The sequence below is a fragment of the Bifidobacterium avesanii genome (assembly GCF_009299475.1).
Lineage (GTDB): Bacteria > Actinomycetota > Actinomycetes > Actinomycetales > Bifidobacteriaceae > Bifidobacterium > Bifidobacterium avesanii.
Genome location: NZ_WBSN01000001.1, coordinates 229,982 through 338,714, shown reverse-complemented (window position 1 = coordinate 338,714; position 108,733 = coordinate 229,982). Strand labels below are relative to the sequence as shown.

General features: G+C 67.1%; 98 protein-coding genes, 1 rRNA gene, 1 pseudogene and 3 riboswitches. Of the genes and pseudogenes, 56 read left to right on the top strand and 44 right to left on the bottom strand.

All coding sequences use genetic code 11. The features are described 5' to 3' along the window. Window positions 1–67: 67 nt before the first annotated feature. A 5S ribosomal RNA gene (gene rrf / locus DSM100685_RS01550) occupies window positions 68–185 on the top strand. Between the two features lie 107 nt (window positions 186–292). Here rrf and DSM100685_RS01545 read toward each other — a convergent pair. Further along, on the bottom strand, window positions 293–1,108 hold the full coding sequence (locus DSM100685_RS01545) for a Cof-type HAD-IIB family hydrolase (protein ID WP_152349603.1): 816 nt from the start codon (window positions 1,106–1,108) through the stop codon (window positions 293–295). A 205-nt stretch (window positions 1,109–1,313) separates the two neighbouring features. On the opposite strand from DSM100685_RS01545, the gene DSM100685_RS01540 reads away from it, so the two are divergent. The 8 genes from DSM100685_RS01540 to DSM100685_RS01505 all read left to right on the top strand — a co-directional run bounded on the left by DSM100685_RS01540 (window position 1,314) and on the right by DSM100685_RS01505 (window position 8,864). Beyond that, a complete protein-coding gene (locus DSM100685_RS01540) occupies window positions 1,314–2,012 on the top strand; it encodes a GntR family transcriptional regulator (protein ID WP_152349602.1) in 699 nt (232 codons plus the stop codon). Between the two features lie 232 nt (window positions 2,013–2,244). Beyond that, window positions 2,245–3,606, top strand: a complete 1,362-nt coding sequence (locus DSM100685_RS01535) for a PTS sugar transporter subunit IIC (RefSeq protein WP_152349601.1) — start codon at window positions 2,245–2,247, stop codon at window positions 3,604–3,606. Window positions 3,607–3,773: 167 nt separating this feature from the next. Then, complete coding sequence (locus DSM100685_RS01530) at window positions 3,774–4,076, top strand: PTS sugar transporter subunit IIB (RefSeq protein ID WP_034526368.1); 303 nt, start codon at window positions 3,774–3,776, stop codon at window positions 4,074–4,076. A gap of 57 nt (window positions 4,077–4,133) precedes the next feature. Continuing rightward, complete coding sequence (locus DSM100685_RS01525) at window positions 4,134–4,460, top strand: PTS sugar transporter subunit IIA (RefSeq protein ID WP_033889656.1); 327 nt, start codon at window positions 4,134–4,136, stop codon at window positions 4,458–4,460. Between the two features lie 32 nt (window positions 4,461–4,492). Continuing rightward, complete coding sequence (locus DSM100685_RS01520) at window positions 4,493–5,929, top strand: 6-phospho-beta-glucosidase (RefSeq protein ID WP_152349600.1); 1,437 nt, start codon at window positions 4,493–4,495, stop codon at window positions 5,927–5,929. Between the two features lie 60 nt (window positions 5,930–5,989). Beyond that, the gene (locus DSM100685_RS01515) at window positions 5,990–6,250 is read left to right on the top strand and encodes an HPr family phosphocarrier protein (RefSeq protein WP_152349599.1); all 261 of its coding nucleotides are present in this window, start codon (window positions 5,990–5,992) and stop codon (window positions 6,248–6,250) included. Next, on the top strand, window positions 6,250–7,872 hold the full coding sequence (ptsP, locus tag DSM100685_RS01510; RefSeq protein WP_152349598.1) for a phosphoenolpyruvate--protein phosphotransferase: 1,623 nt from the start codon (window positions 6,250–6,252) through the stop codon (window positions 7,870–7,872). Before DSM100685_RS01515 ends, ptsP begins: the two co-directional genes overlap by 1 nt. A 38-nt stretch (window positions 7,873–7,910) precedes the next feature. Beyond that, on the top strand, window positions 7,911–8,864 hold the full coding sequence (locus DSM100685_RS01505) for an ROK family glucokinase (protein ID WP_152349597.1): 954 nt from the start codon (window positions 7,911–7,913) through the stop codon (window positions 8,862–8,864). Between the two features lie 118 nt (window positions 8,865–8,982). Here DSM100685_RS01505 and DSM100685_RS01500 read toward each other — a convergent pair whose 3' ends face one another. From DSM100685_RS01500 to DSM100685_RS01485, 4 genes are all read right to left on the bottom strand, one after another. Continuing rightward, window positions 8,983–9,504 carry an NAD(P)H-dependent oxidoreductase gene (locus tag DSM100685_RS01500; RefSeq protein WP_152349596.1) on the bottom strand — a complete coding sequence of 174 codons (522 nt, stop codon included), beginning with the start codon at window positions 9,502–9,504 and terminating at the stop codon, window positions 8,983–8,985. Window positions 9,505–9,953: 449 nt separating this feature from the next. After that, window positions 9,954–10,625: a YczE/YyaS/YitT family protein gene (locus tag DSM100685_RS01495; protein ID WP_239512584.1), complete on the bottom strand. Its 672-nt coding sequence runs from the start codon at window positions 10,623–10,625 to the stop codon at window positions 9,954–9,956. Window positions 10,626–10,627: 2 nt separating this feature from the next. Further along, on the bottom strand, window positions 10,628–11,050 hold the full coding sequence (locus DSM100685_RS01490) for a MarR family winged helix-turn-helix transcriptional regulator (protein ID WP_152349595.1): 423 nt from the start codon (window positions 11,048–11,050) through the stop codon (window positions 10,628–10,630). Between the two features lie 71 nt (window positions 11,051–11,121). After that, entirely contained in the window at window positions 11,122–11,727 is a 606-nt protein-coding gene (locus DSM100685_RS01485; protein ID WP_152349594.1) for a TetR/AcrR family transcriptional regulator, read from the bottom strand. A gap of 199 nt (window positions 11,728–11,926) precedes the next feature. Between DSM100685_RS01485 and DSM100685_RS01480 the strand changes: the two genes are divergently transcribed. Both DSM100685_RS01480 and DSM100685_RS01475 read left to right on the top strand, forming a co-directional pair. Next, the gene (locus tag DSM100685_RS01480; protein ID WP_152349593.1) at window positions 11,927–12,628 is read left to right on the top strand and encodes an ABC transporter ATP-binding protein; all 702 of its coding nucleotides are present in this window, start codon (window positions 11,927–11,929) and stop codon (window positions 12,626–12,628) included. Window positions 12,629–12,637: 9 nt separating this feature from the next. Continuing rightward, complete coding sequence (locus DSM100685_RS01475; protein WP_152349592.1) at window positions 12,638–15,298, top strand: ABC transporter permease; 2,661 nt, start codon at window positions 12,638–12,640, stop codon at window positions 15,296–15,298. Between the two features lie 150 nt (window positions 15,299–15,448). Here the strand turns inward: DSM100685_RS01475 and DSM100685_RS01470 are convergent, their stop codons facing one another. Beyond that, window positions 15,449–15,979, bottom strand: coding sequence for an NAD(P)H-dependent oxidoreductase (locus tag DSM100685_RS01470; protein WP_152349591.1), 531 nt, complete (start codon window positions 15,977–15,979; stop codon window positions 15,449–15,451). A gap of 143 nt (window positions 15,980–16,122) precedes the next feature. On the opposite strand from DSM100685_RS01470, the gene DSM100685_RS01465 reads away from it, so the two are divergent. After that, entirely contained in the window at window positions 16,123–16,602 is a 480-nt protein-coding gene (locus DSM100685_RS01465) for a MarR family winged helix-turn-helix transcriptional regulator (protein ID WP_239512583.1), read from the top strand. A gap of 190 nt (window positions 16,603–16,792) precedes the next feature. Beyond that, window positions 16,793–18,142, top strand: a complete 1,350-nt coding sequence (locus tag DSM100685_RS01460) for an MFS transporter (protein WP_163200776.1) — start codon at window positions 16,793–16,795, stop codon at window positions 18,140–18,142. Here the strand turns inward: DSM100685_RS01460 and DSM100685_RS01455 are convergent. Continuing rightward, window positions 18,129–18,269: a LysR family transcriptional regulator gene (locus tag DSM100685_RS01455; protein ID WP_239512582.1), complete on the bottom strand. Its 141-nt coding sequence runs from the start codon at window positions 18,267–18,269 to the stop codon at window positions 18,129–18,131. The two genes, DSM100685_RS01460 and DSM100685_RS01455, sit on opposite strands and share 14 nt — an antisense overlap. A 282-nt stretch (window positions 18,270–18,551) precedes the next feature. On the opposite strand from DSM100685_RS01455, the gene DSM100685_RS01450 reads away from it, so the two are divergent. Then, entirely contained in the window at window positions 18,552–19,922 is a 1,371-nt protein-coding gene (locus DSM100685_RS01450; RefSeq protein WP_152349589.1) for a DHA2 family efflux MFS transporter permease subunit, read from the top strand. Between the two features lie 238 nt (window positions 19,923–20,160). Beyond that, a complete protein-coding gene (locus DSM100685_RS01445; protein ID WP_152349588.1) occupies window positions 20,161–20,559 on the top strand; it encodes a cupin domain-containing protein in 399 nt (132 codons plus the stop codon). 30 nt (window positions 20,560–20,589) lie between these two features. On the opposite strand, the gene DSM100685_RS01440 is transcribed toward DSM100685_RS01445, so the two are convergent. The 3 genes from DSM100685_RS01440 to DSM100685_RS11060 form a co-directional block, all read right to left on the bottom strand. After that, window positions 20,590–21,198, bottom strand: coding sequence for a sugar O-acetyltransferase (locus tag DSM100685_RS01440; protein WP_152349587.1), 609 nt, complete (start codon window positions 21,196–21,198; stop codon window positions 20,590–20,592). 129 nt (window positions 21,199–21,327) lie between these two features. After that, the gene (locus DSM100685_RS01435) at window positions 21,328–22,830 is read right to left on the bottom strand and encodes an MDR family MFS transporter (RefSeq protein ID WP_152349586.1); all 1,503 of its coding nucleotides are present in this window, start codon (window positions 22,828–22,830) and stop codon (window positions 21,328–21,330) included. 182 nt (window positions 22,831–23,012) lie between these two features. Then, a complete protein-coding gene (locus DSM100685_RS11060; RefSeq protein ID WP_204314185.1) occupies window positions 23,013–23,654 on the bottom strand; it encodes a sugar O-acetyltransferase in 642 nt (213 codons plus the stop codon). Window positions 23,655–23,715: 61 nt separating this feature from the next. Here DSM100685_RS11060 and DSM100685_RS01425 point away from each other — a divergent pair, with 61 nt between their 5' ends. Beyond that, window positions 23,716–24,297, top strand: coding sequence for a TetR/AcrR family transcriptional regulator (locus DSM100685_RS01425; RefSeq protein WP_152349585.1), 582 nt, complete (start codon window positions 23,716–23,718; stop codon window positions 24,295–24,297). Between the two features lie 411 nt (window positions 24,298–24,708). Here DSM100685_RS01425 and DSM100685_RS01420 read toward each other — a convergent pair whose 3' ends face one another. The 5 genes from DSM100685_RS01420 to DSM100685_RS01400 all read right to left on the bottom strand — a co-directional run bounded on the left by DSM100685_RS01420 (window position 24,709) and on the right by DSM100685_RS01400 (window position 29,927). Next, window positions 24,709–25,947, bottom strand: coding sequence for a MalY/PatB family protein (locus tag DSM100685_RS01420; protein WP_152349584.1), 1,239 nt, complete (start codon window positions 25,945–25,947; stop codon window positions 24,709–24,711). After that, window positions 25,944–26,801, bottom strand: a complete 858-nt coding sequence (locus DSM100685_RS01415; protein ID WP_240811869.1) for a DUF3737 family protein — start codon at window positions 26,799–26,801, stop codon at window positions 25,944–25,946. The genes DSM100685_RS01420 and DSM100685_RS01415 overlap by 4 nt, the downstream gene beginning before the upstream one ends. A gap of 184 nt (window positions 26,802–26,985) precedes the next feature. Continuing rightward, window positions 26,986–27,753: a hypothetical protein gene (locus DSM100685_RS01410; RefSeq protein WP_152349582.1), complete on the bottom strand. Its 768-nt coding sequence runs from the start codon at window positions 27,751–27,753 to the stop codon at window positions 26,986–26,988. A 65-nt stretch (window positions 27,754–27,818) separates the two neighbouring features. Beyond that, window positions 27,819–29,408: a beta strand repeat-containing protein gene (locus DSM100685_RS01405; protein ID WP_152349581.1), complete on the bottom strand. Its 1,590-nt coding sequence runs from the start codon at window positions 29,406–29,408 to the stop codon at window positions 27,819–27,821. A gap of 261 nt (window positions 29,409–29,669) precedes the next feature. Further along, the gene (locus tag DSM100685_RS01400; RefSeq protein ID WP_152349580.1) at window positions 29,670–29,927 is read right to left on the bottom strand and encodes a hypothetical protein; all 258 of its coding nucleotides are present in this window, start codon (window positions 29,925–29,927) and stop codon (window positions 29,670–29,672) included. 230 nt (window positions 29,928–30,157) lie between these two features. Here DSM100685_RS01400 and DSM100685_RS01395 point away from each other — a divergent pair, with 230 nt between their 5' ends. From DSM100685_RS01395 to gmk, 8 genes and pseudogenes are all read left to right on the top strand, one after another. After that, entirely contained in the window at window positions 30,158–31,528 is a 1,371-nt protein-coding gene (locus DSM100685_RS01395) for a cytosine permease (RefSeq protein ID WP_152349579.1), read from the top strand. A 30-nt stretch (window positions 31,529–31,558) separates the two neighbouring features. After that, window positions 31,559–32,812 (top strand): cytosine deaminase, encoded by a 1,254-nt coding sequence (codA, locus tag DSM100685_RS01390; RefSeq protein WP_152349578.1) that lies wholly within the window; start codon window positions 31,559–31,561, stop codon window positions 32,810–32,812. A 160-nt stretch (window positions 32,813–32,972) separates the two neighbouring features. Continuing rightward, window positions 32,973–33,536, top strand: a complete 564-nt coding sequence (gene efp, locus DSM100685_RS01385; protein WP_152349577.1) for an elongation factor P — start codon at window positions 32,973–32,975, stop codon at window positions 33,534–33,536. A gap of 34 nt (window positions 33,537–33,570) precedes the next feature. After that, window positions 33,571–34,137: a transcription antitermination factor NusB gene (gene nusB / locus DSM100685_RS01380; protein WP_152349576.1), complete on the top strand. Its 567-nt coding sequence runs from the start codon at window positions 33,571–33,573 to the stop codon at window positions 34,135–34,137. Between the two features lie 56 nt (window positions 34,138–34,193). Next, window positions 34,194–35,384, top strand: coding sequence for a glutamine-hydrolyzing carbamoyl-phosphate synthase small subunit (gene carA, locus DSM100685_RS01375; RefSeq protein ID WP_240811868.1), 1,191 nt, complete (start codon window positions 34,194–34,196; stop codon window positions 35,382–35,384). Between the two features lies 1 nt (window position 35,385). Further along, a complete protein-coding gene (gene carB / locus DSM100685_RS01370; protein WP_152349574.1) occupies window positions 35,386–38,769 on the top strand; it encodes a carbamoyl-phosphate synthase large subunit in 3,384 nt (1,127 codons plus the stop codon). After that, a pseudogene (gene pyrF, locus DSM100685_RS01365) lies at window positions 38,769–39,683 on the top strand (orotidine-5'-phosphate decarboxylase); the annotation flags it as partial. The gene carB and the pseudogene pyrF, both read left to right, overlap by 1 nt. Before the next feature lie 228 nt (window positions 39,684–39,911). Then, window positions 39,912–40,532: a guanylate kinase gene (gmk, locus tag DSM100685_RS01360; protein ID WP_152349572.1), complete on the top strand. Its 621-nt coding sequence runs from the start codon at window positions 39,912–39,914 to the stop codon at window positions 40,530–40,532. Window positions 40,533–40,665: 133 nt separating this feature from the next. Here the strand turns inward: gmk and ribH are convergent, their stop codons facing one another. The 4 genes from ribH to ribD all read right to left on the bottom strand — a co-directional run bounded on the left by ribH (window position 40,666) and on the right by ribD (window position 44,312). Beyond that, the gene (ribH, locus tag DSM100685_RS01355) at window positions 40,666–41,154 is read right to left on the bottom strand and encodes a 6,7-dimethyl-8-ribityllumazine synthase (RefSeq protein WP_152349571.1); all 489 of its coding nucleotides are present in this window, start codon (window positions 41,152–41,154) and stop codon (window positions 40,666–40,668) included. A 2-nt stretch (window positions 41,155–41,156) separates the two neighbouring features. Then, on the bottom strand, window positions 41,157–42,464 hold the full coding sequence (gene ribB, locus DSM100685_RS01350; RefSeq protein ID WP_152349570.1) for a 3,4-dihydroxy-2-butanone-4-phosphate synthase: 1,308 nt from the start codon (window positions 42,462–42,464) through the stop codon (window positions 41,157–41,159). Between the two features lie 74 nt (window positions 42,465–42,538). Further along, window positions 42,539–43,216 (bottom strand): riboflavin synthase, encoded by a 678-nt coding sequence (locus DSM100685_RS01345; protein ID WP_152349569.1) that lies wholly within the window; start codon window positions 43,214–43,216, stop codon window positions 42,539–42,541. Next, window positions 43,197–44,312 carry a bifunctional diaminohydroxyphosphoribosylaminopyrimidine deaminase/5-amino-6-(5-phosphoribosylamino)uracil reductase RibD gene (gene ribD, locus DSM100685_RS01340; protein ID WP_152349568.1) on the bottom strand — a complete coding sequence of 372 codons (1,116 nt, stop codon included), beginning with the start codon at window positions 44,310–44,312 and terminating at the stop codon, window positions 43,197–43,199. Before ribD ends, DSM100685_RS01345 begins: the two co-directional genes overlap by 20 nt. A 98-nt stretch (window positions 44,313–44,410) precedes the next feature. Further along, window positions 44,411–44,552, bottom strand: a riboswitch (FMN riboswitch). 310 nt (window positions 44,553–44,862) lie between these two features. Between ribD and DSM100685_RS01335 the strand changes: the two genes are divergently transcribed. After that, a complete protein-coding gene (locus tag DSM100685_RS01335) occupies window positions 44,863–45,276 on the top strand; it encodes an amidohydrolase family protein (RefSeq protein WP_152349567.1) in 414 nt (137 codons plus the stop codon). Between the two features lie 103 nt (window positions 45,277–45,379). On the opposite strand, the gene ilvD is transcribed toward DSM100685_RS01335, so the two are convergent. Further along, window positions 45,380–47,245, bottom strand: coding sequence for a dihydroxy-acid dehydratase (ilvD, locus tag DSM100685_RS01330; protein WP_152349566.1), 1,866 nt, complete (start codon window positions 47,243–47,245; stop codon window positions 45,380–45,382). Window positions 47,246–47,430: 185 nt separating this feature from the next. Between ilvD and rpoZ the strand changes: the two genes are divergently transcribed. The 6 genes from rpoZ (at window position 47,431) to DSM100685_RS01300 (ending at window position 54,221) form a co-directional block, all read left to right on the top strand. Further along, window positions 47,431–47,715, top strand: coding sequence for a DNA-directed RNA polymerase subunit omega (gene rpoZ / locus DSM100685_RS01325; RefSeq protein ID WP_152349565.1), 285 nt, complete (start codon window positions 47,431–47,433; stop codon window positions 47,713–47,715). Window positions 47,716–47,898: 183 nt separating this feature from the next. Further along, a riboswitch (SAM riboswitch) is annotated at window positions 47,899–47,968 on the top strand. Continuing rightward, window positions 47,964–49,187, top strand: a complete 1,224-nt coding sequence (gene metK, locus DSM100685_RS01320) for a methionine adenosyltransferase (protein WP_152349564.1) — start codon at window positions 47,964–47,966, stop codon at window positions 49,185–49,187. It overlaps the preceding riboswitch by 5 nt. A 99-nt stretch (window positions 49,188–49,286) precedes the next feature. Beyond that, the gene (locus DSM100685_RS01315) at window positions 49,287–51,536 is read left to right on the top strand and encodes a primosomal protein N' (protein ID WP_152349563.1); all 2,250 of its coding nucleotides are present in this window, start codon (window positions 49,287–49,289) and stop codon (window positions 51,534–51,536) included. A 123-nt stretch (window positions 51,537–51,659) separates the two neighbouring features. Then, the gene (locus DSM100685_RS01310) at window positions 51,660–52,367 is read left to right on the top strand and encodes an HAD family hydrolase (protein ID WP_152349562.1); all 708 of its coding nucleotides are present in this window, start codon (window positions 51,660–51,662) and stop codon (window positions 52,365–52,367) included. Window positions 52,368–52,699: 332 nt separating this feature from the next. Then, window positions 52,700–53,677: a methionyl-tRNA formyltransferase gene (fmt, locus tag DSM100685_RS01305; RefSeq protein ID WP_152349561.1), complete on the top strand. Its 978-nt coding sequence runs from the start codon at window positions 52,700–52,702 to the stop codon at window positions 53,675–53,677. A gap of 16 nt (window positions 53,678–53,693) precedes the next feature. Next, window positions 53,694–54,221, top strand: coding sequence for a DUF5680 domain-containing protein (locus DSM100685_RS01300; RefSeq protein WP_152349560.1), 528 nt, complete (start codon window positions 53,694–53,696; stop codon window positions 54,219–54,221). Between the two features lie 68 nt (window positions 54,222–54,289). Here the strand turns inward: DSM100685_RS01300 and serB are convergent, their stop codons facing one another. Further along, the gene (serB, locus tag DSM100685_RS01295; protein WP_163200774.1) at window positions 54,290–54,967 is read right to left on the bottom strand and encodes a phosphoserine phosphatase SerB; all 678 of its coding nucleotides are present in this window, start codon (window positions 54,965–54,967) and stop codon (window positions 54,290–54,292) included. 37 nt (window positions 54,968–55,004) lie between these two features. Between serB and DSM100685_RS01290 the strand changes: the two genes are divergently transcribed. The 6 genes from DSM100685_RS01290 to pafA all read left to right on the top strand — a co-directional run bounded on the left by DSM100685_RS01290 (window position 55,005) and on the right by pafA (window position 61,544). Next, entirely contained in the window at window positions 55,005–55,694 is a 690-nt protein-coding gene (locus DSM100685_RS01290) for a DedA family protein (protein ID WP_239512581.1), read from the top strand. Next, window positions 55,691–57,256, top strand: coding sequence for a proteasome ATPase (gene arc / locus DSM100685_RS01285; protein WP_152349557.1), 1,566 nt, complete (start codon window positions 55,691–55,693; stop codon window positions 57,254–57,256). The genes DSM100685_RS01290 and arc overlap by 4 nt, the downstream gene beginning before the upstream one ends. After that, a complete protein-coding gene (gene dop, locus DSM100685_RS01280; protein WP_152349556.1) occupies window positions 57,253–58,860 on the top strand; it encodes a depupylase/deamidase Dop in 1,608 nt (535 codons plus the stop codon). Before arc ends, dop begins: the two co-directional genes overlap by 4 nt. Window positions 58,861–59,022: 162 nt before the next feature. Then, on the top strand, window positions 59,023–59,856 hold the full coding sequence (locus DSM100685_RS01275) for an inositol monophosphatase family protein (protein WP_152349555.1): 834 nt from the start codon (window positions 59,023–59,025) through the stop codon (window positions 59,854–59,856). A 39-nt stretch (window positions 59,857–59,895) separates the two neighbouring features. Beyond that, window positions 59,896–60,087: a ubiquitin-like protein Pup gene (locus DSM100685_RS01270; RefSeq protein ID WP_152349554.1), complete on the top strand. Its 192-nt coding sequence runs from the start codon at window positions 59,896–59,898 to the stop codon at window positions 60,085–60,087. Beyond that, complete coding sequence (gene pafA, locus DSM100685_RS01265) at window positions 60,087–61,544, top strand: Pup--protein ligase (protein ID WP_152349553.1); 1,458 nt, start codon at window positions 60,087–60,089, stop codon at window positions 61,542–61,544. Before DSM100685_RS01270 ends, pafA begins: the two co-directional genes overlap by 1 nt. 88 nt (window positions 61,545–61,632) lie before the next feature. Here the strand turns inward: pafA and DSM100685_RS01260 are convergent, their stop codons facing one another. Together DSM100685_RS01260 and DSM100685_RS01255 are read right to left on the bottom strand one after the other, a co-directional pair. Next, window positions 61,633–62,946, bottom strand: coding sequence for an ABC transporter substrate-binding protein (locus DSM100685_RS01260; RefSeq protein WP_152349552.1), 1,314 nt, complete (start codon window positions 62,944–62,946; stop codon window positions 61,633–61,635). A gap of 121 nt (window positions 62,947–63,067) precedes the next feature. Continuing rightward, entirely contained in the window at window positions 63,068–65,422 is a 2,355-nt protein-coding gene (locus DSM100685_RS01255) for a glycoside hydrolase family 2 TIM barrel-domain containing protein (protein WP_163200772.1), read from the bottom strand. A gap of 172 nt (window positions 65,423–65,594) precedes the next feature. On the opposite strand from DSM100685_RS01255, the gene DSM100685_RS01250 reads away from it, so the two are divergent. Next, entirely contained in the window at window positions 65,595–66,641 is a 1,047-nt protein-coding gene (locus DSM100685_RS01250; protein ID WP_152349550.1) for a LacI family DNA-binding transcriptional regulator, read from the top strand. A 136-nt stretch (window positions 66,642–66,777) separates the two neighbouring features. On the opposite strand, the gene DSM100685_RS01245 is transcribed toward DSM100685_RS01250, so the two are convergent. From DSM100685_RS01245 to DSM100685_RS01190, 12 genes are all read right to left on the bottom strand, one after another. Beyond that, on the bottom strand, window positions 66,778–67,059 hold the full coding sequence (locus DSM100685_RS01245; protein WP_150353261.1) for an HU family DNA-binding protein: 282 nt from the start codon (window positions 67,057–67,059) through the stop codon (window positions 66,778–66,780). Between the two features lie 239 nt (window positions 67,060–67,298). Then, window positions 67,299–69,731, bottom strand: a complete 2,433-nt coding sequence (locus DSM100685_RS01240) for a lysylphosphatidylglycerol synthase transmembrane domain-containing protein (protein WP_152349549.1) — start codon at window positions 69,729–69,731, stop codon at window positions 67,299–67,301. A gap of 36 nt (window positions 69,732–69,767) precedes the next feature. After that, the gene (purB, locus tag DSM100685_RS01235; protein ID WP_152349548.1) at window positions 69,768–71,213 is read right to left on the bottom strand and encodes an adenylosuccinate lyase; all 1,446 of its coding nucleotides are present in this window, start codon (window positions 71,211–71,213) and stop codon (window positions 69,768–69,770) included. 10 nt (window positions 71,214–71,223) lie between these two features. Next, the gene (locus DSM100685_RS01230; RefSeq protein ID WP_152349547.1) at window positions 71,224–72,924 is read right to left on the bottom strand and encodes an alpha/beta fold hydrolase; all 1,701 of its coding nucleotides are present in this window, start codon (window positions 72,922–72,924) and stop codon (window positions 71,224–71,226) included. A gap of 6 nt (window positions 72,925–72,930) precedes the next feature. Continuing rightward, the gene (locus tag DSM100685_RS01225) at window positions 72,931–73,185 is read right to left on the bottom strand and encodes a hypothetical protein (protein ID WP_152349546.1); all 255 of its coding nucleotides are present in this window, start codon (window positions 73,183–73,185) and stop codon (window positions 72,931–72,933) included. An 88-nt stretch (window positions 73,186–73,273) separates the two neighbouring features. After that, window positions 73,274–73,876: a DUF6466 family protein gene (locus tag DSM100685_RS01220; RefSeq protein ID WP_152349545.1), complete on the bottom strand. Its 603-nt coding sequence runs from the start codon at window positions 73,874–73,876 to the stop codon at window positions 73,274–73,276. Further along, window positions 73,873–74,895 carry a vWA domain-containing protein gene (locus tag DSM100685_RS01215; protein WP_152349544.1) on the bottom strand — a complete coding sequence of 341 codons (1,023 nt, stop codon included), beginning with the start codon at window positions 74,893–74,895 and terminating at the stop codon, window positions 73,873–73,875. The genes DSM100685_RS01220 and DSM100685_RS01215 overlap by 4 nt, the downstream gene beginning before the upstream one ends. After that, window positions 74,892–75,983, bottom strand: a complete 1,092-nt coding sequence (locus DSM100685_RS01210) for a vWA domain-containing protein (protein ID WP_152349543.1) — start codon at window positions 75,981–75,983, stop codon at window positions 74,892–74,894. Before DSM100685_RS01210 ends, DSM100685_RS01215 begins: the two co-directional genes overlap by 4 nt. After that, window positions 75,983–76,501 carry a hypothetical protein gene (locus DSM100685_RS01205; protein WP_152349542.1) on the bottom strand — a complete coding sequence of 173 codons (519 nt, stop codon included), beginning with the start codon at window positions 76,499–76,501 and terminating at the stop codon, window positions 75,983–75,985. Before DSM100685_RS01205 ends, DSM100685_RS01210 begins: the two co-directional genes overlap by 1 nt. Then, window positions 76,498–77,463: a DUF58 domain-containing protein gene (locus DSM100685_RS01200; protein WP_152349541.1), complete on the bottom strand. Its 966-nt coding sequence runs from the start codon at window positions 77,461–77,463 to the stop codon at window positions 76,498–76,500. The genes DSM100685_RS01205 and DSM100685_RS01200 overlap by 4 nt, the downstream gene beginning before the upstream one ends. Continuing rightward, complete coding sequence (locus tag DSM100685_RS01195; RefSeq protein WP_163200784.1) at window positions 77,460–78,536, bottom strand: AAA family ATPase; 1,077 nt, start codon at window positions 78,534–78,536, stop codon at window positions 77,460–77,462. Before DSM100685_RS01195 ends, DSM100685_RS01200 begins: the two co-directional genes overlap by 4 nt. A gap of 73 nt (window positions 78,537–78,609) precedes the next feature. Next, a complete protein-coding gene (locus tag DSM100685_RS01190; protein WP_152349540.1) occupies window positions 78,610–79,305 on the bottom strand; it encodes a uracil-DNA glycosylase in 696 nt (231 codons plus the stop codon). A gap of 107 nt (window positions 79,306–79,412) precedes the next feature. Here DSM100685_RS01190 and DSM100685_RS01185 point away from each other — a divergent pair, with 107 nt between their 5' ends. The 3 genes from DSM100685_RS01185 to groL all read left to right on the top strand — a co-directional run bounded on the left by DSM100685_RS01185 (window position 79,413) and on the right by groL (window position 82,318). Beyond that, a complete protein-coding gene (locus tag DSM100685_RS01185; protein WP_239512580.1) occupies window positions 79,413–80,081 on the top strand; it encodes a LytR C-terminal domain-containing protein in 669 nt (222 codons plus the stop codon). A 150-nt stretch (window positions 80,082–80,231) separates the two neighbouring features. Beyond that, complete coding sequence (locus tag DSM100685_RS01180) at window positions 80,232–80,438, top strand: cold-shock protein (RefSeq protein WP_152349538.1); 207 nt, start codon at window positions 80,232–80,234, stop codon at window positions 80,436–80,438. A 263-nt stretch (window positions 80,439–80,701) separates the two neighbouring features. Further along, a complete protein-coding gene (gene groL, locus DSM100685_RS01175) occupies window positions 80,702–82,318 on the top strand; it encodes a chaperonin GroEL (RefSeq protein WP_152349537.1) in 1,617 nt (538 codons plus the stop codon). Window positions 82,319–82,449: 131 nt separating this feature from the next. On the opposite strand, the gene DSM100685_RS01170 is transcribed toward groL, so the two are convergent. The 3 genes from DSM100685_RS01170 to DSM100685_RS01160 form a co-directional block, all read right to left on the bottom strand. Beyond that, window positions 82,450–82,812, bottom strand: coding sequence for a type II toxin-antitoxin system HicB family antitoxin (locus DSM100685_RS01170; RefSeq protein ID WP_152349536.1), 363 nt, complete (start codon window positions 82,810–82,812; stop codon window positions 82,450–82,452). Then, complete coding sequence (locus DSM100685_RS01165; protein ID WP_152349535.1) at window positions 82,809–83,003, bottom strand: hypothetical protein; 195 nt, start codon at window positions 83,001–83,003, stop codon at window positions 82,809–82,811. The genes DSM100685_RS01170 and DSM100685_RS01165 overlap by 4 nt, the downstream gene beginning before the upstream one ends. A 140-nt stretch (window positions 83,004–83,143) precedes the next feature. Beyond that, window positions 83,144–83,434 (bottom strand): WXG100 family type VII secretion target, encoded by a 291-nt coding sequence (locus DSM100685_RS01160; protein ID WP_152349534.1) that lies wholly within the window; start codon window positions 83,432–83,434, stop codon window positions 83,144–83,146. 185 nt (window positions 83,435–83,619) lie between these two features. Between DSM100685_RS01160 and DSM100685_RS01155 the strand changes: the two genes are divergently transcribed. The 5 genes from DSM100685_RS01155 (at window position 83,620) to DSM100685_RS01135 (ending at window position 89,322) form a co-directional block, all read left to right on the top strand. Then, window positions 83,620–84,402: a TPM domain-containing protein gene (locus DSM100685_RS01155; protein WP_152349533.1), complete on the top strand. Its 783-nt coding sequence runs from the start codon at window positions 83,620–83,622 to the stop codon at window positions 84,400–84,402. A gap of 57 nt (window positions 84,403–84,459) precedes the next feature. Continuing rightward, the gene (locus DSM100685_RS01150) at window positions 84,460–85,194 is read left to right on the top strand and encodes a response regulator transcription factor (RefSeq protein WP_152349532.1); all 735 of its coding nucleotides are present in this window, start codon (window positions 84,460–84,462) and stop codon (window positions 85,192–85,194) included. A gap of 13 nt (window positions 85,195–85,207) precedes the next feature. Further along, entirely contained in the window at window positions 85,208–87,169 is a 1,962-nt protein-coding gene (locus DSM100685_RS01145) for a HAMP domain-containing sensor histidine kinase (RefSeq protein WP_152349531.1), read from the top strand. 98 nt (window positions 87,170–87,267) lie between these two features. Then, window positions 87,268–87,657: a cold-shock protein gene (locus tag DSM100685_RS01140; RefSeq protein ID WP_152349530.1), complete on the top strand. Its 390-nt coding sequence runs from the start codon at window positions 87,268–87,270 to the stop codon at window positions 87,655–87,657. A 102-nt stretch (window positions 87,658–87,759) separates the two neighbouring features. Beyond that, window positions 87,760–89,322 carry a DUF3027 domain-containing protein gene (locus tag DSM100685_RS01135; protein WP_420837364.1) on the top strand — a complete coding sequence of 521 codons (1,563 nt, stop codon included), beginning with the start codon at window positions 87,760–87,762 and terminating at the stop codon, window positions 89,320–89,322. Window positions 89,323–89,445: 123 nt separating this feature from the next. Here DSM100685_RS01135 and DSM100685_RS01130 read toward each other — a convergent pair whose 3' ends face one another. Then, window positions 89,446–90,453, bottom strand: coding sequence for a universal stress protein (locus DSM100685_RS01130; protein ID WP_420837361.1), 1,008 nt, complete (start codon window positions 90,451–90,453; stop codon window positions 89,446–89,448). A gap of 111 nt (window positions 90,454–90,564) precedes the next feature. Between DSM100685_RS01130 and DSM100685_RS01125 the strand changes: the two genes are divergently transcribed. The 7 genes from DSM100685_RS01125 (at window position 90,565) to DSM100685_RS01095 (ending at window position 99,299) form a co-directional block, all read left to right on the top strand. Next, complete coding sequence (locus DSM100685_RS01125; RefSeq protein ID WP_152349527.1) at window positions 90,565–93,177, top strand: ATP-dependent Clp protease ATP-binding subunit; 2,613 nt, start codon at window positions 90,565–90,567, stop codon at window positions 93,175–93,177. A gap of 171 nt (window positions 93,178–93,348) precedes the next feature. After that, window positions 93,349–93,939, top strand: coding sequence for an RNA polymerase sigma factor (locus tag DSM100685_RS01120; protein WP_152349526.1), 591 nt, complete (start codon window positions 93,349–93,351; stop codon window positions 93,937–93,939). Next, window positions 93,926–94,720, top strand: coding sequence for a hypothetical protein (locus DSM100685_RS01115; RefSeq protein WP_152349525.1), 795 nt, complete (start codon window positions 93,926–93,928; stop codon window positions 94,718–94,720). Before DSM100685_RS01120 ends, DSM100685_RS01115 begins: the two co-directional genes overlap by 14 nt. Before the next feature lie 48 nt (window positions 94,721–94,768). Further along, the gene (locus tag DSM100685_RS01110; protein WP_152349524.1) at window positions 94,769–95,620 is read left to right on the top strand and encodes an ABC transporter ATP-binding protein; all 852 of its coding nucleotides are present in this window, start codon (window positions 94,769–94,771) and stop codon (window positions 95,618–95,620) included. A gap of 5 nt (window positions 95,621–95,625) precedes the next feature. After that, window positions 95,626–96,840 carry a hypothetical protein gene (locus tag DSM100685_RS01105; RefSeq protein WP_152349523.1) on the top strand — a complete coding sequence of 405 codons (1,215 nt, stop codon included), beginning with the start codon at window positions 95,626–95,628 and terminating at the stop codon, window positions 96,838–96,840. Further along, window positions 96,837–98,039, top strand: a complete 1,203-nt coding sequence (locus tag DSM100685_RS01100; RefSeq protein WP_152349522.1) for a hypothetical protein — start codon at window positions 96,837–96,839, stop codon at window positions 98,037–98,039. Before DSM100685_RS01105 ends, DSM100685_RS01100 begins: the two co-directional genes overlap by 4 nt. 87 nt (window positions 98,040–98,126) lie before the next feature. After that, window positions 98,127–99,299 carry a hypothetical protein gene (locus DSM100685_RS01095; protein WP_163200770.1) on the top strand — a complete coding sequence of 391 codons (1,173 nt, stop codon included), beginning with the start codon at window positions 98,127–98,129 and terminating at the stop codon, window positions 99,297–99,299. 42 nt (window positions 99,300–99,341) lie between these two features. Here DSM100685_RS01095 and DSM100685_RS01090 read toward each other — a convergent pair whose 3' ends face one another. The 3 genes from DSM100685_RS01090 to DSM100685_RS01080 form a co-directional block, all read right to left on the bottom strand. Continuing rightward, window positions 99,342–101,699 (bottom strand): energy-coupling factor transporter ATPase, encoded by a 2,358-nt coding sequence (locus tag DSM100685_RS01090; RefSeq protein ID WP_152349520.1) that lies wholly within the window; start codon window positions 101,697–101,699, stop codon window positions 99,342–99,344. Window positions 101,700–101,795: 96 nt separating this feature from the next. Beyond that, window positions 101,796–102,371 carry an ECF transporter S component gene (locus DSM100685_RS01085; protein WP_152349519.1) on the bottom strand — a complete coding sequence of 192 codons (576 nt, stop codon included), beginning with the start codon at window positions 102,369–102,371 and terminating at the stop codon, window positions 101,796–101,798. A gap of 6 nt (window positions 102,372–102,377) precedes the next feature. Continuing rightward, window positions 102,378–102,530: riboswitch (FMN riboswitch) on the bottom strand. A gap of 258 nt (window positions 102,531–102,788) precedes the next feature. Beyond that, the gene (locus tag DSM100685_RS01080; RefSeq protein ID WP_152349518.1) at window positions 102,789–103,751 is read right to left on the bottom strand and encodes a glycosyltransferase; all 963 of its coding nucleotides are present in this window, start codon (window positions 103,749–103,751) and stop codon (window positions 102,789–102,791) included. Between the two features lie 68 nt (window positions 103,752–103,819). Here DSM100685_RS01080 and DSM100685_RS01075 point away from each other — a divergent pair, with 68 nt between their 5' ends. Further along, window positions 103,820–104,683 carry a glycosyltransferase gene (locus DSM100685_RS01075; RefSeq protein ID WP_152349517.1) on the top strand — a complete coding sequence of 288 codons (864 nt, stop codon included), beginning with the start codon at window positions 103,820–103,822 and terminating at the stop codon, window positions 104,681–104,683. 104 nt (window positions 104,684–104,787) lie between these two features. On the opposite strand, the gene DSM100685_RS01070 is transcribed toward DSM100685_RS01075, so the two are convergent. Next, window positions 104,788–105,567 (bottom strand): nitroreductase family protein, encoded by a 780-nt coding sequence (locus DSM100685_RS01070; protein ID WP_420837360.1) that lies wholly within the window; start codon window positions 105,565–105,567, stop codon window positions 104,788–104,790. 227 nt (window positions 105,568–105,794) lie between these two features. Here DSM100685_RS01070 and ppgK point away from each other — a divergent pair, with 227 nt between their 5' ends. Continuing rightward, complete coding sequence (ppgK, locus tag DSM100685_RS01065; RefSeq protein WP_152349515.1) at window positions 105,795–106,559, top strand: polyphosphate--glucose phosphotransferase; 765 nt, start codon at window positions 105,795–105,797, stop codon at window positions 106,557–106,559. Window positions 106,560–106,698: 139 nt separating this feature from the next. Beyond that, entirely contained in the window at window positions 106,699–107,904 is a 1,206-nt protein-coding gene (locus tag DSM100685_RS01060; protein ID WP_152349514.1) for a pyridoxal phosphate-dependent aminotransferase, read from the top strand. Window positions 107,905–107,931: 27 nt separating this feature from the next. Here the strand turns inward: DSM100685_RS01060 and DSM100685_RS01055 are convergent, their stop codons facing one another. Beyond that, complete coding sequence (locus DSM100685_RS01055; protein ID WP_152349513.1) at window positions 107,932–108,732, bottom strand: ATP-binding cassette domain-containing protein; 801 nt, start codon at window positions 108,730–108,732, stop codon at window positions 107,932–107,934. Window position 108,733 lies beyond the last annotated feature (1 nt).

The window sequence follows — 108,733 nt, the reverse complement described above, 5'->3', positions numbered from 1 at the left end:
CGCGTCCGCTTTCCGGTTCCCGGACCGCCGCCCCCATTGATCCTTCGGGGTTGGTGGTGTTTGGTTTTGCGGTGGTCATGGCCCAGGGGTGACGCCCGGTTTACTTTCCGAACCCGGTAGCTAAGGCCTGGCGCGGTGATGGTACTGCACTCGATAGGGTGCGGGAGAGTAGCACGCCGCCGCAAATTATTCGTGTTTGGCCCGGAGGGATTCCCCCTCCGGGCTATTTTGTTTTCCCTTCCGGGTCATTCCAATATCCGGGAACGGGCCTAGGGACGCTACCGCGGCGTGTTCAGCGGAGCAATTGACGCAGCGCAGCCGCCAGACCGTCGTTGTTGACGTTTGGTGCAACCATGTCGGCCACGGCTTTGACACTTGCTGTGCCGTTGCCCATTGCCACGCCGATGCCGGCGTCCTGGATCATCTCGAGGTCATTATCGCTGTCGCCAATGGCAATCGTGTCCGACAACGGCACTCCGAGTCGTTGCGCTACCTGCACGAGCGCGGTGCCTTTGTTCACGCCGGGGATGAGAATCTCGCCGTTGTCGTTGCTGGCGGCGTTGAGCGATCCGTGGATGATGGTGGCATATCCGGCGAGCTCACGACGTACGTCCTTCACGGTGAGACTGCCGTCTTCCGGAATATAGAACGTGCCTTTGCGAACCGCCTGCAAGGGGACGGAGGGATCGGCGATGGCGTGCAGGCCATCGTGCATGCGGGGATATCTCAGCAGTTTCTTCCCGATGCCCGACCGATACAGGTATTGTACGGTGGCGTGCATGCCGTCGGGGCAGTGCCAGGCGTAGGGCATGCCGTGCGTGTTGAAGAACGAGGTCGCCATGCGGACGGATTCGTCGGGCATGCGCTCGTCGATGACGGTCTCGCCGTCCAGCTCGGCGCATGCGCCACCGTCGGATACGATGCCGTCGAACCCAAGTTCGAGGACCGGCGGATCGATGTCCAGCGCCGCACGGCCCGAACAAATGAACAGTCGATGGCCGGCCCGTTGCGCTCGGCAGCATTCCTCTCGTGCGGAATCGGGAATGCGGTGGCTGCTGTCCAGCAGCGTACCGTCAATGTCTATGAACACTAGCGTGGGCTTTCTCATGCGCGTACTCTCCTATGGAATGTCGACATCAGCGTCTGAACTGTGGATGGTGTTCCCTAAGAATAATTCATTCGAATGAATCATGCAATTGTGGGTGATGGATGTGTCTGTAATTCGAATGAATATGAGTCATGCGATAATATGGATTATGTGTGCTGCGGCGATGTGGCGCGGCTGGATGATGCGATTTCGGAGGGCATGTCATATGAAGTATCGTGAACTGGCGAAGATTCTCAAGGTGGAGATCGACAAGGGCAAATACCGCGACACGGGAAAGCTGCCCACCGAGCCCGAGCTCATGGAACAGTTCGGCGCGACCCGATACTGTGTGCGCAATGCCATCTCCCTGCTGGCCGAGCTCGGCGACGTGTACCCGGTACAGGGCAGCGGCATGTTCGTGCGGGAGAACAGGCGGGAGGGGTGCCTCAACATCAACGGCACGAGGGGCATGACTTCGGAGTTCCCCGGCCATTCCGTGTCCTCCAAGCTGATCAAGCTGGAGCAGCGCGAGGCGGGAGAAGACTCTGCGCGTCTCAAGTGCGCCGCCGATGCCAAGGTCTACAGCGTCTCGCGCCTGCGTCTGCTGGACGACGAACCGTTCGCCATCGAGTACGCCCTGTATCTCAAGGAGTTCGTGCCGTACCTCAGCGAGGAGATCGCCAGCGGCTCCATCTATGCGTACATTCGCGAGGATTTGGGGCTGAGCACGGGGTTCGCGGACAAGCTGATATACGCGCGCGAGCTGGATCACGGCCGGGCCGACCTCCTTGGTCTGTCGGTTGGGGACCCCGCCCTGGTGGTCGAGGACGACGCTTATCTGGCCAGCGGCCGCATGTTCAACGCCGGCACGGTCTACTACCACTACAAGAAGGCTACGTTTTTTAATTTCGCCGACCTGAAGTAAGACCCTCGTGCGCGCGGGGCTGCGCAGTGCCCCGCGACGCCCTTTAGGAAGGCGACACACTGTATCTAAAAATCATTCGAATGAATTTGACACAACCGAACGACTATCGTATATTCTAGATAAGTCATTCGGATGTTGCCTATTCATCCGAATGACTAGCTACAAAAAGGGAATCGGGCTGGCGACAAGGGCGCCGGCCCGGGGACATCAATCGGTCCAAAGGAGGACGAGAATGAAGGAGTTCGGCAACAAACTGCTCAACGGCTTCATGAAATTCGCGACGACCAAGGCGGTCACCGCTCTGAAGGACGGCTTCGTGCTCACGATGCCGGCCACCCTGGTGGGTTCGCTGTTCCTGCTGCTTGCGAACCTGCCGTTCGAAGGCTATACGGACTTCATGGACAATCTGCTGACCGACAAGTGGAACATCGGTCTGAATCAGGTGTCCGCCGGAACGTTCAACATCCTGGCCATCATCATCGCGGTCGGCATCGGCTACGCCTACGCGCGCAACGAGAAGGAAGACGGCATCTCCTCCGGCCTGCTGGCCCTGGTCGCCTTCTTCATTCTCTCGCCGTCGTCGCTGAGCATCGACCATGACACAGTCGACGCCCTCGCAGACGGCACCACCGCCTCCGTGTCCAACGCAATCTCCACCTCGTGGACCGGTGGCAACGGCGTGATCACCGCCATCATCGTCGGTCTGCTGTCCGGCCTGGTGTTCGTCAAGTGCATGAAGCACAACCTCAAGATCAAGCTGCCCGATTCCGTGCCCGAAGGTGTGTCCAACGCGTTCTCCGCTATGATCCCCGGCTTCTTCGTGGTGCTCGGCTCCGCGGCCATCTACCACCTGTGCCAGGTGTTCGGCGATGTGAGCTTCACCGAACTCATCTTCAAGATCCTGCAGACCCCGATGCAGAACCTCACCGACAACTGGGCCGGCGCGATCATCATCACCCTGCTCATCTCCATCCTCTTCTGGTGCGGCATTCACGGTCCGAACGTCGTCATGGGCATCATGGCCCCGCTGCTGACCGCCAACTCCGTGGCCAACCAGGCCCTCATGGACGCCGGCAAGGCCGTGACCACCGCTGACGGCGGCCACATTCTCACCCCGCAGATCGTCGACTGCTTCGTCAAGTTCGGTGGCACCGGCATCACCCTCGGCCTACTCATCGCCGGCCTGATCGTGGCCAAGTCCAGCCAGATGAAGGAAATGTCGAAGCTGTCAGTCGTGCCCGGCCTGTTTAACATCAACGAGCCGGTCATCTTCGGCCTGCCGATCGTGTTCAACCCGTTCTTCCTGATTCCGTTCATCGTCGTCCCGCTGATCGCCATGATCATCACCTATGGTGCGATGTACATCGGCTTCATGCCTCCGTTCGGCGCCGTTCAGGTGCCGTGGACCACCCCGGTGATCATTTCCGGTTTCCTGCTGGGCGGCTGGAAGGCAGCGCTCATCCAGCTCATCATCCTCGTGATCTCCGTGGTCGTCTACCTGCCGTTCGTCAAGAAGCAGGACCAGGCGTGGGTCGCCGAACAGGCCGCCAACGACGCCGACATCGAGACGGCCGCCGCCGCGGCCAAGGCCTGAGACGCCGCATCGAACGGCCCAACTCTTCCGATCGGCAATGGTCGGATGACATGGGAGCCCGGTACGAGCAACCACCCTTGCCGGGCCCCTCCTTAATCAACACTCAATACACCCATAACAACCAACCGCCCCACGATCGGTGTGGGGCCCACTGAAAGGAAAACACCATGAAGATCGTACTGTGCTGCAACGCCGGAATGTCCACCAGCATGCTGGTCAAGAAGATGCGCGCCGCCGCCGAGGCCAAGGGCATCGAGGCCGAAATCGACGCCTACCCGATCTCCGAGGTCGAGGAGAAGGCCGCGAACGCCGACGCCGTGCTGCTCGGCCCGCAGGTGCGCTACGAGCTCGACCACGTCAAGAAGCTGCTGCCCGGCAAGCCGGTCGAAGCCATCAACCCGCAGGACTACGGCATGGTGCGCGGCGACAAGGTGCTCGAACACGCCATCGCCATCGCCGACGCCAAGTAACCCGGCACCAACAGACAGACAACCGACAACCAAACGAACGAACCAAGGGTGGTAACAATGGCAGAAGACAACAAGGACTTCGACTGGGAGACCCTCTGCTTCCAGATGATCACAGCCGCGGGAAGCGCCAAATCCGACTACATCGAAGCGCTGCAGGCGGCCAAGGCCGGCAAATACGACAAGGCCGACGAGCTCATCAAGAGCGGCGACCAGAGCTTCGCGACCGGCCACGACCTGCACACCAACCTCGTACAGCGCGAGGCGTCCGGCGAGAAGATCGAGGTCAGCCTGCTCATGACGCACGTCGAGGACCAGATGATGGCCGCGGAGACCGTCAAACTGCTGGTCAACGAGCTCATCGCGCTGTACAAGAAGATCAACTGACCCACAGGACTTATCAGGAAAAGGAACACAACATGGGTTTCCCAAGCAACTTTCTGTGGGGCGGCGCAGTGGCCGCCCACCAGCTCGAAGGTGCGTGGAACGAAGACGGCAAAGGCGTATCCATCGCCGACGTGATGACCGCGGGCGCGCACGGCGTGCCCCGGCAGATCACCGATAACGTCGAGACCGGCAAGATCTACCCGAACCACTGGGGTAACGACTACTACCACCGCTTCCGCGGCGACGACTCGCTGTTCCAGGAAATGGGCTTCAAATGCTTCCGCACCTCCATCGCCTGGTCTCGCATCTTCCCTAACGGCGAGGAGGACGAGCCCAATGAGGCCGGACTGAAGTTCTACGACGACCTGTTCGACGACCTCAAGGCCAAGGGCATGGAACCGGTCGTGACGCTCTCGCACTTCGAGATGCCGCTCAACCTGAGCCTCAAATACGGAGGATTCACCGACCGCAGGCTCATCGACCTGTTCGTCAAGTTCGCGCTCACCGTCATGGAACGCTACAGGACCAAGGTGAAGTACTGGCTGACCTTCAACGAGGTCAACAACCAGATGAACCTCGACAACCCGATCTTCGCCTACACCGACTCCGGTATCCGGTTCTCCGAGACGGACACGATCCACGAGCGCAAACGCAAGGTCTGGCAGGCCGTGCACAACGAGTTCGTCGCCAGCGCCCTGGTCGTCAAACGAGGCCATGAAATCAACCCCGACTTCCGGATCGGATGCATGCTGGCCATCGTGCCGATCTACCCGGCCACCTGCAACCCCGACGACGTGATGCGCGCCGAAGTCGCCATGCGCGACCGGCTCGTATTCGGCGACGTGTACGTCAACGGAGAATACCCGAACTACGCGAGGAACATGTGGGCCCGCGAGGGCATCACCCCTCACATGGAGCCTGGAGACGAGACGGCCATCGCCGAGGGCACGGTCGACTTCATCTCCATCAGCTACTACATGTCGATGGCCCTGTCCGCCGACGACTCCACTCCCGGCGACTTCGACTCCGGCATCGCCGGCGTGGTGCGCAACACGTATATCCCCGCCACCAAATGGGGCTGGCAGATCGACCCCGTCGGCCTGCGCTACGCGCTGAGCGTCCTGTACGAACGCTACCGCAAGCCAATCTTCATCGTGGAGAACGGCTACGGCGCATACGACACCGTCAACCCGGACGGCACCATCGACGACGACGACCGCATCGACTACCTGCGCGCCCACATCGAACAGGTCGGCAAAGCCATCGACCTCGACGGCGTGGAGGTCATGGGCTACACCGTGTGGGGCTGCATCGACCTGGTCAGCTTCGGCACCGGCGAATTCAAGAAACGCTACGGGCTGATCTACGTCGACGCCGACGACGAAGGCCACGGCACCTTCGAACGCCGCCGCAAGAAATCCTTCGGCTGGTATCAGAAGGTCATCGCCACCAACGGCGAACAGCTGTAAACCACAGCACGTATACAAGGCGCTTCAAGCGCAACGCATCAAACGCATAAAGGAATCATCATGTCTCAGGAATTCACATTCACCGTATCCGACCCCGCGGGCATGCACGCCCGTCCCGCCGGCCAGCTGGTCGCCAAGGCCCAGGAATACGAGTCGAGCATCATCATCACCCGCGACGGCAAGTCCGTGGACGCCAAGCGCATCTTCGGCGTCATGGGGCTCGGCGTCAAGCAGGGCGACGAGGTCACCGTCAAGGTGCAGGGCAACGACGAGGCCAAGGCCGCGCCCGAACTCGAGCAGTTCCTCAAGGAGAATCTGTGATGAAGACGATACAGGGCGTTGGGGTCTCCGCGGGCATTGCCATCGGTGCGATCAGCGTGCTTGACACCGCCGACCACGCCGTGGAGCGTCGTGTGGTCGACGATCCGAAGGCCGAGGTGGAGCGCTTCCGCGCGGCCCGCGACACGGCCGTCGAGCAGCTGAAGCAGTTGCGCGACAAGACCGCCGCGGAGTTCGGCGAGGGCAAGGCCGAGCTGTTCGACACCCACCAGCTCATGCTGCAGGATCCGGACTACGTGGAGAGCATCGAGGACCTGATCACGCAGAGCAAGGTGAACGCCGAATTCGCGGTCAACAGCACCGCCGAGCAGTTCTCCGCCATGTTCGCCGCGATGGACAACTCCTACATGCAGGCGCGCGCCGCCGACGTCAAGGATGTTTCCCGCCGCGTGATCAACGTGCTCGAGGGCAAGGGCGAAGGCGCCGCGCAGGGCGGCGGCGACAGCCACATCATCCTCGCCGAGGATCTGGCCCCCAGCGAGACCGTGCAGCTGGACCGTTCCAAGGTACTCGGCTTCGTGACGGCCAAGGGTTCCGCGAACTCGCACACCGCGATCCTCGCCCGCACGATGGGCCTGCCCGCCATCATCGGCATCGGCGACGCCTTCGACCCGGACGACGACGGCCATGCCGCCGTGATCGACGGCACCAGCGGCAAGGTGTTCGTCGACCCGGACGAGGCCACGCTGACCGAGTACCGGGGCAAGAAGGCCAAGTACGAGGAACACCTGCGCCTGCTGCAGGAGCTCAAGGGCAAGCCCACCGAAACCAAATCCGGGCAGAAGGTCCGCCTGTACGCCAACATCGGACGGCCCTCCGACGTGACCGCCGTGCTGGCCAACGACGCCGAGGGCATCGGCCTGTTCCGCAGCGAGTTCCTGTACCTGGAGAGCGAGGACTACCCGACCGAGGAGTTCCAGTTCGAGGCGTACAAGGAGGTCGCGCAGAAGATGGGCGACCGCCTCGTCGTCATCCGCACGCTCGACATCGGCGCGGACAAGCAGGTCGGCTACTTCAATCTGGAGCATGAGAGCAACCCCGCCCTCGGCTACCGCGCGATCCGCATCTGCCTGACCCGCCCGGAGATCTTCAAGGTCCAGCTGCGCGCCCTGCTGCGCGCCTCGGTGTACGGCAACATCGCCATCATGCTGCCCATGATCACCTCGGTGCAGGAGGTGCGCGACGCCAAGAAGATCCTCGAGGATGTCAAGGAGGAGCTGCGCGGCGAGAAGATCGACTTCAACGAGCACATTCAGGTCGGCATCATGATCGAGACGCCCGCCTCGGTCATCATGGCCGACGAGCTGGCCGCCGAAGTCGACTTCTTCTCCATCGGCACCAACGACCTGACCCAGTACACGCTGGCCTGCGACCGGCAGAACCCGAACCTCGGGCGCTTCGCCGACCCGCATTCGCCCGCCGTGCTGCGCATGATCCGCATGGCCACCGAGGCCGCGCACCGTCACAACATCTGGTGCGGCATCTGCGGAGAGCTCGGCGCCGACCTGAGCCTGACCGACACGTTCCTCGAGTTCGGCCTCGACGAGCTGTCCGTCTCGCCCACCAGCGTCCTGCCCCTGCGCAACGCCATCCGCAACCACTGAGCGGCGTCGCGTCGTACATCAAAGGAGAACAATCAGTCATGGAAACACTCGGCATTGATATCGGCGGCACGAAGATCGCCGGAGGCATCTGCGACGAGAAAGGCAATATCCGCTGCCTGCAGCGCGTGCCCACGCCGGAGAACGCCGCCGACATCAACGCCGCCGTGGCGGACATCTACCGGCGGTGCAAGGGCGAGGGGGACATCAAGGCCATCGGCATTTCGGCGGCCGGCAACATCGCGTCCGACCGGCGCACGGTCAGCTTTGCGGCGAACCTGCCCGCATGGAACCAGTACCCGCTCGCGGACGCCATCGAGGACCTGATCGGCGACGGCGTCAAGGTGGTCGTCGAGAACGACGCCAACGCGGCCGGATGGGGCGAATACCGCTTCGGTGCCGGGCGCGACTCCCGCGACATGATCATGATCACCGTGGGCACCGGCGTCGGCGGGGCCATCATCGTGGGCGGTCATCTGGTCAGGGGCGCGTTTGGCATGGCCGGCGAGATCGGACACATCATCATGGTCCCCGACGGCGAGGCCTGCGGCTGCGGTTTGTTCGGCTGCGCGGAGCAGTATGCGTCCGGATCGGCGCTGGAGCGGTTCGCATGGTCGGCGGCCAGGCGCCAGCCCAACCAGTCGACCCACCTGCTCGAGGCGTGCGACTACGACAGGAGCAAGCTCATCGGCCCCATGGTGCGCGACGCCGCCCGTGAGGGCGATCCCACCGCCATCGAGGCGTTCAGCCGTCTGGGTGACTGGCTTGGCCGGCTCATGGCCGACCTGTCCGCCGTGCTGGATCCCGACACCTTCGTCATCGGCGGTGGCGTGGCCGAAGTCGGCGACATGCTGCTCGGCCCCGCCGCCACTGCGTTCAACCGGCATCTGCAGGCCAGTATGTACCGCCAGCACGCCAGCATCGTGGAGGCCAGGGCCGGCGGCAATGCGGGCATCATCGGCGCCGCCGATCTGGCGAGGGACGATCGGGAATAAAACCGAACCGCTAACGGCGAATGGAAAAAGTCCGGACTTCCGTGATCGAGCGGAAGTCCGGACTTTTGGTTTTTCGTGACGGGCCGCAAATTCGCGACCGCGCCGCATGTCTGCCCGACTACTTGGCGAGGAACGCCTTGTAGGCCTCGACCTGCTTGGCCAGCGCCTCGTCGGAGATGCCGAAGGAGCCGAAGGTCACGAACGGCTTGACCCACGTGGCGTTGATGTGGTTGGCCGTGCCCTGGAACGGGACGAGGACCTCGTCGATGGTGAACTTGTTGTCGCCCTCCGGCTGGTACTTCGACTCGGGGGAACCGGTGGACACGGCGACGGCGAACTCCTTGCCCTCGAACGCGTGGCCCTCGGAGCCGTACGCCCAGCCGTGCTCGAGCACGTCGTCCTCCCACTGCTTGAGCAGTGCGGGGGAGGAGAACCAGTAGAGCGGGAACTGGAACACCACGCGGTCGGCGGCGTCCACGGCGGCCTGCTCGGCCTTGACGTCAATCTTGCCGTCCGGGTACAGGGCGTACTCGTCGCGCACGGTCACGTTGTCCAGCGCGCCGGCCGCCTTGGCCAGCGCGGCGTTGACGTTCGACTGGCCGTTCAGGGACGGGTGGAACACGAGCACCAGAGTCTTCATGATTGTTCTCCTCTTTACGTTTCTTTTCGTTTGGCTTATCTGAAATATCTCGATGTGAGATATGTTTTCCTGTATCACTTTCGCAAACGAGAGGGCGCAAGGGAACAGATTTCGCGCTTGGCGAAAGTGTCGTTTACCACGGCAACGGCTTGCCACATGGTGGTGCGGCCTTGCGGGCATGTGGGCGTGCGGTCATCCGAATAAGCGGACATTGCGGGCCGGAAAGGACGAAATCGCTCTTCCAAGCGCCAAACCCCCGCAATGGCGTCCTTTTGACGCTCGGAAGAGCGGATTTCGTCCTTTTCGGCCCGCGAGTTTGGGAAGCTTCGTGTGTTTGACCGGTTTGGTGCAGGGGGGTCGTGGGTTTGCTCAGCCCGATGGCGGCGGCTGCGCGGTGCGCGGAGCCCGCAGTTTGGGAGCTTGGCGTTTGCAACCGTCCGCCGAGCTGGTCAGCGGGCCTTTTGCGCAGGGTCGGTCGGGGCGACGAAGCGCATGTGCCGGTTGAGGAAGTTCACGATCTGACCGGTGATGACGGCCGCGACGACCGTGCCGATGCCGAGGCCGTTGAGCCGGCCGAAGAAGACGAACGACAGCGCCGTGGCGATGACGATCAGCGACACGTCGAAGCACACCTTGAGCGTGCCGAACCGCGCCTTGGTCACGATCTGCAGGGCCCTCACCGCGCCTTCGCCGGGCACCATGATGAGCCCCGGCGCCACCTCCATGCAGATGCCGAGCGCCAATATGAAGCAGCCGAGCAGCAGACCGATCGTCCGGAGCCGCCAGGCGTCCGGCGAGAACCAAGCCAGCAGCATCATGCTCGCGTCCAAGGTTGCGCTGAACCAGAACGTGACCGCCAGCTGCAGGAACTGGATGGGATGGAAGTCGCGGCGCAGCAGCAGGATCTCCAACACCACGAACGCCACGTTCATGGCGAACGTGGTCACGCCGAAGCTGATCTGCGGGAATCGCAGCGCGAACACCCATGCGATGCTGGAAATCGGCGACGTGCCGAGGTTGCTCTTGGTGATGAGCGCGATGCCGAAGGATTCAACGGCGAGGCCGACGAGCAGCGACAGCACGCGCTTGGCGATGTGCGGCATGCGAATCGTGCGCTGCATGGTCATTCCGCCTCCAGATTGGCGATGACCCGCCTGAGCCCCTCGCGCAGCGCGTTGCGCTCCTCGTCGGTCATGCCCTTGGTGGCCGCCCGGTCGGTGCCGTCCATGATGCTCCGGATTTCGGGCATGCGGGCGCGCCCGGCGTCGGTCAGGAACACGCGGTAGGAGCGGCGGTCGGTTTCGTGCGCCTCGCGGCGGACCAGTCCGCGGGCCTCCATGCGGGCGAGCAGGCCGGTCATGGTGGACTTGTCGAGAATGCACTCGTCGCAGATCTCCTTGGCGGTGCGCCCGTCCCGCTCGTTGAGGCATTCCAGTATCTTCGGCTGGCCGGGCAGCAGCCCGATGCGCCGGATGGCCTCGTCGATGCGCCGGTTGGAATGGTTGAAGGCCCTGAGCAGCAGGAAGTGCAGTTCGTCGTCCAGCATGATGTCTCCCCGTGCGCGGTTCCATTCCGCGCGATCGAGGCCATGCTACCACTTTTTAGTTTGCATACAAACTATTTCTCGCCGGCTTCGGGCGCCGCCGGCGTGCGCAGGGAATTGACCATTTGCGAAATGAGCTCCGGTGTGCGCGAACGGCGCAGCGCGGTCGCGGTCTCCGGGGTGAGTGCCATTCCCGCGCCGATCGCCCCCAGAATGCCGCTCGCCGCGAACTCGAGCGTGATCCGCTGGCCTTGGTCAAGTGCGTCGCGATCCACACCGAGCAGTTTGAGCCAGGTGTCCTCGATGAAGTCCTTGAACTGGCGGACCAGCCCGGTGGATCCGTGGGGGCCGGCGATCAGGGAGACGCGACTGAGCATGTCCCGGTATTGGTTGCTGGCGATGAAGTATTCGGCCCGGTCGAACAGTTTGTCGTCGGGCTTGCGGATCATGCTCACGATGAACGCGATGATGGTCGGGTCGTCGTAGATCGCGGCGATCGCGTCGTCGGCCAGCTCGGCGATGCTCGCGTAGTGGTAGTAGAAGGCGCTGCGGTTGAGCCCGCTTTCGCGCGTGACGTCGCTGACCGTGATGCGCGCGTACGGCTTGTCCGCGAGCAGTTTCCAGAACGTGTCCCGCATTCGCTGCGGCGCCGACGCGTCGTTCGCCTTGGGGCGTCCCATGTTCCTCCCGTCTCTCCGTGCGGTGATCCCGATGGTCCCACTCTAAACCCGTCAAACCGTCCATTTTTTTCATGAAGGGCGAAACCCGACAGGATATCGAATATTGAGGATTTTTATTCGACAGCCTGATGAATATGATCGGGCATCGCCTGAGGCAGACAATCCACAACGGATGACCAACGGACACGAAGGGACCATCATGGCATTTCTTGAATTTCATGACGTCGTAAGGCAATACGGCAGCGGCGAATCCGCCGTCAGGGCGCTCGACCACGCCAGCTTCGACATCGAGAAGGGCGAGCTCGCCGTCATCCTCGGCGCGTCCGGCGCCGGCAAGTCGACCACGCTGAACATCCTCGGCGGCATGGACCGCGCCACGTCCGGCACCGTGCGCGTGGGAGGCCGGGACGTCACCGCCGCCAGCGAGACCGAACTCACCGACTACCGCCGCTTCGACGTGGGATTCGTGTTCCAGTTCTACAACCTCGTGCCCAACCTCACCGCGCTGGAGAACGTGGAGCTCGCCAGCCAGATCTGCCCGGACGCGCTCGACGCACGCGAGACGCTGAACAAGGTCGGTCTCGGCGACCGCCTGAACAACTTCCCGGCGCAGCTTTCCGGCGGCGAGCAGCAGCGCGTCTCCATCGCCCGAGCCCTCGCCAAGAACCCCAAGCTGCTGCTGTGCGACGAGCCGACCGGCGCGCTCGACTACAACACCGGCAAGCAGATCCTGCAGCTGCTGCAGGACTCCTGCCGCGAACACGGCATCACCGTGGCGCTCGTCACCCACAACTCGGCCCTGGCTCCCATGGGCGACCGCCTGATCCGCTTCCGCTCGGGCAAGGTCACCGAAATCACCGCCAACGAGCACCCGACGCCCATCGCGGACATCGAGTGGTAGGAGGCTGACATGACCCAGACGAATCACATGACCCGGCGCGCGGGGAAAACCGTACTGTGGAAGGACGCCTGGCGCGCGGTCACCGGCAACGGCAGGCGCTTCGCCGCCATCGTGGTGATCTGCGCCGTCGGCGTGATGATGATGTGCGGTCTCAACTCCGTCGGCAGGGACATCCGCGGCGGGCTCGACGACTTCTTCGACAAGACGAACATGCACGACGTGTCGATCATCTCCACGCTCGGCTTCGACGACGCCGACATCGACGCCCTGCGAGGCGTGGACGGGGTGGCGGACGCGGCCGGCGTGCATACCGCGAGCGCCACCACCAAGGTGGGCGGCAAACAGGCCTCCGCCACCGTGACCGCCCTGAACGACCGCGGCACCGACCGCCCGTACCTCACCGAAGGGCGTCTGCCCGAATCCGCGCACGAAATCGCCGTCACCCGGCAGTACCTCGACGAATCGGGCAAGCGGGTCGGCGACCGGCTGACGTTCTCGGAGGACGCAGCGGGGAACGCCGCGGAGGGAACCTCCGCCACGTTCGGGGACGGCGAGTACACGATCGTCGGCGTCGTCATCGACCCGAACGACATCGTGAACCCGTCCGGCCCGCTCGCCCTCGTCTCCGGCGCCAAAACCGTCTATCCGATGTTCGTCGCCGCGCCCGCCGTGGCCGCCGAAGACGCGCCCTACACGTCCGCCGTCGTCACCGTCTCCGGAGCGGCAGCGCTCAACACGTACGACGACGACTACCTCGCGCTGGTCGGCTCGGCCGACCGGGCCATCGGGATGATCCGGTCCGATCGCGAGGCCGCGCGCACCACGGCCGTGCGCGACGCCGCCTACGACAAGGCCATGGAGGCGGTGAACGAGCAGAAGACCAAGGCGGACGCGCTGCCGGATGGCCTGCCCGCCAAGGCCGCCGCCGAGGCGAAGATCGCCGACGCGGAGAAGACCATCCGCGACAAGGCGGACGCCATGCCGGAGGCGAAATGGATCATCCGCGACCGCACCGCCGTCACCAGCTACGCCGACGTCAAGACCCAAAGCGAGATGATCGCCCGCCTCGGCACGCTGTTCCCTGCGCTGTTCTTGGTCATCGCGCTGCTGGTGAGCCTCACCGCCGTCGCGCGCATGGTGGAGGAGGACCGTGGGCTCATCGGCACGTACAAGGCGCTCGGCTACACGCGCCGCGAAACCATGCTCAAGTACTTCCTCTACGCGGGCGTCGCCAGCCTGACCGGCGGGCTGCTCGGCGACCTGCTCGGACTGGCCGGTCTGCCGTTCGTGTTCACGCGCCGGCTCATCAGCCGCATCTACGTGCTGCCGCATTACCCGCTGCTCGTGGACTGGCGGCTCGCCGTCGGCGGCGTGGCGCTGTTCGTCGTGGCCGTCACCGGCTGCGCGATGGCCGCCTGCACCGGTTCGCTGCGCCTTCCGCCCGCCGAGCTCATGCGTCCCAAGGCGCCGAAGGCCGGCAGGACGATCGCGCTGCAGCGCGTCGGATTCGTGTGGAACCGCCTGAGCTTTCTCGGCAAGGTGACCGCGCGCAACCTGTTCCGCTACAAGAGCCGCGCGCTCATGGTGATCGTCGGCGTGCTCGGCTGCACCGCGCTCATGACCGCCGGATTCGGCATGGGCACGTCCGCGCTGACCCTCATGCCGCGACAGCACACCGAAATCGCCGCATACGACGTGATGGCCGTCACCAAGGTGGCCGACCATGACGCGGCGCAGGATGAACTGGACGCGGACGGCGACGTGACCGGCGCGCTGCCGCTGCAGCTCGGTTCCGCCACGCTGTCCGCATCGGACGATGGTGATGGTGATGGCGGCGGAAAGGTCACCGCGCAGCTCATGGTCGTCCCCGACGGGCGGTCGCTCGACGGCTACATTCACCTGCATACGGCGGCCGGCGCTCCGATCGCGCTGAACGACGACGGCGTGGTGGTGACCGCCAACGCCGCCAAGGTGCTGGGCCTCGCGGACGGCGGCTCTCTGGACGTGACGGACGCGCTCGCCAACACCGCGACCGTCACGGTCTCCGGCGTGGCGCAGTACTACACCGGCAACGTGGTATTCATGACGCAGTCGACTTACGAGAAGGCGTTCGACGCCGACTATGCGCCCAATGCCGACCTCGTCCTCGTTTCCGGGGACGAGGACGAGCGGATCGCCTTCGCCGACCGGCTCGCCGGCGAGGACATGTACCTGACGGTGACGAGCTCCGCCAAGCAGGAGCGCGACTTCTCGAAGAGCTTCATGATCTTCTTCGTTATGATCGGCTTCATCGTGGTTATGGCCGCCGTCCTCGCGGTGGTGGTGCTCTACACGCTCGCCAGCACGAACATCTCCGAACGCGAACGCGAGCTCGCCACCATCAAGGTGCTGGGCTTCCGCCGCCGCGAGGTGCACGGGTACGTGAACAAGGAGATCCTGCTGCTCTCCGCGATCGGCGTCGCGCTGGGCCTGCCGTGCGGGCGCGTGCTGCTGGGCTTCCTCGTGGGCAAGCTCGACCTGCCGGGCATGAACATCGTGCCGAACGTGGAATGGTACTGCTACGTGGCCGCCGCCGCGCTGGCGTTCCTGTTCACGTGGCTGGTGAGCCGCGCCACCAACCGCTCGCTCGACCGCATCGACATGGTCGGCGCGCTGAAGAGCCCGGAGTGACGGGCGGCGGAACGGCGATGGCAGCTTCGGTGACCCGTTGAGCACGGTGGGCGGTTGTCCGTACGGCGTATGTACGTGGTACGGACAACCGTCCACCGTTTCCGTTTTCCGGATGCGTTTTGCCGTTCCGCGAACCGTCTGCGGAACGCCTCACTCGGCGAGCAGCGCCTCCCGGTAGCGGCGCCCGGCCTCGGCCAGCGCCTCGTCCGAGAGCTCCATCGACTCGAAGACGACGAACGGCCTGAGCCACACGGCGTGTGTGTATCGGGCCATCATGCGGTACGGGGAGAGCACCTCGTCCATGGTGGCCCCGTTGTCCGCCGTTTGGTACTCGGTTTCGGGCCCGCCCGCGGTGGTGGCGACCATGATCTCCTTGCCTTCGAGCGCGGTGCCGTTCGGACCGTACGCCCAGCCGAAGGCCAGCACCTTGTCCTCCCATTCCTTGAGCAGCGCGGGGGATGAGTACCAGTACAGCGGGAACTGCAGCACGATGCGGTCGTGCTCCTCGACGAGCCGCTGCTCGGCCTCCACGTCGATGGCGCCGTCCGGGTAGAGTGCGTACTCGTCGCGCACGGTGATGTCGCCGGCCTCGGCGTGCGGTTCCCCGGCCGCCTTGACCAGCGCCGCGTTGGCGTTGGAGCGGGTGAGATCGGGGTGGAACACGAGAACCAAAGTCTTCATGGGAATGCTCCTCTGCATGGTGGGATGCGGCGGGACCGCCGTTGCATCAATGGTAGCGTGACAGGCGATGCCGCACCCCTCGATGCTTTGACGGCGCGCGTGGATTTCCGGGTCCCGAGCTTCCCTCATATGATTGTCCCTATATGAGACAGTCAACGAAAGGGGACGACATGGCGGACGAGGCGCTGATTTCGGAGCGGCTGGACCGGTTCTTCGACGAGTTGCACCGCATCGACGTGGCGTATGCCGACTATGGGCGTCGCGTCGGTCTGCCGGCCAGTGCCCTGTGCGTGCTCGACTATCTGTACGACCATGACGGCGCCTCCCAGAAGGCGATCTGCGAATATACGATGCTGCCGCGGCAGACCGTCAACAACGTGGTTTCGTCGTTCGTGGAGCAGGGGTATGTGCGGCTTGCCGAGTCGGAGGGGGACCGGCGCGTGAAGGCCGTGCGACTCACCGAGGAGGGGCGGCGGTACTGCAACGCGATGATCGCGCCGGAGCGCGCCGCGGAATACCGTGCCATGAGCGGGCTCGACCCGGCCCTGCGCGACGCGATGGTGCGCGGCATGGAGGTGTTCGGCCGCGAATTCCGCCGGCGTCTGGGCGAAGCCAGAGTGTGAGGGGCCTTTCTCTGGCCATTCTGGGCGGAGGTGGTAAGTCGGAGTTGAAAGATTCTTAATGTTTCTCTTGCAAATTCAGGGATCCTTCAACTCCGCTGCGCTTCGCTCAGGACGGCGGGTTCCTTCCCGAATTGACAATTGTCCTAATATGGGACAATATGGATGGCTGTTGAACAGAGAGGAGCGCGCAATGGAATCGCAGACCGTGCCGCAGCCCGTGCCGCAGACGGTCGACCCCGGATGGAAGGGCCGCGTGGCGCTGCTGCTCACCGGTCAGGCGTTTTCCCTGCTGGGTTCGAGCATCGTGCAGTACGCCATCTGGTGGTGGATCGTGCTGCAGGAGCAGTCCGGCTCGGCCCTGCTCATGGCCACGCTGTTCGGCGTGCTGCCGCAGGGCGTCGTGTCGATCTTCGGCGGTTCGTGGGCCGACCGCCACAACCGCAAGCTGCTCATCATGCTGCCCGACCTCCTCATCGCCGGCGTGACGGTGCTGCTGTCCATCGCCTTCGCCAAGGGGTGGGCCAGCCTCGGATTCATCTTCGTGGTGCTGTTCATCCGATCCGCCGGCTCGGGCGTGCAGTCGCCGGCCGTCCAGTCGTTCATCCCTGATGTGACGCCCACCGGCAGGCTGCTGCGCGTCAACTCGATCTTCAGCGTCATCAACTCGGCCAACATGATCGCCGCGCCCGCCGTCGCCGCCGTGCTCATCAACGTGGTGCCGCTGTGGTCCATCCTGCTGGTGGACGTGACCACAGCCGTGATCGGCGTGGGGTTCGTGGCCCTTATCAAGCCGCCTCGCAAGGCGGTCACGACGGCCGCCGGAAACGCCGAAACCGCGCCGACCGGTCAGACGGATGACAAATCGATCGCCGCCAGCGTCCGCCGCGCGTTCGCCGACCTCAGGGCCGGATTCGCCTATGTGATGGGCCGCGCGCGCCTCAAGGCCGTGATCCTCTCCGACGCGATGGTCTGCCTCATCTCCGTGGCGCCCATGAACCTCACGCTCCTGCTCATGGCACGCGAATACGAGGGCGTCGATCTGGACCTCTGGTTCGTGAACCTCACCACCGCGTCGGACAAGCTCGCCGCCAACGAGCTCGGCTGGAGCATCGGCATGCTCCTCGGCGGCGCGTTCATGTCCAGCGTGGGCGCGCGGATCATCCGCAACCCCATGCGCGTGGCCGCATGGGGCGTCGTGGCCTACGCCGTCACCGTGGTGGGGCTCGGCGTCGCGCCGGGGCTGCTGGCCTATCTGATCGCAGACGTGCTCAACGGCATCGCCTCCGCCGTGTGCGTGGGACCGATGCGCACCATCCTGCAGTCCGAATCCGACGAGTCGATGACCGGCCGCGTCTTCGGGCTCGACACCACGCTCGCCACGTTCGCGATGCCGCTGGGCATGGCGGTGTTCGCGCCGCTGGCGGACGTGGTGTCCATCGCCCTGATCTTCGTCGTGGCCGGCGTGCTCACCCTGCCGGTGGGCGCGTGGCTGCTCGTGCAGGACCGCCGCACGCGCCGCCCGGCCGTCAGCGGTTCGTGAGCGCCTCCTCAAGCCTGCGCAACTGGCGCGACAGCGTGGGCCGGGAGATGCGCGGCAGTTGTGCGGCCCACGTGATGTTGCCTTCCTCGGCCACCGCCAGAAAATAGCGCAACACCCGCAGCTCCATGGCCGGCCTCCTCGTTCAAGTCCCGGTTGCGGCCCAGTCTATCGCGGCCATGGCTGGGCCATGATCCCGGACATCCGCCGGTATAGTGGGGCCGACATGGAATCGCCCCTGCGGAACGGGCGGAAGGTGCACAATGACGAGAATCCTGGTCGTGGAGGACGAGAGGGCGCTCAACGACGTCACCGGTGTCCGCCGGCATGAAAAGGCCATGGGCGAAGCTACGCTACGGCGACGGGCTTGGGCCTGAAACAGGGGAAGGAGGCAATCATCGAAGGGACGCGCATGAACAATGAACCAGCCATCACCGACCGTCGCCGCACGGCCATCTTCGCGGTGCTGCTCGCGGCGTGCATCGCGGGCGCGTTCGCGCAGACCTCGCTCACGACCGCATTGCCGGCCATCATGGGCGACCTCGGCATCTCGGCGGTGCTCGGCAACTGGCTCACCAGCGGATTCTCGCTCGCCATGGGCGTGACGATCCCGGCCACCGCGTTCATGATGAAGCGCTTCCCGACCCGCCCGCTGTTCCTCACGGGCCTCGCGCTGTTCGCCGCCGGGCTCCTCTTCGCGGCCGCCTCGCGCACCTTCCCGCTGCTCATGGCCGCGCGCGTGGTGCAGGCGCTCGGCAGCGGCATCTCGCTGTCCATGACGCAGGTCATCATCCTCGCCCTCTTCGCCAAATCCGGCGTCGGCACGGCCATGGGCTTCTACGGGCTGGCCGTGTCCGCCGCGCCCGTGATCGCGCCCACCATCTCCGGCGTCATGGTGGACCGGTGGGGCTGGCAGTCGATCTTCTGGGTGTCCGGCGGCATCTCCGCGGCCGTGCTGCTCCTCGCATTCCCGATCATGCGCAACGTGCTGGAGACCTCAGCGTCCACCCGGCTCGACGTCCCCTCGTTCCTGTTGAGCGCGTTCGGATTCGTGGGACTGCAGCTCGGCTTCAGCGACCTCGGCGTGCGACCGTTCCTCAGCCTCGGCGTGGCCGGCGCACTCGCGGTCGGTCTGATCTGCCTCGCGCTGTTCGCCGTCCGGCAGTTCCGCATCGACAAGCCGTTCCTCGAACTGCGCATCTTCGCCACGCGCGACTTCACCGTGGCCGTCGTCCTCAGCATGGTCCTGTACGCGGTGCTCATCGCCGCGTCCACCATCCTGCCCATCTACCTGCAGCGCATGGCCGGCGCCTCGGTCACCGTCTCCGCGCTGGTCATGATGCCCGGATCGCTCGTCATGGCCCTGGCGAGCCCCGTCACCGGGCGCGTGTTCGACCGGTTCGGCATCCGCCCGCTTGCGATCGGAGGCATGGCCATCCTGCTCGCCACCACGCTGGCATTCGGGTTCCTCACGGCGTCCACGCCCATCTGGTACGTGACCGCCGTGTTCGCCGTGCGCTCCGTGGGCGTCTCCATGGTCATGATGCCCGCCGCGACGTGGGGCCTCGCCTCGGTGGAGCGCCGGTACGCCAGCGACGCGAGCGCCCTGCTGACCTCGCTGAGGACGATCGCCGGCGCACTCGGCTCGGCCGTGTTCGTGGCCGTCATGGTGGCGTGCGGGGACGATCCGGCCGGCGTTTCGATCGCGTTCCTCGCCATGGCCGGCGTGGCGGCGGCCGGACTCGCCATGACGGTCGTCTGCTGCCGCAAGCGCGCGGCCTGACGGTCGGCGGCTGGCGGCCGGGTTGCCCGATCGGTCCAACCTGCGCACCCGGAAGCGCAACTTGGACCGATCGGCGGATAATCGGGCCCGTGAAGCGCGCCAAAAGCGCCCGGTCGGTCCAAGCTGCCGTTGGAGGGGCGCAAATTGGACCGAATGGGTTGACTTCGAGCGCTTGAAGTTCGTAGCGTCGTAGCCATCGACGCGTTTTGCGCGCCGGAACGCTACGAAAGGAACGATCATGGACAATCCGAGCGCATTTCCCCTTGGACAGCCAAACGACGCCTACGCCCAGTACTTCGAGGGCCGGAGCTATCTTGCGCCGCTGGCGGCCGACGACCGGGTGAGCGTGGCCAACGTCACCTTCGAGCCGGGCTGCGCGAACCACTGGCACATCCACCACGGCGTGTGCCAGATCCTGCTCGCGGTGGGCGGCCGCGGCTACTACCAGATCGAGGGTCATGAGCCGGTGGAGCTCAGGCCCGGCGACGTGGCGTACATCCCGCCGGACACCAAGCACTGGCACGGCGCCGCGCCCACCGAGGCGTTCGCGCACGTGGCGATCATGCCCAAGGCCGAGGGCGCGAGCAACGAATGGCTCGAGCCCGTGGACCCGGAGGCCTACAAGTCCTTCGCCTGAGCGGCCCCGGACCGCCGTCGCCTTGGCGGCTCAGTCCCACACGTCGAGGCGACGGTTCTTGAAGTAGAATTCCCGGTCCTTCTCGCCGATCGGGCGTGCGACCTCGCAGGGCGCCCCGTACGCCACCGAACCGGCCGGGATGCTGTGGCTGACGACCGAGCCGGCGCCGATCACGCAGTCGTCGCCGATCGTGACCCCCGGCAGAATCGTCACATTCGCGCCCACCCACACGTTGCGCCCGATCGTCACCGGAATCGCGTACACGTAATGGTGTTCGCGCAGCACCGGCAGCACCGGGTGACCCGCGGTCGCGATCACCACGTTGGGCCCGAACATACACCAGTCTCCGATGGTGATGTCGCCGTCGTCCACGCACGTGAAGTTCGAATTGCAGTAGACGCCCCGGCCCATGCGCACGTGGCGGAACCCCCAGTTCGCGTGCGCCGGCGTCTCCACGTGGCACCCCTCGCCGATCTCGGCGAACATTTCCTTGAGGAGCCTCGCCTTGCCCTCCACGTCCGTCGGATGCGTCTGGTTGAACTCCCAGAGCTTCTCCTGATACTCGAGCTGCCCGTCCATGATGCTCGGGTCGTCGTAGTGGTAGGGCAGTCCCTGCGCCCGCCTCGCCGCGTTGTCCATGTAACCGATCTCCGTTCGCCGTGCCGTGATTTTGCGTTGCCAATCATAGTGCGGCGTGGCGTGGCGCGGGGGGACGGCGTGCGTCGGCATCGTTCGCGGAGATGCGGGGATCGGCCCGCGGGATCTGTCTCAGCGTCGGGCGGTGGATTCGCCGCCGCGCCTGGCCGCGGGCTTGCCGGCCCGTTCGCCGTCGCGCACGAGGAACGACAGCGCGAAGGCAAGAACGGACACGCCGGTGGCCAGGGCGAACACCACATCCACGCCGTGCGCGAGCCCGGCCTGCGCCGACCCGGCCGCGGAGGCCGGCAAGGTGTTCGTGGTCATGACCGTGAAGTTGACGGCGATGCCGATCGCGGCCATCGTCTGGCGGAGCGTGTTGTTCATCGCCGTGCCGTGGGGGATGAGCGGGCCGGTGAGCTGGTTCAGGGCCGTGGTGGTCAGCGGCATGAGGCAGAACGCCACGCCGGCCATCATGAGCGTGAAGAATACGGCCGGATACCACACCGGCACGTCGGCGCCCATGCGGGACAGGGCGAACGCGGCCACGGCGATCACCGCGATCGCGGGAGGGGCGATGCGCCGGATGCCGATCCGGTCGAACAGGCGGCCGGCGACCGGATTGAACACGCCCTCGGCCACGCCGCCGCCCATGAGCAGCAGGCCGGACTGGAGGGCCGTGAGCCCCATGGCGTTCTGGATGAACATGGGCAGGATGTTCATGGCGGAGATGAACGTGACGAACACCAGCACCACGAGGACCATGGACAGCGTGAACATGGGCTTGGCGAACACGCGGAAGTTCAGCATCGGCTGGTCGAGGTGCAGCTGCCGGTGGATGAACGCGGCCAGCGTCACGGTGCCCACGGCGAGCGAGCCGAGCGTCTGCGGCGCGCCCCAGCCGTTCTGTCCGGCCAGACTGAAGCCGAGCAGCAGCCCGCCGAAGCCCAGCGTGGACAGGATGACGGACGGCACGTCGATGGTCGGGTCGGTCTGCGTGGTGACGTTGTTCACGGTCGGCACCGCGGCGGCCAGCACCGCCACCGCGATCACGATGAGCGGGACGAACAGGAAACGCCACGGCAGGAAGTCGATGATCAGGCCGGACAGGGTGGGGCCCAGAGCCGGGGCGAACGCGATGACCAAACCGAACCAGCCCATGGCCGTGCCGCGTTTGTCCGGCGGAAACGTGATGAACAGCACCGTCTGCAGCAGCGGCATCACGATGCCGGCGCCGGTGGCCTGCAGGATGCGCCCGAGCAGCAGCACCCAGAAGCCGGGCGCGAACGTGCACACCAGCGTGCCGAACAGGAACATGCCGATCGCGTAGAAGAACAGCTGGCGCGTGGTGAACTTCTGGATGAGGAACGCGGTGACCGGGATCATGATGCCGTTCGTGAGCATGAACCCGGTGCTCAGCCACTGGGCGGTGTTGCTCGTCACCCCGAACTCGCGCATGAGATGCGGCAGGGCGGACGTCATGAGCGTCTGGTTGAGGATGGCGGTGAAGCTGCCGACCATCATGACGACGATCGGGATGTACGCGCGCTTGGACTGCCGAACGGACGGCCGTGGCCGCGGCTGCGGTTGTGGTTGCGCGGAGGATTGCGCGGAAGACTGAGCGGAAGAAGACATGGTGCCCCCGGTGTTTCTACGAGATGTGATCCAGCTGATTCCGGTCGGCGCGCAATGCGTCGTAGCCCCTGCCGGTTTGCCGCGATTCAGTCTACCGCCGTGCGGGACAATGCCCCTGCCGCTTCGCCGTCCCGCCGTTCCTCCGCTCTGCCGTCCTGCCGTTCTGCCGCCCTACCGCCGGCTCAGCGGAGCAGCCCGTGCCGGTCGGCCTCGGTGATCGGGCGTATCACGCGGGCGGGCACGCCGGCGACCAGCGAATCCGCGGGCACGTCGCCGATCACCACGGCCCCGGCGGCGATCACGCTGTTCGCGCCGATCGTCACCCCGGCCGTGATCGTCACTCCGCCGCACACCCACACGTTGTCGCCGATCGTCACCGGCAGGCTGTGCTCCCATCCGGCGGTGCGCTCGGCCGCGTCGAACGCGTGCTCGGGCGTGTAGATGCCCACGTTCGGCCCGAACCACACGTTGCTTCCGATGGTGACGCGCGCGCAGTCGAGGATGCGGCAGCCGGTGTTGGCGTAGAAGTTGTCGCCGACCGAAATGTTGTAGCCGTAATCGCAGTTGAACGGCGACTCGATCCAGCAGTTCGCGCCCACGTGGCCGAAGAACCCGCGGACGAGCGCCTCCCGCTCGGCGCGCTTGGTGGGGCGGGTGGCGTTGAAGTCGAAGAGCGTGTCCTTGGCGCGCTCGCGTTCGGCGTTGAGCTCGGGGTCGGAGCTGACGTAGTACTCGCCGGCGAGCATGAGCTCCTTCATGGTGGCGGCGGTGGTCGCGGTGCTTGCTGCGGTTGCTGCGGTTGTGGTGCTTGGGATGTCCGTCATGCGTACGAGTGTACACGACAGTGTGGTACGAATGTACCCATCGGCGCGTATGGTTGCTGTCATGACCGAGGAACGCACGGCGGAGGCGCCGACCAGACGATACGATCCGGAGCGCAAGCAGCGCATCATCGAGGCGTGCCTCGACGTGATCGCCGAACGCGGCGTGGCCGGCACGTCGCACCGTGTGGTGGCAGCCGCGGCCGGGGTGCCGCTCGGTTCGATGACCTACCACTTCGACGGCATGGGCGACCTGCTCCATCAGGCGTTCGACCAGTTCGCCAGAACGTCCGCCGCGCACTTCGCCAAGCGCATGCGCGCCGCCGGGTCGGTCGAGGAGGCCCGCGAGGCGATCGCCGCGCACGTCGAGGAGGATCTGCTCGCCACGCAGCGCGACTTCAACATCACCCTGGAGCTCTACACCCTCGCCGCGCGCGACCCGGCGTACCGCGACATCACCGAGCTGTGGATGACCGCCAGCCGCGCCGAACTCAAGCGGTTCTTCGACCCGGAGACCTCGCGGATGCTCGACGCCCTGATCGAGGGGCTCACGCTGCACCGCGCATTTGGCGGGGACGTGGCGACCGACGGCGCGCGGGGCGTCCGCGAGGCCATCCGGCGCATCAGCGACGCGCGGCCCCGGTAGTGCGCAGAGGGGGAACGGCGGTTGCCGCGGCGGCTGAGACCGCCCGAGCGGTGGGAAACCCTTCCAAGCTTCCGTAACGAACCCTTCCGAGACGGTTAAGAACGATTGACGTTGGCTACGTAGCCGCGTACTTTCGATTTGTGTGGTCGAAAAGACCGGTTTCGCTGGATGGCGATGCCGGAATTTTGCCGGAATGACAGGGCGGCTATCCGGCGTAGGGCCTGAATCGACCGCACAAATCGGAAATGCCGTTGGCGTTCCGACGGGGATGGGCTTTCAATCTCAACGGAAGGCAGTTTTGCGCGTAGAACTGCCATGCCGGGCGTATGCGTTTCGGAAAAAGCGGGAGCGGGCCGCCCTGAATGACGCAGCCCGTTCCCGAATTCGTTTCCCGACCCCGCATTACAGCGATTACAACGCCCGCAGTCCCTCGAACAGCCGGTTCAGCCCCTCGCGCATGCGCTCGCGCGGGCAGGCCACGTTGATGCGCAGAAAGTCGCGTCCGTTGCCGCCGAACTGCGCGCCGGGGGAGAAGAGGACCTTGTGCGCGCACTTGAGATATGCGCACAGTTCGTCCGTGGAGTCGAACGTCGAGCCATGGCCGCGGGCGCGCGTGAACGCCGAGCAATCGAGCCACAGGAGGTATGTGGCCGGCCCCTCGCACAGCGCCACGCGACGATCGGCCGGCGCGGATGCGTTGTAGACGTCGACCATGCGGGCGGCCTCGCGCTTGTTGCCGGCCAGATAGTCCCGCAGCGCGTCCAGCCACGGGCCGCCGTGCCCGAAGGCCGCGATCGCCGCGTCCACGGCGAAGGCGTTCGGCTCGGCCACCTCGTCGGTGTTGAGACCGCGCCACACCTTGTGCCGCAGGTTCGGGTCCGGCACCAGCACGGCCGCCGTGTGCAGGCCCGCGATGTTGAACGCCTTGGTGGGGGCGAGGCACGACGCCGAAATCGCGCGGCACTCCTCGTTCACCGACGCGAACGGCACATACGCGCTGCCCGGGTCGGTCAGGTCGCAGTGGATCTCGTCGCTGATCACCGTCACATGGTGCGCCGCGCACAGCGAGCCGAGCCGCGCCAGCGTCTCCCGATCCCAGATCATGCCCGTCGGGTTGTGCGGGTTGCACAGGATCATGAGCGTGGTCTGCGGGTCGGCGAGCTTCGCCTCGAGGTCCGCCCAGTCGATCGCGTACCGCCCGCGCTCGTCGTTGCCGCGTGTGTAGGAGAGCGGGGCCTCAAGCGCGTTGCGGCCGTTGTTGAGGATCGAGTTGAAGAAGATGTTGTAGACCGGCGTCTGGATGAGCACGTTCTCCGCGGGCGTGGTGAGCTTGCGGACCATGCTTGAGATGGACGGCACCACGCCGGTGGTGAAGATCAGCTCCTCCGGGCGCACGTCCAGCCCGTGGCGGGAGCCCCACCAGTCCGCGTAGGCGCGCGCCCACTCGTCCGGCACGGTCGAATAGCCGAACACGCCGTTGTCGAGCCGGCGCCGCAGGGCCTCGCGGATCGCCGGCGCGGCGGCGAAGTCCATGTCCGCCACCCACATGGGCAGCGCGTCTCCGGCCTCCTCCCATTTGAGCGAATGCGTGCCGGAGCGGTCGACGGGCGCGTCGAAGTCGAAGGATTCGCCGGTTGTCTCGGTGTTCATCGCGTGGTCTCGATTCTGGTCGCGGACGGGTCGACGCGCTCGGCGTCCAGGGTGAGCTCGCCGATCGCCTCGGCGCGGATCACGCCGCCGGACGGGTTGACCACGCTGCCGATCGTGGAATGCACGTCGGCGTCCACGGTCGAGTACTCGAAGGCGCGCGTGGTGTTGAGCAGACGGCAGTTGACGAGCCTGAGGTCCTCCACGTAGCACAGGCCCTGCAGGCTTTCGATGGTGCAGTCCACGAACGTGAGGTGCTTCGAGTTCCAACCCAGATACTCGCCGGAGATGAACGAATGCTCCACGGTCACGTTCTCGCAGTTCCAGAACGCGTCCTTGGAGATGAGACGGGAGTCGCGCACGGTCACGTTGCGCGCGCCGTCGAACGGGTAGTTGCCCACGAGGCGGAAGTTCGACGCGGTCACGTTGTCGCAGTTCATGCCGAAGTAGTCGCCCTTGGCCACCACGTTCTCCAGCGCGGCGCCGGTGCAGGACCACAGCGTCTCCTCGGCGTGCGTGAGGTCGACGTTGCGCAGGGTCAGGTCGCGGCAGCGGCGGAAGTTCTTGGGCGCCTCGATCGTGGAGTCCTCCACGAGCATGTGGTTCGTGTACCACACGCCGGCGCGGGCCATCTCGAACCACGTCGAGTCGCGCACGGTCACGTTCTCGCAGTACCACAGCGGGTATTTCCACTGGAACGAACTGGTCAGCACGGTGATGTTCCTTGCGTGCTTGAGCGGCGATTCGCCGTCGGCGAACGTGGTTTCGACGAACGTGGTGTCGTGCGCGAAGAACGCGGCGCGCTCGCCGGTGAGCAGTTGCTGACGCACTTCGGCCTGTTCGGTGGTCTCGGTCACGGATGGTCCTTCCCTCGAGCTCTGATGTCCTTTCGCAAGTCTTAGTGACTTCGAGCACTTGAAGTCAAGCCGTGCCATGCGCCCTTGGCCGAAGGCGCATGGACGCCGCGCCCGGCGACGGAAAATCCCGCTTGGACGGCGGGGGTTCGTCGCCCAAGCGGGATTGCGGCAGCCCGATGGCCGGTTACATGGTCAGGGCGTCGGAATCGGTGGCATCGGCGGTGTTGGAGGTGCTGCCGGTCGTGCCGGAGCCGGATCCGGAACCGGTGGAGCCGTTGCCGGAGTTGCCGGAGTTTCCGGAATTGCCGTTCGTCGAGCCGTTGGCGGACCCGTTGCCGGAATTACCCGAGTTGCTGGAGTTCCCGGAGTTGCCGCTCTGACCGCCCTGTCCGCCGCTCGGCGGCTGACCCATGCCGCCGCCGTTCGACTGGCTGTTGCCGTTGGACTGGCCGCCGCCCATGTTGCCGGGCATCTGCATCTGCTGGTCGCTGGTGCCGGAGGAGCCGGATCCGCTCAGCGCGGAGACTGCGAACGCGCCTCCCACGCCGCCGACGAGGCCGCAGACCAGCGCGAGCGCGGCGACGGCGGCCCACAGTTTCCCGTTCGCGGTGGCGGCCCCGCCGGCAGCCGGCTGCGCGACCGCGGGCGCGACAGGTGCGACGGGTGCGGTGGGAGCGCCTTGGGCCGGGGCGAATGCGCCGAACGCTCCCGCCGAGGACTGGACGCCCGGTTGCGCGCCCGGCTGCCCAGTCGGGGTGGATGCGGCGGCCGCGGTGCCCGCAACGGGCGCGATGGGCGTCGTCGCGGCCGCCGCCGCGCCCGCCGAGGCCGAGGACTGGGCGAATCCGGCCGTCGGGTTCGCGCCGGCGGAGGCGGTGCCGGAGTTGCTGGCGGCGCCGAGATTGGTGTTGCCGAGGTTGGCGGTGCCGTTGGGGTTGATGTTGCCGGTCATGATGGTTCCTTTCGATGAAAATGCGAGATGCGGGGATGGAAAAATGAGTAGGGGAAGGAGCGGTGTCACATGCTCCAGGACGTGCTGGTGCCAAACTGCTCGTCGTAGGCGGAGCGGTCGATGGTTTCGTCTGCGAGTTCGGTGTCGCCGCCGGCCTCGACGCTCGTCGAGTATGCGCCGGTCACCGTCACCGTGATGCCGCTCGTGCCGCTGACCACGGTCTTGCCGCCGGCCACGATGGTCACCGTGCGCCCGGAGGCGTCCACGACCCTGCCGCCGGAGGCGACGTTGAGCGCGGAGACCGTCGTGTCGCCGGTCACCACCCATGTGGAGGTGGCGTCGACGTTCACGGTGATCGGCGCCTCGCTGGTCGAACCGGACGCCGCGGACGCGTTCTCGGCGATCGAGGCGGATCCGGTCCACGTGCTGCCCTCGAGCAGGTACAGGTCCACCGAGGAGATGGTGTCCGCCGTCACGTCGCCCTCAAGCGTCTGGCTTCGGCCGGTGAAGGTGACGGTCGCGCCGTTGGAGCCGGTCGAGCCCCAGTTGTTGGAGTCGTTGCCCGACGCGTTGATGAGCGTCGCCTTCGTCGTGTCGAAGTTGAGGGTGGTGTTGCTCAGCACCACGTCGGCGGTGGTGTTCGTGAAGTAGAACATCGAGCCGGACTCGATCGCGGACGTGAGCGTGGAATCCACCGCCTGGAACGTGGCGTGCTCGCCGGTGGAGGACTCCGCGTCGCCGGAGGTGGACTGGTAGATGATCACGCCGTTGGCGATCGGGTCGGAGCCGGTTTTGCCGGTGTTGGTGCTCTTCAGCGTCGAATCCTTGATGAGGATGGTGTTATAGCCCTCCATGCCGGCGATCTGGCTGCCGGATGCGGTTCCGGTCACGTTGTAGGCCTGCACGTCGCCGGTGGAGTACAGCAGCGGCGAGCCGGAGCCGGCGGTGGCGATCGTGGAGTCGACGAGCGACACCGATCCGCCGCCGCGGTCGGTGGCCACGGTGGCGCTGTGGTCGCCCTGCGTGGATGCGGTGACGTCCCCCGCGAGGATCGTGCCGCCGTATGTGGCGTCGAGGCCGCGCGAGTTGTCCGCCGTGGTGGCGATGGTCGCGCCGCGGACCAGCGCGGTGGCCGAATCCGTGGCGAACACGCCGTTGGAGCCGGAGCCGGAGGCGGTGAGCTTGGTGCCGTCGAGCACGAGCGTGGAGCCGTCGCCCACCGCGAGGGCGATGGAGTTTGTGCCGTAGAAGTTGGCGTTGTCGTCGCTGGAGGCGTTGCCGGACTTGGCGAGCGTGCCGCCGGTGACGGTGAGCGTGCCGCCGTTCTGCGCGAGCGCCGCATTCTGGTCGTCGTTCGATGCGGTGACGGTCTCGCCGCTGGAGGTTTCAGCCGAGCCGTCCGCCGCGAGCGCGCCGGAATACGTGCCCGCGTAGTCGTAGGACATGGTGTCCGCGCCTCCCATGCCGCCCTGTCCGCCGGGCGCGGAGCCCATGGCGCTGGATGCGGCGGCGTCGCCGGCCGTGCCGGTCGCCTTCATGACCGCCATGGTCCCCGCTCCGGCGGCGAGCCCCGAGGCCAATGAGACGGCCATGGCGATGACGATGAGCTTGCGTGTGGCGAGCACCGGGGTGCGCGCCGTCGAATTGGCGTTCATGGCTGCCATCCTTTCGTGTGGTGATCGGCTGTCGTTGTCGATGACTTCATTGAACGGCCCGATCCGCAATGCGGGCCCGGAATCGCCGCAATGCCGCCTCAAGGGTTCGGCAACGACTTCTGGAAGTTTTCTGAATGGTTTCTGGAAGAGACGGGCTGTCCGTCGTGCGTCCGGACGGGCAACGGAAACGGGCCGGGACGGACGGTCGGACATGCCGAACCGTTCATCCCGGCCCGTTCTTGCGTGCGGGCGACGTGCGCCTCATACGGTGATTTCGACGCCGTCGCTGACGACGTCGTCGAACGTCGTCGTCTGCGTGGACGACGAGGCGGGGGAGACCTCGAGGCGCGCGGCCGTCTGGACGCCGAAGCCCGCCGCGAGCGAGAGGGCGAGCAGCGACGCGGCGACGATGCCGGCGGCCCGCCGCGCGGAGCGGTTGCGGTCCCGTGAGGTCCGCGAGGTCTGAGGGGTCTGAGAGGCGTGAGTGGTGCGGATGTTGGCGTTGGCCTGTGCGTTCATGGTGACCGTCCTTTGCTTGGGAAACGCCTTCATTGAACGTCCGCCGCCGCAACGCCGGCTGTGCCGGCGCGAGGAAAACGCTCGGACGGCCGTGTGAATTCGCTGGGAGCGCCGGCCCTCCGCGACACGGCGGACGCCGTTCACGCGGGCGCGCGATCTCGGGCGGTACGATCGGAGCCGGCGCAAGCCAAGAGACAAGAGACAACGGAACACAAGAAAAAGGACGCAGTATGTCCACCAACGACAAGTTCGCGCTGGAGATCATCGAACCCTCCGAGCGCAAGTCATCCAACTGGGACATGTTCGCCACGTGGGTCGCGGCGAACGCGAACAACGGCACGTGGTTCATCGGCGGCGTGATCGCGGCCTGCGGCTTCGGCGGCGCGATCGGCCACCTCACCTGGTCGTCCGTCATCGCCTACCTCACGCTGGCGGGCATCGGCTACATCGGCTACAAGGTGGGCGCCACCACCATGGGCGCCGCCCGCGCGTCCTTCGGCATCCGCGGCAGCTGGGTGCCCAGCGTGATGAACATGGTCATGTACATCGGCTGGACCGCCGTGAACACGTTCATCGCCGCCACCTCGGTGAGCATCCTGCTCAACGAGCTGCTCGGCTGGCCCGTGTGGGGCGAGCCCGGCGGCGAGAAGGGCATCGTCGTGGGCATCATCGTCATGAGCGTGCTCCATCTGCTGTCCGTCTCCACCGGCGCGAACTCGGTGCGCATCATCGAGCGCGTGGGCGTGGTGCTCGTCTTCGTGTTCGCCATCTGGGAGACCATCGCCGTCTTCCAGCAGGTCTCCTTCTCCGAGATCGTCTCGTGGACCCCGCCGACCGACCAGGCCATGGCCTCCGGCGTGGCCGTGGACAAGCTCGCCGCCTTCAACCTCGGCTGGGTCACCTGCGCCGCCGACTTCACCCGCTTCGCCAAGAAGCCCGCCGGCTCGCACGTCATCCCGTTCGTGGGCGCGTTCATCGGCGTCTTCTGGTTCGCGCTCGTGGGCCTCGTCGCCACGATCAGCATCGCCATCACCTCCGGCACCTACGATCCGAACAACTCCGACCCGTCCACCATCGCCAGCAAGCTGGGCCTCGGCGCCGTGGCCCTCATCGTGGTGATCCTCACCTCCATGACCGCCAACGCCGTGAACCTCATGGCCGCCGGCTCGTCGCTGACCAACATCGCCACGAAGCTCAGGCTCACCCCGGCCCTGTGGATCGTCACGCTCGCCGCCTGCCTCGTGACCTTCATCCCGCTGATCATCGGCAGCTTCCTCGACTCGTTCACCCTGTTCCTCGACTACATCGGCTGCGCACTCGGCCCGGTGACGGCCATCATGCTCACCGACTTCTTCCTGCGCAACCACGCCGACTACTCGCGCAGGGACCTCACGGCCGAGGGCGGCCGCTTCTGGTACGCCTCCGGCATCAACTGGATCGCGCTCGGCTGCTGGCTGCTCGGCGTGGTCCTCTACGTGGCCCTCGGCAAGGTGCCGTTCCTGACGGCTACCGTGGGCGCCACGTTCCCGAACATGATCATCATCGCGGCCGTCTACTGGGCGCTCATGCGCGCGGTCCACGGCGAGCCCGCCAAGGACTGACGGGCGACGGAAATAACGAAAGGAAGCGCCATGCTCATCAGCAACGTCAATGTGGACAATGCCGGCGTCCTGAAGGACGTGCGCATCGAGGACGGCAAATTCGCCGCCATCGAGCCCGTCGGAACGCTCAAGGCCAAGCCGGGGGAGGAGACGATCGGAGGCGGCGGCCGCGTGCTGCTGCCCCCGTTCGTGGACCCGCACATCCACCTCGACTCGACCGGCACCGCCGGCGAGCCCGAATGGAACGAGACCGGCACGCTGTTCGACGGCATCCGCATCTGGGCCGAACGCAAGCAGTCCCTCACCATCGAGGACGTCAAGGAGCGCGCCCGCAAGACCATCCGCCGCCAGGTGGAGCAGGGCATCCAGTGCATCCGCACGCACGCGGACGTCACCGACCCCACGCTGACGGGCCTGCATGCGCTGATCGAACTGCGCGACGAATTGAAGGACGTGGTGGACCTGCAGGTGGTCGCCTTCCCGCAGGACGGCATCCTGTCCTTCCCGCACGGCAAGGAGCTCATGGAGCAGGCCGTCAAAGACGGCGCGGACGTGGTCGGCGGCATCCCGCACTTCGAGTTCACCCGCCAGTACGGCGTCGAGTCCGTGCACTTCCTCATGGACCTCGCCGAGAAGTACGGCAGGCTCGTGGACGTGCACTGCGACGAGATCGACGACCCGCAGTCGCGCAACCTCGAGGTGCTCGCCACCCTCGCGCTCGAAAAGGGCATGGGCGACCGCGTCACCGCCAGCCACACCACGGCCATGGGCTCGTACAACGACGCCTACGCGTACAAGCTCATGCGGCTGCTCAAGATGAGCGGCATCAACTTCGTGTCGAACCCGCTGGTCAACGTGCATCTGGGCGGCCGCTTCGACACGTACCCCAAGCGCCGCGGCGTCACGCGCATCCACGAGCTCGTGGCCAACGGCATCAACGTGGCCCTCGGCGAGGACGACGTGCGCGACCCGTGGAACCCGCTCGGCGACGGCAACATGCTCGACGTGGCGATGATGGGCGTGTACATCGAGCACATGATGGGCTACGGCCAGATCCAGAACGCCTTCCGCCTGATCACCTACAACGGGGCGAAGGCCATGCACATCACGGACCGCTACGGCATCGAGGTGGGCAAGCCCGGCAACTGCATCCTGCTGGACGCGCCCGACTTCTACGCGGCGCTCAACCGCCACGCCCCGGTGCTCGCCAACGTGCGCGCCGGCCGCGTGCTCGTGCGCCGCCCGTCCGTGACCCCCGAGGTCAACGCCGGCGGGTTGCTCTGACGCAGGGCGTTTTTTCCTCGGCCACTGTAAACGCACGGCCCGTCCGCGGCTTCAAGGCCCGCGGACGGGCCGCCTTGCGCTGTATGCACGGTGTGGCATAATAGCCAAGGCAATTTTTCCGGGGTTTCCCCACAGGCTAGTTTGAAAATAGGTGAATAACGTGGCACAGACTACCAACGACATCAAGAATGGTTCCGTTCTCAACCTGGACGGCAAGCTGTGGACCGTCATCAAGTTCCAGCACGTCAAGCCCGGCAAGGGCCCGGCCTTCGTCCGCACCACCATCAAGGACGTCCTGAGCGGCAAGATCGTGGACAAGACCTTCAACGCCGGCATGAAGGTGCAGTTCGAGACCGTGGACAACCGCAACCTCCAGTACTCCTACGAGGACGGCGACAACTTCGTGTTCATGGACATGGAGACCTACGACCAGACCTACATCCCCAAGGAGCTCATCGGCGACCAGGCCAAGTTCCTGCTCGAGGGCACCGACTGCATCGTCTCCTTCCACGACGGCAACCCGCTGAACGTCGAACTGCCGGCCTCCGTCGTGCTCGAGGTCACCCACACCGAGCCCGGCCTGCAGGGCAGCCGCTCCACCGCCGGCACCAAGCCCGCCACCGTCGAGACCGGCGCCGAGATCCAGGTCCCGCTGTTCATCAACGAGGGCGACAAGGTCAAGGTCGACACCCGCGACGGCTCCTACATCGGCCGCGAGAACTGATCCGTCGACCGGACCCAAGGAGACAAGGCTTCACATGGCACGTTCCACCGCTCGCAAAAGGGCGCTGAATACGTTGTACGAAGCGGACGAGAAGGGACAGGACATCCTGTCCCTTCTTGATGAACGCATCGCGCACCCCGGCGCTCAGACCCCGTTGCCCGACTACGCCATCGAGATCGTGCGAGGCGTGGCCGAACACCGCCGTGACATCGACGGCGTGCTCAATCTCAGGTCCACCAGCTGGAAGGTCAGCCGCATGGCCGTCGTGGACCGCAACATCCTGCGCATCGGCGTGTGGGAGATCCTGTTCAACGACGATGTGCCGGACATGGTGGCCATCGACGAGGCGCTCACGCTGGCGAAGTCGCTGTCCGACGCCGATTCGCCGAGCTTCATCCACGGCCTGCTGTCCGCGGTGTGCTCCGAGGAGAAGCCGCTGCGCGAGGCGCGCAGGGCCGAGGAGGAGGCCGAAGCCGCGAAGGCCGCCGAAGCCGGTGAATCCTCCGATTCCTCCGATTCCGCCGAATCCGGCGAATCCGACGGCGAGACCGCGCAGGAGCCCTCCGAGGCCGCCGATTCCGCCGAAACCCAAACCGCCTGAGCGTCCGCGCCGGCGATTATGGTAATTGAAAATATCCTGAATACAAGGGGGTTGTGGTGAACCTGAGCTTTTCCCCGGAAGACGCCGTCCTCGTCCTCGAGGACGGTCAGGTCTACGTCGGCGAGCCCTACGGCGCGCTGGGAAAGACCACTGGAGAGATCGTGTTCGCAACCGGCATGACCGGCTACCAGGAAACGTTGACCGATCCGAGCTACGACCGCCAGATCGTGGTGCAGACCTTCCCGCACATCGGCGACACCGGCGTCAACCATGAGGATCCCGAATCGAAGCGGATCTGGGTCGCCGGCTACGTGGTGCGCGAGCCCAGCCCGGTCGTGAGCAACTGGCGCGCCGACGGCAGCCTGGACGACGACCTGAAGCGCGAGGGCATCGTCGGCATCAGCCGCATCGACACGCGCAAGCTGGTCCGCCACCTGCGCTCCGCCGGCGTGATGCGCGCGGGCGTCTTCTCCGGGGACGAGCTCTCCGACGGCAAGGGCGGCGTGAAGTCCGTGGACGAGCTGCTCGACGTGGTTAAGGCCACCCCGCAGATGCAGGGCCTGAGCCTGTACGACGAGGTCTCCACCAAGGAGGCGTACACGGTCGAGCCGTGCGGCGACTTCGAAGGCAAGAAGCCCCTGTTCACCGTCGCCGCCATCGACCTCGGCATCAAGGGCATGACCCCCCACCGCATGGCCGAGCGCGGCTGCCGCGTGCACGTGCTGCCGTCCACCACCACCTTCGAGCAGATCGAGGCCCTCAACCCCGACGGCGTGTTCTTCTCCAACGGCCCGGGCGACCCGGGCGAGGCCGACGCGATCGTCGCCCTGCTGCGCCAGGTGCTCGACGCCGGCCACCCGTTCTTCGGCATCTGCTTCGGCAACCAGATCCTCGGCCGCGCGCTCGGCTTCGGCACGTACAAGCTCAAGTTCGGCCACCGCGGCATCAACCAGCCGGTCATGGACCTGACCACCGGCAAGGTGGAGGTTACCGCGCACAACCACGGCTTCGCGGTCGACGCCCCCAAGGGCGAGCCGGTCGCCGCCCCGTACGAAAACGGCAAGTACGGCAGGGTGCGCGTGAGCCACGTCGATCTCAACGATGACGTGGTCGAAGGCCTGCAGTGCCTCGACATCCCCGCGTTCTCCGTGCAGTACCACCCGGAGGCCGCCGCCGGACCGCACGACGCCGCGTACCTGTTCGACCGTTTCGTCGACCTGATGAAGAGCTCCAAGGAAGGTAAGTGACATGCCCAAGCGCACCGACATCAAGTCCGTGATGGTCATCGGCTCCGGCCCGATCGTCATCGGACAGGCCGCCGAGTTCGACTATTCCGGCACGCAGGCCTGCCGCGTGCTGCGCGAGGAGGGCATCCGCGTCATCCTCGTGAACTCCAACCCGGCCACCATCATGACCGACCCGGAGATGGCCGACGCCACCTACATCGAGCCGATCGCCACCCCGATCCTCGAGAAGATCATCGCCAAGGAGCGCCCCGACGCTCTGCTGCCCACTCTGGGCGGCCAGACGGCCCTCAACGCCGCCATGGCCCTCGGCGAGGCCGGCATCCTCAAGAAGTACGGCGTCGAGCTCATCGGCGCCTCCCTCGACGCGATCGACCGCGGCGAGGACCGCGAGCTGTTCAAGAAGGTCGTGGACCAGGCCGGCGCCGAGTCCGCGCGCTCCGACATCGCGCACTCCATCGAGGAGGTGGACCGCATCGCCGAGCGCTTCGGCTTCCCGCTGGTCGTCCGCCCGAGCTTCACCATGGGCGGCCTCGGCTCCGGCATCGCGCACGACGAGGAGGAACTGCACCGCATCGCCGGCGCCGGCATCCACTACTCGCCCACCGACGAGGTCCTGATCGAGGAGGGCATCGAGGGCTGGAAGGAATTCGAGCTCGAGCTCATGCGCGACCGCAACGACAACGTCGTGGTCGTCTGCCCGATCGAGAACGTGGACCCGGTCGGCGTGCACACCGGTGACTCCATCACCGTCGCCCCGTGCTTCACCCTCACGGACCGCGAGTACCAGAAGCTGCGCGACATCGGCATCGCCATCATCCGCGGCGTGGGCGTGGACACCGGCGGCTGCAACATCCAGTTCGCCGTGCATCCGCAGACCGGCCGCATCATCGTCATCGAGATGAACCCGCGCGTCTCCCGCTCGTCCGCCCTCGCGTCCAAGGCCACCGGCTTCCCGATCGCCAAGATCGCCACCAAGCTGGCCCTCGGCTACACGCTCGACGAGATCCGCAACGACATCACCCAGTCCACGCCGGCCTCCTTCGAGCCGACCATCGACTACGTGGTCACCAAGGTGCCGCGCTTCGCGTTCGAGAAGTTCCCGGGCGCCGACCCGACCCTGACCACCTCCATGAAGTCCGTCGGCGAGGCCATGGCCCTCGGCGGCAACTTCCAGGAGTCCCTCGGCAAGGCCATGCGCTCCATCGACAAGCGCCACATGGCGTTCAGCTGGGACGGCGAGAAGCCCGACCAGGCCGAGGTGGACGAGCTGCTCAAGGCCATCCACATCCCCACCGAGCACCGCTACCTGCAGATCCAGCGCGCGATGTGGGGCGGGGCCACGCCGCAGCAGATCTTCGACGCCACCAAGATCGACCCGTGGTTCATCGAGCAGCTGCGCCAGATCAACGACACCGCGCTCGAGGTCAAGGCCGCCGAAACCCTCACGCCGCGCCTGCTCAAGAAGGCGAAGCTCGCCGGCTTGTCCGACCTGCAGATCGCCCACCTGCGCCACCTCGGCGACGAGGGCGAGAACACCGTGCGCGAGCTGCGCTGGAGCTACGGCCTGCGCCCGGTCTACAAGACCGTGGACACCTGCGCCGCCGAGTTCGACGCGGTCACGCCGTACTACTACAGCTGCTACGCCGACGAGTCCGAGCTGCGCCCGCGCGAGCGCGAGGCCGTGATCATCCTCGGCTCCGGCCCGAACCGCATCGGCCAGGGCATCGAGTTCGACTACACCTGCGTGCACGCGGTGCAGGAGCTCGGCAAGGACTACGACACGATCATGGTCAACTGCAACCCCGAGACCGTGTCCACCGACTACGACATGTCCGACCGCCTGTACTTCGAGCCGCTCACCTTCGAGGACGTGCTCGAGATCTACGAGGCGGAGAAGAAGATGGGCCCGGTCAAGGGCGTGATCGTGCAGCTCGGCGGCCAGACCCCGCTGTCGCTCGCCGCGCGCCTCAAGGCCGCCGGCGTGCCGATCCTCGGCACCACCCCGGAGTCCATCGACCTTGCGGAGAACCGCGAGCTGTTCGGCGAGGTGCTGTCCCGCGAGCACATGAACGCGCCGCGCTACGGCACCGCCCTGAGCCTCGAGGAGGCCCGCCAGGCCGCGCACAACATCGGCTACCCGGTGCTCGTGCGCCCGAGCTACGTGCTCGGCGGCCGCGGCATGGAGATCGTGTACGACGACGCCCAGCTCACCAAGTACGTGAACCGCGCGCTCGACGAGGCCAAGGCCGACACGGTCGTCTCCGGCAGGCTCCCCAGCCCGCTGCTCATCGACAAGTTCCTGCAGGACGCCATCGAGATCGACGTGGACGCCCTGTTCGACGGCGAGGAGCTGTACATCGGCGGCATCATGGAGCACATCGAGGAGGCCGGCGTCCACTCGGGCGACGCGGCCTGCACCCTGCCCCCGTGCACGCTGTCCGACGACCAGATCCGCCGCCTGCGCGAGGGCACCTACGCCATCGCCAAGGGCTGCGGCGTCAAGGGCCTGATCAACGTGCAGTATGCCTTCATGGCCAACACGCTGTACGTGATCGAGGCCAACCCGCGCGCCTCCCGCACCGTGCCGTTCGCCTCCAAGGCGACGGGCGTGCCACTGGCCAAGGCCGCCGCGCGCATCATGGCGGGGGAGACCATTGCCGACCAGCGCGCCAACGGCCTGCTCCTGCCCAAGGGCGACGGCGGCATCATCCGCCCCGGCCAGCAGGTGGCCGTCAAGGAGTCCGTGCTGCCGTTCAAGCGCTTCCGCACCCCGGTCGGCAAGACCGTGGACATCCTGCTCGGACCCGAGATGCGTTCGACCGGCGAGGTCATGGGCTTCGACCGCGACTTCCCGCACGCGTTCGCCAAGAGCCAGCTCGCCGCGTACGACGGCGGCCTGCCGACCAAGGGCAACGTGTTCATCTCGGTGAACGACGCGGACAAGAAGCAGCTGCCGCTCATGGCCGTGCGTCTCGTGGAGCTCGGCTTCACGATCTGGGCGACCGAGGGCACCGCCTCCGTGCTGAGCCGCTACGGCATCGAGTCGAAGATCGTGGACAAGATCAGCACGCGCGTGGACTCCGACCCGGAGGCCCCGGTGCAGATCCAGCACGCCCGCGGCTCCGTCGGCAAGAACGTGGTGGAGCTCATCGAGGACGGCAAGATCGACATGATCCTCAACACGCCGAACTCGCGCGGCTCCCGCTCGGACGGCTACTCCATCCGCGCCGCCGCCATCGCGGCCGACCTGCCGCAGTTCACGACGATGACCGAGTTCTCCGCCGTGCTGCTGGCTATCGAGGCCGTGCGCAATAATGACTATCAGATCATGAGCATTCAGGAACATTCCAAGCAGCTCTTCGAGCTAGAAAGCCGTGAATTCTGATGAACGCAACCGGTGGGGCAGAACAGAATGCGATGAGGTCGGACTTCGGCCTGAGACTCAGGACGTGCATGGACAAATACGGTCCGCTGTGCGTCGGCATTGATCCGCATCGCAAGATCCTCACCGATTGGGGCTACAACGTGGACGCGGAGGGCGCCGAGCTCTTCGCCATGCGCATGCTCCAGGCCGCCCACGGACGCGCCGCGGCGGTCAAATTCCAGGCGCCCATGTTCGAGCGCTACGGGGCCAAGGGCTTCGCGGCGCTCGAGCGGGTACTCTACGCCGCCCGCCAGATGGGCATCATCACCATCGTGGATTGTCTGCACGGCGGACTGTCCACCACCATCTCCGCCATCGCCGACGCCTACTTCAAACCGGGCGCCCCGCTGTTGGCGGACGCCATCACGCTGCTGCCGTACTACGGCGCCCGCTCCCTGTCCGGGCTGATCGACGAGGCGCTGGACAACGGCCGCGGCGTGTTCATCGCGTCCCTGACCTCCAACGAGGAGGGCGCGAGCCTGCAGACCGCCATACGCCAGAGCGGCGACTACAAGGGCAAGACCGTCGCCTACGGCATCGCCAGCACTGCGCAGAAGCACAACGAGGGCGTCGACGGCATGGGCTCGGTCGGCCTCATCATCGGCGCGACCATCGGCCAGTGGGTCAAGGACTCCGGCGTGGACCCGGCCAAGTTCACCGGCCCGATCCTGTCCCCGGGCTACGGCTGGCAGGGCGCCGAGGCCAAGGACCTCAAGACCGTGTTCAAGGGCACCAAGGGCAACGTGCTCGTCACCGTGTCCCGCTTCATCGCCGCCCACGGACCGGACATCTCCATGCTGGCGCAGGCCACCGAATCCATCGCCTTGGACGTGCGTCAGGCCCTGCTTGAAGCCACCGAGGAAGTGGACGAGGACGCGGAATCCGAGACGGCACAGACGGCGACTGCCGCACCCGCCGTGGCGTCCGCTCCGGCGACTCCTGTTCCGGCAGCATCTGTCTCGGCAGCGTCCACATCCGCTCCTGCGGGGGCCGCACCGGGTTCCGCGGCGGCAACTTCCTCCGCAACCGGCCCGGATGTAACCGTCCGCCCGAAAGCCTGAACGTTTTAGCCATCCCCTCATCCGTTCCAAGGAGATCCCATCGTGACCGACGTTTCCCCCGTCTCCTCCGCATCCGCCCAGCCCTCCGGCCGACTGCTCGTCCTGAGCGGCCCCACCGCCGTCGGCAAGGGAACCGTCGAGGCCAAACTGCGTGAGCGCCATCCCAACGTGTGGGTCTCCGTCTCCGCCACCACGCGCGCGCCCCGTCCGGGCGAGGTCAACGGCGTCAACTACTGGTTCATGACCGACGACGAGTTCCTCGCCAAGGAACGGGCCGGCGGCTTCCTCGAGACCGCCGTCGTGCACGGCATGGCCCACTACGGCACCCCGCTCGAGCCCGTTCGCGAGCATCTCGCCGCCGGCGTGCCCACCATTCTGGAAATCGACCTGCAGGGCGCCCGCCGCGTCAAGCAGCGCGCCGCCGAACTCGGCCTCGAGGTCGTGTACGTGTTCATCGCGCCGCCGAGCTTCGAAGAGCTCAAGCGCCGCCTCATCGGCCGCGGCACCGAGACCCCCGAGCAGCAGGCCCGTCGCCTCGAAACCGCCAAGGTCGAGCTCGCCGCCGAATCCGAATTCGACGTGACCATCGTCAACAACACCGTCGACGAGGCCGCCGACGAACTGTGGCATCTCATCGCCCAGGAGTACGGCATCGCGGAATAACGGAGCGCCCTCTGCGCTGAGCCGTTAGGCGGGAATCCCGGTGGGCTTCCCATAGGCGAGGGGAGCAGCTTCCTTCGGTGCTCCTAGGCGACGCTATTCCGCGATGCCGGCATGCTGCGGCATCGCGGAAGGATCAGGCGTCGATGGCGCGCAGCACGTGCACCATTTCAATGGCGCCCAGCGCGCAGTCGAAGCCCTTGTTGCCGGCCTTCGTGCCGGCGCGTTCGATCGCCTGCTCGATGTTCTCGGTCGTGATCACGCCGAACAGCACCGGAACATCCGAGCTCAGCGACACCTGCGCAATGCCCTTCGCCGTCTCGTTGCACACCAGATCGTAGTGCGACGTGCTGCCGCGGATGATCGCGCCCAGGCAGATCACCGCATCGTAGCGGCCCGTCGACACCATGCGCTTCGCGGCGATCGGAATCTCGAACGATCCCGGCACCCACGCCACATCGACATCCGATTCGGCGACGCCATGCCGCTTCAGGCCGTCCAGCGCGCCAGACAGCAGCTTCGACGTGATGAATTCGTTGAAACGCGCCGCCACGATGCCGATGCGGATCGGCGCCGCCTCGTCGTTCGCGGCGTTGGCGACCAGCTGTCCTTCGAATACTGTCATGATCAGTTCTCCTTTGCCAGAGCACCCAGCAGATGCCCCATTCGATGTTCCTTGGTGGACAGATACTGCGCGTCGTAGTCGGTGGGCGCAATGACCAGCGGCACACGACGGTCGATGACAATGCCGGCGCGTTCAAGCTGGCCGATCTTGTCGGGATTGTTGGTCATGAGATCGATCGACGCGATGCCCAGATCCCGCAGCATCGCGGCCGCCGTCTCGTATTCGCGCGCGTCGGCGGGGAAGCCGAGCTTCAGGTTCGCGTCGAGCGTGTCGAGTCCCTGCTCCTGCAGCTCGTACGTGCGCAGCTTGTTGAGCAGGCCGATGCCGCGCCCCTCCTGGCTCAGATACAGGATGACGCCGCGTCCGCGCTCGGTCACGCGGCGCATCGCCTCGCGCAGCTGCGGACCGCAGTCGCAGCGCTGCGAGCCGAACACGTCGCCGGTCAGGCACTGCGAATGCACGCGGCACAGCACCGGCTCGCGCACGGGCGCGTCGCCGGCCATGGCGGCCAGCACGTCGTCGCCCATGACAAGCGCCACATGCTCGGCGCCATCCGCCTCGTAGCCGACCATCGTGAACGTGCCGTAGTCGGATGGCAGCTGCACCTGCGCGACGCGGCACATCGTGCGCGGGAACTCATGGGCGCGGCGATACGCCTGCAGCTGTGCGATCGTGATGAGCGCGAGGCCATGCTCGTCGGCGAAGGCGCGCAGATCGTCGCGGCGCATCATCGTGCCGTCTTCCTTCATCATCTCGCAGCACAGTCCGCACGGCTCCAGTCCGGCCAGTCGCGCCAGATCCACGGTCGCCTCGGTGTGCCCGTTGCGTTCCAACACGCCGCCGGGACGCGCCACCAGCGGGAACATGTGGCCGGGGCGACGGAAGTCCTGTGGACGCGTGTCGGGGTCGATGCACGCCAGCGCCGTCAGCGACCGGTCGCGCGCGCTGATGCCCGTGGACGTGGTCACATGGTCGATGGACACGGTGAACGCGGTCTGATGGTTGTCGGTATTCGCCGTGCACATGGGCGGCAGGTCGAGGCGCGTCGCCAGTTCGGCGCTCATGGGCGTGCAGATGAGGCCGCGGCCATGCGTCGCCATGAACGCGATGTTGGCGGTGGTGGCGTAGCGGGCGGCGCAGATCAGGTCGCCTTCGTTCTCGCGGCTTTCGTCGTCGGCGACGACGATGACGTGCCCGGCGGCGATCTCGCGGATCGCGCGCGCAACAGCGCGTTCGGCTTCGGCATCGGCGGCGGCATCAGCGGATGTGGATGCGGAATCGATGGGGGAGTGGGAATCGGTGATGGCCATGGCAGACTCCTTGCAGATAGCAATGACAGGTTGACGATGATGAAAGGTGATGACGGGGTGATGGCGGCCGCGCGTCAGAATCCATGCGCGGCGAGGAACTGCTCGGTGATGCCGGCGCTGGCGGCATCGGCATCGGCGCTGACGGTATCGTCGCTGCGCGCCAGCATTGCCATGAGCCGCGCCACGTACCGGGCCAGCGGGTCGATTTCGAGGTTCACGACGTCTCCGACGCGGCGCTCGGGCAGGACGGTATGCGCGGCGGTGTGCGGAATGACCGCAATGCCGAACGCATCCTCGCTGGCGAACGTGACCGTCAGGCTGATGCCTTCGACGGCGATCGACCCTTTTTCGGCGATGAAGCGCATCAGCGCGTACGGCGCGCGAACCGCATACGTCGTGGCGATGCCGTCGCGCGTGATCGAAGCGATGGTGCCGGTGCCGTCGATGTGTCCGGAGACGAAATGCCCGGAGAACCGGCCGTCCGCAGGCATGGCGCGCTCCACGTTCACGTGGCTGCCTCGCCTGAGCGTGCCGAGACTGGACCGGCGCAGGGTCTCGTGCATCACGTCCGCCGTGAACGCGCTGCCGTGCAGGCCGGTGACCGTCAGGCACACGCCGTTGACGGCGATGCTGTCGCCGAGCATGGTGCGGTCGGTGACAACGACGGGCGAATCGACGGTCAGCCGGGCGAAGTCCGCGCCGCGCTCCACGGCCAGCACGCTGCCGAGATCCTCAACGATGCCGGTGAACATAGTCCACACCGCCTTCGATGAGGATGTCGTCGCCGATGGCGCTGACGGCCGGATGCGCGATGCGGAAGCAGTCGTCAGGCGAGGCGACGCCAAGACCGCCGATCGGCGCCGGCGCTCCGGTGCCGCCGAACAGCTTGGGCGCGATGTAGGCGCTGACCTTCGTGACGATGCCCGCGTTCAGCGCCGACCATGCGATGCCGCTGCCGCCTTCGATCATGATGCTGTCGATGCCGCGCGCATAGAGCGCTGCGGCGACGGCTGCGATGCTCACGTGGCCGTCATCGTCGGCCGCTACGCGCAGCACCTCGCAGCCGCGGTCGCGGTACTGCTGGACGCGCGCGTCGTCCGCGCTGGCAGTGGCGATGATTGTGGGAGTGCGCGTGGCGGTTGTTACGACCTGCGCGTCGAGCGGCGTGCGCAGATGCGTGTCGCAGATCACGCGCAGCGGGTCGTGCCCGTGCTCGATGCGGCTGGTGAGCTGCGGATCGTCGGCGAGCACGGTGTTCACACCTACGAGAATCGATGCGAAGCGCGAACGGTCCTCATGCACGCGTCGGCGCGCTGCCTCGCCGGTGATCCACTGCGACAGGCCGGACGCGGTGGCGATATGGCCGTCCAGCGTCATCGCGTACTTGAGCATGACGAACGGCGTACGCGTCACGATGGCATGCAGGAAGATCTCGTTGAGCGCGTCGCATTCGCTGCGCAGCACGCCTTCGGTCACGGCGATGCCGGCGTCGGCGAGCTGGCGGATGCCCTTGCCGGCGACGAGCGGATTCGGGTCGGGGGAGCCGACGACGACGCGCGCGATGCCGGCGTCGATGAGCGCCTGCGAGCATGGCGGCTGCTTGCCGGTGTGGCAGCACGGTTCGAGCGTGACGTAGACGGTGGCGCCGCGCACGTCGACGCCCGCGGCGGCGGCCGCTTCAAGCGCGGCGCGTTCGGCATGCCATCCGCCGAAATGATCGTGATGGCCCTTGGCGATGATGCGGCCGTCGCGTACGATGACGGCGCCGACCAGCGGGTTGGGATTGACCTTGCCAGCCCCAAGCCGTGCGTGACGCAATGCCACGGACATGAATTCCCTGTCGCCCATGAAACCCCTTTCCTTCGGCAACGAGGGCATGTCCAGGGATTCGTGGGATGAGTGACGGCACGACGGCGTTCGGGTATGCTCCCGCCTGCGTCATGCTGCCGCAACTTCTTCCATCCAGACTATGACTGTCGGTACCGGAGTCTCACCGGTTCATGAGCGTGTGCTCCAACATCGCGCCAAGGCGCGCTGCTCGCGGACTGTACCGCCGATCGGGAATTTCACCCTGCCCTGAAGATGCGTGTTCGGTTATTGCGGCTCAGCATACGGAGGCGTCCGGTCAACGCCGCATGGCATGTCCGATATGCGGACATGCGCGCTGGCATGAGCCGGCTATCGGGAATGCGTATGGCCGCTGCGCGGAACCGTCGATGCGCGGCGGCGCCGATCGCACGTACCGTGGCGATGTTCGCGTTCATCCGGTTCCCTCACGGGGATCGTTCGGGAAGCCCTGGCCGCACAGCCAGCACAGTCCGCACAGTCCGCACAGCCCGTCATCGATTTCCGCATCCGTCCGTTCACGCCGCGCTACCGCAGCGGCTTCTCCGACGCCATGGTGCGCCGGTTCTTCTCGGGCTTCGACTACGAGCTCACGCCGGCTGCGACGGATCGCACGGCCGAGTCGCTGGCGCGCGAGCTGGACCGGGCGAACGTCGTCAAGGCGGTGATTCCCGGACGCCAGGTGTATGAGACCACCAACGAGGAGCTGTTCGACTATGCGGCGCAGGACCCCGAACGGTTCCTCGTGTTCCCGTTCCTTGACGTGGCGAAGCCCGAGGAGGCGCTGGAGACGATCGAACGCGATGTGGTGGCGCGCGGCGCCGGACCTGCGTCAGGCCGCCGAGCGCATGATTCCCGATCAGGTGCTGTTCGGCTCCTCGTTCCCGCTCGGCCCGGTCGAGCAGGGCATCGCCAACATCCGCAGCTGGCATCTCGATCCCGACGAGGAGCGCAAGGTGCTCTATAGGCACTGCCGCCAAGCTGCTCGGCCTGTGATGGCGACGGATATAACGAAGGGGCGGAACCGCAATGTGCGATTCCGCCCCTTCGCGTGTCTGGTCAGAAGACCATCAGGCGAGGCCGGAGAGCTTGTTGATGAGCTCCGGGTCGCGGGTGGCGCCCTTGTCGGCGGAGCGGGCGAAGGCGGCGTAGGCCTTGAGGGCCTGGGACACCTTGCGGTCGCGGTGGGCCACGTAGCCGTCGCCGGCTTCGAGCTCTGCGCGGCGCTGGGCGAGCTGCTCGTCGGTCAGCTCCACGTTCACCGAGCGGTTCTCGATGTCGATGTCGATGATGTCGCCGTTCTTGATCAGGGCGATCGGGCCCTTGTTCGCCGCCTCGGGGGCGATGTGGCCGATGGCCAGACCGGAGGAGCCGCCGGAGTAGCGGCCGTCGGTGAGCATGGCCACCTGCTTGCCGATGCCCTTGCCCTTGACGAAGGAGGTCGGGTACAGCATCTCCTGCATGCCCGGGCCTCCCTTCGGACCTTCATAGCGGATCACCAGGGCCATGCCCGGCTTCAGGGTATCGTCGAGGATGACCTTGATGGCGTCCTCCTGCGATTCGACGACCAGTGCCGGTCCGCGGAACTTCCAGATCTCCTGCGGCACGCCGGCGGTCTTCACCACGCAGCCGTCGGGGGCGAGGTTGCCGCGCAGCACGGCCAGACCGCCCTCGTGGATCTCCGGGTGGTCGATGTCGTGGATGGCGCCGTTGACGCGGTCGGTGTCGAGCGAGTCAAACAGCGTGGTGTGCGTCCACGGGTCGGGGGAGATGATGTGGCCCGGGGCGGCCTTGTACATCTGCTTGGCCTCCTCGGTACAGGTCGGGCGCATGATGTCGTAGGCGTCCAGCTTGGCCTCGAGGCTCGGGAAGTCGATGGAGTGCACGTCGCGGTGCAGCTTGCCCGCGCGGTCCAGCTCGCCGAGGATGCCGGTGATGCCGCCGGCGCGGTGCACGTCGGAGATCTCCCACTTGCCGGACGGGGACGCCTTGCAGATGCACGGCACGGTGTGGCTGATGCGCTCGATGTCGTCCAGCGTGAAGTCCACGTCCGCGCTCTGGGCCATGGCGAGGATGTGCAGCACGGTGTTGGTGGAGCCGCCCATGGCCACGTCCATGGTCATGGCGTTCTCGAACGCGTGCTTGGTGGCGATGGAGCGCGGCAGCACGGAATCGTCGTCGTCGCGGTAGTAGCGGTTGGCGATGTCCACGACCTGCTTCGCGGCGCGCTTGAACAGGTCCTTGCGGTAGGAGTGCGAGGCGAGGATCGTGCCGTTGCCGGGCAGGGCCAAGCCGATGGCCTCCGTGAGGCAGTTCATCGAGTTGGCGGTGAACATGCCGGCGCAGGAGCCGCAGGTCGGGCACACGGTCTTCTCGTAGTTGAGCAGGTCCTCGTCGGAGATGTTGTCGTCCGCGGAGGCGTACATCACGGAGATGAGGTCGGTGTTCTTCTTCACGGTGCCGTCGGCCAGCACGGTGGTGCCGGCCTCCATCGGGCCGCCGGAGACGAACACGGTCGGGATGTTGAGGCGCAGCGCGGCCATGAGCATGCCGGGGACGACCTTGTCGCAGTTCGGGATGCAGATCAGCGCGTCGGCGCAGTGCGCGTTCACCTGATATTCGACGGTGTCGGCGATGATGTCGCGGCTCGGCAGCGAGTACAGCATGCCGGTGTGGCCCATGGCGATGCCGTCGTCGACGGCCATGGTGTTGAACTCGCGGGGGATGCCGCCGGCCTCCTTGATGGCCTCGGAGACGATGCGGCCGACCTTGTTGAGGTGGACGTGGCCGGGAAGGAACTCGTCGAAGGAGTTCGCGATGGCGATGATGGGCTTCCTGCCCATGTCGTCGCCGCTGACGCCGGCGGCACGGTAGAGGGCGCGCGCGCCTGCGAAGACGCGGCCGGACATGAGTTTTGCAGATCGCATTTCAGTCATGGCTCTATTCAAGCCCTTGCAAGGGACAGGCGTTTTGTCAAGAGTCACAATGTGGAATTCACGTGGATGTTACCTTGCGCGGTTTTCGTCGGAAGGCTGACGAGCCGGAGAATTCCACGGTCCGGGGGGACGGCTACTGTGTAAAAGATTGAAGACTTCAACCAGTCATCTGAGGAGACCAATCCATGGCTTTTGGCACCGAACCCACCCCGAGCGGACTCGCTAACCCGCCCATCGACGACCTCATGGAGCACGCCGACTCCAAGTACGCGCTCGCCATCTTCGCGGCCAAGCGCGCCCGTCAGATCAACTCCTACTTCACCCAGCTCAACGAGGGCCTGCTGCAGAACGTCGGCCCGCTGGTCGAGTACCAGAACCAGGAGAAGCCGCTGTCCATCGCGTTCCGCGAGATCAACGACGGCCTGCTGGAGGAGACGCTCGGCGAGGACGACCTGAGCGAAGGCAACTGATCCCGCCGATCCCGCCGATTTCCGCGACACGCTTGCCGTTGCCCGGAGTCTCGACTACAACTGAACATCGGTTGCGAACGTAACGCTTTGCGGGCTCGCGCCGGCCGCATCCGCCATCATCGGCGGCGGTCTGGCACGGGCCCTTTTTGTAGCCGGCCGCAACCGGTCCACAATTCAACAAACCGTATCATTGTGCCTCGCGCGGGAGCCATCCGGACGCGGGGCGATAAGTCCGAAAGAGGGATGATATGACCGAAGAACGCAAGCTCATCAGCGCCGAGTCCGTAACCGAGGGGCATCCGGACAAGGTCTGCGATCTGATTTCCGATTCCATTCTCGACGACCTGCTGGCCCAGGACCCGCAGTCTCACGTCGCCGTCGAGACGTCCGCCGCTACCGGCGTGTTCCTGGTGTTCGGCGAGGTGACCTCCACCGGCTACTGCGACGTGCAGTCCAAGGTGCGCGAGGTCCTCCACGAGATCGGCTACACGAGCTCCCAGGTCGGCCTCGACGCCGACTCCTGCGGCGTGATGGTGGCCATCACCGGCCAGAGCGCCGAGATCAACCAGGGCGTCGCCCGCCTCGACGCCGCCGAGGAGTCCAAGGCCACGCGCGAGGAGCGCTACGAGGCGCAGGGCGCCGGCGACCAGGGCGTCATGTTCGGCTACGCCACCGACGAGACCAAGGCCCTCATGCCGCTGCCCATCCATCTGGCCCACAAGCTCGCCTACCGCCTGACCCAGGTGCGCAAGCAGGGCATCGTGCCGCACCTGCGCCCGGACGGCAAGACCCAAGTCACCATCGAGTATGACGAGAACAACCGCCCGCTGCGCGTCGACACCGTCCTCATCTCCACGCAGCACGACCCCGAGGCCACGCACGACTGGCTCGCCGCGCAGCTCAAGGAGCACGTCATCGACCCGGTGCTGGACGAGGAGCTCGGCGACGGCGTGAAGCACGACGACTACCGCCAGCTCGTCAACCCCACCGGCTCGTTCATCCTCGGCGGCCCCGCCGCGGACGCCGGCCTCACGGGCCGCAAGATCATCGTCGACACCTACGGCGGCGCCGCCCACCACGGCGGCGGCGCGTTCTCCGGCAAGGACCCGAGCAAGGTGGACCGCTCCGCCGCCTACGCGACCCGCTGGGTGGCCAAGAACATCGTGGCCGCCGGCCTCGCGCACAAGGTCGAGGTGCAGGTGGCCTACGCGATCGGCGTCGCGGACCCGGTGAGCGTCAACGTGGAGACCTTCGGCACCGAGGAGAACGGCGTGACGCGCGCGCAGATCGCCGCCGCCGTGCGCAAGGTGTTCGACCTGCGCCCCGCCGCCATCATCGACGAGCTCGACCTCAAGCGCCCGATCTACAAGAAGACCGCCGCCTACGGCCACTTCGGCCGCGACGACGCCGACTTCACGTGGGAGCGCACCGACAAGGTCGACGAGCTCAAGGCGGCCATCGCGTCCCTGTGACGGCTCGCCGTCCCGCGCATTGCCCGCGCTGTTCCGAACGAAGGGTCCCGAACCGGCAAATCCGCCGGTTCAGGGCCCTTCGGCGCTACTATGGCCGGTATGACCTCCCAGGACGCCGAACAGCTCGCGCTTGACGGGCTCGCCCCGCGCAAGCGGCGTCGCCGTGCGCCGGCGGAGCGCCGCCCCGCGCCGGAAAACCCAGTCGCGCAGGTGGTGCTCGACGTGCAGGCCACCCATCTGGGGCGCACCTTCGACTATCTGATCCAGGACAGGGACGACGAGTCCGCGCAGCCCGGCGTGCAGGTGCGCGTGCGCTTCGGCGGCCAGCGGCTCAACGGCGTGATCTGGAACCGCGTCGGCCTCGACGCCGCCACCGCGCCCCGGTCGACCCTGCGCTACATCGAACGCGTGCTCAGCCCCGTCGTGGTGGTGGGCGACGAGATGCGCCGCGACGTGGCCGCGATCGCCGACTGGTACGGCGGCACCCGCGCGAACATCCTGCGCGTCGCAGTGCCGCCCCGCGTGGCGTACGTGGAGGACGAACAGGCGTTCGCCGGACGCTCCGACGGGTTCGCCGGCGCCGCGGACGGCCGTCTCATGGAACGCTGGGCGCGGCTCGCCGAACGCGAAGGCGCGCGCGTCTCCGCATCATACGACCAATCCGCCGCATGGCGCGGCGCGATCGAGGGGCGCGGCTTCTCCGAAACGGTGGCGGACTGCCTGCCCGGGCCGCTCGTATGGGCGCGTGACGCGGCGTGGGCGATCGCCGTCGCGCAGACCGCCGGCAAGGCGGCCGTGGTCGTGCTTCCGGACATGCGCCACGTGGAGGACCTCGCCGAAGTGCTGGCCGCGGCCGGACTCCGCCGGTTCGCCCCCGCAGAGGCGCGGCACGGGGGATGGAAGGGCGATTTCGTCACCCTGGGCGCCGCGCTGCCCCCGCAGGAGCGGTACCGCGCGTACCTCGCCATCGCCACCGGGCAGGTGCGCTGCGTGCTCGGCACCCGCGCCGCCATGTACGCGCCGGTCTCCGGAGCCGCGCTGTTCGCCATCGTGGACGACGTGTCCTACCAGAACGCGGACGGCTTCATGCCCTACGCGCAGGCCCGCGGCGTGCTGCGCCTGCGCGCGCGGAACCACGGCGGCGCCTTCATGGCGCTGGGCCACGCCCGCAGCCCGATCAGCGAGGCCTCCGACGCGCTCAAGGTCCACGCGCTGCCCGCCGTCACCAAGGAAAGCTCGCCGTGGATCCGCTGGCTCAACCGCGAATCGCTGACGCAGATCGGCGACACCACCGCCGGCGCGCGCGTGCCCCACACCGCCGTGCGCGTGCTCGCCAAGGCGTTGCAGACGGGTCCCGTGCTGCTGTCCATCCCGGCCGACGGCGTGAGCGAGACGCTGAGCTGCGCCAAATGCCATCGTCAGGCCCGTTGCCCGCGCTGCACCGGGCCGCTGGAGATCGGCCGGGCCGGGGGAGCGCCCCACTGCCGTTGGTGCGGGGCCGCCGCCGTGGCGTGGAAGTGCCCGGAGTGCGGCAATGAGCGCATGCGCGTGGTGCGCGTGGGCGCGGCCGGCACCGCGGCGGAGCTGCAGGGGCTGTTCCGCAACGTGCCGATCGTCGTCTCCTCGCCGAAGCAGCCGCGCGGCGTCATCGAGGAGATCGGGGACCGTCCGGCCCTGGTGATCGCCACGCCCGGCGCCGAACCACGCGTGCGCCGCGCCGGGGACGGCATGCAGGTCGGCTATCAGGCCGTCGCCATACTGGACGCGTGGACCAGCCTGTACGCGCTTGGCGTGGACGCCCGCACCGACACGTTGACCGCGTGGATGCGAGCCGTCGCGCTGTGCCGGCCGCGGACCGCCGGCGGTCAGGCTTTGCTGCTGGGGGAGACCGATCCCGTGCTGGCCGACGCGCTGACCGGCTGGAACGCGCCGCTGCTCGCCGCGCGGGAGGTCGGGGAACGGCGGGAGGCCGGTCTGCCGCCGGCGGTCGCCGCCGCATGCGTGTGGGGACGGCGTGACGCGGTCATGTGGGCGCTCGGGCGCATCGGCGTGCTGCTCGACGGCGAATGGGGCATGGTGCGCGTGCCGGGGACGGACGGTTCCGACGGCTTTGGCGGTTCGGAGGCCGAGCAGCCAGCCGTGCTGGGGCCGGTGCCGATTCCCCAGCCGGTCACCATCAACGCGCGCGAACTCGAGGAAACCGCCGACCGCGTCAAGGCCGTGGTGCGCGTGGCGCCGGAGCGTCGTGCGGAACTGGCCCTGCGGCTCCGGTCGGCCGTGGCGAAGCACGTGGCCACGCGCACGCCCGGCGAGCTGCGCTTCCAGCTCGACCCGAAGGACCTTATCTGACGGGGTCGCCGGGTTTTCCGGTTCACAAGATGAGATGGCCCGAATCTCGTGAGCCGCGGACTCGTCGCGCAGCCGTGGTTCGATGGAAGCGCAACGCATTCGACGGCGGGAAAGGAGCCGACAATGGCAAAGGGATGGCCGGGAGAGCCCCAGATGGAATCCGACGTGCTCGTGGCGGAGGGCAACGCGGCCGGCGCCGCGGGCAAGCCCATCACCAATGTGATCTTCGACTTCGGCAACGTGCTCGTCTACTGGGATCCGGCGAACACCATGGTCGGCCGCTACGGGCGGGACAGCATCGACTGGTTCCTCGACGACGCGAACTCCGGCCTCTACTCGGCGTCCGACCTCATGGATGGCGGCGCCACCTGCAAGGAGACCGAGGACTGGGTGCTGGTCAACCGCGGCGAGCGCGCGGCCGAGATGATCCGCTACTACAACGCGAACTTCGTCGACTCCCTCGGCGGCGCGGTGCCCGGCGCGCGCAAGCTCATCGAGGACCTCAAGGCCGCCGGCGTGGGCGTGTGGGGCCTGTCCAACTGGTCCGCCGAACTGTTCCCGATTGCGTGGGCGGGCTACCCGATCCTGCACTCGCTCGACGGCAAGGTGGTCTCCGGCCCGATCGGCCTGCGCAAGCCGCACACCGACATCTACGAGTATGCCCTGAAGGAGTTCGGCATCGAGGCGTCCGGCGCGGTCTTCGTGGACGACAAGGCCATGAACATCGTCGGCGCGAACTCCGCAGGCATCCGCGGCGTCAAGTTCACCGACCCGTACAAGCTGCGCGCCCTGCTCATCGACGCGGGCGTGGACATCCCCGCCGTCAAGTAGCGTCAAGTAGCGGGGTCGCGGGCCACCGCCGTCCCGGTCCCGGTCGCGTCGTTGGCATGGTCAGGTCCGTGCGGCGCAACCGCGGCCGTGGCGGCGATCATGCCGCCGTGGTGTGACGTTGACCGTGACATCGACCGTGACGTTGGCCGTGGCCGTGACGATGACCGTGACATCGACCGGCTTACTGGAATGAACCGGTTGGCAAAATGGCCTGATTGCAACGTTTCCGGCGGGCCGTGACATTGGCCGTGCGGTCTGCGTCACGGTCGTTGTCACGGGCGCGGTCATGGTCACGGCCCGGCGGCACGCGCGTCGTGCGTTACAGTGGAGGAATGCTGAAGTTACTGTTCGCCGGTTCCCCGGAAGTCGCCGTGCCCGCCCTGAAGACGCTGGCCACGGACAAGGATCATTTCGACGTGGTCGCCGTGCTCACCCGCCCCGACGCGCCCACCGGCCGCGGCCGCAGACTGGTCGCCAACCCGGTCAAGAAAACGGCCCTCGAACTGGGCATCCCGGTCATCGAATCCGACCCGGCCGCGCCCGAATTCGTGGACGAGCTCAAGGCCATCGGCGCCGAGGCCGCCGCCGTGGTCGCCTACGGCAAGATCCTCAAGCAGCGCGTGCTGGACGCCCTGCCGCTCGGCTGGTACAACCTGCACTTCTCCCTGCTGCCCCAGTGGCGCGGCGCCGCCCCCGTGCAGCGCGCGATCTGGGCGGGCGACGAGCTGACCGGCGCGACCGTGTTCCGCATCACCCGCCAGATGGACGCCGGTCCCATCCTCGCGCAGTCCACCGTGGAGATCGGCGCTCACGAGACCAGCGGCGAGTTGCTCATGCGTCTGGCCGAGGACGGCTCCCACGTGCTCGCCGCCGCGCTCGAGGCCATGGCGGAGGGCCGCATCGCGCCGGTCGAACAGCAGCCCGGCGCCTTCGAGGTGGCCGCCAAGATCAGCGTGGAGGACGCGCACATCCGCTTCGACGTGCCCGTGTTCGCCGCCGACCGGCAGATCCGCGCCTGCACGCCCAATCCCGGCGCATGGTGCGAGCTGTACGCCGAAGGCGGGGCGGAAGGCGCCGACCCGATCACCCTGCACGTGCTCGAGGCCCGTCCCGTCGTGCCGTCGGAGCAGCCTCACGCGCCCACCGACCTGAAGCCCGGCGAGCTGAGGGCCGGCAAGCGCAACGTGTGGGTCGGCACCGCCACCGATCCGCTGGAGCTCCTTCAGGTCAAGGCGCAGGGCAAGAAGGCCATGCGCGCCGCCGACTGGGCCCGCGGCGCCCGTCTGTCCGCCGAGGCGCGTCTCGCCTGAGCCCTTCTGCAGCGTCATGATCGATGATTTTCCACCGGACGGGCTGATTCCGTTCCTGCTCGCGGCGAAGCGTGCCACCTACGGCGCGGAGGACGCGGGCGCCGCGGCCGAGACGGTTCCGGCGTTCGATGGTTCGCGCCAGTTGGAATACCGCGAGGGCCCGTGGCTGTACCGTGACGTGTACTTCGGCTCGCGTCGGTTCGCCGGTCAGGAGACCGTTTTGTTCGACGGTGCGCCGGTGTGGTCGATGGTCTACGCCGGCGGCATGACGGACACGGGGGAGCGTCCGGGAAAGGGATTCGACGATTCCCGGCGCGTCTACGCGTTCCTGAGGCGGGCGCTGCGCCTGTGCGACGCATCGCACCCGTATCGCGGTCCGGCGCGCCACGAAGCAGATGGTCTCGTCTACGTCAACGAGCAGCCTGACGTCCCGGAATCAAACTCGTTCCGCGGACGCGAACGCATCCTGACGCGCGATGCGGACGGGACCGGTGAACAGTGCCTGTACGCGTTGGACTACGCGGGCATCCGTCTGGCGGCGTAGCGGCATAGTCCAACGCGAACGGACGGCATGAACCGAACGCGGCGCGGGCGGCGTTGGTCCGGCGGGACCTAGGACAGGAAGTCCAGCACCTTCCGAAGGTCCCGCTCGTCCACCGCGTGCGGCGCGGCGGCGCGGGTCCTCGGCTTGGCGCAGAAGGCGACGCCGAGCCCGGCGGCCAGAATCATGGGAATGTCGTTCGCGCCGTCGCCCACCGCCGCGGTCTGGTCCATGGGAACGCCGTCCTCGGCGGCCCAGCGGCGCAGCGCGTCCAGCTTCACATCCTTGGTGACGATTTCGCCCAGCACTTCGCCGGTCAGCGTGCCGTCAGCCGCGCCGAGCCGGTTCGCCAGCGCGTGGTCGATATGCGCGTCGGCCACCAGCCGGTCCACCACCTCGTGGAAGCCGCCGGAGACCACGCCCACCTTCCAGCCGTGCGCGTGCAGCGCGTCGATGAGCGCCAGCGCCCCGTTGGTGAAATGCAGGCGGCGGTACACCTCGTCGAACACCGAAACCGGCAGGCCGCGCAGCAGCGCCACTCGGGCGCGCAGGGCCTCGCGGAAGTCCAGTTCGCCGCGCATCGCCTGCTCGGTCACGTGCGCGATCTTCCCGCCGCAGCCGGCCGCCGCGCCAAGCTCGTCGATGACCTCCTCGTCGATGAGCGTGGAGTCCACGTCCATCACCAGCAGCCCCGGGCGGGACAGCGTGGGGGCGGAAGTTTCAAGAGCTTGCAAAGTTTCGTCGGACATGCCCACGATTGTCGGAAAACCTTGGGACAATGGCCGGATGCATGAAGTTTGCTCCACAGGAACCGGTCTCATCGCCGCCATCACCGATTGGCTCGTCTGGCTCATGGAACAGGTCGGCGGCCTCGGCGTGGGACTCGCCATCGCCCTTGAATCCATCTTCCCGCCCATTCCCAGCGAGGTCATCCTGCCGCTGGCCGGGTTCAGCGCCTCGCGCGGCCTGTTCTCGCTGGTCTCCGCCATCGTCTGGGCCACGGCCGGCTCCGTGGCCGGCGCATGGGCCCTGTACGGCATCGCCCGGTGGGTGGGCCTGCACCGCATCCAGCGCGCCGCGGACGTGATCCCCGGCGTGAGCCGCCACGACATCGCCAAGGCGGACGGCTGGTTCACCAAGTATGGCACGTGGTCGGTGCTCATCGGCCGCGTGATTCCCGTGGTCCGCTCGCTCATCTCCATCCCCGCCGGCCTCAACGGCATGAACTTCGCCCGCTTCACCGGCTGGACCATGCTCGGCTCCGCCGTGTGGAACACCATCCTCATCTCCGTCGGCTACGGCCTCGGCGCGCAGTGGTGCTCCATCCAGGGCGCGCTCGGCGTGTTCGAGGACGTGGTCATCGCCGTCGTCATCGTGGCCATCGCCGTGTGGGCCGTGCGCAAAGTGCGTACTGTAATGAGGGAACGCGGCCGCGCGAAGGCCGCGAACGGCGCGAAGGGAGACGACCACGAATGAGTGACGCCGCAGGAGAAGCTGCAGAGGCCACCACGCTCGAGGAGATGGCCGACCGGCTCGACCGCATGCAGGCCAAGAACCACGCGCTCGCGCAGGCCCTGAACCGGGCCAGCCAGGAGCTCGGCAAGGCCAAGTCGCAGCTCGTCCAGCTTGCGCAGCCGCCCAAGACCTTCGCCACCGTGGTGAAGGTCGACCAGGTCATGGTGGACGACGACGGCGTGCAGCACGCCAGCGCCGAGGTGATCAACGGCCCCCGGCGCATGATCGTGCCGGTCTCGCCCACCGTCAACGCCGCGCGCCTGACCTGCGGGCAGACCGTGCTGCTCAACGAGAGCCTCGTGCTCGTCGAACGCCGCGAAACCCCGTTCACCGGCGTGGTGCGCGTGGTCGAGGACCCGCTGGACGCCGCCCGGCTGATCGTGCGCGACCAGTCCGGCACGCTCACCGCGGTCCGCCGCGCCTCCTCGCTCGTGTCCCACCCGGTCAAAAAGGGCGACCGAGTGCTCGTGGACCACAACAACCTCATCGCGCTCGAAACGCTGCCCGCCGAGGACGACGCCGATCTGGTGCTCGAGGAGACCCCGGACGTCACCTTCGACGACATCGGTGGGCTCGCGGACGAGATCGAGCGCATCCGCGACGCCGTCCAGCTGCCGTTCCGTCACCGCGCGCTGTTCCGCCGCTACGACCTGCGCCCGCCCAAGGGCGTGCTGCTCTACGGCCCGCCCGGCAACGGCAAGACCATGATCGCCAAGGCCGTCGCCCACAGCCTGTCCGACGCCACCCCCGGCGTCAGCGGCGTGTTCCTGTCCGTCAAGGGGCCGGAGCTGCTCAACAAGTACGTCGGCGAGTCCGAGCGCCTCATCCGCCTCATCTTCGCCCGCGCCCGCGAACGCGCCGCCGACGGACGGCCCGTCATCGTGTTCATCGACGAGATGGACTCGCTGCTCAGGACCCGCGGCTCCGGCGTCTCCTCCGACGTGGAGACCACGATCGTGCCGCAGTTCCTCGCCGAGCTCGACGGCGTGGAAAGCCTCGACAACGTCATCGTCATCGGCGCCTCGAACCGCGTGGACATGATCGACCCGGCCGTGCTGCGCCCCGGGCGCCTCGACGTGAAGATCCGCATCGACCGGCCCGACGCCGAGCAGGCCGCCTCCATCCTGCGACACTACGTGACCGCCGACCTGCCGCTCGCCCCCTCGCTCGACGTGATCGCGCTCACCGATCTGGTGATCCGCGACGCGTTCGCCCGCGACGACCACCGCCACGTGTGCGATGTGCGCCGGCGCGACGGCGGCTGGGACGCCGTGTACTTCGCGGACGTGATCTCCGGCGCGACGCTCAAGAACATCGTGGACCGCGCCAAGACGCGGGCGGTCAAGGCGTCCATCGAAACGGGCTCCGACGTGGCGCTCGACGCGGCGATCTTCGGGCGCGCGGTGGACGAGGAGTTCCACGAGACCGCGGACGCGATCGCCAACACGGACCCCGGCCAGTGGGCGCGCATCACCGGGCTCGACCGCGGGCAGGTCGTCGAGATCAGGCCGGTGGTCGCATGAGCGTCAAACGCATCATGGGCACCGAAACCGAATACGCGGTGTCGCTCGCCAATACCCCGAATTCCACGGACGGCGGCCACTACAACCCCGTCCAGCTCTCCTTCGACGTGGTGGACGGCGCCTCCGCGCCCGAAACCCGCCACATCCGCTGGGACTACCGTCAGGAGGACCCGGTCAACGACGCGCGCGGCCACCGTCTGGAACGTGCCGCCGCCCGCCCGGACATGCTCACCGACGCCCCGCAGCTCAACATCACCAACGTGATCGCCCCCAACGGCGCCCGCGTGTACGTGGACCACGCCCACCCCGAATATTCGGCGCCCGAGACCCGCGACCCGTTCGACGCCGTCGCGTGGGACCACGCCGGCGACCGGATCATGCAGGCCGCTGCCGAACGGGCCTCCGCAAACACCGGCCGGCCGATCGCGCTGCACCGCAACAACGTGGACGGCAAAGGCGCCTGCTGGGGCACGCACGAAAACTACCTCATGGAACGCAGCGTGCCGTTCGACGACGTGATCGCCCTCATGACCCCGCACTTCGTCTCCCGGCAGATCTACGCCGGCTCCGGACGCGTGGGGCTCGGAGAGTGCAGCGAGGGCAATGGCTACCAGCTCAGCCAGCGCGCCGACTACGTGCACGCCCGCGTGGGCCTCCAGACCACGTTCGACCGTCCCATCGTCAACACGCGCGACGAACCGCACGCGGCCTCCGACCGTTACCGCCGCCTGCACGTGATCACGGGCGACGCCAACCGCATGGAAACCCCGCAAGTTCTGAAGCTCGGAGTCACCAGCATGCTGCTGTGGCTGCTCGAGCACGCCGGGGAGGCGGGCTTCGACCTCACGGCCCTTGAGGACGGGCTGGCGCTCGCCGACCCGGTGCAGGCCATGCACACGGTCTCGCACGACCTGACGCTGGACGAGGCCCTGCCGCTCGCGAACGGCGGCACCACCACCGCGTGGATGATGCAGGTACGTCTGCGCGCCGCCGTCTACGAGGTCGCGGCCGCCGTCCACGGCACGGACACGAGGGGCGAACCCGCATGGCCCGACCGGTCCACCGCGTCCGTCATGGCGATGTGGGGTCAGGCGCTCGCCGACGCGGCCGCGATCCGCCACGCGAACGACGACGAGCGGCTGGGCATGGCCGGCGAGGCATCCCGCGTCGAATGGCTGCTCAAATGGCAGCTGCTCGAGCGCATGCGCCGCAAGCACGGCTGCGACTGGTCCGCGGCGCGCCTGAAGGCCCTGGACTTGGGCTGGGCGGCGCTCGACCCGAAGACGTCCATATGGTCGCGCATGGAACCCCGCGCCGAACGCGTGCTCGATCCCGGGCGCGTGGAGCACGCCGCGGCCGAGCCGCCGGAGGACACGCGCGCGTGGCTGCGCGCCGAAGTCGTGCGCCGGTTCCCCGCCGAGGTGGTCGCCGCGTCGTGGACGCATCTGGACGTGCTGGACGGCTCCGACGCGCAGGCGATCGGCTCCGGCGGCGGCACGTTCGACTTCGACATGTCCGACCCGTCCCGCTTCGGCAAGGCCCAATGCGCCGAGGCGCTGCGCCACGCCAAGTCGGCGGCCGGTTTGCTGGAGTCGCTACTATAGTCCATCCGGACCATGGCCATCCGGCCCGCTCAATGCCAGCGGGTATCATCGAGGAACAGAACACGTACGCAAGGGAAGCCGGTGGGCAATCCGGCCGGACGGCGGGCAACGCTGTCCCGAACGACTGAACGACGAACACGGAAGACAAAGGAGCGCGAACACATGGAATGTCGTGAACTGGCACTGCGGGCGGCGGACGTCGCCATGGAGGCTGGCAAGCACGCGCTGCAGGAGCAGATGAATCCGCACGACCTCAAGATGATGTACCGTCCCGCCAAGCGCGAGCAGTTCACCGCCGAGGTGGACGACCTGCTCATCCGCTTCGTGCGCAACCGGCTCACCCACGTGGCCCCCTACGACGGCTTCTGGGAGGACGAGTCCGGCAACCTCAAGCCCGGCGGACGCTACTGGTGCGTCGGCCACATCGACGGCGTCATCAACTACGTGCGCAACATGTCCGAATGGACCGTCACCATCTCCCTGTTCGAGGTGGACGAAAAGGGCGAGGGCAAGCCGATCGTGGGCGTGGTGCACGCCCCCGCGCTGGGCCTGACCTACGTGGCGGCGCGCGGCAACGGCGCGATCCGCATCCGCAAGACCCCGATCGGCGAAAAGCGCGAGAAGGCCGTCCCCTCCGTCACGCCCTCGCTCGACGGCGCGGTGGTGAGCTTCGGCATGTCGTACTTCGCCAAGGAGTCAGAGCGCGCGCTGCGCACGGTGTCCGCCATCTCCGCCGGCAAGCCCGCGGACATCAAGCGCGTGGGCCCCGCCTCGCTCGACCTGTGCAAGGTCGCGGACGGCACGTACGACGCCTACTTCGAGCCGATGCTCCACTCGTGGGACATTCCGGCCGTCGCCGCCGGCGCCGTGGTTGTGTGGGAGGCGCAGGGCAAGCTCAGCCAGTGGAACGGCGACGAGATCCACTGGAACCGCGACAACGACGTGCTCGCCTCGAACGGCCTGATCACCAAGGACATCCAGCAGTACCTCGTCTGAACGCACTGCTTTCGAAACTGCTTCTGGAAGGAGAACGTCATGCCGCAGCAGCGGGAACAAGGGCAAACGAACGGCGCCGAGGAGACGCGTCAGGAGGAGACCGCGCGCGTCGCCCCGCAGACGGACGCGCAGGTGGACGATCTGGACGCCCTGCTCGACGACATTGAATCCACGCTGGAGACCAACGCCGAGGAGTATGTGAACCGCTTCGTGCAAAAAGGCGGCGAGTGATGCCCCAGCTGCGCGTCGAGCGCAATGACGCCGGCGAACGGTCCGGCGGGCACGAGCACGACCATGACTTTTCGCGCATCTTCGGCGTCGAGACCGAATACGGCGTGAGCGTCACCGGCACCGAACAGCCGTGCGACGCCGGTCAGGTCGCCATGATGATGTTCCAGCCGGTCGTCTCGCGCGCCCGGTCCACCAACACGTACCTCGCCAACGGGTCGAGGCTCTACCTCGACGTCGGTTCGCACCCCGAGTACGCGACCGCGGAGGCCCGCACGCCCATGGACGCGCTCGCGCAGGACGCCGCGGGGGAGCGGATCATGGCCCGGCTCGCCCTGGACGCGCAGGAGCGCCTGCGTCGCACGCACGGCGAGCACGCCGCCGTCCACGTGTTCAAGAACAACGTGGATTCCTCCGGGCACACGTTCGGATGCCACGAGAACTATCTGGTGCGCCGGTCCGTGTCCCTGAAGACCATCGAGCGCGAGCTCATCCCGTTCCTCGTCACCCGCCCGCTGTTCAGCGGCGCCGGGCGCTGGACGCCGGACGGCTTTGAAATCACCCAGCGCGCCGACTTCCTCGACGACGCCGTCTCCAGCGCCACCACTCGGTCGCGCCCGATGGTGAACACGCGCGACGAACCGCACGCTGACCCGGACCGTTTCCGCCGCCTGCATGTCATCATCGGCGACTCCAACCGCTCGCAGGCCGCCACGTGGATGAAGCTCGCCACCACGCATCTGGTGCTGTGCGTCATCGAGGAGCATCAGCGCCGCGGCGGCATCTCCCCGTTCGCCTCCTGCGCGCTGGCCGACCCCGGCGCCGCCATCCGTACCGTGAGCCGCGACGTGACCGGCTCCGCGCCGCTCGCCCTGGCCGACGACGTGCCGGTGGAGCGCGAACGGACCGCCCTGGACATCCAACGCGTCTATCTGGCCGCCGCCCAGCGGTTCGTGGCCGACCACGCCGACGACATGGACGCCATACTGCCGGACGCGGCACAGGCGCTCGAATTGTGGGAGCAGGCGCTCGACGCCATCGCCGCGGGGGACTGGGAGTCGCTCGCCGGATGGGTGGACTGGGCCGCCAAGCTGCGTCTGTTCAACGCCATGCGCCGCCGCCACCCGGACCTCGACCCGGCGCGTCTCGCGCAATTGGATCTGGAATACCACGACGTGGCCAACGGCGGGCTGTTCGGCTCCCTGACCGCGCACCACGCCATGCGCGAGCTGCTGTCCGCCGACACCGTCCGCCGCGCGATGACCGAGCCGCCCGCCGACACCCGTGCCGCCCTGCGCGGCGCATTCGTGGCCAAGGCGCTCGAAACCGGCGCGCAGTGGTCGTGCGACTGGACGCATGCGACGCTCATGCTGCCCGTCCGCGCCGACTGCGAGCTGCTCGACCCGTTCAGCCCCGAGCCGACCGACGAGTGGCGCCGGGTCATGGCGCTGATGGGATGAACTGAATCTGATTCGCTAGGAACCATCCGGACACGCGAAGGGGCCCTGACGTTGTTGTCAGGGCCCCTTCGACCGTTGGGGAGGATCGTCACGCCGACTGGATGGCGGCGTTGAGCTCGTCCGTGAACTGCTTGGCGGCGTCGGCGGGGGAGAGGCGCCCGAAGGCCACGTCCTCGCCGTAGCGCATCACCATGTTGTTGGCGTCCCTCGCGCCGGCCGGCGTCAGCGGGTTGGGGTTGGCTGCGAGACGCGGTTCCATCGAGGAGGTGAACTCCAGCGCCTTCTTGTTGTTCTCGCTCACCTTGTCCTTGATGTTCTGACGGACCTTGTCGTTGGCCGGGATGCCGCGCTCGGCGCCGAGAATGGCGGTGGCCTCGGGGTCGTTGAGCATGTAGTTGAGGAACTCGGCGGTCTGCGCGGGGTACTTCGTCTTCGCGTTGATGGTCCAGCCGATGGACAGCTGCTGGGTCATCCATTTGATGCTCTGGTTGTCGCTGGGCAGCGGCAGCGCCTCGATGGTCTGACCGGAGGCCTTGGCGAAGGTGTCGATTTGGTTGGCCATGGCGATGGTCACGGCCTGCTTCTTGGTGGAGAACGGATTTTGATCGGTGGACGCCTTGATGCCCTCGCTCCACACGTCGGCGGAACCGGACACGCCGCCTTCGCCCGTCCAATCCTTGAACTTCTGGAAGAATTCGGTCAGCACCGGTTCGGAGACCTTCACGCCGGAGTCGTCCCACTGCGCCGCCTCACCGTGTTGGCTCGCCCAGATGCCCAGACCATAGCCGTTGTTGAGGAATCCGGGGCCCTGCAGGGTGTTGCCGGATTTGGTGATGATCTCCCTGTTCCAGTCCTCGAAGTCCTTCCATGTCCACGTGTCGGTGTCGGAGGGGATCTCCGCGCCGTACTGCTTGAGCAGATCGGTGTTCACCAGCACGGCGAGCATGCCGGTGGTCATCGGGGCCAGGTACTGGGTGCCGTCCGACTGTCCCATCTTCTTGACGGAATCCGTGAGCCCGCTGAGGTCAAGCTGGCCGGAGACGTTGGCAAGATCGAGGAACTGGCCCTGATCGGAATACGTGCGGAAATCCTCGCCTATCTGGATGAGATCGGGCGCCTCGCCGCCGGCGAGCTGCACGTTGAGCTTGTCGAAATAGGCGTTGTAGTCGCTGTATTCCGCTTCGATCTTGATGTTCGGATGGGATGCCTCGAATTTGTCGATCACCTCCTGCGTGATCTTCAGGCGGCTGTCGGATCCCCACCACGCCACGCGGATGGTGGCGTTCGCATTGGGGTCCGCGGCGGCCTGGCCGCCGTCATTGCCGCATGCCGCCATTCCCGTCATCATCGCCGCACTGGCCGCGATCGCCAGCGCCTTCCTTCCCATCGACGTCCACTTCATCGTCACTCCTTTGTTTGATGCCACCGTATGTTCCAGTGTCGGTTTTCGGTGATGAGGTTGGTCGCATCACTGCCGGCCAACCGATGAACAATTTTGATTTTACGTTTAAATTAAGAAACTGTCAACAATTGGTATTGACGCTGATTTCCCATCTAGAATCGTTGAAATTGTTGGATTTTGCAGTGATTTCGACACGCCCGGCTTGACCATTTAATCGTAAAAATACGCTGGCTTTGCCTTGGTGTGCGGTCACCGTATGGCCGTCATAGGGCTCGTCGTTGGTGAGGTCGCCGTTGTCCACGGCGACGATGCTCGCGGGGCCGCTGACGGAGAAGCCCACCTCCGGTTCGGCGCGGAAGACCTCGTTGCCGTCGTCGTCCGCGACGCATGCCGTGAGCGCGACGCAATATCCGCGCCGGGCCGGCAATGCGGACGGGGAGTCGGTCCACCAGACCAATTGCGCGGCCCTGCCCGGCGTGCGTACCACGTCCCGGCACGCCACCGTGCCATTGTTGAGGCCCTCGACGACCACCTCGCCCGGGGCCCAGGGCAGGTAACCCGTAATGAGGCGGTTCGGACACTGCGCCGGACTCGGCACATAGAAGCGCTTGCCGTTGACGTACACGCGCACCTCCTCGCAGTTGGAGGCGATCGCATAGGGGATGAGCGCCCTGCGGAACTGGGAGAAATCCCAGTGCCTCACGTAGGGCGGCATGTCCCAGTGCTCCTTGACCATCTCGTCCGGCAGCGAATAGTCGAGCACGGCGAAGCTCACCATGGGCTCGTCCGTCCAATAGGAGCGCAGCAGATCGAAGCTGAAGCGCTCGACGCCGTTCGTGCGCAGGGGCGCGGCGCTCCAGCCCTTGGACGGCCAGCCCATGGATTCGCCCAAATAGTCGTAGCCGCTCCAGATCGCCCCGCCGATCACCCACTGGCGGTCGTTCCGCCACGGCACCAGCTGCGGATTGTCCTGCGTGAAGTTCTGCAGCTGCTCGTCGTGCCCCATGAACCACTGATAGGTCTCCGAGCCGAAGATCGGCTTGCCGGGCACCGCCTCGCGCACGCGCCCATACCATTGTTCCGCGTAGTTCATCACAATGACATCGGTTACGTCCGCAATGCGCTTGATGTGTTCGACCCGTTCCGCCGGATCGGTGATCTCGCCGGTTTTGGGCGCTTCGTTGAACACGGTGTCCATGTCGTTGCGGTCGCCGTAGTCGGCGTCGTCGTATTGGAAGTGCGGGTTCATCGCGCATCCGATGGGACGGGTAGGGTCCATGCGGTGCGCCTCGTCCACCAGTTGCCGCAGCGTGGCGACCATGGGCCATTTGCCCTGATCCTCCACCTCGTTGCCCACGCCCCACATCACGACGCTCGGGCGGTTGCGGTCGCGGCGGAACATGGCGTCGAGGTCGTGCCGCCAGTCCGTCTCGAAGAAGCGCAGATAATGGCCGGAACGCCACTTGTCGAACGGTTCGCTGTACACGTAGAAGCCCATGGCGTCCGCCAGATCCAGAAATTCGCGCGCGAACATGTGATGCGCGAGGCGAAGGCCGTTGCAGCCCATGCGCTTGAGGTACTCCAGCCGCGCCCGCCAGAGCTCCGGCGTGGCGGCTGCGCCGACGGGGGCGATGTCCTGATGCAGGCACACGCCCTTGAATATGGTCTTCACGCCGTTGACCAGCATGCCCCGGTCGGCGTCGAACGCCACGTCCCGCAGCCCCAAGCGCATCGATACGGCGTCGCCCGAGTCCGGCAGGGAGACGGTGAGCTTGTAAAGATATGGATGCTCGGCGCTCCACAGATGGGCGTCGGGAACCGTGATGTCCAGCGGGTCGTCGCCGTCGTCGCGCCGGGCGAGGGCGACGACCGCATCGCCGTCGTCACGCAATTGGATCGCGGCCGGTCCGGGCAGTCCCGGATCGACGGACAGCGATGCGCGCCGAAGCTCGGGGTCCACGTGCTGGCGAACCACCACGTCGCGTTCGTCCAGACAGCGCGCCGGCGTTTCGATCCAGCGCGCCGTGCGCACGATGCCCGCCCCCGAATACCATCGGTCCGTGGGCGACTGCGTGAAGTCCGCGCGCACCAGAATCTCGTTGCAGCCCTCACGTACGGCGTCGGTCACCTCGAGGCGGAACGGCGTGTATCCATACCCCTGATAGCCGACCCTGCAGCCATTGACGTATACGGTCGCGCATTCCTGCACGCCGTCGAAGTCCAGCCAATAGCGGCGCCCATGCCCTTTGACGGGCAACGTCACGGTTTTGGCGTACCAGCCCACGCCCTCCCATTGGCGGAATGCCATGCATGCGCCCCAAGGGGCGTCGGGGCTGACGGGGCGGTTGATCACCCAGTCGTGGGGCAGATCGACGGTCCGCCATGCGTCGTCCGTCGGGTGTTCGTCAGGTGATGCGGTCAGCGCAAAACGCCAATCCCTCGCCAGAATGGCTTCGGTCCGTGTGGTATTGATCATGACTGCCGATCCTTTATCGTGTGAATTCATCATCGCTGATGATTGTCAGTTAAATATTTAATCGTTAAAATAATAGCATTGCATGGCGGTGCGCCGCAATGGAGGGCGCCGGCGCGTCGTCCTGCGGTTCCGCCGGGGCGTTCGTCGGCTGCGCCGGTAGTATGGAGGGACTATGGTGACCCAACAGGATGTGGCGAGAGAGGCGGGCGTCAGCGCCGCCACCGTGTCGTACGTGCTCAAAGGCGCGGACACGATCAGCGAGGCGACGCGTCGGCGCGTGATGGATGCAGTGGAGAAGCTGCACTATACGAAAAATCTTTCGGCCGTGGGGCTGCGATCGGGACGCAACGGCATCATCGGCGTGGCCGTGCATGACCTCGGCATCTCGCATCAGACGGAACTCGCCCGGGCGATTTCGCTCGAGGCGCTGAAGCATGGCTATCAGGCGCTGGTGCAGCAGACGCTGACCGCGCGCAACGAGCCGGAGCTCGAACGGGCCATCATCCGGTCCATGGTGAACCAGTTCTGCGACGGCATGATCATGAGCGCCGGCGCGCTGTCCGCCGACGAACTGCACACGCTGAGCAACAACAAGCCGATCGTGCTGCTCGACGGTCACTTCCTCAACAATGCGTTCGACACGATCTTCACCCCGTGCGAACGCGGCGCGCGGATGGCTGTCGGCCATCTGATCGAACGGGGATGCAAACGCGTCCTCGTGGTGGGCACCACATATCGCCGTGCCGAAAACGACGAGGAGCGGATCCGCAGCCGTTTCCGGCATATGGAGGGCATTGTGGGCGCTTTGGAGGAGGCGCGGCTGGCGGCCGACCCCAATCTGTTCCTTGGCGGGGAGTGGAACGCCGATGGCGGATACCGTGCCGTCCGCGAGGCCATCGGCCGGGGGCTGGACTTTGACGGCATATACTGCATGTCCGACGATATGGCGTTGGGCGCCCTGCACGCGCTGCATGACGCCAATGCCTCGGGATCGGCGGCCGGCTTCATTCCGGTCATCGGCTTTGACGCCACCGACGCGGGACGCCACTACACGCCCACGCTGAGCACCATCGACACCAGCAACGCCGAACAGGCGCGACTGTCGGTGGAGACGCTGATTCGTCGCATCGAGCATCCCGAGGACGATTTCCAGCCGGTGCAGATCACCGTCGGCTGCACGCTCGTCGAACGGGAGTCCACGGCCGTGGCGGTGGGATAGCCGCCGCGGATTGGTCGGCAAACGGCGCGCCGAGGCGGCTTCAGATACGCGAAGGGGCCCTGACGTTGTTGTCAGGGCCCCTTCGCATGGCGGCAATGTTCGCACCGATGACCGCGTCGTGCGGTCAGTCGTCAGTTCACTCGGTGACGGCCTTCTTGAGCAGGGAGCCGGCGGTGATGCGCACGCCGTAGGAGGCCGGGATCTTGATGGTCTCGCCGGTGCGCGGGTTGCGGCCGGTGCGGGCGGCGCGCTTGACTCGCTCGGCGGAGAACAGGCCGGTGAGCTTCAGACCCTCGCCGGACTGCAGCGCCTCGACGAACACGTCCTGGAAAGCGTTGACGGCGGCCTCGGCCTGAGCCTTGGTGAGGTTCGACTTCTGCGCGATCTTGGAAACGAGATCAGACTTGTTGTATGCCATGGTGAAGCATTCCTTCTGTCGGGGGCTTCCCGTCTTGAACCGGGGAACCCATCGGTCAATCATTGATAATAGCGCAAACCCCTTGGAAACACTGCATTTTCAAGGGATTTTCGCATATTTTGCGGCTCCGGGGCCGCCGGAAACGCATCGAACGGACCTCGAACGCCCATCAGACGGATCGCGGATGCCCTTTATGGACATCCGCCGGGTGTTTTGGCGGATTTTCGCGGAAACGTCCGTCAGATGAGGTTGCGCTTGCCCAGCCACTGCATCGCCAGCGCGCCCAGGGGGATGCGCAGCCAGTACGTGGCGAGGCGGTAGACCAGCGTCGCGCTCAGCGCCACGGCCGAGGGCACGCCCGTGGCCGCGAAGCCGGCCATGAGCGCCGCCTCCACCGCGCCCAGACCGCCGGGCGTGGGTATTGCCGAACCGAGCGTATTGGCAAGGAGGAAGACGAAGCAGGTCTCGAAGACGTTCGACTCCCACCCGAACGCCATGAGCGCCGCCCAGAACGCCATGCCGAAGCACATGCACTGCACGAACGCGCTGACCAGCCCCACCACGAGCTGCTTCGGCTGGGTGAGCAGATCGAGCAACTGCCGTGCGTATGCCGCGACCAGCGGCAGCAGCTTGTCCACGACCAGCCTGCGCACCTGCGGGATCGCCATGGCCCCGGCGGCGGCCACCACCACTGCGGCGATGACGATCACCAGCGTGTTCGTAGGCACCATGCCGGAGAACGTGCTGCGGCCGGTGAACAGGCCGATGACCACGATCATGAGGAACGTGACGATGCCCTGAAAAGCCACCACCGCGGTCATGATCGCCGTGGCGACCGGCCCCTTGTAGCCCAGATGCCGCAGGTACTGCAGGTTGACGAACGCCGGCCCCATGCCCGCAGGCATGGACACGGAGGCGAAGCTGGAGGCGGCCTGCGACATGAGGATGCCCACGGGGTCGCGCCTGTCGCGGTCGATGAACGTGCCCAGCGTCACGCCGGAGGCCACCCACGTCAGGCACGCGAACACGAAGCTCAGAGCGGCCATCCACGGGTTGGCGTTCCTCGCGGCGGAGATGACCTGCTCCATGTTGAGCTGGGTGACGATGACCATGAGCGCCACCGCCAGCAACGCCGTGGCGAGGAACGACTTGAGCGAGAAGCGGCTGATCGTCACCTGCGGCAGCGTGTCGGCCACGTCCTCGGGCGCCAGCGCGCGCAGGCCGTTCCTCAGGTCGTCGAGCGTCTGCTTGCTCCATCCCGACAGCGCCCGCGTGGCCTTGGGCACGCCCACGCGCTGCACGAACGGGACCAGATCGACGAGCAGCTCGTCGTCCCACACCGTGCGGGCCGCGGCGATTGTGCGGTTCACGTCGGTCAGGGAGGCGAGCAGCGCGAGCATCTGCACGCGGTCGATCGCCACGTTCGCCGGCATGCTCCCCGAGTCTCCGGTCTGCCAACCGGCCACCACCGGCGTGCCGTCGCCGGTCAGCGCCAGGCAGTCGGGCGTGATGTGGCGGTGGGTGACGCCGCGGCGGTTCGCCGCGTCCAGATATCGCAGCCAGCCCGTCATGAGTTCATCGGTGACCGCGTTCGGGTCGCGGGCGCCCAACGGGCGGAGCGTGGGGGAGTTCGCGGCGAACACCAGCATCGCCGATTCGGACTGTTCGGCCACCGCGTAGGGCTTCATGGATTGAAGGCCGGCGTTTCCCAGCAGAAGCAGCATCGCCTGATGGTGCTGCACCGCGTCGCGCACGGAACGGTCGGAGTGCACGGACGCCGCGGCGAGCTTGATCCACTGCCACGTCTGCGCCAGATAGCCGGACGTGTAGGCCTGGGCGTCCAAGACGGACACCACGTAGTTTCGCCCGTTCTCATCGCGCACGTCGTAGATGCGGGACGATTCGACCAAGTCGTCGGCGAGAGAAGCGGTGCGGGCATTGGCATCGCGGGAGTCCCCGCCGCGTCTGGCGAGCGATCGGACCGTCACACCCACCCCGGCCAGCGCCGTGACGATCGACGAGCCCCACGCGCCTTTGTTCTGCGTGCCCACGGCGAGCCGGATGCACAGTCCCGCCGCGCGTCCGATCGCGAAGGACAGCAGCACGCCGCTCAGCGAGTTCGTGGACAGCACGACGAGCGTGACCGCCACGCTGCAGACGATGTCCCATCCCCATTTGACCGTGGAGCGCAGCCGGCGGGGTCCCGCCGCCGTGAGGAACGACGCCATGCCGGCGTAGAGGTCCGGCAGCAGGGGGCCGTTGCCGCTGGTGACCGACCACAGGCCGTTGATCAGCGGCTGCGGGCCGGCGAGGACGATGAGTTCGGAAACCCCGGCGGCCAGCGCGTAGCCGGCCACGAGCGCCACCATGGAGCTGACGGCCTGCCGCCATTCGCGGGCCATGGCGATCTGGACGAGCACGCTGAACAGCACGAGGAACGTGGCCAGCTGGGAGATCATGAGCGTGGGCAGGTCGCCCAGCCAGGAGACCAGCGCGCTGGCCGAATGCACGTCCATCTCCACGCCCGAGGCGAGGCCGCGCAGGAAGACGGCGACCAGCATGACGGCGACGCCGGCGATCACGCTGGCCGCCAGACGCACCAGATCGCCGAAGTCCCGGACGCGTCGCGGCGGCGTGTCCGAGATCACCACCGAATCGTCAGCAACGGCCATATATGCACCGCACCGGTTTGGCTGCGACGGTTCGGCTCAGCGGGCGAAGTCGACGAGCTTGGAGGCGACGCCGGTGTAGGTGGCCGGCGTGAGCGCCTTGAGGCGGGCGGCGGTTTCGGGGTCGAAGGACTGCTGGTCGATGAACCGCTCCACGTCCTCCTTGCCGATCTCGTGGCCGCGCATGAGTTCCTTGACCTTCTCGTACGGCTTGTCCATGCCGGGCAGGCCACGCAGCTCGCAGGCGCGCATGGCGGTCTGGATGGGCTCGCCGAGCACCTCCCAGTTCGTGTCGAGCTCGTGCTCGATGACGTGCGCGTTCGGGTGGATGGAACCGAGGCCGCCGAGCAGGTTGTGCAGGGCGAGCAGGCTGTAGCCGAGCGCGGAGCCGATGTTGCGCTGGGTGGTGGAGTCGGTCAGGTCGCGCTGCCAGCGGGACTCGACCAGCGTGGCGGACAGCGTGTCCAGCAGGGAGCAGCTGATCTCGAAGTTCGCCTCGGCGTTCTCGAAGCGGATCGGGTTGACCTTGTGCGGCATGGTGGATGAGCCGGTGGCGCCCTTGACCGGCACCTGCGCGAACACGCCGCGGGAGATGTACATCCACACGTCCACGCACAGGTTGTGCATGATGCGGTTGGCGTGCGAGACGGTCGAGTACAGCTCGGCCTGCCAGTCGTGGCTCTCGATCTGCGTGGTGAGCGGGTTCCAGGTCAGGCCCATGCGGTTCGTGACGAACTCGCGGGACACGGCGATCCAGTCGACGTCCGGGCATGCGGCCAGATGCGCGCCGAACGTGCCGGTGGCGCCGTTGATCTTGCCCAGATACTCCTGGGATTCGATGTGCTTGAGCTGGCGGTTCAGACGGTACACGTAGACGGCGAGCTCCTTGCCGAGTGTGGTCGGCGTGGCCGGCTGGCCGTGGGTGAGGCTGAGCAGCGGCATGTCGCGGTACTCCTCGGCCTTGCCCGCCAGATGGTCGACGATCGCCTTGAACGCCGGGGTCCAGACCTTCTCCATGGCGTTCTTCACGCAGCGCGCGATGGACAGGTTGTTGATGTCCTCGGAGGTGCAGGCGAAGTGCACGAGCGTCTTGATGCGATCGTTGAGCTTCGTGTCCGCGCCGAGTTCGCCGGCGGCGAGGTCGATCTGGTCGTCGATGTAGTACTCCACGGCCTTCACGTCGTGGTGGGTGACGGCCTCGTGCGCGGCGTGGCGGGCGATGCCCTCGGCGCCGAAGTTCTCCGGGATGGCGCGCAGGAACGCGATCTCCTCCTCGGAGAACGGCTGGACGCCGTCGACGACCGGCTTGTTGCCGTTGCCGTCGAAGCCGTTGGCCAGCAGGATCATCCACTCGACCTCGACGCGCATGCGTTCGCGGTTCAGGGCCGGCTCGCTCAGGTATTCCACGAGCGGGGCGGTGGCCGAATGATAGCGGCCGTCGAGCGGGGTCAGTGCGATTGCGGGGGTGATGTCGGTAAGATTCATGGCATCAAGACTACTTCCTGCCGTGAACCGACCGCAATGCCTCGCCGATCCGCTCCTTCACGCCCTCGACTATGTCGTCGCCTATTTCCGTGATCTTATCCGCGATTCCGCGCTTGGCAAACTCCTTTACCGGCCCCAGCGCCTGGTCGATCTTGTGTTCGATGACGGCTTGCCCGGCTTGTTTGCCCAACGATCCCGCCGTCTTCAAATCCTCGCCCGGATTGTGCCTCATGCGGCCTTGATAATACGTGGTCTCCTCAAGCGTTCCGGCGATCAGGCCGTCGAAGTGACTTTCATGGGCTTTCAGCGGTTTGGAGTCCTGAATCGTCGCATTGGCGAATGCCGCCGCAAGATAGGGCATCTCATGGGTCAGCGTCCGGCCGGTTCCGGCGCCGGGGACCGCGGTGGAGGCGAATGGGTCGGACGGGTCCGGGGCTCCCGGCACGGTGACGCCGCGAACCGTCAGCCAGGTGTCCCGCAGGGGGTTGCGGGCGCCGTCCAGATTGGAGACCAACTCGTCCTGATCCTCGACGCTGGTCACCCATGTTCGTTCCGGTACGGGGTGGTTGGCTATGGGGGAGCCGCAGGTGACGATGTGCCGGATGTTGTAGTCGTCCTTGAAATCGGAGGCGACCGTCGCCGCCACGATGCCGCCCTGCGAATGGCCGATCATCGTCACCGCGTCGTCCTTGCCGACGCCCGCCTGCCTCATCGCCTCGACGACCATGCGGGCGCTGTCGGCCTCCCTGCGCATGTCCGGATCGTCGCTCATGAGCTCCACGTTCTGCAGCCAGCCGAATGGGGAATCCAGCATGCCATCCGTGCCCGGGATGGTCACCAGCCAGTTTACGGTCCCGTCGGCGTTGCGGAACTTTTGGATGGCGATGGTGCCGTAGTCGAGGCCGGTGCCGCCCTCGCCTTTGCCGAGCCGCTCCTGGCCCAGCCGGTACAGGTTCGCCATGGCCTCCTGAATGTTGCGCGGCGCGTCCAGAAACGGCTTCGTGACGTGCATGGGCTTGACCTCCAGCTCGTTGCCCTGAAACAGGTTCACGAGTTTCGCCGTCCACGCGCCGATCGTGGTGGCGCCCGCACCGACCTCATTGGTGGAGAACGCGCCGCCGCCGGGCAGACGCTCCCAGAAGTTGCCGCCGATCAGCGCCCCCGCTGCCGAGATGAGTCCCTCCTGGGCCTCGGAAGTCGCATAGGACATCCACGAAAGATCCTTATGCCCCTCCCGGATGCTTCCCAGCACGATTGTCCCGCCGATGATGCCGATGGTGGAGGCCCACAGGGGAGCGCTGTATTTCTTCGGCAACGTGTATATGCCCTGCACGCTTTCGCTGATGATTCTGGTGGCGATGTTGTCCGCCTCGGAATACAGGGAGTATGTGCGGACGACCTGTTCCCCGCATGCGCGGAACCTGTCCGACAGAGCGGTGAATTCCCTGCGTCTCTCCTCGGCGTTCAGCGCCAGCGCCGGATAGTCGATGGAAGTGTGCCCCGCTTCGAGGAAACCTCGTGACGAGGGGCAGCCCGGCATGAGTTGCGCCTGACGCGAGAATTCCTCGCCGCCGCTGTGCCATGCGAACGCCATGTTGCCGAGGTCCTGCGCCACGCGCTCCAAGGATTCCGCGATGGCGGTGAACGAGTCGAGATCGGCTTCCGTGGGCTGGGGGCCGCCGTAAATCGTGGTTGATACCTGCCAGTTCATCGGCGCTCACCTCCATGCCAATTGCCGGACCACGTCGAGGGACAATCCGGCGCGCATGGCGTCGTAGTAAAGCACCCGCAGTGTTTCGCGGTAGTACTCGCCCGCCGCGCCCTCCCAATGGAGGGTGCGGGCGGAGTCAGAAGCGATCTGGGCCCGGTCGAGGCGTTCCCGGCTTTCTCTCAGCAGGCGTCTTACCTCGTCATGGGTTTTCGGCGCGAGAAAATGGCATTGGCAGTTCTGTGGATCAATCGTGGTGTTCATGCCACCCATCGCACACCAAGGCCGCGCGTGGGTCCATTCCGCGAGGGCCTGTGGTCGAATGTGCGCGGGCGGCGTCAAACCGCCGGAATCACCACGGTTTGGCCGTGGATTGTTCGCTGGGGGCTGAAGACGTCGTCGTGGACGAGCTGGGGGAGGGCGAGGCGGAGGCGAGCTGCTGGTTCTGCCTGATCAGCTCGTCCACCTTCTTCTGCTGTTCGTCGCTCAGCCCCTGCTCGCCTTGCGGCTGGCTGTCGGAGTTCGTCCCATCGCCGCCGTTTTGGGCGGATGACCCGGAATCGGAGGACGATCCGCCCTGCTGCCTGGCCAGCGCGTCGGCGATCAGCGCGCTCAACTGCCGGGAGACCTCGGCGTTCGCGGCGATGGGCTTGGAGACGGACGGCAGCAGCACGGCGCCCAGCATGCCGGCGTCCGAGAACTGCGCGTCGGTCTGCTGCTGCGCCGCGTTGAGGCGGTCCAGATCGGCGTCGTCGCGCGAGGCGTCCTGAAGATTGCGCGCCAGCGACGCCGTGGCCGCGTTGTAGCCGCGCACGGCCAGCATGTTCGCTCCGGCCCATGCGGAGCCCAGCGCCAACACCGTCGCGAGCGTGATCAGCGTGATGCGCAGTCCCAGACCGGCGCGGGCCTTTGCACTTCCGCCACCGTTCCCGTTGCCTTTGTCGCGTCTGCTCATATCAGCCTCCTCGACGTGGCCAGCCACGCGCCGGCCTCCCAGATCAACAGCGCCAGCAGCGCGAACGCCAGTGGCCAGACGACCGGCGCCATGCGCGTGCGCTCCTTGGCCGTCGTGGTGAGACGGTACTGCCGGGACGTCTTCGCGGACGCGCCGGACTCCAGCGTGTGCGTGGCGTCCATATGCTCGTACGTGCCGCTCAGCTCGTCCGCGATGGCGGTGAGGTTGGCCTCGTCGAGCTTGGAGACGCCGGGCTGGCCGGTCGTGGGGTCGATCACCCACTGGCCCGCTTGCGCGCCCTGCGCCGCGTCGGCGGACACGGGGATGTTGCCGCCCTGCGCGGAGCCCACGCCGATGACGAACGCGTCGTCCACGACCATGCGCAGCGAGGAGAACGTGCGGCGCGTCTTGCCGCTGGTCTGCTCGCCGTCGGTGATGAGGTACAGCACCACGGTGTCGTCGGGATGCTGGTCCTTGGCCGCCTTGGCGGCGACCAGCAGGCGGTCGATCGGCGCGTCGAGGTTGGAGCCCGCGGACACGCCCGTGGACTCGGTGGCCAGCGTGGCCGCCCAGTTCTCGATCGCGCGTCCGTCCGGCGTGAGCGGCACGTCGAGCGTGCCCGTCACGCCGAAGCTCACCGCCGCGTAGCTGGCGTCCGGATACAGCCGCGTGACGTCGCGCACCACGGCCCGCGCGGCGTTCAGACGGCTCATGGCGGCGTCCGTGCCGTAGTTGGCGTCGTCCACGGCCATGGAGCCGGTCACGTCCACGGCAATGAACACGTCCGTGGCGTTCACCGCGCGGCTTGTCGTCGTCACGCGCATGCCGGGCGTCATGACCATGGCGGCCAGCACGAGCGCGGCGAGCACGCGGCGCACGCATGCGGCCGCGCCGGCGTCCGTGTCCGCCCTATGCCGCGCGAACCATACCGCATAGGCGATGCCGGCCACGACCAGCACGCCGGCGACGACCGGCCCGGCGACCCAGCCGAGCGCCGGGGAGAACGTGAAGTCGTTCATCGCTTGAGCCTCCAAACCACGGTCAGATAGCACAGGAACAGCACGGCCAGCGCCAGCGAGAACCATCCCGGCGCGTCCACCAGACTGGAGCGTTCGGGCTGGTCGGCCTCGGCGGCGCGGCGGCTTTCGATCTCGCGCACCAGGGCGTTGACCGAGTCCCCGTTGCGCTGCGTGAGGAACACGCCGCCGTGCGACTCGATGAGCGTCTTCATCTCCTGCGTGGCCTGATCCGACTCGCTCTGCTGCGGGCCGGAGAACAGACCGTCCACGGTGATGCCCACTTCGTGCGTCAGATCCAGCGCCTCGGCGAGCGTGTACGTGGGGGATCCGGAGACCACGTTGTCCGTGGCGAGCACGATGGAGGCGCTGCGGCCCGCCGCCTGCGCGGCCGACGCGTCGCCCGTCGCGGAGAAGCCGGGCAGCATGGCGGCGCAGCTGACCAGACCGTCGCCGATCAGGCTCGTGGACTGCTTGCGGTTCTGGGTGCCGGCCAGCCAGTCGGACACCTTCTGGTAGTCCTGATCGCTCATGTTGTTGATGTCGTCCTGCGTCTGCACGCCCTTGAGCAGGTCGTTCGCCTCGCTCAGCTGCGACTTGACCAAGTCGTAGTCGTCGGTGAGCGGGAAGACCGTGCGCGACGTGGAATTGAAGATGCTCAGGCCGATGCGCTCGCCCTGAAAACGGTCCACCAGCGACAGGTAGGAGGCGATCACCTCGCGGTCGTACGGCAGCGCCGAGCCGGACACGTCGAGGCAGAGCACGATGTCGCGCGATTCGCCGCGTTCGGCATTCGCGTCCACGGTGGCCGGACGTCCCGCCAGCACGATCGCGACGGCGAGCGCGAGGCCCAGCAGCCCCGCGCCCACGCGGCTCCACAACCGCCAGCGGCGCATCAGACGCGACGCGGCCTCGCCGCCCAAATCGTCGTCCAGACTCCACACCGTCGCCACGCCGTCGGCATGCCCGCTGCGCTCCCGCTCGCGACGTTCGCGCCGCGCGCAGACCGCGCGCACCGCGACGAGAACCACCGCGAGCGCCACGACGGCGGCCAGCATGGCCCACGGCCATCGCCATTGCAACAATCCCATCAACGCCACCTATCCACAAGATTCGACACCCAGCCCGCGGCCTGCGCCACGGTGATCGAGCGGGCCTGCGCGTTGGACAGCTCGTCGGCGAACTCCGGCGGGTACAACGCGGCCACGGTCTGCCGCAGCAGGTCCACGGCGCCGCCGTTGCGGTCCGTGCGCGGCATGCGGCTGAAATCCGCCAGCGTGTGCGCGCTCATGTCGCTGCCGGTCGCGTCCGACGCGAATTCGCGCACCAGCGCCGCAAGCTCGGCGAAGGCCTCCTCGCGCGTCAGCTCGCCGGCCTCGTGCCGGGCGACGACCCGGTCGATGCGCCCGTGCCAGCGCGTCGCGTCGCTCGCCGTCATGTGCGCGCCGCGCGGGGGAGCGGGCCTGCGGGACGGGCGGAACGCCAGAACCGCGGCCACGACGGCGGCGACGCACAACGCCGCGCACGCCGCGCAGACGACGGCCAGCCAGACCGGCATGCCCATTGAGGGCAGCGGGGACAACGAGGAAACGTCCAAAGCGACGGTCATCGTGCCATACCTCCCATCGCGCGCATCGGCGAGGCGGTGGAGACGAGCCTCACGAACACCGCGAACATGGCCTCGCTCGAGTCGGCGCGGATCATGGTGGACCCGCAGCGCGTCAGCTCGCGCTCCAGCGCCGCGGCGAGGTACTCGCGGTGCGTGTCCACCTCCCGCTCGCTGACGGCACTCGCCAGAAAAGCCGGCAGGACGCGGCCGTCCGGGGCGTCCACGACGCGCCTGCCGGACCGTCTCGCGGCGAACGGGTTGACCGTCGCCACGTCCACCACCACCAGCGGGTGGGTCTGCGCCAGCATGCGGATCGCCGCGATGTGCCGGTCCCTGAGCGCGGTCTCGTCGGTGGCGATCACCAGCAGGGACGAGCGGTCCTTGATGCGACGCGCGTAGTCCAGCAGGGCGTCCAGATGCCGGGGCTGGTCCCACCGGCGGTCCATCGCCTTGTCCAGCACATGCTCGAAGCGGGCGAAGCCGCCGTTGAACGGCACGCGCGTGATCGACGCGGCGTTGCCGAGCACCAGCGAGATGTCGTCGGAGCGTCGCAGGGACAGCGTCGCGAACATGCGCAGCGCGTTCGCCGCCACCTGCCATGCGGCCTCCCCGCCGGCGCAGGAGCCGGTCATCTCGCGGCCCACGTCCATGAGCATCCACACGCGGCTCGTGGCGCGCCGCTCCTTGTCCACGATCATCGGGCGGCCCGACCGCGCGCTGGTCTTCCAGTCGATCAGGCGCGCCTCCTCGCCGGGGGCGTAGACGCGGATGTCCATGAACTCGTCGCTGCCGCCGGGCCGGCGCGACGAATGCTCGCCCTCCAGCACGCCGAGCGCCCGGGCGACGGTCGGCAGCGCGAGCTTGTGGCCCAGCGCCTCGATCTTCCTGCGGATATGCTCGTCGGCGCGTTCCGGACGCGATGGCGGGGACGCGGGCCGTTCGGACACGGAACGGCCGATCATGGAACGGGAACCGCCCTGACGACGTCGTCGATGACCTGATCGCTGCTCACGCCGTCTGCCAGCGCCTCGAAGGTGAGGATGACGCGGTGGCGCAGCACCTCGTGCGCCCAGGACTTGATGTCCTCGGGCACCACGTAGTCGCGGCCGGCGAGCAGGGCGTTCGCCTGCCCGATGCGCGTGAGCGCGATCGAGGCGCGCGGGCTGGCGCCGAGGCGCACCGATGCGGCGAGCCCCTGGATCGGATGCGTGCCCGCGCCGCGCGTCGTGGCCGCCAGATCGACCGCATAGCCCATGATCGCGTCGGAAACGTGGACGCGGCGGGCCGCGGCGCGCAGGAACTCCACGTCGTGCACGGAGATGCGGTCCTGGTCGAGCGCGTTGAAGTCCGGCGTGTCGGAGCCGCGTCCGGTGAGCAGCCTGAGCATGCTCGCCTCCTCGGCCGCGGTCGGGTACGACATGACGGCCTTCATGGTGAAGCGGTCCATCTGCGCCTCGGGCAGGTTGTACGTGCCCTCCTCCTCGATGGGGTTCTGCGTGGCGATCACCATGAACGGCCTGGGCAGCGCGATGCGCTCGCCGCCGATCGTGGTGGTGCCCTCCGCCATGGCCTCGAGCATGGCGGACTGGGTCTTCGCGTTGGAGCGGTTGATCTCGTCGAGCAGCACGAAGTTGGCGTGGATCGGGCCGATCTGGGTGGCGAACTTCTGCGAGGCGAAGTCGAAGACCTGCGTGCCCACCAGATCGGAAGGCATGAGGTCCGGCGTGCACTGCACGCGCTTGAACGTGCCGGAGACGGACGTGGCGAGCGTCTGCGCCGCCGTCGTCTTGGCGAGGCCGGGCACCGACTCGATGAGGATGTGGCCGCCGGCCACCATGGTGACGATCAGGGACTCGCGCAGCTTCTCCTGCCCGACGAGCGTCTTGGCGAAGCGCGCGCGGACGCGGTCGGCCAGCTGTCTGGCGTGCTGCGTGTCCTGCGCGGTGAGCGCGGCGACCGCGCCGTCCGACGGCACGGGAACGGCCGGCACCGGGGGCAGCGGGGCGGAAATGGGTGCATTCGGGAATAAAGCCATGCCGACCACTGTAGCCATGCAAGCTGACCGTCGCCCGGATCCTGCCCCGATTTAGCTCTCGGCGGGGCTTCGGTCAGCGGTGGGTGAGATCCCAGTCCACCGGCTCCGCGCCCATGGCCCTGAGCGCCTCGTTGGCGCGGGAGAACGGCTTCGAGCCGAAGAACCCGTAGCGCGCGGACATCGGGCTCGGATGCGCGGATTCGATGAGCGCCGCATGGGTGAGCAGCGGTTCGAGCGTCTGCGCCTTCTTGCCCCACAGGATCGCCACGAGCGGCTTCGGCCTGCCGTCGGCGTCCACGCGCGCGTTGAGCTGTCGGATCGCCTCGTCGGTGACCGTCTCCCAGCCCTTGCCGGCATGGCTGTTGGGCTGGCCCACGCCCACCGTCAGGCACCTGTTGAGCAGCATCACGCCGCGCCTGGTCCACGGGGTCAGGTCGCCGTTCGGCGGCATCGGCACGCCAAGGTCGTCGGTGAGCTCCTTATAGATGTTCACCAGACTCGCGGGCGGCCGCACGTCGGGGGCCACGCAGAAGCTCAGCCCCACCGGGTTGCCCGGCGTGGGATAGGGGTCCTGGCCCACGATGAGCACCTTGATCGAATCGAACGGGATGGTGAACGCGCGCAGGATGTTGTGGCTCGCCGGCAGATAGGGACGTCCGGCGCGCAGCTCGCCGCGCAGGAAATCGCCCATGCGGTGAATGTCGGGCTCCACGCCCGCGAGGGCCTTGGCCCAGCCCGGATCCACGAGTTCGCTCAGAGGTTTGATCATGCGCCCCACTCTAGCCCGGCGGGCGAACCGGCGGGGAAACGCAGCCGAAGTGGACCCCGGGGGAGCGCAGCCGCTAGACTGGCCGGTAGTCGTGAATGGAGGAGAGCATGTCCCAAGCGTCGTACACGCCCGATGAATTCGACAATCCGCCCGCCGGCCCGGTCGGCGTGCACCGCGGTCCGCGTTCGGTCGGCGCGCGTCTGGCCCCGTATCTCGTCGTGCTGCTGGTGGCGGCCGTGTGCGGTCTGGTCGTGTGGGCCGTGACCGGCAACGCCTTCCGTTCGGCGTCCCCCGCCGCCTCGCAGACCACGAGCGTGGCGAGCGGCGCGGTGTCGACCTCGGAGGCCGCCTCCTCGCCCGCCGCCTCCCAGTCACCGTCCTCCGCGTCTTCGTTGGCCGCGCAGTCGTCCTCCGCCGCGGCGTCCGAAAGCGCGTCGTCCACCGCCTCCGCGACGGCCTCGGCCTCTGCTTCGGCTTCGGCCTCCGCATCCGCCGCGTCCACCGTGAACAAGTCCAGCGAGATTCTGGTGATCAACGGCGTCGGCCGCAACGGCTACGGCGCGCAGAACGTGAGCAAGCTCAAGAAGGCCGGCTATTCCAACGCCAGCGCGGACAACCCCAAGAACCGCTCCACCCTGCCGGACGAGTCCACCGTCTGGTACCAGAACGAGACCGACAAGGCGACCGCGGAGGACGTGGCCAAGCAGCTCGGCATCGACAACGTGGCCCAGTCCCCGTCCGTGAGCGCGCCGGTCGTCGCCGTGCTCATGAAGTAGCGGCGGCCCGCATTCGGCTTCCGGCCCGCGGCCCGGCGTCGGCGTTTCCTTTCGCCCCGTATCTACAATGGATGCGGCGCCGAAGGGGCACGGGCGCGTAAAGGGTGCGTCCGTGGCGTGAAGGATCGGTGCGCAGTGAAGGAAGTCGATATGGCACAGGGTACCGTGAAGTTCTTCAGCTCCGGGAAGGGGTACGGGTTCATCACCCCGGACGACGGCGGGGAGGACGTGTTCGTCCATTATTCCGCCATCCAGTCCGAGGGATTCCGCACTCTCGACCAGGGCGAGCACGTCCGCTACGAGGCCGAGCACGGCCCCAAGGGCATGCAGGCGACCAAGGTCGTCAAGCTGGACTGACCGTTCGGCGGTTTTTCGAAAAAGGCTCCCTCGGGGGCCTTTTTTCGTTGTGTTTCCCCACCGTCGCACGTATTCCGCGGCCCGCCGATGTTGGCTATCGGCGTATTCGCGCGCCGCAATGTTGGCACTCGACGGTCGAGAGTGCTAATCTCGCAGTTAGCACTCGGGGAGCGAGAGTGATAACGCCCGGCAGCTGACGGCCGGCGCATCGCTCCGGGCCCCGACGTGGAACCACACTCAACAGCCATGTTGGAGGAACACAGATGGCAAAGATCATTGCATACGACGAGGAAGCTCGCCAGGGAATGCTTGCGGGCCTCGACAAGCTCGCCAACACCGTCAAGGTCACGCTGGGCCCGAAGGGCCGCAACGTCGTGCTCGACAAGACCTACGGCGCCCCGACCATCACCAACGATGGCGTCTCCATCGCCAAGGAAATCGACCTTGAGGATCCGTACGAGCGCATCGGCGCCGAGCTGGTCAAGGAAGTCGCCAAGAAGACCGACGACGTCGCCGGCGACGGCACCACCACCGCCACCGTGCTGGCCCAGTCCCTCGTGCACGAAGGCCTGAAGAACGTGACCGCCGGCTCCAACCCGATCGCGCTGCGCCGCGGCATCGAGAAGGCCACCGACGCCATCGTCAAGGAGCTCATCGCCGCCGCCAAGGACGTCGAGACCAAGGACCAGATCGCCGCCACCGCGACCATCTCCGCCGCTGATCCGGAAGTCGGCGAGAAGATCGCCGAGGCGCTGGACAAGGTCGGTCAGGACGGCGTCGTGACCGTTGAGGACAACAACCGCTTCGGCCTCGACCTCGAGTTCACCGAGGGCATGCGCTTCGACAAGGGCTACATCGCCCCGTACTTCGTCACCAACCAGGACGACCAGACCGCCGTGCTCGAGGATCCGTACATCCTCCTGACCTCCGGCAAGGTCTCCAGCCAGCAGGATGTGGTCCACATCGCCGAGCTGGTCATGAAGACCGGCAAGCCGCTGCTGATCATCGCCGAGGACGTCGACGGCGAGGCGCTGCCGACCCTCATCCTGAACAACATCCGCGGCACCTTCAAGTCCTGCGCCGTCAAGGCCCCGGGCTTCGGCGACCGCCGCAAGGCCATGCTGCAGGATATGGCCATCCTCACCGGCGCCCAGGTGGTGTCCGACGAGCTCGGCCTCAAGCTCGACTCCGTCGACGTGTCCGTGCTCGGCCACGCCAAGAAGGTCATCGTCTCCAAGGACGAGACCACCATCGTGCAGGGCGCCGGCTCCAAGGAGGACATCGACGCCCGCGTGGCCCAGATCCGCGCCGAGATCGAGAACACCGACTCCGACTACGACCGCGAGAAGCTGCAGGAGCGCCTGGCCAAGCTGGCCGGCGGCGTTGCGGTGATCAAGGTCGGCGCCGCCACCGAGGTGGAGGCCAAGGAGCGCAAGCACCGCATCGAGGACGCCGTGCGCAACGCCAAGGCCGCCATTGAGGAAGGCCTGCTGCCCGGCGGTGGCGTGGCCCTCATCCAGGCCGCGGCGAAGGCCGAGAAGGACGTCAAGCTCGAGGGCGACGAGGCCACCGGCGCCTCCATCGTCTTCCGCGCCATCGAGGCCCCGATCAAGCAGATCGCCGAGAACGCCGGCCTGTCCGGTGACGTGGTCATCGACAAGGTTCGTTCCCTGCCCGACGGCCAGGGCCTGAACGCCGCGACCGACACCTACGAGGACCTCCTCGCCGCCGGCGTGACCGACCCGGTCAAGGTGACCCGTTCCGCGCTGCAGAACGCCGCCTCCATCGCCGGCCTGTTCCTGACCACCGAGGCCGTGGTCGCCAACAAGCCGGAGCCCAAGACCGCCGCCCCGGCCCAGGGCGCCGACATGGGCTACTGATCCCGCGCGGATCGGCTCGCCCGCTAGCTTCGGCTAGCGTCTGACGCATACGGGAGGGGTTCCTCCGGATTTCGTTCCGGAGGAACCCCTCCCGTCGTTTTGTTTGGCCGGTATGTCGCTTGGCCGGTGAATCAACGCAATAGAACGGAGACGCGCTGTGGGGTCAAGCCGATGATGGCGGCGACGTCCCGGAGCGTGAGTCCCTCGCCGCGTAGGGTCCTCGCCGTGTCGCGCGTCAGCGATGAAGCGCGCTCCTGCATGGTTTTGGCCGTCCGACGAGCCTGATTGAGTTCATGGATCAGTGTGGCGGTTTCGTCATTGAGCTGTGGTTGGACGGTGACGGCGTCCACTTCGATTCCCATCATGCGCGCCGCATCGCGAACCATATCGTCCGCTTCGTCCAGATTCCTGACTTGGGTGAACAGTCCCGGGATCTCCGGGACGCTGATCGCCCACCATTTGCCGCTTCGTGCGGCCTGCGCCGTAACGTTCATCGTGTTTCCCTCTCAATGTATGCGATGATGCTGCGGGCGGTGATCTCGTTGATCTCCCGATGCCGCGGAATGGATGCCTGCGCGTCGCCCACGCGTACGACCGTGTGCCGTCCGCCCTGCCTCCATTCGCATGCAAGGCCCCTTGACCGGGCCAGATCATTGATTGTTCGGATGAGGTCCTTGCGCTTCATATAGTACTCCATATCTATTGAATAAAAAGATCAATAGGTATTGATAATTAAGAAACGGTTGAAAAGGGCGGCCCGCCACGGTTGCTGGAAGACGGGCCACCGGTATGGGATGCGACGGGATGGCCGTGCGGCCGTCCCGGTCAGTTGGCGAAAAGGCGCGAGGCGTTCATCTCGGCGTCCGCGTAGACCATGGAGGCCTGCTGCAGCGCGTTCTGGATCGCCTCGAGCGACTGCTCCATCTGCTGCTGCGCGGCCTGCCACTGCTGGGCCACCGCGGTGAACTGGGTGGCGGCGCCGCCGCGCCACACGCCCTGCAGCGCATTGAGGTTGGCGTACATGCCGCTCACCGCGTTGCGTATCTGGGAGACCGATCCCGCGACCGCGGCGGCCGAACTCTGGATCTGCTCCGAATCGACGACGTACTGTGGCATGGTGTTTCCTTTCGTTGTTTGCCTTGACGGTCTGATTGGTGACGGCGACGGTCCGGACAGCCGCTAATGTGGAGACTATGACAAATCGCGATTTCACCTCGGCAAAACAGGGTCTTGTGGTCGAACGTGCCCCCCGGTCCGCGTCTTCGGCGTGTCGCCGCACCGGGTTGTCCACCGGTGCGCGGATGTGGGCCCTGCTGCTGTGCCTGATCCTTGCGCTCGGCGCGAACATCGGCCTCGGCGGCGCGACCGCCTGGGCGGACGACGCCTCCGGGGACGCCTCGATCAGCGTCAGCGACTCGATCATCGACACCGAGAACCTGCTCGGCGAGGACACGGCCACCGTGACCGACGCGATCGACAAGACCAAGGCGGAGACGGGCGTGAGCGTCAAGCTCATGTACCTGCCGAAGTTCCGTGAGGGCGTGGACCCCGAACAGTGGACGAAGCAGACGCTCGACTCCACCGATCCGGAGGCGAACACCGTGATGCTCGCCGTGGCCACGCAGGACGGCAACCTCGTGGTGGCCGTGTCCTCGAACTCCGAGGAGTGGCTGCGCAAGCAGTCCACGGTGGACGAATTGTCGCAGGCGGCGCTCGGTCCCATCGTGGCGGACAGCACGAACCCCGACTGGCCCGGATCCGCCAAGGCGATGATGGACGCGATCGCGCGCATCAAGAAAAGCTCCACGTCCTCCACGGCCAGCAGCGTGGGCGTGATCGTGTTCGCGGTGGTGCTCGGCGTGGTGATCGTCGCGTCCGTCCTGCTGTTCATCGTGCACAAGCGCTCCGGCCAGTCGCGCCACGGCGGCGGCCGCAAGAAGCCCGGCAGCGGGCGCCGCAGGGCGAAGGACGGCAGGCCGCGGACGAGCCACAAGAGCCGCAAAAGCCATAAGCGCCCGGGCGCGGGCAGGGCGAAGGGCGATCCGACGGCCGCCGAACCGTCGTCCGCTGAGCCCGCGGTCTGACGGATACTTCAGCCGACATTCAGGAAACCTCCAGCGAAGTGGTTCACTCTGGGAGACATGAGCAAACCTATTGAAGCGAAGATCGTTGTTGTCGATGACGAGCCCTCCATCCGCGAACTGCTGGTCGCGTCCCTGCACTTCGCGGGCTTCGAGGTGGCCACCGCCGCGTCCGGCTCCGAAGCCATCGAGGTGATCGAAAAGACGCAGCCCGACCTCGTCGTGCTCGACGTGATGCTGCCGGACATCGACGGGTTCACCGTCACCCGCCGCATCCGCCAGGAGGGCATCGACGCGCCGGTGCTGTTCCTCACCGCCCGCGACGACACGCAGGACAAGATCATGGGCCTGACCGTGGGCGGCGACGACTACGTCACCAAGCCGTTCAGCCTCGAGGAGGTCGTGGCGCGCATCCGCGCCATCCTGCGCCGCACGCGCGAGCAGGTGGAGGACGACCCGATCATCCGCGTGGCCGATCTGGAGATCAACGAGGATTCGCACGACGTGACGCGCGCCGGCCAGCCCGTGGACCTGAGCCCCACCGAGTACAAGCTGCTGCGCTACCTCATGGACAACGAGGGGCGCGTGCTGTCCAAGGCGCAGATCCTCGACCACGTCTGGCAGTACGACTGGGGCGGGGACGCGGCGATCGTCGAATCGTACATCTCCTACCTGCGCAAGAAGGTGGACGGCGTGGAGGTCACGGGGGAGGACGGCTCCAAGCACAAGGTGGCCCCGCTCATCCAGACCAAGCGCGGCATCGGCTACATGATCCGCGAGCCGAAGGAATCCTGAGGGGCAACGAGCCATGGCGCATACGGCCAACACCAGACGCGTCCGCACGGAGGCGGACGACAAGCCGCTGGGCATGCATTTCGACAAGGTGCCGCTGAGCACCAAGCTGGTGGTGATCATCTTCGTGCTGCTGTTCGCCGGCACGGGATCCATCACCTTCGCCATTCGCCAGATGGTCAGCGGCTATCTGCTTGACCGCATGGACAGCCAGCTGACCGGCCAGGCGCAGCTCGTCTACAACAACGTCTCCAAGCTCAACCAGCAGAACCCCGCGACCACGCTGGGCGTGACCAGCTACTTCATCCAGATCCGCGACTCGAACAACCAGATCGCCACGCTCACCGACGCCAACGGCAACGTGGTCGGCGACGCCAACTTCCCGCCGCAGCTCAAGTACAACATCGTCTCCTCGCCGCTGCTGCCGGCGTCCGGATCCATGAGCGGCGTGGCGCTGAGCACGCCGTTCACCACGCCCGCCTACGTGGAGCTGCCGGATTCGCTGCGCAACGTGAGCAAGGACAAGCTCACCAACGAGCAGCGCGAGGTGATCAACAGCGCGTCCGCCGCATGGCGCGTGGTCGCCCTGCCGTGGGTGGACGAGGCCAAGGGCACGCACGGCGTGGTGTACATCGGCCTGTCGCTGGGGGACATGACCTCCACCGTGCAGACCATCACCGAATACTGCCTCATGGTGGGCGCGGCCATCGTGGTGCTCGGCGCGTGCCTCGGCTCCCTGGTCGTCAACCACACGCTCAAGCCGCTCAAGCGCATCGAGAAGACCGCCGCCAAGATCGCGGCCGGCGACCTGAGCCAGCGCGTGCCGTCCATGCCGGAGAACACCGAGGTCGGTTCGCTGTCCGCGTCGCTCAACGCCATGCTCTACCGCATCGAATACAGCTTCCACGAACAGGAGGCGACCACCGAGAAGATGAAGCGCTTCGTCTCCGACGCCAGCCACGAGCTCAGAACCCCGCTCGCCGCCATCCACGGATACGCCGAGCTGTACAAGATGCAGCGCGACTACCCGGGGGCGCTGGAACGCGCCGACGAGGCGATCGGGCACATCGAAAAGTCCAGCACGCGCATGACCGTGCTCGTGGAGGACCTGCTGTCGCTGGCGCGCCTGGACGAGGGGCGCGGCATCGACCTGACGCAGCAGGTGAACCTCAGCTCCATCGTGTCCGATGCGACCGAGGACCTGCACGCCCTCGACCCGGAGCGCGGGGTGAGCGTCGGCCGCGTGGCCATGACGACCGTGCTGCCCGACGGCGCGCCCGAATCCGCGCGCAGGACGCCGTGCCTGGCCTTCGTCGCCGGCGAACTGCCCGACGTGCGCCTGACCGGCGACGCCTCGAGGCTCAGGCAGGTGGTGACGAACATCATCGGCAACGTGCACCGCTACACGCCCGCGGATTCCCCCGTGCAGGTGGCGGTGGGCACGCTCACCGCGTCGATCACGCCCGACACGCTGGGCAAGATGCCGTCCACCGACGCCTCGCTCGCCCGGTTCATCGAAGCCGTGCAGGTGGCGCAGGGCACGCAGTCCGGCTACGACTACGCGGTCGTCCAGGTGATCGACCACGGCCCCGGCGTGCCGGCGGACAAGCGCTCGCAGGTGTTCGAGCGCTTCTACACGGCCGATCCCTCCCGCGCCCGCGAAAAGGGCGGCACCGGTCTGGGCCTGTCCATCGCGCAGTCCGTCACCAAGGCGCACAAGGGTCTCATCTGCGCCACCGAGACGCCCGGCGGGGGACTCACCTTCACCATCGTGCTGCCGCTGGGCACCGTGAGCGAGCCGCCGGCGGACCGCACGCAGCCCATGAAGACCAAGAAGTCCGGCTGGTCGCGCGGCCGGAAGAACGCCGCCAAGGCCGCGCCGGCCGCGAACGCCGCGGATGCGGCCGGGCTGTCCGGGAAGGCCGGCGCCCCGGCGGGCGGAAGCGCCGCCGACGGACCGACTCCGCCCGCAGCGTGACGGGCGAACCTGTCAACGGCCTTGAGGTATACTGTTACTTCGGTTTTTTGATCAGACGCGGGCAAGGGCCCGCGCACGGGAATGAGTGAGGTTGAAGAATGCCCAGCGGTCGTGTTCGTTGGTTCGACGCCAATAAGGGGTATGGTTTTATCTCCATCGATGGCGGCGACGACGTGTTCCTGCCCGCGGCGGCGCTGCCCGCCGGCGTCACCACGCTGCGCAAGGGCGCCAAGGTCGAGTTCTCCGTGGTGGAGGGGCGCAGGGGGCCCCAGGCCATGAGCGTGACCCCGATCGCCTCGGCGCCGTCGCTGGTCAAGGCGACCCGCCCGAAGCCGGACGACATGGCCGCGATCTGCGAGGACCTCATCAAGCTGCTGGACTCCGCCGGCAACACGCTGCGCCGTCACCGCTACCCCTCGCAGGCCGAGTCCAAGAAGCTCGCCACGCTGCTGCGCGCGGTGGCCGACAACTTCGACGTGCAGGACTGATGCGCGTTGACGACGATGACCGATGGACACGATGACGAAGGTGGGCTGATGCCGGACACGATACTTGAGGCGCGGTCGCTCGCTCAGGCGATCGCATTCGACATGGCGGACGACGCGGCCGAGGTGGGTGATTTCGTCGCCAGCCAGGACTTGGGCGACGGCGTCACCGATTTCCGTTTTGAGGCCCACATCCCCGGCTACGAGGGGTGGCAGTGGTCGGTCACCATGTACCATGACGAGGAGCTCGACCACTGGACGGTGAACGAATCCTCCCTGCTGCCCACCGAAAAGGCGCTGCTGCCGCCGAAGTGGATCCCGTGGAAGGACCGTCTGGAACCGACGGACCTTTCGGTCACCGATTCGATCGGCACCGATCCGGACGATCCGCGTCTGGAGGAGGGCCTGAGCGAGGAGCAGCTCGAGGCCGTGGTGGACGCCGTGGAGGCCGAGGACAAGGCCGAACGCGAGCAGGAAGCGGCTGGTGAGACGAAGCCCGAGGCCGCCGGCGAGCCCGCCGCCGAATCCGGCGAAGGCACCGGCGAAGCCCGCGAAGGGGACGCCGACGCCAACGGCGAGGCCCCGGCCGCCGAAACGAACGATCCCGATGCCGACTCCGCATCCGATACGGTTTCCGCGTCGACGAATGGCGACGGAAAGGAGGCTCCGGCCGCGGACGACGCCGGGGACGCCGCCGCGAAGACCTCCGCGCTGGACATGGCCGAGGCGATCGACGAATTCGAATTGTCGCGCCGCCACGTGCTGAGTCCCCTCGGCCGCGCGCAGACGGCGAAGCGCTGGTACGACGGCCCGCACGGTCCCAAGGCGCTGTCCACCAAGACGGCCGGCGGATCCGTGTGCGAGTCCTGCGGATTCTTCATCCCGCTCAAGGGCGACCTGAACCGCATGTTCGGCGTGTGCGCCAACAAGTGGAGCCCCGACGACGGCCGCGTGGTCTCCCTTGACCACGGCTGCGGCGAGCACTCCGAAATCGACCCGCCCCAGCCCAGCAGGCTGTGGGTGCAGTCGAAGCCCGCCTTCGACGACCTGCACATCGACATCGTGGCCCAGCGTCCGCGCGACGAGCACGGCGAGGTCGAACTGCTCGAGCGCATGGGGGAGGGACACCGTCTCGCCTCCGACGGCGAGGATGCGGACGACGCCGCCGAAACCACTGAAAACGAGTCTCCCGCGACCGACGCGACCGCGGCGGAAGAGGGTGCTGCGGCGGGTTCGACCGTCGAAGGCGCGGACTCCGAATCCGAACGGCCGGCGCATCCGGAGGAATCGGCCGCGGCGACGCCCATGACGGAAGCCTCCGAGACCGAATCATCCGATGCCGGGCAAATCGCGGCCGACGAGCCAGTCGAGCCCGATGAGCCCGGCGAAGCGTCGTCCGAGGAGCCGGAATCCGACCCGGAGACTGAGGATGATGAGGCCGCGGCCGAAGCCGATTCCGACGAGGCGACCGACGAGGACATCGAGGCGCAGACCGTGCCGGACGATGAGGCGACCGACGAGGACATCGCCGAACACGCCGCGGACCCGGACGAACCGGAGGTCGTCGCCACCGTCGACCTGACCAAACCGGCGGACGACGGGGACGAGGATGACGAAAGCGAAGCCGTGGAGCGCGACGCCGATGAAGGGCATGCCGAAGACCGCTGAATCCGTGGCGGCCGGCGAATGACCAACGCATAAAGGGGATGGCCACCGAGCCCATGAGGCCGGCGGTCATCCCCTTTATGCGTATTCGGCGTGATGCCGACGCCGTTGCGGCGGGCGCAAACGTCAGTGCACCACGGTCACCGTGCATTCGGCGAAGTTCACGATCTGCTTGGACACGGAACCGAGGAAGTGCGCGTCCAAACCGGACAGGCCGCGCGAGCCGACCACTAGCCAGCTGGCGTAGCGGGACGCGCTGATGAGCCCCTTGGCGGCCGGGATGTGGAAGGCGTGCGCCTCCACCGACACCACGCCCTCGGGGATCGTGGCCTTGGCGACCATGCCGTTGACGATCTCCTCGGCGCGGCGCTGTCCGGCCTCGATCGGCGCGATCGCGTTCTCGTAGCCTTCGATCACGCCCAGATCCTTGAGCTGCCAGCAGAACATCACATGCAGCGGGCGCTGGTGCGTCGCCGCCTCGTGGATGGCGAAGTCCAGCGCGTGCGCGCTCGTCTCCGAGCCGTCCACGCCCACGACCACCGGACGGCGGTCAGGGGAGACGGCCCGCTGGGGAGCCTCGACGCGCACGTGCGCGTCCACCGGCGTCAGGGCGTTGGCGATCGCGTCCTGCACGTTCTGCGCCTCGTCGTCCAGAATGCGCACAACGGTGACCGGGCGCTTCGACTCCTCCGCGAGCGAGGCGGACAGGGAGCCCATGAACCAGCGGGCCACGCGGCCGAGCGAACGGCGCCCGACCACGATCTGCTGCGCATTCGCGCCGATCTGCAGCAGCGCGGACGTGCCGGTCGCCTTGACCGACGTCAGCTCCAGATTCCCCGGATCGAATTCGATGCCCGTGGACGCCTTCTCCACCCATTCGCGCAGCGTGGCGCTGATCTCGCGGCGCACCTTGCTCCAGGACTCGTCGTCGTCCGGCTCCGCGCCCATGTCCCATGAATGCGTCCATCCGAAGACCGCGTTCACCTTCTGACCGGTGATCGCGGCCTCCTTCAAAGCGAACTTCAGCGCGGCGAAGGACTCGTCGGAACCATCGACGCCGACCACGATGTCGGCTGCGTTCATTGCGGACTGAGTCATCATTCCTCCTTGCGGAAGAGCTCCGTTGTCTTCCATGTCTCCAGCATATCGGTCTTTTCCTTGCTGTGAGCGCAATCACATGGACAAAACGAATAAACGTCACCGTAAGTCGGTAGAGTATTGAGAAGTTTCACAGGAAGGACAAGCATGTTCGAACGGTTTACCGACCGTGCGCGGCGCGTCATCGTGCTCGCGCAGGAGGAAGCCCGCTCCCTTCAGCACAACTACATCGGCACCGAGCACCTGCTGCTCGGTCTGATCCGCGAGGGCGAAGGCATCGCCGCGAAGGCGCTCGCCTCCAAGGGAGTGGAACTCGATCCCACCCGCAAGCAGGTCGAGGAGATGATCGGCAAGGGCAACGCCGCTCCCAACGGCCACATTCCCTTCACCCCGCACGCCAAGCAGGTGCTGGAGCTGAGCCTCAGGGAGGCGCTGCAGCTCGGGCACAGCTACATCGGCACTGAGCACATCCTGCTCGGCCTCATCCGCGAGGGCGAGGGCGTGGGCACGCAGGTGCTCATCAAGATGGGCGTGGATCTGGGCGAGCTGCGCACCGCCACGATCGACATGATCCGCGGCAACTCCGGTTCCGGCTCGGATTCCGGCAAGGGCGATCTGGCCAACGCGGGCGGCGTGCAGAACAAGGCCAACCAGACCGGTTCGGCCATCCTCGACCAGTTCGGCCGCAACCTGACCGCCGAGGCCGCCGCCGGCAAGCTGGACCCGGTCATCGGCCGCTCGGAGGAGATCGAGCGCGTCATGGTCGTGCTGTCCCGCCGCACCAAGAACAACCCGGTGCTCATCGGCGAGCCGGGCGTCGGCAAGACCGCGGTCGTCGAGGGCCTCGCGCAGAAGATCAACGCCGGCGACGTGCCGGAGACCCTCAAGGGCAAGCAGGTCTACTCGCTGGACCTCGGCTCCATGGTGGCCGGCTCCCGCTACCGCGGCGACTTCGAGGAACGCCTCAAGAAGGTTCTCAAGGAGATCAAGACCCGCGGCGACATCGTGCTGTTCATCGACGAGATCCACACCATCGTGGGCGCGGGCTCCGCGGACGGCGCCCTGGGCGCCTCCGACATGCTCAAGCCCATGCTGGCGCGCGGCGAGCTCCAGACCATCGGCGCCACCACCACGGACGAGTACCGCAAGTACATCGAGAAGGACGCGGCCCTCGAGCGTCGTTTCCAGCCGATTCAGGTGCACGAGCCGTCCATCGCGGAGACCATCGAGATCCTCAAGGGCCTGCGCGAGCGCTATGAGAACCACCACCACGTGACCATCACGGACGGCGCCCTGCAGGCGGCCGCCGAGCTGTCGGCGCGCTACATTCAGGACCGCAACCTGCCGGACAAGGCCATCGACCTGATCGACGAGGCCGGCGCGCGCCTGAGGATCAAGCGCCTCACCGCCCCGCCCGAGCTCAAGGAGCTCGATTCGAAGATCGCCAAGATCTCCGACGAGAAGGACAAGGCCATCAAGGACCAGGACTTCGAGAAGGCGGCGCAGCTGCGCGACAGCCAGGAGAAGCTGGAATCCGAGCGCAAGAGCAAGGAATCCTCGTGGCGCGAGGGCGAGTCCGACGTCAAGATGGTCGTGGACGAGGACGTGATCGCCCAGGTGATCAGCTCCAGCACCGGCATCCCGGTGTTCAAGCTCACCCAGGCGGAATCCAAGAAGCTCATGGGCATGGAGGCCGAACTGCACAAGCGCATCATCGGCCAGGACGAGGCCGTGGCAGCGCTGTCGCGCTCCATCCGCCGCGCCCGCGTGGGCCTCAAGGACCCGAAGCGCCCGACCGGTTCGTTCATCTTCGCCGGCCCGACCGGCGTGGGCAAGACGGAGCTCGCCAAGGCGCTCGCCTCGTTCCTGTTCGACGACGAGGACGCGCTGATCCGCGTGGACATGTCCGAGTTCTCCGAGAAGTACCAGGCCTCCCGCCTCTTCGGCGCGCCCCCGGGATACGTGGGCTACGAGGAGGGCGGCGAGCTCACCGAGAAGGTGCGCCGCAAGCCGTTCTCCGTGGTGCTGTTCGACGAGATCGAGAAGGCCCATCCGGACATCTTCAACACGCTGCTGCAGGTGCTGGACGACGGCCATCTGACCGACGGGCAGGGCCGCAAGGTGGACTTCAAGAACACCATCATCATCCTCACGACGAACCTCGGCTCCAAGGACATCGCCAAGTCCGCGACCACCGGCTTCTCGCTGGGCAGCAACACCGAGTCGAGCTACCAGCGCATGAAGGATCAGGTGAGCGCGGAGCTGAAGCAGCAGTTCCGTCCCGAGTTCCTCAACCGTCTGGACGACATCATCGTGTTCCGCCAGCTCACCGAGCCGCAGGTGCGCCAGATCGTCGACCTCGACGTGTCGCTGCTCAACCAGCGTCTGTTCGACCGCCACATGTCGCTCGAACTCACGGACAAGGCCAAGGACCTGCTCGCCGAGAAGGGCTTCGACCCGCTGCTCGGCGCCCGTCCGCTGCGCCGCGTCATCCAGCGCGACATCGAGGACGCCATCTCCGAGAAGATCCTCATGGGCGAGCTCGAGGACGGCGAGAAGGTCACCGTGGACGCCGAGGGCGAGGGCATTCTGGGCGAGTTCACCTTCAAGGGCGAGCCGTTCCAGAACGCCGACGCCAACAAGACGGACGGCGAAGCCGACGCCGGTGACGGCGACGGCAAGGACGCCGCGACGCCGGAATTGGTGGACTCCGGGTCCGCCTCTGCCCCCGAGACGGGCTCCGCGACCGACGGCGAGTAACGGATGAGCGGCAGACGTCATCGCTGACGAACAAGGCCGGTCTTTCCACACGGGAAGGCCGGCCTTTTCGTATGCGCGACACGCCGTGCAACTATCCGAAGGGGCCGGACGAATACTTCACTGGAGACGGAAAGTCGATCCGACACCCGCAACACTCGGCAAGGAGGTGACATGTTCGGCTCCGCATCGGGCGCGCGGCGCAGGGACCGCGACGCGGCTTGGATCCGCCGGATCCTCCATGGATCCGAACGGGCCGCCGACGCCTTGGTGCGCGAGCATTACGACGGGCTGTTCGCCTTCGTCTACCGGCAGGTGGGCGACCGGGAGGAGACCATGAACCTCACGCAGGAGACGTTCATCGCGGCCCTCAAGTCCCTGCCCTCCTACGACCCGGATCGGGCTTCGTTCACCACATGGCTGTACCGCATCGCGGCCTACAAGGTGATCGACTTCCGACGCCGGACGAATCCGGAAGCGGTGTCGCTGGACTCGGCGGAGGACGGCGCTTCGTGGGACGTGCCGGACGAACGCCTCGCGGACACGGCCGAACTCGTCGCGAACCGGGAGCTGCTCGGGCGGATCGAGGAACGCGTGGCGGCATGCGATCCGGCCGTGCAGGAGGCGTTCCGGCTTCACCTCTACGCGGGGCAAGGCTTCGCGCAGATCGCCGCCGCGGCGGGGGAGAGCGAATCCACCGTCAAGGCGCGGTACTACAGACTGATGGCCATGCTGAGAAAGGAGTTCGGCGATGAGACCCATTGACGATGCGCCGGGCGGGCGCATTCCCTACCCCGACAAGGCCGAACGGGACGCCAGCGTCGCCATGATCGTGACGCGCGGCATGCCCGCGCGAATGCGGCTCGTGGATTCCGTGGCCGAACTCGTCCGGTCCGCCGGCCTGCGCAGCCTGTTCTTCGGCGTATGGGACTGCGTGTTTCTGGGATGCTTGGCCGCCGCGTGCGTCTGGGGACTGCTGGCCGCGGGCGCCGACGGCTTCATGCAAAGGGATTCCGCCGCGCAGGGCCGGCTGATGATCCTCATGTTTCTGGCGTCGCCGTTCCTGTACGAGTTTGTGCATCTGCTCATCATGCTCCGGGAACGGGAGCGGCGGACGCTTGACCTGTGGCGCGTATGCAGGTGGTCGTTCCATCGCCTCGCCGCCGTGCGCATGCTGGCCTTCGGCGCGGCGTCGGTGACGGCCGACACGATGGGATGCGTCGTCGTCTCCGCGCTGAGCGGCAGGCGCCTGCCCGTGCTCACCATGCTGGGCGTGTCCTTCGCGTCGCTGTTCCTGTTCGCGCTCGGACAGCTTGCCGTGGACGCCCGGTGCGCGTGGCCGGCGAGCGCGGCGGTCATGCCCGTGGCGTGGCTTGCGGCGGGCGGCGCCGCATGGGCCTTTTCGGACCGGGTCGCCGGGATGATGGAACGTCTGCCCGCGGCGGTGAGCCTGGGCATCGCGGCGGCGCTCGCGGTGGCGTTCCTCTACGCGCTGCGCCGATACATGAACGTTCCCGCCTCCCGTCGCGCCGAGGCGTTCGCCTAGCAGTCGCCGCATCATACAACTTCCACATCGTGGAGAAAGGCTCCGATCATGCTCACCGTCGAACATGTCACCAAAACGTTTTCCGGCACCACCGTCCTCAGGGACGTCAACCTCACGTTCGAACAGGGCGTGTACGGACTGCTCGCTCCCAACGGCGCGGGCAAGTCCACGCTCATGAAGATGCTCGCCACGCTGTTGTTCCCCACGGACGGGTCGATCCGGTGGAACGGCGAGGACATCATCGCCATGGACGACCGGTACCGCGGGCTGCTCGGATACCTGCCGCAGGAGTTCGGCTACTATCCGAACTACACGCCCCGCCAGTTCCTGCGCTACATCGCGGCGCTGCAGGGCGTGCGGCGCGCCCGGGCGGACAAGCGCATCGAAAAGCTGCTCGGCCTCGTGGGTCTCGCGGACGCGGCGGACAAGAAGATGAAGACGTTCTCCGGCGGCATGATCCAGCGCGTCGGCATCGCACAGGCCCTCATCGCCGAGCCGCAGCTGCTCATCCTCGACGAGCCGACCGCCGGCCTGGACCCCAAGGAGCGCGTGCGGTTCCGCAACATCATCCACGATCTGGCCGCGGACCGCATCGTCATCCTCTCCACGCACATCGTCTCCGATCTGGAGACGATCGCCGGGAAAATCATCATGCTCAAGAACGCGCAGGTGCTGCGGTGCGACACGCCAGCCACGATCTGCGGAGAACTTGAGGGACACGTGTGGGAGGTGCCCGGCGGCATGCCGCTCGGTGACGGACGGAAGCTGCTGAGCGAAGTGCAGTACGGGACCGAAACCCGCCAGCGCATCTACTCGCCCGCGCCGCTCGCCGCAGCCGATGCGATCACGCCCGTCGTGCCCAATCTCGAGGACGCGTTCCTCATGATCTACGGGGAGTGACTCCCATGGCGCGGCACACGGTACCGATCGGAACGAAGACGGAGCGGGCCGGCGCACGGCGGGGCAATACCGGATCGATCTGCGCTTGGGAACTGCGCAACGTCGTCCGGCTCCCGGCGCTGTGGGGGTTTCTGGCGCTGTGTCTGCTGCTCAACTCGTGGATGATCGTCGGCACCGGCATATCCGCGGGATGGCGGGACGATCTGGCCTACGCGGCCCGAACCGCCGCGAACGCGGGCACCACAGTGGACGAGCGGTTCGTCGCCGCGCTCGCCGCGCAGCCCGCGTCGGACGAACGCGACGCCCTGCTGCGCTACGTGCAGTCGGGCTTCGGACCGGGATACGAAGGCTACGACGCCATCGCAGCCGGTGACTGGTACGCGGCCGTCCTCGACGCGCAAGGGCACCCGCACCTCGCCCTGCAAATGCGGCTCAAAGCGCAATGGCTGCAATCACGGGCCGAACATCTGGCGGCCACGGGCGCGTCGGACGATTTCGCGGCCGGCTCGCTCACCACGCTCCTGCACTCCGTCGCCGCGACCGTCGTTCAGGCGACCATGGTCGAAGGCATGATCCTCGGCCCGATCATCATGCTGTACGCCGTCGGCGGCGACCGATTCCACCGTCTGGATCCGCTCGTCAACGCCAGCCGCACGGGCCGGCGGACCATGAACCGCAAACTGGCCGTCGGCGTCTGCTGTTCAACCGCCGCCTACCTCGTCATCGCGGCGGCGGTCCCGCTCGTCTTCGCGCTGGTCTTCCGCATACCCGGCCTGTGGTCGTCCAGCGTGTCCAGCCGCATGCTCGGCGTCAGCACGGACGTCGGCCTGCAGCCGTTCCTCACATGGGCGGATTTCAGCATGGGCGGATACCTGTGCGCCTCGCTCGGGCTCGGCCTGCTGTTCACGCTCGCGTTCACGCTGTTCGCCGGCGCGCTCGGCATGCTCCTGCGCAACGTGCTCGCCGCGTTCGGCGTCGTCATGGCGTTCGGCGTTGCCGGACTCGTCGCCATGATGTTCATCCACGACGCGTTGGCCTACCAGCTGCTCGGCATCCAGCCGATGTACGCGCTCGCCAACGCGTCGCAATGGTTCACGGACATGGGCACGCACGCCATGCTCCCCTGGCAGGAAACCGTCGTGACGCTCATATCCGTCGGATACTTCGCCGTGGCGCTCATCGTGGCGCGCCGGGCGTACTCGGGAAAGGACCTGACATGAACCGGAGAGTCTTCCTCGCGGAGATGCGCAAAATCTGGCGGCCGTTGCCGTTAATCGCCGCGCTCGCCGTGTTCGTCGTCGGTGCACTGTTCGCCGCCAACCAGACGCATCTGGTCGAAGGACCGTACCGGAACGTCGACGTGGTGGTGGAAAGCGCCGAATTCGGACCGGTGTACACGCCGGAAACCCGGCGTGCCGTCCAAACCGAACTGGAGAAGGCCAAGGCGGCGTTCGCCGCTGACATGGCGGCCGATCCCGCGGCCCGCGAGCAGGGCGTCACGGACTGGGACTCCTATCATGACTGGCAGGACCGCATGATCGCCGCGGGCGGGGATTCGTCGGCGATCGACGCGTACGCCCTGTCCTCCTACGAGCGCGTCAACTCGCTCGAATTCCTGCTGCGGTACGCCGAAACGGACGGCGAGCAGATTCGCGCGACGCTGAACGACGGCGTCTGCTTCGTCCGGGGCTTCCCGCAGGGCGCCCCGTGCGGTGACGTTCCCGGTGCGGCGGCAAGGCGCATCGACCAGTTGGTGGCGCAGGCCGGGCGGCGCAGCCTGCTCGGGTACGGCGTGATCAGCACCATTCAGGAATCCGGCGGCACCATGATGGTCACGGCGGTGCTGTGCGCCATGCTCCTGACCATGTTCACCATGACCCGCGACCGCCAGCTGCGCCTCCCGTCGCTGCAATGGGCGTCGCGCACCGGCCGGTCGGTACGGTCCTGGCAGGCGGCGGCCGTGGGGTGTTCGGCGGCACTGGCCGCGCTGACGGTGGGGACCGTCTGGGCAGCCTGGCTGGCCGTGCGGCTGCGGCCGGTGCTCGGCACGGGCATCAACACCGCGCTGGCGACCGACATGCCATGGTTCGACTGGACCGTGCTCCAATACCTCGTCGCCTATGCCGCCGTGGCGGTTTTGGCGTCGCTGGCTCTGTCCCTCGTCGCCGCGTGGATCGTCAGGGCACGGCAGAACTACATCCGCATGCTGCTCGTGGCGATCCCCGTGGGCGTCGCCGCCGGATGCCTGGTGAAATTCCGGATCGGCGCGCATCTCGGATACCTCGCCAATCCACTGAACCGGCTGCTCATGGTGCCGGGCGTGGAGACGATCGCGCTGGCGGCGATCCTCGTGCTCGCGGTGGCGTTGTGGACGGTCGACGCACGATTGCTCCGGCGGCGCGAGCTGCCCGTCGCATGAGCACGGGATGCGAGCGGGGACGGACATGACGAGTACACGACAAGATGGGGAGCAACGATCATGAACATGCGACTGTTGGCTTGGGAAATGCGCAAGATCTGGCGGCCGCTGCCGCTGATGGGCGTCGCGGCGGTGTGCATGGTGACCTGGCTGTTCATCGTGGGCAACACGCCGCTCGGCGCTTACACCGATCCCGACAACGATCCCGTGACGCTCAGCACGCGCTATGGTCTGACCGTCGAACAGGCGAAGCCGGCGCTGCAACGGGAATACGACGAAGCCGTGGCACAATTCGACCGGGATGTCGCTTCGGTTCCGGCCGCCAGGGCGCGGGGCGTCGTTGATGCGCGCAGCTACGAGGCATGGGATGCGGGTCTGCCCTCGACGATCGGCGAAAGCGACTGGGAGCTGATCGTCCAACTGGGAGAACTGCCGTCCTACCGCACGATGAGCCAGGCGTCGTCGTTGCTGTCGCAGATCGACGAAAGCCCCGGGCACTTCGAGTCGTCCCTGCGCCAATACGCCGCCATGGCGCTCGGCTTCCGCAACGAACCGCGCGACCCGCTGCCCGCCTTGGCGGCCCGACGCGTTGAACGCATCGCGGCCCAATACGACGCGCGCAGCATGCTGGACCTCAACATCGAGGACGCCGTCTCGTCATCGGGCCCGCCGTTGTTCGCGGCCGTGGCGGTGGGTGCGATCCTGCTCACCATGTCCACGCTCACGCAGGACAGGCAAACGGGCATGCGACGGCTGCAGTGGTCGTCGCGCGCCGGACGGGCGGTGATGGGAACGCAGGCGGTCGCCATCGGACTGTCCTCGGCGCTGCTCTCGGCCGTCATTGCGGGACTTTGGGCCGGATGGACGGCCCATCGCGTGTGGCCGTGCCTCAACATGCCGCTGCTGTCCTACGATCCGCCGCTCCTTTGGTTCGACTGGACCGTGGCGCAGTACATCGCGGCGGTGGTGCTGACCGCCGTTCCGGTCGGCGCGGCGAGCGGGTTACTGGCCGCATGGATCGTCAGGGCGCGGCCGAATATGATCCGGCTGCTCATCGCGGTCATTCCGGTCGGTGCGGTGATCGCATTCATCGCCGGCAGGCTGCTGGGGGTGAACCTGTACATGCTCCGCAATCCGCTGAGCCGGTTCGTCACCGTGCCCGGCGTGGAACCGGGCGTGGCGCTCATCGGGCTTGCACTGGGCGTGGCACTGTGGGCGTTCAGCGTGCGCAGACTGCGGCGCAGGGAACTGTCGGACTAGCGGCGAAGTGCGTCCGCTGGTGCCGGCGGACGCGCTGACGGGCTATCGGATGAAGGCGAGGGCGACGAGCGTCCCCAGATAGACGGCCACGACGAGCATCGCGGCGACATCGCGGGCGCCCACGGCCATGACCCGGTAATGCGTGCGCCCGGAACCTCCCTCGTAGCAACGGGCGTCCAGTGCGCGGGACAGATTGTCCGCGTGCCGCAGCGTACCGGCGAACACCGGCACCACGATCGCGCCCATCGCGCGGGCTCGCTGCATGGGAGAGCCGGTCTCGATGCCGCCGCCACGGGCCGCCTGCGCATCCGCGACGGCACGCGCCTCGCCGGTCAGGGTGGGGATGAACCGCAGCGCCAGCGACATGACCAGCGACAGCTCGTGCGTGTGCACGCCGAGCCTGGCGAGCGGGGAGAGCAGCGACTCGAACGCGTCGGTCATCTGCGTGGGCGTGGTGCGCGTGAGGAACACCGCGCCCAGCAGAATCACCAGCGCGAAGCGGAGCACGTAGATCACCATGGTCCACAGGCCGTCGTCGGTGATGGTGACCGGACCGAAGCTCCACACCGGCGTGCCTGTGCGCACGAAGAACACGTTGGCGGCGCCGGTGACGGCGAACAGCGCCAGAAACGGGTGCACGGTCCCCAGCAGGCGCAGCGGGTTGATGCGCGCCACGGCGATCGCTGCGCCCACCAGCGCCGCGCCCGCAAGCAATTGCCACACGTCGCTGATCGCGAACGCGGAGAACATGAGCAGCAGCGTCAACGCCATCTTGACGCGCGGATCCATGCGAGACACCGCGTCGGCGCGGTCCCGTTCGTGCGTCTCGTGCGTCTCGCGCATTTCGCGCATGCCCGTCGTCCGGCGTCCGGCGGCGGCCTCCGGGCGGGGCGCCGCGCTCCGCGACAGGTCCACCACGCGGTCGGCCAGCGCGAGTTCCTCGCGTGCGTGCGTGATGAGCATGATCGTCACGCCCCGCGCATGCAGCGTGCGGATGAGATCGCGAATGCGGGCCGTCGCGCGGGCGTCCAGACTCGCGGTCGGCTCATCCATGACCAGCACGTCCGGGCGGCAGGCGATCACGCCGGCGATGGCCGCGAGCCGCTGCTGCCCGCCGGACAGGTCGAACGGGGAGCGATCGGCCAGATGCGCGATGCCCAGCAGATCCAGCGCTTCGTCCACGCGCCGGTTCACCTCGTCCGCAGGCAGCTCCTGATTGCGCGGGCCGTAGGCGACGTCCTCGCGCACGGTGTCCGCGAACAGCTGGCGCTCCGGATGCTGCATCACGTAGCCCACGTGGCGGCGCAGCTCCTTGCGTTCGCGCTTGCCGGCGCGGACCGTGTCGATGTCGTGCACGGTGATCGTGCCGGACTGCGGCTTGCCGAGCGCGCAGACGAGACGGGCCAGCGTGGACTTGCCGGCGCCGTTGCGCCCGACGAGCGCGACCGTTTCGCCGGCGCGCACGTCGAGGTTGAACCCGGAGAGCACGGGCTCGCCGGACGTGTAAGCGAAGGACAGATCCCGGACGGCGATGACGGGGTCGGCATGTTCGGCATGTTCGGTGGGTTCGGTGGGTTCGGTGCCGTCGGTTGCGCCGCCGTCAGTGGCGATGTCGGACGGCAGCGAGGAGGAACCCCCGTCGGCGCCGTCGGCGTCCTTGGCGGCAGCGCGCCCGTGCGACATGGGGATGATCGTCTCGTCGCCGACCGCATGGCCGTTCGCGATCTCCACGACGCGCGTGCCCCGGTGCGCCTCGTCCGGACTGTGCGTGATGTGCACGATGGTGGTGCCGCGCGCGTGCAGGGTGTCGAGGATGCGCATGATGTCCGCGCGCGCCACCGTGTCGAGCATGGCGGTCGGCTCGTCGAGGATGAGCAGGCGCGGGTCCATGGCGAGCATGCCGGCGATCGCGGAGCGCTGCTGCTGCCCGCCGGACATGCGCGTCGGATCGTCGGGCGCGTGGCCGGCCATGTCCACGGCGTCCAGTGCGGCATCCACATGCCGGACGATGTCCGGGCGTGCCATGCCGAGGTTCTCCGGACCGAACGCCACGTCGTCCGCAAGCACCGTGGTGACGATCTGGTCCTCCGGGTTCTGGAACACCATGCCGATGCCGTGGCGCGCGGCCCGGTACTCGTCCGGATGCGCGCCGGCGTCGTCGAACACCCGGTGCCCGAGCAGTTCGACCGTGCCCTCGTCCGGCGCGGCCAGCCCGGCCATGATCAGCGCGAGCGTGGATTTGCCGGAACCGTTCGCGCCCACGACGCACACGTATTCGCCGTGGCGCACGGTCAGGTCGATGCCGTCGAGCGCCCACGCGGCCGAGTCGTGGTAGCGGAATCGGATGCCGCTGAGACGGATGGCGGGGGAGTCGGCTTCGGAAATTGCAGGGGATGTCATGGGTGCTTTCCGTGTGGTTGCGGTGCGATGGATACGCGCGTGGGGCGCGGCCCCGTTCGGGAAGGCCGCGCCCCACGGTGGAAAGGGAAACGGGTGCTACGCGCGCTTGTCCAGCAGATTGGAGATCGGCTTGTAGATGAGGAACGTGACCACGCCGTGGATCGCCATCTTGATGATGTTGAACGGCAGCAGGATCGGCACGATCATGGGCACCACGGCCGAAACCGGCATGTTGAAGTAGAACGGCGAGACGACGAGGTTGCCGCCGATGGCCGCCACAACGGCCACGACCGCGCCCACGATGATGCCGATCACGGCGCCCGTGCGCGTGCGGTTGCGCTTGTACACGAGGGCGGCGGGCAGGCTCAGCGCCAGCGAGACGAGAATGGCCATCGCCGCGCCCCACGGGTCGGTGAACACGTGCGGCACGAAGCCGAGCACGGAGACGATCGCCGCGGCGGCCGGACCGTAGGCGAAGCCGGCGACGAGCGCCACGATGCCGGAGGGATCGTACTTGAGCCACTGCACGCCCGGCAGGATGGGGAATTCGACGAAGCTGAGCACGATGGTCAGCGCGACGAACAGCGCGTAGACCGCGATGCGCTTGGCGGACCAGCGTCCGGAATCCGAGACGCCGGTGGAATGATTGGTGGTAGGCGAAGACACGCTCATGGGAGCACCTCGTTTCTTCCATCCGGACTGTAACCGTTGGCCCCGGATTTTCACCGGATCAGCCGCATTCGCGGGTCGCGGGCTTCGGCGCGCCTCCGTTGTGAACGCCGGATGCGCCGTTACCGCCAGTAAGGAATTGCACCTTCCCTGAAACTTGCAAGCGCCACTATACACCAATATGAGATATTGCCAACCCGTTTGCCCGCGGCGAAGGGGAAATATGCCGAATTACGCCGAAACTACATCCGCATTTCCGATTTGTGCGGTCGAAATCGGCGTGAGGACGGGTATCCCCGCCGTCGTTCCGCCGTTTTCCGCGGGCCCTTACCGGGGACAAAGCGAAAAAGAACCACACAAATCGGATTTATGATTTCGGGCCGGCTGGCAATGCCCGTAGTCCACCGGAAAGCTACGTGGTCAGTCCTCGATCGCGCGCACGGCCTGCGCCACGGCCGGCTCGTCGGCGAGCAGCTCGGCGTTCGGCGACGGCTTCGCGCCCAGAGCCTCGCGCAGGCCCCGCATGCCGGCGCGGCGCAGCAGCGCGCGGTCGCCGGAACGGGCGAACGTGAGCGCCCAGCGGCGCACGGTCTTGAGCAGGAACTCCGCGTATTCGCGCCCCGAGAAGTCGCCGCGGCAGGCGCGCATCATCCAGATCTTGTTGCGCACCTCGAAGCGGAACCGCTCGCCGGGGTCCGCGTCGGACGAGCCGAACACCTTGGTCTTGTGCACCACCTCGCTCGAGGGCACGTAGTAGCCGATGCCGCGCCGGAGCAGCCGCGTGGTGAACTCGAAGTCGTCGTTCCACAGGAAGAACGCGGCGCGGGGCAGCGCCTTGAGCGCGAGCATGGCCTGCACGTTGATCAGGCAGGACACGAACGACATGGAACGCGCCTGGAACGCGCCCCCGCAGCCGGGCAGGTCGCGTTCGCCGCGGAACAGCCATGTGCGCGGGCGGGGACGGCTCATGGGATGCTCGCGGCCGTCGGTCCACAGGGTCTTGGAACCCAGCACGGCGGGCAGCGTCCCGTTGGCGTCGCGGCAGGCCTGCGTGGCCTTGAGCAGTTCGTTGAGCGCGGTGGGCGTGGGAACCGTGTCGTCGTCCATGACCCACAGGAAGTCGGGCTGCGGCGCGCCCGCGACGGCCAGCGCCATGCCGGCGCAGAACCCGCCGGCCCCGCCGTAGTTGCGGCTCAGCTCCACCACGTCGGCCCCGATCGGGTGGGACTTGGCCACGGCCGCTGCGTCGTCGGTGCTGGCGTTGTCGATCACGATCACGCGGTCGGCCGGGCGGTTCTGCGCGGCGATGCCGTCGAGGCATTCGCGCAGCAGCTGCGGGCGGTTGTAGGAGACGACTACGGCGGTAACGGTTGCGGTGTTCACGAGCGTTCATTATAGCGGGCGGGCCGCGGCGGTCGGGACGGGACGCCGGCTTGGGTAGGATGGGCGGCATGCAGGAATTTTCGGTGCTGCTGCCGGTGTACGGCGGCGATTCGTTGGCGTTCTTCCGCGAGGCCGTGCGGTCCAACACGGTCGGACAGGCGCGCAGGCCCTCCCAGCTCGTGGTGGCGCGCGACGGCAGGGTGCCGGATGAGGTCGAGGAGTATCTGGTCCGCCTGCCGGGGCTGCTGGAGCCGGAGGGCGTTGCGGTGACGGTGGTGCGGCTGGAGGAGTGCCGCGGCTTGGCGGCGGCGCTCAACGAGGGGCTCAAGGCGTGCGCGCACGAGTTCGTGGCGCGCGCGGACGCCGACGACATCGCGCTGCCGGAACGGTACGCCGTGGAGATTCCGGTGCTCGAGGCCGGGGCGGATCTGGTCGGGTCGTCCATCCAGGAGTTCACGCAGGAATCCGCGGACCGCGGCGACAAGATAGAACGCGGGCAGGTGCGCACGCTGCCGGCGGGCGGGCCGGAGCTCGAGCGGTACGCGCGCATGCAGTCGCCGCTGCACCACCCCAGCGTGGCGTTCCGCAGGTCGGCGGTGCTGGACGCCGGCGGATACCCGGAGCGGGCCGGGCGGTTCGAGGACTACCTGCTGTGGGCTCGGCTCATGATGCGCGGCGCGAAGCTGCGCAACGTGCCCGACGTGCTGGTGCTGTACCGCGTGGACGCGGGCGCCTACACGCGGCGCGGGGGATGGGAGATGTTCCGCGGCGAGCTCGGGCTGCAGCGGGCGTTCCTGAAAATGGGTTTCGTCAATGTTCCGCAGTTCGCGCGCAACGTGCTCGTGCGCGCCGCGTACCGGCTGGTGCCCACGGGACTGCGGCAGCGGGGGTACCGGGCGGTCGTGGCGCTGCGGGGGCGGAAGCGGCCGTGAGCGAATAGGGGCGCTCGAAAGCATGAAAAAGGGAACGGCGTCGAACCGTTCCCTTCCTCATTGCCGTGATCGCCGTCGACCGCCGGAACGCCCGGCATGCGACGTCACTTCTTGATGAACATGCCGCCGTTGCCCCACGCCCAGTCGCCGGTGCCGGCGCCGATCTGGAAGTGCAGCTTGGCGATGCCGAGGTCGTTGAGCGCTGCAGGGCCGTCGAGCTCCGGGTCGATCGAGGCGATGGCGGTGCCGGTATCGGGATCCCAGGAGAACAGAACGGGCTGGCGGTTCATGGCGCTCGGCGCCTTCGCCGCGGCCTCGACGCCCGCGCGGAACCAGTCGGGCGCCTGCTCGCGCGCCTCGGCGGACATGCCGCGCGTGAGCTCCTCGAACGACTTGGACGTCCGGTGCGTACGCTGGAATTCGGCGAGCTCCTCGAACGACTTGGACGTGTAGGCGAGGTGATGCTCCGGATGCCCGATCACCACGCCCACGTACAGCTCCTGGCTCGGCGTGACGCGGCAGTGCCTCGCGGCCTCCTCGCGGTCCCAGCTGCCGGCCACCCAGCAGGTGCCGAGGCCGTACAGCGTGGCGGCGAGCACCACGCGCTCCGCGTAGAAGCCCGCCTTCTCTCGGGACTCGGGGTCGTTCTTCGGGCCGACCAGCGCCAGATAGTTCGCGGCGTTGGTGTAGTGGCCGGATTCGTTGGCCTCGGCGAACACCTTGGGCTGGTCGCGCACGAGCTGGATGTTGAGACCGGAGAGCATGTTGACCGCGTCGAGCGTCATGCTCAGCTGTCGGGCCTGATCGTCGGCGATCTCGTCCGGGTCGTAGGCGCGGACGGCGGTGCGGATATCAATGGCGTCAATGAGTTGCGTATGTTCCATGCGTCCCATTATCCCCGCGCGCGCCCTCGGCCGCGCCGCCGTTCGCCCGATGTGAGCAAAATCTCGTCCGTTGCCCGTGCCGTTGCCCGTGCCTGTCGTCCGCGTCCGTCCCGCCCTCCCGACCGCATGGTGAAAACGATTGCAGTCGCGGCGTGCGCCGGGCAACCCGACGCGTTAGAATCATCGTACCGGTTCGTTGCTCACCTCCAACCCTAAGGAGATCGAAGATGATTGAAACAGCGCAGGCCTTCGGCGTCGACATCGGTGGATCCGGCATCAAGGGCGCTCCCGTCGATTTGACCAAGGGCGACTTCGCCGAACCCCGACTCAAGATCCTCACCCCCGAGAACTCCACGCCCGACGCGGTCGGCGCGATCGTCAAGCAGCTGCTCGACCACTTCGAGGTGCCCGCCGACGCCCCCGTGGGCATCGCGTTCCCCGCGCCGATCAAGCCCGGCAAGCCGCTCGACTTCATGGCCAACCTCGACCAGTCGTGGATCGGCGTGGACGTGCAGCAGTGCTTCTCCGACGCGTGCGGCCGCCCGGTCACCGTGGTCAATGACGCCGACGCGGCGGGCCTCGCGGAAGTCCAGTTCGGCGCCGCGAAGGGCCAGGACGGCCTCGTGATCGCCACCACGCTGGGCACCGGCATCGGCACCGCGCTCATCTACAACGGCGTGCTCATCCCGAACTCCGAGCTCGGCCACCTCGAACTGCCCAAGGGCAAGGGCGACGCCGAGAAGTACGCCGCCTCCTCGATCCGCGAGCAGGAGGGCCTCGGCTACAAGAAGTGGGCCAAGCGCCTGACCAAGTACTACGGGCTCGTCGAGCACTACTTCAACCCGGACCTGTTCGTGGTCGGCGGCGGCGTGAGCCGCGTGAGCGAGAAGTTCCTGCCCTACGTGGACATCAAGACCCCGATCGTGCCCGCCAAGCTGCGCAATTCGGCCGGCATCGTCGGCGCCGCGTACTACGCCAGCACCAAGCAGTAGCAGGCCGTCCATCGGCCGTTCCAATCTCAGAAGTTGCATATCCGCGCGCATGGGCCTCCCCGATGAGGCCGTATGCGCGCGGATATGCAACTTCTGCGTTTTTGGGCCTTGGACGCGGCGTCGCGATAGGGTGGGGCGCATGACCGTTCACTTCTCCTCGCGCGTCGGATCGCGCACGCTCAACCCCATCGCCGTAGCCGAACTCGAGGCGAAGGCGGCGGGCGTGGCGCTCGGCAAGCTCAACGACTCCAACCCCACCCGCCACGGGCTGAGCTCGGACGAGGTGCCGTGGGTCTACTCCGCCGAGCCGCGCGGACCTCGTCATGCGCGCGAATCCCTGGCTGATTACCTGACCGGCCTGCACGCGCTCGAGGCCGCGGCGGCCGGGCGCGAACCGAAGCCGGTCGATCCGGACGACCTGTATCTGCTGAGCTCCACGTCCGAGGCGTACTCGTGGCTCATCAAGCTGCTGTGCGACGCCGGCGACGCGGTGCTCGCCCCCAAGCCGGGTTACCCGCTCATCGAGTCCATCGCCGGGCTCGAATGCGTGGACGCGATCGAATACCAGCTGCTCTTCGACGGGTCGTGGATGATCGACGCGGCCGGCATCGAGGCGCTGCTCGACGGACCGGACGGCGGGCGCATCCGCGCGCTCGTGCTCATCAACCCCAACAACCCCTCCGGCTCGTACGTGAAGGCGGGGGAGCGCGAGCGGATCGTGGCGCTGTGCCGCGAGCACGGCGTCGCGCTCATCGCCGACGAGGTGTTCTTCGACTACGCCCTCGAACCGTTCGACGACCGTTCGAGACTGGCGGGGGAGACCGGCGTGCTCACCTTCGCGCTCGACGGGTTCTCCAAGATGCTGGCCGCGCCGAACGCCAAGGTCGGCTGGATCCAGGTGTCCGGCCCGGAGGGGGACGCGGCCGAGGCCAAGCGCCGGCTCGACGTGATCGCCGACGACTACCTGCCCATGAGCGACATCATCGCCAGCCGCATGGACGCGCTGCTGGGCGTGGCGGGGGAGCAGACCGCACTCGTTCTCGAACGCGTTCGAGGCAATTTGGCGCGGCTGCACGAACTGCTGGACGCCGACCCGCTGGGCGTGGTCTCCGTGCTGCGCGCCGAGGGCGGCTGGAACGTGCTGCTGCGCTTCCCCGGCGTGATCGACGAGAACGCGCTCGTGCTCAGGCTCATCGCCGACCACGGGCTCACCGGGCAGCCCGGCTACTTCTTCGACATGACGTCCAACGGATATCTGGCGATCTCCCTGCTGCCCGAGCCGGACGCGTTCGAATCCAACGTGCGCGCGGTGCTCGCCGCCGTCGCCGCCATGCTGGAGGAGTAGCGGCGTCCGGAGGGGACGGACGATCCGTCAGCGCGCGCGGAGCGCCTCGGCCTTGCGCCGGATGAGGTCCTCGTAGAAGGCCACGGCCTCGTCAGGCTTGCCGTCGAAGGCGATCCGATGCTCGTCGAGCACCAGCGTGCGCCCGATCGCGTACTCCGGGCGGCGGATCAGGTCCGTGTCGTGCGTGGCGAAGACCACCTGCTTGTCGTAGCTGAACAGCGCGGCCGCCACATGCGCGGAACCCACCTCGTCCAGTCCCTTGGTCGGCTCGTCGGCCACGATCGCGGCCGGGTTGAACGTGAGCGCCGCCGCGATGGCCAGCAGGTGCCGCTTCTCCGAATCCAGCTCCGAGGCGGCCCGCCGCGCGGAATCCGACAGGTTGAAATGCGCGAGCAGGTTGCCCACGATCGCGTTGCGCTCGCCTTCGGCGACCCTGCGCTTCTTCAACGGCGCGGTCAGGGCCTCGGCGATGTCCTTCGCCTGATAGAACGCGTTCGGGATCTCCTCGCGCCGCACGCGGCCCACCAGTTGCTCGACGCGCTTCAAATCGCGCTTGGACGCCGTGTTCAGCGTCTCGCCGCCGACCGTGACCGTGACGCCCTCGGCCGGGACGAGCGCGCCGTCGAGCAGCTTGAGCAGCGTGGTCTTGCCCGAGCCGTTGAGGCCGATCACCGCGACGCGCTTGTCGTCCGGCGTGATGTTCAGGGACGTGCGCAGCAGGCCCACGCCGCCGTCCTCGTACGTGTAGCCGACGTTGCCGAGCTCGAACGCGGCGGCGTCGGGATGGTTCTGGAATGATTCGCCCTTGCGCAGAAAATCGAACAGCATG

Excerpts from the sequence above, each read along its gene's own strand:
- DSM100685_RS01335 (WP_152349567.1), top strand. The coding sequence starts at position 44,863 with ATGGTGCGCCGGTTCTTCTCGGGCTTCGACTACGAGCTCACGCCGGCT.
- DSM100685_RS01310 (WP_152349562.1), top strand. The coding sequence starts at position 51,660 with ATGGCAAAGGGATGGCCGGGAGAGCCCCAGATGGAATCCGACGTGCTC.
- DSM100685_RS01525 (WP_033889656.1), top strand. The coding sequence starts at position 4,134 with ATGGCAGAAGACAACAAGGACTTCGACTGGGAGACCCTCTGCTTCCAG.
- DSM100685_RS01165 (WP_152349535.1), bottom strand. The coding sequence starts at position 83,003 with ATGAAGCGCAAGGACCTCATCCGAACAATCAATGATCTGGCCCGGTCA.
- DSM100685_RS01220 (WP_152349545.1), bottom strand. The coding sequence starts at position 73,876 with ATGAGCAGACGCGACAAAGGCAACGGGAACGGTGGCGGAAGTGCAAAG.
- DSM100685_RS01275 (WP_152349555.1), top strand. The coding sequence starts at position 59,023 with ATGGAATGTCGTGAACTGGCACTGCGGGCGGCGGACGTCGCCATGGAG.
- DSM100685_RS01255 (WP_163200772.1), bottom strand. The coding sequence starts at position 65,422 with ATGATCAATACCACACGGACCGAAGCCATTCTGGCGAGGGATTGGCGT.
- DSM100685_RS01240 (WP_152349549.1), bottom strand. The coding sequence starts at position 69,731 with ATGGCCGTTGCTGACGATTCGGTGGTGATCTCGGACACGCCGCCGCGA.
- DSM100685_RS01490 (WP_152349595.1), bottom strand. The coding sequence starts at position 11,050 with ATGCTGGACGACGAACTGCACTTCCTGCTGCTCAGGGCCTTCAACCAT.
- purB (WP_152349548.1), bottom strand. The coding sequence starts at position 71,213 with ATGAATCTTACCGACATCACCCCCGCAATCGCACTGACCCCGCTCGAC.
- DSM100685_RS01205 (WP_152349542.1), bottom strand. The coding sequence starts at position 76,501 with ATGACCGTCGCTTTGGACGTTTCCTCGTTGTCCCCGCTGCCCTCAATG.
- DSM100685_RS01250 (WP_152349550.1), top strand. The coding sequence starts at position 65,595 with ATGGTGACCCAACAGGATGTGGCGAGAGAGGCGGGCGTCAGCGCCGCC.
- DSM100685_RS01270 (WP_152349554.1), top strand. The coding sequence starts at position 59,896 with ATGCCGCAGCAGCGGGAACAAGGGCAAACGAACGGCGCCGAGGAGACG.
- DSM100685_RS01545 (WP_152349603.1), bottom strand. The coding sequence starts at position 1,108 with ATGAGAAAGCCCACGCTAGTGTTCATAGACATTGACGGTACGCTGCTG.
- DSM100685_RS01230 (WP_152349547.1), bottom strand. The coding sequence starts at position 72,924 with ATGAACTGGCAGGTATCAACCACGATTTACGGCGGCCCCCAGCCCACG.
- DSM100685_RS01445 (WP_152349588.1), top strand. The coding sequence starts at position 20,161 with ATGGACAATCCGAGCGCATTTCCCCTTGGACAGCCAAACGACGCCTAC.
- DSM100685_RS01530 (WP_034526368.1), top strand. The coding sequence starts at position 3,774 with ATGAAGATCGTACTGTGCTGCAACGCCGGAATGTCCACCAGCATGCTG.
- serB (WP_163200774.1), bottom strand. The coding sequence starts at position 54,967 with ATGTCCGACGAAACTTTGCAAGCTCTTGAAACTTCCGCCCCCACGCTG.
- DSM100685_RS01200 (WP_152349541.1), bottom strand. The coding sequence starts at position 77,463 with ATGATCGGCCGTTCCGTGTCCGAACGGCCCGCGTCCCCGCCATCGCGT.
- DSM100685_RS01420 (WP_152349584.1), bottom strand. The coding sequence starts at position 25,947 with ATGAACACCGAGACAACCGGCGAATCCTTCGACTTCGACGCGCCCGTC.
- DSM100685_RS01120 (WP_152349526.1), top strand. The coding sequence starts at position 93,349 with ATGTTCGGCTCCGCATCGGGCGCGCGGCGCAGGGACCGCGACGCGGCT.
- DSM100685_RS01110 (WP_152349524.1), top strand. The coding sequence starts at position 94,769 with ATGCTCACCGTCGAACATGTCACCAAAACGTTTTCCGGCACCACCGTC.
- DSM100685_RS01455 (WP_239512582.1), bottom strand. The coding sequence starts at position 18,269 with ATGGAGCTGCGGGTGTTGCGCTATTTTCTGGCGGTGGCCGAGGAAGGC.
- DSM100685_RS01520 (WP_152349600.1), top strand. The coding sequence starts at position 4,493 with ATGGGTTTCCCAAGCAACTTTCTGTGGGGCGGCGCAGTGGCCGCCCAC.
- DSM100685_RS01215 (WP_152349544.1), bottom strand. The coding sequence starts at position 74,895 with ATGAACGACTTCACGTTCTCCCCGGCGCTCGGCTGGGTCGCCGGGCCG.
- ribD (WP_152349568.1), bottom strand. The coding sequence starts at position 44,312 with ATGGGCGACAGGGAATTCATGTCCGTGGCATTGCGTCACGCACGGCTT.
- DSM100685_RS01100 (WP_152349522.1), top strand. The coding sequence starts at position 96,837 with ATGAACCGGAGAGTCTTCCTCGCGGAGATGCGCAAAATCTGGCGGCCG.
- DSM100685_RS01450 (WP_152349589.1), top strand. The coding sequence starts at position 18,552 with ATGAACAATGAACCAGCCATCACCGACCGTCGCCGCACGGCCATCTTC.
- pafA (WP_152349553.1), top strand. The coding sequence starts at position 60,087 with ATGCCCCAGCTGCGCGTCGAGCGCAATGACGCCGGCGAACGGTCCGGC.
- DSM100685_RS01130 (WP_420837361.1), bottom strand. The coding sequence starts at position 90,453 with ATGGAAGACAACGGAGCTCTTCCGCAAGGAGGAATGATGACTCAGTCC.
- DSM100685_RS01150 (WP_152349532.1), top strand. The coding sequence starts at position 84,460 with ATGAGCAAACCTATTGAAGCGAAGATCGTTGTTGTCGATGACGAGCCC.
- DSM100685_RS01145 (WP_152349531.1), top strand. The coding sequence starts at position 85,208 with ATGGCGCATACGGCCAACACCAGACGCGTCCGCACGGAGGCGGACGAC.
- DSM100685_RS01540 (WP_152349602.1), top strand. The coding sequence starts at position 1,314 with ATGAAGTATCGTGAACTGGCGAAGATTCTCAAGGTGGAGATCGACAAG.
- DSM100685_RS01435 (WP_152349586.1), bottom strand. The coding sequence starts at position 22,830 with ATGTCTTCTTCCGCTCAGTCTTCCGCGCAATCCTCCGCGCAACCACAA.
- codA (WP_152349578.1), top strand. The coding sequence starts at position 31,559 with ATGCTCATCAGCAACGTCAATGTGGACAATGCCGGCGTCCTGAAGGAC.
- DSM100685_RS01075 (WP_152349517.1), top strand. The coding sequence starts at position 103,820 with ATGCAGGAATTTTCGGTGCTGCTGCCGGTGTACGGCGGCGATTCGTTG.
- DSM100685_RS01155 (WP_152349533.1), top strand. The coding sequence starts at position 83,620 with ATGTGGGCCCTGCTGCTGTGCCTGATCCTTGCGCTCGGCGCGAACATC.
- arc (WP_152349557.1), top strand. The coding sequence starts at position 55,691 with ATGAGTGACGCCGCAGGAGAAGCTGCAGAGGCCACCACGCTCGAGGAG.
- DSM100685_RS01060 (WP_152349514.1), top strand. The coding sequence starts at position 106,699 with ATGACCGTTCACTTCTCCTCGCGCGTCGGATCGCGCACGCTCAACCCC.
- DSM100685_RS01405 (WP_152349581.1), bottom strand. The coding sequence starts at position 29,408 with ATGAACGCCAATTCGACGGCGCGCACCCCGGTGCTCGCCACACGCAAG.
- DSM100685_RS01290 (WP_239512581.1), top strand. The coding sequence starts at position 55,005 with ATGCATGAAGTTTGCTCCACAGGAACCGGTCTCATCGCCGCCATCACC.
- DSM100685_RS01315 (WP_152349563.1), top strand. The coding sequence starts at position 49,287 with ATGACCTCCCAGGACGCCGAACAGCTCGCGCTTGACGGGCTCGCCCCG.
- ppgK (WP_152349515.1), top strand. The coding sequence starts at position 105,795 with ATGATTGAAACAGCGCAGGCCTTCGGCGTCGACATCGGTGGATCCGGC.
- DSM100685_RS01055 (WP_152349513.1), bottom strand. The coding sequence starts at position 108,732 with ATGCTGTTCGATTTTCTGCGCAAGGGCGAATCATTCCAGAACCATCCC.
- nusB (WP_152349576.1), top strand. The coding sequence starts at position 33,571 with ATGGCACGTTCCACCGCTCGCAAAAGGGCGCTGAATACGTTGTACGAA.
- DSM100685_RS01195 (WP_163200784.1), bottom strand. The coding sequence starts at position 78,536 with ATGGCTTTATTCCCGAATGCACCCATTTCCGCCCCGCTGCCCCCGGTG.
- DSM100685_RS01095 (WP_163200770.1), top strand. The coding sequence starts at position 98,127 with ATGCGCAAGATCTGGCGGCCGCTGCCGCTGATGGGCGTCGCGGCGGTG.
- DSM100685_RS01245 (WP_150353261.1), bottom strand. The coding sequence starts at position 67,059 with ATGGCATACAACAAGTCTGATCTCGTTTCCAAGATCGCGCAGAAGTCG.
- DSM100685_RS11060 (WP_204314185.1), bottom strand. The coding sequence starts at position 23,654 with ATGACGGACATCCCAAGCACCACAACCGCAGCAACCGCAGCAAGCACC.
- DSM100685_RS01465 (WP_239512583.1), top strand. The coding sequence starts at position 16,123 with ATGAGACAGTCAACGAAAGGGGACGACATGGCGGACGAGGCGCTGATT.
- DSM100685_RS01300 (WP_152349560.1), top strand. The coding sequence starts at position 53,694 with ATGATCGATGATTTTCCACCGGACGGGCTGATTCCGTTCCTGCTCGCG.
- DSM100685_RS01395 (WP_152349579.1), top strand. The coding sequence starts at position 30,158 with ATGTCCACCAACGACAAGTTCGCGCTGGAGATCATCGAACCCTCCGAG.
- fmt (WP_152349561.1), top strand. The coding sequence starts at position 52,700 with ATGCTGAAGTTACTGTTCGCCGGTTCCCCGGAAGTCGCCGTGCCCGCC.
- DSM100685_RS01210 (WP_152349543.1), bottom strand. The coding sequence starts at position 75,983 with ATGGGATTGTTGCAATGGCGATGGCCGTGGGCCATGCTGGCCGCCGTC.
- DSM100685_RS01460 (WP_163200776.1), top strand. The coding sequence starts at position 16,793 with ATGGAATCGCAGACCGTGCCGCAGCCCGTGCCGCAGACGGTCGACCCC.
- DSM100685_RS01475 (WP_152349592.1), top strand. The coding sequence starts at position 12,638 with ATGACCCAGACGAATCACATGACCCGGCGCGCGGGGAAAACCGTACTG.
- DSM100685_RS01140 (WP_152349530.1), top strand. The coding sequence starts at position 87,268 with ATGCCCAGCGGTCGTGTTCGTTGGTTCGACGCCAATAAGGGGTATGGT.
- DSM100685_RS01440 (WP_152349587.1), bottom strand. The coding sequence starts at position 21,198 with ATGGACAACGCGGCGAGGCGGGCGCAGGGACTGCCCTACCACTACGAC.
- DSM100685_RS01470 (WP_152349591.1), bottom strand. The coding sequence starts at position 15,979 with ATGAAGACTTTGGTTCTCGTGTTCCACCCCGATCTCACCCGCTCCAAC.
- DSM100685_RS01400 (WP_152349580.1), bottom strand. The coding sequence starts at position 29,927 with ATGAACGCACAGGCCAACGCCAACATCCGCACCACTCACGCCTCTCAG.
- DSM100685_RS01485 (WP_152349594.1), bottom strand. The coding sequence starts at position 11,727 with ATGGGACGCCCCAAGGCGAACGACGCGTCGGCGCCGCAGCGAATGCGG.
- DSM100685_RS01500 (WP_152349596.1), bottom strand. The coding sequence starts at position 9,504 with ATGAAGACTCTGGTGCTCGTGTTCCACCCGTCCCTGAACGGCCAGTCG.
- groL (WP_152349537.1), top strand. The coding sequence starts at position 80,702 with ATGGCAAAGATCATTGCATACGACGAGGAAGCTCGCCAGGGAATGCTT.
- DSM100685_RS01260 (WP_152349552.1), bottom strand. The coding sequence starts at position 62,946 with ATGAAGTGGACGTCGATGGGAAGGAAGGCGCTGGCGATCGCGGCCAGT.
- DSM100685_RS01225 (WP_152349546.1), bottom strand. The coding sequence starts at position 73,185 with ATGAACACCACGATTGATCCACAGAACTGCCAATGCCATTTTCTCGCG.
- carB (WP_152349574.1), top strand. The coding sequence starts at position 35,386 with ATGCCCAAGCGCACCGACATCAAGTCCGTGATGGTCATCGGCTCCGGC.
- DSM100685_RS01090 (WP_152349520.1), bottom strand. The coding sequence starts at position 101,699 with ATGACATCCCCTGCAATTTCCGAAGCCGACTCCCCCGCCATCCGTCTC.
- rpoZ (WP_152349565.1), top strand. The coding sequence starts at position 47,431 with ATGGCTTTTGGCACCGAACCCACCCCGAGCGGACTCGCTAACCCGCCC.
- DSM100685_RS01345 (WP_152349569.1), bottom strand. The coding sequence starts at position 43,216 with ATGTTCACCGGCATCGTTGAGGATCTCGGCAGCGTGCTGGCCGTGGAG.
- DSM100685_RS01160 (WP_152349534.1), bottom strand. The coding sequence starts at position 83,434 with ATGCCACAGTACGTCGTCGATTCGGAGCAGATCCAGAGTTCGGCCGCC.
- DSM100685_RS01070 (WP_420837360.1), bottom strand. The coding sequence starts at position 105,567 with ATGGAACATACGCAACTCATTGACGCCATTGATATCCGCACCGCCGTC.
- DSM100685_RS01505 (WP_152349597.1), top strand. The coding sequence starts at position 7,911 with ATGGAAACACTCGGCATTGATATCGGCGGCACGAAGATCGCCGGAGGC.
- DSM100685_RS01535 (WP_152349601.1), top strand. The coding sequence starts at position 2,245 with ATGAAGGAGTTCGGCAACAAACTGCTCAACGGCTTCATGAAATTCGCG.
- DSM100685_RS01515 (WP_152349599.1), top strand. The coding sequence starts at position 5,990 with ATGTCTCAGGAATTCACATTCACCGTATCCGACCCCGCGGGCATGCAC.
- DSM100685_RS01085 (WP_152349519.1), bottom strand. The coding sequence starts at position 102,371 with ATGAGCGTGTCTTCGCCTACCACCAATCATTCCACCGGCGTCTCGGAT.
- ribB (WP_152349570.1), bottom strand. The coding sequence starts at position 42,464 with ATGGCCATCACCGATTCCCACTCCCCCATCGATTCCGCATCCACATCC.
- DSM100685_RS01190 (WP_152349540.1), bottom strand. The coding sequence starts at position 79,305 with ATGATCAAACCTCTGAGCGAACTCGTGGATCCGGGCTGGGCCAAGGCC.
- DSM100685_RS01125 (WP_152349527.1), top strand. The coding sequence starts at position 90,565 with ATGTTCGAACGGTTTACCGACCGTGCGCGGCGCGTCATCGTGCTCGCG.
- metK (WP_152349564.1), top strand. The coding sequence starts at position 47,964 with ATGACCGAAGAACGCAAGCTCATCAGCGCCGAGTCCGTAACCGAGGGG.
- DSM100685_RS01495 (WP_239512584.1), bottom strand. The coding sequence starts at position 10,625 with ATGCAGCGCACGATTCGCATGCCGCACATCGCCAAGCGCGTGCTGTCG.
- DSM100685_RS01135 (WP_420837364.1), top strand. The coding sequence starts at position 87,760 with ATGGCGGACGACGCGGCCGAGGTGGGTGATTTCGTCGCCAGCCAGGAC.
- DSM100685_RS01180 (WP_152349538.1), top strand. The coding sequence starts at position 80,232 with ATGGCACAGGGTACCGTGAAGTTCTTCAGCTCCGGGAAGGGGTACGGG.
- DSM100685_RS01105 (WP_152349523.1), top strand. The coding sequence starts at position 95,626 with ATGGCGCGGCACACGGTACCGATCGGAACGAAGACGGAGCGGGCCGGC.
- DSM100685_RS01425 (WP_152349585.1), top strand. The coding sequence starts at position 23,716 with ATGACCGAGGAACGCACGGCGGAGGCGCCGACCAGACGATACGATCCG.
- ilvD (WP_152349566.1), bottom strand. The coding sequence starts at position 47,245 with ATGACTGAAATGCGATCTGCAAAACTCATGTCCGGCCGCGTCTTCGCA.
- DSM100685_RS01185 (WP_239512580.1), top strand. The coding sequence starts at position 79,413 with ATGTCCCAAGCGTCGTACACGCCCGATGAATTCGACAATCCGCCCGCC.
- ptsP (WP_152349598.1), top strand. The coding sequence starts at position 6,250 with ATGAAGACGATACAGGGCGTTGGGGTCTCCGCGGGCATTGCCATCGGT.
- DSM100685_RS01410 (WP_152349582.1), bottom strand. The coding sequence starts at position 27,753 with ATGACCGGCAACATCAACCCCAACGGCACCGCCAACCTCGGCAACACC.
- dop (WP_152349556.1), top strand. The coding sequence starts at position 57,253 with ATGAGCGTCAAACGCATCATGGGCACCGAAACCGAATACGCGGTGTCG.
- DSM100685_RS01115 (WP_152349525.1), top strand. The coding sequence starts at position 93,926 with ATGAGACCCATTGACGATGCGCCGGGCGGGCGCATTCCCTACCCCGAC.
- DSM100685_RS01480 (WP_152349593.1), top strand. The coding sequence starts at position 11,927 with ATGGCATTTCTTGAATTTCATGACGTCGTAAGGCAATACGGCAGCGGC.
- ribH (WP_152349571.1), bottom strand. The coding sequence starts at position 41,154 with ATGACAGTATTCGAAGGACAGCTGGTCGCCAACGCCGCGAACGACGAG.
- DSM100685_RS01170 (WP_152349536.1), bottom strand. The coding sequence starts at position 82,812 with ATGAACGTTACGGCGCAGGCCGCACGAAGCGGCAAATGGTGGGCGATC.